Source organism: Mucilaginibacter lappiensis (assembly GCF_050433765.1).
Classification (GTDB): Bacteria; Bacteroidota; Bacteroidia; order Sphingobacteriales; family Sphingobacteriaceae; genus Mucilaginibacter; species Mucilaginibacter lappiensis_A.
In genome coordinates this window covers 57672-173014 of record NZ_JBNPWP010000010.1, presented here as the reverse complement: position 1 = coordinate 173014, position 115343 = coordinate 57672, and the positions used below count along the sequence as shown (strand labels likewise).

The 115343-nt window shown below is 41.6% G+C and carries 115 protein-coding genes (2 of these 115 cut by a window edge); 42 read left to right on the top strand and 73 right to left on the bottom strand.

All coding sequences use genetic code 11. The annotated features are described in order from the left end of the window. The 5 genes from mrdA to purH all read right to left on the bottom strand — a co-directional run. A protein-coding gene (gene mrdA, locus M2273_RS24805; protein ID WP_429400464.1) for a penicillin-binding protein 2 crosses the window boundary here: on the bottom strand, nucleotides 1-361 show its beginning. It extends 1652 nt beyond the left edge of the window; only the first 361 of its 2013 coding nucleotides appear in the window; the start codon lies at nucleotides 359-361; its stop codon lies off the left edge, out of view. After that, the gene (locus M2273_RS24800) at nucleotides 358-876 is read right to left on the bottom strand and encodes a rod shape-determining protein MreD (protein WP_429400463.1); all 519 of its coding nucleotides are present in this window, start codon (nucleotides 874-876) and stop codon (nucleotides 358-360) included. The genes mrdA and M2273_RS24800 overlap by 4 nt, the downstream gene beginning before the upstream one ends. Beyond that, nucleotides 869-1702 (bottom strand): rod shape-determining protein MreC, encoded by an 834-nt coding sequence (mreC, locus tag M2273_RS24795; protein ID WP_429400462.1) that lies wholly within the window; start codon nucleotides 1700-1702, stop codon nucleotides 869-871. The genes M2273_RS24800 and mreC overlap by 8 nt, the downstream gene beginning before the upstream one ends. A 94-nt stretch (nucleotides 1703-1796) precedes the next feature. Beyond that, nucleotides 1797-2819, bottom strand: a complete 1023-nt coding sequence (locus M2273_RS24790; protein ID WP_090651245.1) for a rod shape-determining protein — start codon at nucleotides 2817-2819, stop codon at nucleotides 1797-1799. A 250-nt stretch (nucleotides 2820-3069) separates the two neighbouring features. Next, the gene (gene purH, locus M2273_RS24785) at nucleotides 3070-4596 is read right to left on the bottom strand and encodes a bifunctional phosphoribosylaminoimidazolecarboxamide formyltransferase/IMP cyclohydrolase (protein WP_429400461.1); all 1527 of its coding nucleotides are present in this window, start codon (nucleotides 4594-4596) and stop codon (nucleotides 3070-3072) included. 219 nt (nucleotides 4597-4815) lie between these two features. Here purH and fabG point away from each other — a divergent pair, with 219 nt between their 5' ends. The 3 genes from fabG to M2273_RS24770 all read left to right on the top strand — a co-directional run bounded on the left by fabG (nucleotide 4816) and on the right by M2273_RS24770 (nucleotide 8415). Continuing rightward, a complete protein-coding gene (fabG, locus tag M2273_RS24780; RefSeq protein ID WP_429400460.1) occupies nucleotides 4816-5559 on the top strand; it encodes a 3-oxoacyl-[acyl-carrier-protein] reductase in 744 nt (247 codons plus the stop codon). Between the two features lie 301 nt (nucleotides 5560-5860). Then, the gene (locus tag M2273_RS24775; RefSeq protein WP_429400459.1) at nucleotides 5861-7942 is read left to right on the top strand and encodes a hypothetical protein; all 2082 of its coding nucleotides are present in this window, start codon (nucleotides 5861-5863) and stop codon (nucleotides 7940-7942) included. A gap of 125 nt (nucleotides 7943-8067) precedes the next feature. After that, nucleotides 8068-8415: an endonuclease domain-containing protein gene (locus tag M2273_RS24770; protein ID WP_429400458.1), complete on the top strand. Its 348-nt coding sequence runs from the start codon at nucleotides 8068-8070 to the stop codon at nucleotides 8413-8415. A gap of 250 nt (nucleotides 8416-8665) precedes the next feature. Here M2273_RS24770 and M2273_RS24765 read toward each other — a convergent pair whose 3' ends face one another. The 8 genes from M2273_RS24765 to M2273_RS24730 all read right to left on the bottom strand — a co-directional run bounded on the left by M2273_RS24765 (nucleotide 8666) and on the right by M2273_RS24730 (nucleotide 16786). After that, entirely contained in the window at nucleotides 8666-8965 is a 300-nt protein-coding gene (locus M2273_RS24765; RefSeq protein ID WP_429400550.1) for an FtsB family cell division protein, read from the bottom strand. 120 nt (nucleotides 8966-9085) lie between these two features. Further along, on the bottom strand, nucleotides 9086-10441 hold the full coding sequence (locus M2273_RS24760) for a glycosyltransferase (protein WP_429400457.1): 1356 nt from the start codon (nucleotides 10439-10441) through the stop codon (nucleotides 9086-9088). Nucleotides 10442-10691: 250 nt separating this feature from the next. Then, nucleotides 10692-12044 carry a DEAD/DEAH box helicase gene (locus M2273_RS24755; RefSeq protein ID WP_429400456.1) on the bottom strand — a complete coding sequence of 451 codons (1353 nt, stop codon included), beginning with the start codon at nucleotides 12042-12044 and terminating at the stop codon, nucleotides 10692-10694. Between the two features lie 300 nt (nucleotides 12045-12344). Next, a complete protein-coding gene (lspA, locus tag M2273_RS24750) occupies nucleotides 12345-12887 on the bottom strand; it encodes a signal peptidase II (RefSeq protein ID WP_429400455.1) in 543 nt (180 codons plus the stop codon). A 69-nt stretch (nucleotides 12888-12956) separates the two neighbouring features. After that, nucleotides 12957-13277 (bottom strand): DUF7683 domain-containing protein, encoded by a 321-nt coding sequence (locus tag M2273_RS24745; protein ID WP_429400454.1) that lies wholly within the window; start codon nucleotides 13275-13277, stop codon nucleotides 12957-12959. A 59-nt stretch (nucleotides 13278-13336) separates the two neighbouring features. Next, on the bottom strand, nucleotides 13337-14632 hold the full coding sequence (gene eno / locus M2273_RS24740) for a phosphopyruvate hydratase (protein WP_429400453.1): 1296 nt from the start codon (nucleotides 14630-14632) through the stop codon (nucleotides 13337-13339). Nucleotides 14633-14727: 95 nt separating this feature from the next. Next, a complete protein-coding gene (locus tag M2273_RS24735; RefSeq protein ID WP_429400452.1) occupies nucleotides 14728-15462 on the bottom strand; it encodes a DUF2490 domain-containing protein in 735 nt (244 codons plus the stop codon). A gap of 151 nt (nucleotides 15463-15613) precedes the next feature. Beyond that, nucleotides 15614-16786, bottom strand: coding sequence for an MFS transporter (locus M2273_RS24730; RefSeq protein WP_429400451.1), 1173 nt, complete (start codon nucleotides 16784-16786; stop codon nucleotides 15614-15616). Nucleotides 16787-16919: 133 nt separating this feature from the next. On the opposite strand from M2273_RS24730, the gene M2273_RS24725 reads away from it, so the two are divergent. Further along, nucleotides 16920-18407 carry a serine hydrolase gene (locus M2273_RS24725; RefSeq protein ID WP_429400450.1) on the top strand — a complete coding sequence of 496 codons (1488 nt, stop codon included), beginning with the start codon at nucleotides 16920-16922 and terminating at the stop codon, nucleotides 18405-18407. A 17-nt stretch (nucleotides 18408-18424) separates the two neighbouring features. Here M2273_RS24725 and M2273_RS24720 read toward each other — a convergent pair whose 3' ends face one another. The 4 genes from M2273_RS24720 to M2273_RS24705 form a co-directional block, all read right to left on the bottom strand. Next, nucleotides 18425-19522 (bottom strand): ABC transporter permease, encoded by a 1098-nt coding sequence (locus M2273_RS24720; RefSeq protein WP_429400449.1) that lies wholly within the window; start codon nucleotides 19520-19522, stop codon nucleotides 18425-18427. Nucleotides 19523-19661: 139 nt separating this feature from the next. Next, nucleotides 19662-20426: an ABC transporter ATP-binding protein gene (locus M2273_RS24715; protein WP_429400448.1), complete on the bottom strand. Its 765-nt coding sequence runs from the start codon at nucleotides 20424-20426 to the stop codon at nucleotides 19662-19664. An 84-nt stretch (nucleotides 20427-20510) separates the two neighbouring features. Continuing rightward, nucleotides 20511-20660, bottom strand: a complete 150-nt coding sequence (locus M2273_RS24710; RefSeq protein ID WP_429400447.1) for a hypothetical protein — start codon at nucleotides 20658-20660, stop codon at nucleotides 20511-20513. Between the two features lie 805 nt (nucleotides 20661-21465). Next, on the bottom strand, nucleotides 21466-21684 hold the full coding sequence (locus tag M2273_RS24705; protein WP_429400446.1) for a hypothetical protein: 219 nt from the start codon (nucleotides 21682-21684) through the stop codon (nucleotides 21466-21468). Between the two features lie 216 nt (nucleotides 21685-21900). Between M2273_RS24705 and dctA the strand changes: the two genes are divergently transcribed. Then, nucleotides 21901-23148: a C4-dicarboxylate transporter DctA gene (gene dctA, locus M2273_RS24700; protein ID WP_429400445.1), complete on the top strand. Its 1248-nt coding sequence runs from the start codon at nucleotides 21901-21903 to the stop codon at nucleotides 23146-23148. Nucleotides 23149-23571: 423 nt separating this feature from the next. Here the strand turns inward: dctA and M2273_RS24695 are convergent, their stop codons facing one another. After that, nucleotides 23572-24576 carry a hypothetical protein gene (locus M2273_RS24695; RefSeq protein WP_429400444.1) on the bottom strand — a complete coding sequence of 335 codons (1005 nt, stop codon included), beginning with the start codon at nucleotides 24574-24576 and terminating at the stop codon, nucleotides 23572-23574. 314 nt (nucleotides 24577-24890) lie between these two features. Here M2273_RS24695 and sucD point away from each other — a divergent pair, with 314 nt between their 5' ends. The 11 genes from sucD (at nucleotide 24891) to rpsJ (ending at nucleotide 36218) form a co-directional block, all read left to right on the top strand. Next, nucleotides 24891-25778 (top strand): succinate--CoA ligase subunit alpha, encoded by an 888-nt coding sequence (gene sucD / locus M2273_RS24690; RefSeq protein ID WP_429400443.1) that lies wholly within the window; start codon nucleotides 24891-24893, stop codon nucleotides 25776-25778. 404 nt (nucleotides 25779-26182) lie between these two features. Further along, a complete protein-coding gene (locus M2273_RS24685; protein ID WP_429400442.1) occupies nucleotides 26183-26554 on the top strand; it encodes a methionine-R-sulfoxide reductase in 372 nt (123 codons plus the stop codon). Between the two features lie 558 nt (nucleotides 26555-27112). Beyond that, nucleotides 27113-28084, top strand: a complete 972-nt coding sequence (locus M2273_RS24680) for a ribonucleoside-diphosphate reductase small subunit (protein ID WP_429400441.1) — start codon at nucleotides 27113-27115, stop codon at nucleotides 28082-28084. 201 nt (nucleotides 28085-28285) lie between these two features. Next, nucleotides 28286-30658: a ribonucleoside-diphosphate reductase subunit alpha gene (locus M2273_RS24675; RefSeq protein ID WP_429400440.1), complete on the top strand. Its 2373-nt coding sequence runs from the start codon at nucleotides 28286-28288 to the stop codon at nucleotides 30656-30658. A gap of 153 nt (nucleotides 30659-30811) precedes the next feature. After that, nucleotides 30812-31021, top strand: a complete 210-nt coding sequence (locus M2273_RS24670; RefSeq protein WP_429400439.1) for a cysteine-rich CWC family protein — start codon at nucleotides 30812-30814, stop codon at nucleotides 31019-31021. 413 nt (nucleotides 31022-31434) lie between these two features. Next, a complete protein-coding gene (locus M2273_RS24665; RefSeq protein WP_429400438.1) occupies nucleotides 31435-31611 on the top strand; it encodes a hypothetical protein in 177 nt (58 codons plus the stop codon). Between the two features lie 128 nt (nucleotides 31612-31739). Beyond that, entirely contained in the window at nucleotides 31740-32471 is a 732-nt protein-coding gene (locus tag M2273_RS24660; RefSeq protein ID WP_429400437.1) for a hypothetical protein, read from the top strand. Nucleotides 32472-32646: 175 nt separating this feature from the next. Continuing rightward, on the top strand, nucleotides 32647-33060 hold the full coding sequence (rpsL, locus tag M2273_RS24655; RefSeq protein WP_079641421.1) for a 30S ribosomal protein S12: 414 nt from the start codon (nucleotides 32647-32649) through the stop codon (nucleotides 33058-33060). A gap of 20 nt (nucleotides 33061-33080) precedes the next feature. Beyond that, nucleotides 33081-33548, top strand: coding sequence for a 30S ribosomal protein S7 (gene rpsG / locus M2273_RS24650; protein ID WP_429400436.1), 468 nt, complete (start codon nucleotides 33081-33083; stop codon nucleotides 33546-33548). A gap of 102 nt (nucleotides 33549-33650) precedes the next feature. Continuing rightward, nucleotides 33651-35762, top strand: a complete 2112-nt coding sequence (gene fusA / locus M2273_RS24645; protein ID WP_429400435.1) for an elongation factor G — start codon at nucleotides 33651-33653, stop codon at nucleotides 35760-35762. Between the two features lie 150 nt (nucleotides 35763-35912). After that, entirely contained in the window at nucleotides 35913-36218 is a 306-nt protein-coding gene (rpsJ, locus tag M2273_RS24640; RefSeq protein ID WP_022830652.1) for a 30S ribosomal protein S10, read from the top strand. Between the two features lie 542 nt (nucleotides 36219-36760). On the opposite strand, the gene M2273_RS24635 is transcribed toward rpsJ, so the two are convergent. From M2273_RS24635 to M2273_RS24620, 4 genes are all read right to left on the bottom strand, one after another. Further along, nucleotides 36761-37906 (bottom strand): redoxin domain-containing protein, encoded by a 1146-nt coding sequence (locus tag M2273_RS24635; protein WP_429400434.1) that lies wholly within the window; start codon nucleotides 37904-37906, stop codon nucleotides 36761-36763. 201 nt (nucleotides 37907-38107) lie between these two features. Next, nucleotides 38108-38518: a VOC family protein gene (locus M2273_RS24630; protein WP_429400433.1), complete on the bottom strand. Its 411-nt coding sequence runs from the start codon at nucleotides 38516-38518 to the stop codon at nucleotides 38108-38110. Nucleotides 38519-38642: 124 nt separating this feature from the next. Further along, nucleotides 38643-38990 carry an MmcQ/YjbR family DNA-binding protein gene (locus M2273_RS24625; protein ID WP_429400432.1) on the bottom strand — a complete coding sequence of 116 codons (348 nt, stop codon included), beginning with the start codon at nucleotides 38988-38990 and terminating at the stop codon, nucleotides 38643-38645. A 73-nt stretch (nucleotides 38991-39063) separates the two neighbouring features. After that, complete coding sequence (locus M2273_RS24620; protein ID WP_429400431.1) at nucleotides 39064-40605, bottom strand: acyl-CoA carboxylase subunit beta; 1542 nt, start codon at nucleotides 40603-40605, stop codon at nucleotides 39064-39066. A gap of 106 nt (nucleotides 40606-40711) precedes the next feature. On the opposite strand from M2273_RS24620, the gene M2273_RS24615 reads away from it, so the two are divergent. From M2273_RS24615 to can, 5 genes are all read left to right on the top strand, one after another. Next, the gene (locus tag M2273_RS24615; protein WP_429400430.1) at nucleotides 40712-41044 is read left to right on the top strand and encodes a hypothetical protein; all 333 of its coding nucleotides are present in this window, start codon (nucleotides 40712-40714) and stop codon (nucleotides 41042-41044) included. Nucleotides 41045-41122: 78 nt separating this feature from the next. Beyond that, complete coding sequence (locus M2273_RS24610) at nucleotides 41123-42727, top strand: SulP family inorganic anion transporter (RefSeq protein WP_429400429.1); 1605 nt, start codon at nucleotides 41123-41125, stop codon at nucleotides 42725-42727. Between the two features lie 8 nt (nucleotides 42728-42735). Next, a complete protein-coding gene (locus tag M2273_RS24605) occupies nucleotides 42736-43458 on the top strand; it encodes a carbonic anhydrase (protein ID WP_429400428.1) in 723 nt (240 codons plus the stop codon). A 290-nt stretch (nucleotides 43459-43748) separates the two neighbouring features. Continuing rightward, nucleotides 43749-44495 carry a YoaK family protein gene (locus M2273_RS24600; RefSeq protein ID WP_429400427.1) on the top strand — a complete coding sequence of 249 codons (747 nt, stop codon included), beginning with the start codon at nucleotides 43749-43751 and terminating at the stop codon, nucleotides 44493-44495. 26 nt (nucleotides 44496-44521) lie between these two features. Beyond that, nucleotides 44522-45184 carry a carbonate dehydratase gene (gene can / locus M2273_RS24595; RefSeq protein WP_429400426.1) on the top strand — a complete coding sequence of 221 codons (663 nt, stop codon included), beginning with the start codon at nucleotides 44522-44524 and terminating at the stop codon, nucleotides 45182-45184. 128 nt (nucleotides 45185-45312) lie between these two features. On the opposite strand, the gene pruA is transcribed toward can, so the two are convergent. Then, nucleotides 45313-46950, bottom strand: coding sequence for an L-glutamate gamma-semialdehyde dehydrogenase (pruA, locus tag M2273_RS24590; RefSeq protein ID WP_429400425.1), 1638 nt, complete (start codon nucleotides 46948-46950; stop codon nucleotides 45313-45315). A gap of 795 nt (nucleotides 46951-47745) precedes the next feature. Between pruA and M2273_RS24585 the strand changes: the two genes are divergently transcribed. After that, nucleotides 47746-48174 carry a GNAT family N-acetyltransferase gene (locus M2273_RS24585; RefSeq protein ID WP_429400424.1) on the top strand — a complete coding sequence of 143 codons (429 nt, stop codon included), beginning with the start codon at nucleotides 47746-47748 and terminating at the stop codon, nucleotides 48172-48174. Here the strand turns inward: M2273_RS24585 and M2273_RS24580 are convergent. Beyond that, nucleotides 48149-49018: a DUF6340 family protein gene (locus tag M2273_RS24580; RefSeq protein WP_429400423.1), complete on the bottom strand. Its 870-nt coding sequence runs from the start codon at nucleotides 49016-49018 to the stop codon at nucleotides 48149-48151. The two genes, M2273_RS24585 and M2273_RS24580, sit on opposite strands and share 26 nt — an antisense overlap. A 278-nt stretch (nucleotides 49019-49296) precedes the next feature. Between M2273_RS24580 and M2273_RS24575 the strand changes: the two genes are divergently transcribed. Continuing rightward, the gene (locus tag M2273_RS24575) at nucleotides 49297-50412 is read left to right on the top strand and encodes a M42 family metallopeptidase (RefSeq protein ID WP_429400422.1); all 1116 of its coding nucleotides are present in this window, start codon (nucleotides 49297-49299) and stop codon (nucleotides 50410-50412) included. A 101-nt stretch (nucleotides 50413-50513) separates the two neighbouring features. Then, nucleotides 50514-51416, top strand: a complete 903-nt coding sequence (locus M2273_RS24570; RefSeq protein ID WP_429400421.1) for a nucleotidyltransferase family protein — start codon at nucleotides 50514-50516, stop codon at nucleotides 51414-51416. A gap of 185 nt (nucleotides 51417-51601) precedes the next feature. Here the strand turns inward: M2273_RS24570 and M2273_RS24565 are convergent, their stop codons facing one another. The 31 genes from M2273_RS24565 to rplC form a co-directional block, all read right to left on the bottom strand. Continuing rightward, nucleotides 51602-51985, bottom strand: a complete 384-nt coding sequence (locus M2273_RS24565; RefSeq protein ID WP_429400420.1) for a hypothetical protein — start codon at nucleotides 51983-51985, stop codon at nucleotides 51602-51604. A 491-nt stretch (nucleotides 51986-52476) separates the two neighbouring features. Continuing rightward, the gene (dnaK, locus tag M2273_RS24560) at nucleotides 52477-54393 is read right to left on the bottom strand and encodes a molecular chaperone DnaK (RefSeq protein WP_429400419.1); all 1917 of its coding nucleotides are present in this window, start codon (nucleotides 54391-54393) and stop codon (nucleotides 52477-52479) included. 668 nt (nucleotides 54394-55061) lie between these two features. Then, entirely contained in the window at nucleotides 55062-55658 is a 597-nt protein-coding gene (gene rplQ / locus M2273_RS24555) for a 50S ribosomal protein L17 (protein ID WP_429400418.1), read from the bottom strand. Nucleotides 55659-55801: 143 nt separating this feature from the next. Next, on the bottom strand, nucleotides 55802-56794 hold the full coding sequence (locus tag M2273_RS24550) for a DNA-directed RNA polymerase subunit alpha (RefSeq protein ID WP_429400417.1): 993 nt from the start codon (nucleotides 56792-56794) through the stop codon (nucleotides 55802-55804). Nucleotides 56795-56889: 95 nt separating this feature from the next. Continuing rightward, complete coding sequence (gene rpsD, locus M2273_RS24545; protein WP_429400416.1) at nucleotides 56890-57498, bottom strand: 30S ribosomal protein S4; 609 nt, start codon at nucleotides 57496-57498, stop codon at nucleotides 56890-56892. A gap of 67 nt (nucleotides 57499-57565) precedes the next feature. Beyond that, nucleotides 57566-57955 (bottom strand): 30S ribosomal protein S11, encoded by a 390-nt coding sequence (gene rpsK / locus M2273_RS24540; protein WP_076377383.1) that lies wholly within the window; start codon nucleotides 57953-57955, stop codon nucleotides 57566-57568. A gap of 131 nt (nucleotides 57956-58086) precedes the next feature. Further along, nucleotides 58087-58464 carry a 30S ribosomal protein S13 gene (gene rpsM, locus M2273_RS24535; protein WP_429400415.1) on the bottom strand — a complete coding sequence of 126 codons (378 nt, stop codon included), beginning with the start codon at nucleotides 58462-58464 and terminating at the stop codon, nucleotides 58087-58089. A gap of 73 nt (nucleotides 58465-58537) precedes the next feature. Further along, on the bottom strand, nucleotides 58538-58654 hold the full coding sequence (gene rpmJ / locus M2273_RS24530; RefSeq protein ID WP_074487407.1) for a 50S ribosomal protein L36: 117 nt from the start codon (nucleotides 58652-58654) through the stop codon (nucleotides 58538-58540). Between the two features lie 8 nt (nucleotides 58655-58662). Next, nucleotides 58663-58881 carry a translation initiation factor IF-1 gene (gene infA / locus M2273_RS24525; RefSeq protein WP_022833270.1) on the bottom strand — a complete coding sequence of 73 codons (219 nt, stop codon included), beginning with the start codon at nucleotides 58879-58881 and terminating at the stop codon, nucleotides 58663-58665. Between the two features lie 63 nt (nucleotides 58882-58944). Then, complete coding sequence (gene map, locus M2273_RS24520) at nucleotides 58945-59736, bottom strand: type I methionyl aminopeptidase (protein WP_429400414.1); 792 nt, start codon at nucleotides 59734-59736, stop codon at nucleotides 58945-58947. Between the two features lie 8 nt (nucleotides 59737-59744). Beyond that, the gene (secY, locus tag M2273_RS24515) at nucleotides 59745-61085 is read right to left on the bottom strand and encodes a preprotein translocase subunit SecY (RefSeq protein WP_429400413.1); all 1341 of its coding nucleotides are present in this window, start codon (nucleotides 61083-61085) and stop codon (nucleotides 59745-59747) included. Nucleotides 61086-61091: 6 nt separating this feature from the next. Continuing rightward, a complete protein-coding gene (gene rplO, locus M2273_RS24510) occupies nucleotides 61092-61538 on the bottom strand; it encodes a 50S ribosomal protein L15 (RefSeq protein ID WP_429400412.1) in 447 nt (148 codons plus the stop codon). Nucleotides 61539-61542: 4 nt separating this feature from the next. Further along, on the bottom strand, nucleotides 61543-61722 hold the full coding sequence (gene rpmD / locus M2273_RS24505; protein WP_183556590.1) for a 50S ribosomal protein L30: 180 nt from the start codon (nucleotides 61720-61722) through the stop codon (nucleotides 61543-61545). Between the two features lie 6 nt (nucleotides 61723-61728). Continuing rightward, entirely contained in the window at nucleotides 61729-62247 is a 519-nt protein-coding gene (gene rpsE / locus M2273_RS24500) for a 30S ribosomal protein S5 (protein WP_295717627.1), read from the bottom strand. Nucleotides 62248-62259: 12 nt separating this feature from the next. Continuing rightward, a complete protein-coding gene (gene rplR / locus M2273_RS24495) occupies nucleotides 62260-62610 on the bottom strand; it encodes a 50S ribosomal protein L18 (protein WP_429400411.1) in 351 nt (116 codons plus the stop codon). Between the two features lie 5 nt (nucleotides 62611-62615). Beyond that, nucleotides 62616-63173: a 50S ribosomal protein L6 gene (gene rplF / locus M2273_RS24490; protein ID WP_429400410.1), complete on the bottom strand. Its 558-nt coding sequence runs from the start codon at nucleotides 63171-63173 to the stop codon at nucleotides 62616-62618. Between the two features lie 16 nt (nucleotides 63174-63189). Next, on the bottom strand, nucleotides 63190-63588 hold the full coding sequence (gene rpsH, locus M2273_RS24485) for a 30S ribosomal protein S8 (protein WP_183556585.1): 399 nt from the start codon (nucleotides 63586-63588) through the stop codon (nucleotides 63190-63192). 146 nt (nucleotides 63589-63734) lie between these two features. Further along, nucleotides 63735-64004, bottom strand: coding sequence for a 30S ribosomal protein S14 (gene rpsN, locus M2273_RS24480; RefSeq protein ID WP_429400409.1), 270 nt, complete (start codon nucleotides 64002-64004; stop codon nucleotides 63735-63737). Then, nucleotides 63997-64560 carry a 50S ribosomal protein L5 gene (rplE, locus tag M2273_RS24475; protein WP_429400408.1) on the bottom strand — a complete coding sequence of 188 codons (564 nt, stop codon included), beginning with the start codon at nucleotides 64558-64560 and terminating at the stop codon, nucleotides 63997-63999. Before rplE ends, rpsN begins: the two co-directional genes overlap by 8 nt. Further along, complete coding sequence (rplX, locus tag M2273_RS24470) at nucleotides 64560-64904, bottom strand: 50S ribosomal protein L24 (RefSeq protein ID WP_429400407.1); 345 nt, start codon at nucleotides 64902-64904, stop codon at nucleotides 64560-64562. The genes rplE and rplX overlap by 1 nt, the downstream gene beginning before the upstream one ends. A 1-nt stretch (nucleotide 64905) precedes the next feature. Further along, nucleotides 64906-65274 carry a 50S ribosomal protein L14 gene (rplN, locus tag M2273_RS24465; RefSeq protein WP_073405786.1) on the bottom strand — a complete coding sequence of 123 codons (369 nt, stop codon included), beginning with the start codon at nucleotides 65272-65274 and terminating at the stop codon, nucleotides 64906-64908. A 1-nt stretch (nucleotide 65275) separates the two neighbouring features. Next, on the bottom strand, nucleotides 65276-65530 hold the full coding sequence (gene rpsQ, locus M2273_RS24460; RefSeq protein WP_090462782.1) for a 30S ribosomal protein S17: 255 nt from the start codon (nucleotides 65528-65530) through the stop codon (nucleotides 65276-65278). Between the two features lie 20 nt (nucleotides 65531-65550). Continuing rightward, a complete protein-coding gene (rpmC, locus tag M2273_RS24455) occupies nucleotides 65551-65760 on the bottom strand; it encodes a 50S ribosomal protein L29 (protein ID WP_429400406.1) in 210 nt (69 codons plus the stop codon). A 117-nt stretch (nucleotides 65761-65877) separates the two neighbouring features. Continuing rightward, nucleotides 65878-66300 carry a 50S ribosomal protein L16 gene (rplP, locus tag M2273_RS24450; protein ID WP_091149798.1) on the bottom strand — a complete coding sequence of 141 codons (423 nt, stop codon included), beginning with the start codon at nucleotides 66298-66300 and terminating at the stop codon, nucleotides 65878-65880. Between the two features lie 47 nt (nucleotides 66301-66347). Beyond that, nucleotides 66348-67256, bottom strand: coding sequence for a 30S ribosomal protein S3 (gene rpsC / locus M2273_RS24445; RefSeq protein WP_429400405.1), 909 nt, complete (start codon nucleotides 67254-67256; stop codon nucleotides 66348-66350). 6 nt (nucleotides 67257-67262) lie between these two features. Then, entirely contained in the window at nucleotides 67263-67691 is a 429-nt protein-coding gene (gene rplV, locus M2273_RS24440) for a 50S ribosomal protein L22 (protein ID WP_183556572.1), read from the bottom strand. 3 nt (nucleotides 67692-67694) lie between these two features. Continuing rightward, nucleotides 67695-67961 (bottom strand): 30S ribosomal protein S19, encoded by a 267-nt coding sequence (gene rpsS / locus M2273_RS24435; protein ID WP_076377419.1) that lies wholly within the window; start codon nucleotides 67959-67961, stop codon nucleotides 67695-67697. Next, entirely contained in the window at nucleotides 67961-68788 is an 828-nt protein-coding gene (gene rplB / locus M2273_RS24430; protein ID WP_429400404.1) for a 50S ribosomal protein L2, read from the bottom strand. Before rplB ends, rpsS begins: the two co-directional genes overlap by 1 nt. Nucleotides 68789-68795: 7 nt before the next feature. Continuing rightward, nucleotides 68796-69086: a 50S ribosomal protein L23 gene (rplW, locus tag M2273_RS24425; RefSeq protein ID WP_429400403.1), complete on the bottom strand. Its 291-nt coding sequence runs from the start codon at nucleotides 69084-69086 to the stop codon at nucleotides 68796-68798. Nucleotides 69087-69088: 2 nt separating this feature from the next. Beyond that, nucleotides 69089-69721 carry a 50S ribosomal protein L4 gene (gene rplD / locus M2273_RS24420; RefSeq protein ID WP_183556568.1) on the bottom strand — a complete coding sequence of 211 codons (633 nt, stop codon included), beginning with the start codon at nucleotides 69719-69721 and terminating at the stop codon, nucleotides 69089-69091. A gap of 1 nt (nucleotide 69722) precedes the next feature. Beyond that, on the bottom strand, nucleotides 69723-70340 hold the full coding sequence (gene rplC, locus M2273_RS24415; RefSeq protein WP_429400402.1) for a 50S ribosomal protein L3: 618 nt from the start codon (nucleotides 70338-70340) through the stop codon (nucleotides 69723-69725). A 509-nt stretch (nucleotides 70341-70849) separates the two neighbouring features. Here rplC and M2273_RS24410 point away from each other — a divergent pair. After that, nucleotides 70850-72271: a C45 family autoproteolytic acyltransferase/hydolase gene (locus M2273_RS24410; RefSeq protein ID WP_429400401.1), complete on the top strand. Its 1422-nt coding sequence runs from the start codon at nucleotides 70850-70852 to the stop codon at nucleotides 72269-72271. Between the two features lie 411 nt (nucleotides 72272-72682). Continuing rightward, the gene (locus tag M2273_RS24405) at nucleotides 72683-73765 is read left to right on the top strand and encodes an acyltransferase family protein (protein ID WP_429400400.1); all 1083 of its coding nucleotides are present in this window, start codon (nucleotides 72683-72685) and stop codon (nucleotides 73763-73765) included. A gap of 106 nt (nucleotides 73766-73871) precedes the next feature. Here the strand turns inward: M2273_RS24405 and M2273_RS24400 are convergent, their stop codons facing one another. The 3 genes from M2273_RS24400 to M2273_RS24390 form a co-directional block, all read right to left on the bottom strand. Then, nucleotides 73872-74354, bottom strand: coding sequence for a hypothetical protein (locus tag M2273_RS24400; protein ID WP_429400399.1), 483 nt, complete (start codon nucleotides 74352-74354; stop codon nucleotides 73872-73874). Nucleotides 74355-74456: 102 nt separating this feature from the next. Further along, complete coding sequence (locus M2273_RS24395; protein WP_429400398.1) at nucleotides 74457-75311, bottom strand: ATP-grasp fold amidoligase family protein; 855 nt, start codon at nucleotides 75309-75311, stop codon at nucleotides 74457-74459. Nucleotides 75312-75770: 459 nt separating this feature from the next. Beyond that, nucleotides 75771-77030, bottom strand: coding sequence for an NAD(P)-binding domain-containing protein (locus tag M2273_RS24390; protein WP_429400397.1), 1260 nt, complete (start codon nucleotides 77028-77030; stop codon nucleotides 75771-75773). Between the two features lie 132 nt (nucleotides 77031-77162). Between M2273_RS24390 and M2273_RS24385 the strand changes: the two genes are divergently transcribed. Together M2273_RS24385 and M2273_RS24380 are read left to right on the top strand one after the other, a co-directional pair. Further along, nucleotides 77163-77879, top strand: a complete 717-nt coding sequence (locus M2273_RS24385) for a hypothetical protein (protein WP_429400396.1) — start codon at nucleotides 77163-77165, stop codon at nucleotides 77877-77879. A 144-nt stretch (nucleotides 77880-78023) separates the two neighbouring features. Then, nucleotides 78024-78647, top strand: coding sequence for an NUDIX hydrolase (locus tag M2273_RS24380; protein WP_429400395.1), 624 nt, complete (start codon nucleotides 78024-78026; stop codon nucleotides 78645-78647). Nucleotides 78648-78664: 17 nt separating this feature from the next. Here the strand turns inward: M2273_RS24380 and M2273_RS24375 are convergent, their stop codons facing one another. The 4 genes from M2273_RS24375 to M2273_RS24360 form a co-directional block, all read right to left on the bottom strand. Further along, nucleotides 78665-79366, bottom strand: a complete 702-nt coding sequence (locus M2273_RS24375) for a hypothetical protein (protein ID WP_429400394.1) — start codon at nucleotides 79364-79366, stop codon at nucleotides 78665-78667. Nucleotides 79367-79630: 264 nt separating this feature from the next. Continuing rightward, the gene (locus tag M2273_RS24370) at nucleotides 79631-80620 is read right to left on the bottom strand and encodes a LiaI-LiaF-like domain-containing protein (protein WP_429400393.1); all 990 of its coding nucleotides are present in this window, start codon (nucleotides 80618-80620) and stop codon (nucleotides 79631-79633) included. 87 nt (nucleotides 80621-80707) lie between these two features. Then, the gene (locus M2273_RS24365; protein ID WP_429400392.1) at nucleotides 80708-81328 is read right to left on the bottom strand and encodes a PspC domain-containing protein; all 621 of its coding nucleotides are present in this window, start codon (nucleotides 81326-81328) and stop codon (nucleotides 80708-80710) included. 253 nt (nucleotides 81329-81581) lie between these two features. Then, on the bottom strand, nucleotides 81582-82286 hold the full coding sequence (locus tag M2273_RS24360; protein WP_429400391.1) for an SDR family oxidoreductase: 705 nt from the start codon (nucleotides 82284-82286) through the stop codon (nucleotides 81582-81584). A gap of 214 nt (nucleotides 82287-82500) precedes the next feature. Between M2273_RS24360 and M2273_RS24355 the strand changes: the two genes are divergently transcribed. From M2273_RS24355 to M2273_RS24330, 6 genes are all read left to right on the top strand, one after another. Next, nucleotides 82501-83232 (top strand): MlaE family ABC transporter permease, encoded by a 732-nt coding sequence (locus M2273_RS24355; protein ID WP_429400390.1) that lies wholly within the window; start codon nucleotides 82501-82503, stop codon nucleotides 83230-83232. After that, nucleotides 83229-83981 carry an ABC transporter ATP-binding protein gene (locus tag M2273_RS24350; RefSeq protein WP_429400389.1) on the top strand — a complete coding sequence of 251 codons (753 nt, stop codon included), beginning with the start codon at nucleotides 83229-83231 and terminating at the stop codon, nucleotides 83979-83981. The genes M2273_RS24355 and M2273_RS24350 overlap by 4 nt, the downstream gene beginning before the upstream one ends. Before the next feature lie 229 nt (nucleotides 83982-84210). Next, nucleotides 84211-85098 carry a class I SAM-dependent methyltransferase gene (locus tag M2273_RS24345; protein ID WP_429400388.1) on the top strand — a complete coding sequence of 296 codons (888 nt, stop codon included), beginning with the start codon at nucleotides 84211-84213 and terminating at the stop codon, nucleotides 85096-85098. 8 nt (nucleotides 85099-85106) lie between these two features. Next, complete coding sequence (locus M2273_RS24340; RefSeq protein ID WP_429400387.1) at nucleotides 85107-86693, top strand: N-acyl-D-amino-acid deacylase family protein; 1587 nt, start codon at nucleotides 85107-85109, stop codon at nucleotides 86691-86693. Nucleotides 86694-86754: 61 nt separating this feature from the next. Further along, a complete protein-coding gene (locus M2273_RS24335) occupies nucleotides 86755-87813 on the top strand; it encodes a hypothetical protein (protein WP_429400386.1) in 1059 nt (352 codons plus the stop codon). A 119-nt stretch (nucleotides 87814-87932) separates the two neighbouring features. Continuing rightward, nucleotides 87933-88898, top strand: coding sequence for a Gfo/Idh/MocA family protein (locus M2273_RS24330; RefSeq protein WP_429400385.1), 966 nt, complete (start codon nucleotides 87933-87935; stop codon nucleotides 88896-88898). A gap of 70 nt (nucleotides 88899-88968) precedes the next feature. On the opposite strand, the gene M2273_RS24325 is transcribed toward M2273_RS24330, so the two are convergent. From M2273_RS24325 to M2273_RS24290, 8 genes are all read right to left on the bottom strand, one after another. Continuing rightward, a complete protein-coding gene (locus tag M2273_RS24325; RefSeq protein ID WP_429400384.1) occupies nucleotides 88969-89814 on the bottom strand; it encodes a metallophosphoesterase family protein in 846 nt (281 codons plus the stop codon). Between the two features lie 71 nt (nucleotides 89815-89885). Next, on the bottom strand, nucleotides 89886-90329 hold the full coding sequence (locus M2273_RS24320; RefSeq protein WP_429400383.1) for a hypothetical protein: 444 nt from the start codon (nucleotides 90327-90329) through the stop codon (nucleotides 89886-89888). Between the two features lie 135 nt (nucleotides 90330-90464). Continuing rightward, on the bottom strand, nucleotides 90465-91283 hold the full coding sequence (locus tag M2273_RS24315) for a glycerophosphodiester phosphodiesterase family protein (protein WP_429400382.1): 819 nt from the start codon (nucleotides 91281-91283) through the stop codon (nucleotides 90465-90467). Nucleotides 91284-91320: 37 nt separating this feature from the next. Next, nucleotides 91321-94059, bottom strand: a complete 2739-nt coding sequence (locus M2273_RS24310; RefSeq protein ID WP_429400381.1) for a hypothetical protein — start codon at nucleotides 94057-94059, stop codon at nucleotides 91321-91323. Between the two features lie 26 nt (nucleotides 94060-94085). Beyond that, complete coding sequence (locus M2273_RS24305; protein WP_429400380.1) at nucleotides 94086-95180, bottom strand: alkaline phosphatase family protein; 1095 nt, start codon at nucleotides 95178-95180, stop codon at nucleotides 94086-94088. 82 nt (nucleotides 95181-95262) lie between these two features. Next, on the bottom strand, nucleotides 95263-96873 hold the full coding sequence (locus M2273_RS24300; RefSeq protein WP_429400379.1) for a SusD/RagB family nutrient-binding outer membrane lipoprotein: 1611 nt from the start codon (nucleotides 96871-96873) through the stop codon (nucleotides 95263-95265). Nucleotides 96874-96890: 17 nt separating this feature from the next. Then, nucleotides 96891-100187: a SusC/RagA family TonB-linked outer membrane protein gene (locus tag M2273_RS24295; RefSeq protein WP_429400378.1), complete on the bottom strand. Its 3297-nt coding sequence runs from the start codon at nucleotides 100185-100187 to the stop codon at nucleotides 96891-96893. A gap of 179 nt (nucleotides 100188-100366) precedes the next feature. Further along, nucleotides 100367-100951, bottom strand: a complete 585-nt coding sequence (locus tag M2273_RS24290) for a phosphonate degradation HD-domain oxygenase (RefSeq protein ID WP_429400377.1) — start codon at nucleotides 100949-100951, stop codon at nucleotides 100367-100369. 194 nt (nucleotides 100952-101145) lie between these two features. Here M2273_RS24290 and M2273_RS24285 point away from each other — a divergent pair, with 194 nt between their 5' ends. Beyond that, nucleotides 101146-101724 carry a helix-turn-helix domain-containing protein gene (locus M2273_RS24285; RefSeq protein ID WP_429400376.1) on the top strand — a complete coding sequence of 193 codons (579 nt, stop codon included), beginning with the start codon at nucleotides 101146-101148 and terminating at the stop codon, nucleotides 101722-101724. A 49-nt stretch (nucleotides 101725-101773) separates the two neighbouring features. Here M2273_RS24285 and M2273_RS24280 read toward each other — a convergent pair whose 3' ends face one another. Continuing rightward, the gene (locus M2273_RS24280) at nucleotides 101774-101980 is read right to left on the bottom strand and encodes a GDCCVxC domain-containing (seleno)protein (protein ID WP_429400375.1); all 207 of its coding nucleotides are present in this window, start codon (nucleotides 101978-101980) and stop codon (nucleotides 101774-101776) included. 205 nt (nucleotides 101981-102185) lie between these two features. Between M2273_RS24280 and M2273_RS24275 the strand changes: the two genes are divergently transcribed. The 4 genes from M2273_RS24275 to M2273_RS24260 all read left to right on the top strand — a co-directional run bounded on the left by M2273_RS24275 (nucleotide 102186) and on the right by M2273_RS24260 (nucleotide 108218). Further along, complete coding sequence (locus M2273_RS24275) at nucleotides 102186-102872, top strand: HAD hydrolase-like protein (protein WP_429400374.1); 687 nt, start codon at nucleotides 102186-102188, stop codon at nucleotides 102870-102872. Between the two features lie 6 nt (nucleotides 102873-102878). Next, nucleotides 102879-104198: a DUF5690 family protein gene (locus tag M2273_RS24270; protein ID WP_429400373.1), complete on the top strand. Its 1320-nt coding sequence runs from the start codon at nucleotides 102879-102881 to the stop codon at nucleotides 104196-104198. A 42-nt stretch (nucleotides 104199-104240) separates the two neighbouring features. Continuing rightward, nucleotides 104241-105407, top strand: coding sequence for a TIGR03364 family FAD-dependent oxidoreductase (locus M2273_RS24265; RefSeq protein ID WP_429400372.1), 1167 nt, complete (start codon nucleotides 104241-104243; stop codon nucleotides 105405-105407). A gap of 258 nt (nucleotides 105408-105665) precedes the next feature. After that, nucleotides 105666-108218 carry a phosphocholine-specific phospholipase C gene (locus M2273_RS24260; protein ID WP_429400371.1) on the top strand — a complete coding sequence of 851 codons (2553 nt, stop codon included), beginning with the start codon at nucleotides 105666-105668 and terminating at the stop codon, nucleotides 108216-108218. Between the two features lie 431 nt (nucleotides 108219-108649). Here the strand turns inward: M2273_RS24260 and M2273_RS24255 are convergent, their stop codons facing one another. Beyond that, nucleotides 108650-109900, bottom strand: coding sequence for an alkaline phosphatase family protein (locus tag M2273_RS24255; RefSeq protein WP_429400370.1), 1251 nt, complete (start codon nucleotides 109898-109900; stop codon nucleotides 108650-108652). A 292-nt stretch (nucleotides 109901-110192) separates the two neighbouring features. Between M2273_RS24255 and M2273_RS24250 the strand changes: the two genes are divergently transcribed. The 3 genes from M2273_RS24250 to M2273_RS24240 all read left to right on the top strand — a co-directional run bounded on the left by M2273_RS24250 (nucleotide 110193) and on the right by M2273_RS24240 (nucleotide 113961). Then, complete coding sequence (locus tag M2273_RS24250) at nucleotides 110193-110810, top strand: 3-keto-disaccharide hydrolase (RefSeq protein ID WP_429400369.1); 618 nt, start codon at nucleotides 110193-110195, stop codon at nucleotides 110808-110810. Nucleotides 110811-110982: 172 nt separating this feature from the next. Beyond that, nucleotides 110983-112665 (top strand): ArnT family glycosyltransferase, encoded by a 1683-nt coding sequence (locus tag M2273_RS24245; protein ID WP_429400368.1) that lies wholly within the window; start codon nucleotides 110983-110985, stop codon nucleotides 112663-112665. A 63-nt stretch (nucleotides 112666-112728) separates the two neighbouring features. Then, a complete protein-coding gene (locus M2273_RS24240) occupies nucleotides 112729-113961 on the top strand; it encodes a serpin family protein (protein ID WP_429400367.1) in 1233 nt (410 codons plus the stop codon). A gap of 295 nt (nucleotides 113962-114256) precedes the next feature. On the opposite strand, the gene M2273_RS24235 is transcribed toward M2273_RS24240, so the two are convergent. Continuing rightward, a protein-coding gene (locus M2273_RS24235; protein ID WP_429400366.1) for an ABC transporter permease crosses the window boundary here: on the bottom strand, nucleotides 114257-115343 show its 3' portion. 1322 nt of this gene lie beyond the right edge of the window; 1087 of the gene's 2409 nt are visible here — the last part of the coding sequence; its start codon lies off the right edge, out of view — the gene reads right to left on this strand; it ends in the stop codon at nucleotides 114257-114259.

The following is a 115343-nucleotide window of genomic DNA, read 5'->3' as shown; positions in this document are numbered from 1 at the left end:
GCTTTTCAAATATTGATTCGTGGCTGGGCGAGTATCTTATTGCCTTTGCAAAGCGTTTATCAAAACCGGCTTTATCAATTCCTATTAATTTACAAAAGGCCAGGGTATCAAAAGCTTTAACTTCCTTAGGGTTAACCATAATATCATATATCGGTTCGTTTTGAACCAATATTTTACCGTTACGGTCAAGAATAGGACCACGGGCCGGATACAGTATAAACTGGCGGATTACATTCCTGCTGGCATACAGCGAATAGCGGTCATCAACTATCTGGATATAGTAAAGCCTTGCCAGAAGCGTAAGGGTAATTACAATGAAAATACCGGTTACAACGTAGCGTCGTTCAAAAAACTTATTCATTTACGTTCTTTCCTTCTGAAAAATAGCAGTCCCGAAATCAGCATCAAAAATACTGTAAATAATGAACTCAAAACAACACGGCTTAGTGTGTATTGTAATTCAGAAAAACTAAAAACTTCTAAATTAAGCAGGAAAAAGTGATGAAAAAAAGTAAGTATCAGGGCATAGGTAAAAAACCATCTGAAACCCATAATACTCAATGTAGGTTCGGGCTCATTATCAAACCCATCTTTTTGTACGGTTATACTTATAAATAGTATCCGCACCAACGCCAGCACTACACAGGCTGCGGCATGTAAGCCCGGTGTATCATAAAACGCATCAATAGTTAAGCCTAATATAAATGATAATATAAACAATAATATATTGGGCACCTCAAAAGGCAACAGTAAAATAAATAATATATACAGGTATGGGGTGGCCAGGTTATAAAAGGTTATGTTTTTCAATAAAAAAACCTGCATAAAAACCAAAACCAAAAACCTGATGGCGTTAACTAAGATGGCCCTACTCATTTTTGTTTTGTACGGCCTCCAGTCCCGTTTGTTCCTGGGCAAACTTATTGTTTACCACGTAAACATATTGCAGCTTACTAAAATCAACAGCAAGCGCTACTTCCACATTAAGCAATAACCCACCACCCTTGGCGTGCAGGTTTGTTATTTTACCAAATGGTATACCGGTAGGGAAAAGCGAATATCCCGAAGTAACCACCTGCTCACCCAATTTTGGCTGGGCGTTATTTTGTATATCGATCAATAGCCCTTTTGTAGCATCAAGATCATTACCCCAAACAAATGAGCCAATTTCTTTATTATTAACCAGCATAGCGCTAAACCTGGTGTTTTTATGCAGTACGGATTGAATAATGGCCAAATGGTCAGACACGTCAACTACCTGCCCTACTACACCTGCTCCGCAAATAACCCCCATATCTTTAGCAATACCTTCTTTACTTCCCCTGTTTATGGTAATATAATTACTGCGCCTGTTGATGGAATTATTGATCACTTTGGCTACAATATAGCTGTATTGTTGTTTGTAAACCGTATCTACCACTTTATGTTTTTCAACCGTATCAACGTAGTAAGCTGATTTGAGCTGGCCCCGCAGGTTGGCATTTTCGCGGGCCAGGCTATCATTTACTTCTTTTAACGACAAATACCCGTAAAGCTGGCTAACCTGTGCGTACAAAGTACCGGTAACCTTGTTGGTGGAGGTGATGAAAGTGGCTTTTTGAAAAGAATTGTATTTTACATAAATAAACAGGGAGCTCACCTCAAAAATCAGGAACAAAAAAAACGCGTTATACTTAGTGATAAATATCAAGAGGTTACGCATCGGCTTATTTATTGAATCATTGAATTACTGAATTATTGAATGAAGATGATATTAAAATCACTAACTCAATAATTCAATGATTCAATAATTGTCACTATTGCATTAAAAATTTAAAATTACCTATGTTTTTAAGGGCGGTTCCTGTTCCGCGTACTACGGCGCGAAGCGGGTCTTCGGCTACGTGAACCGGCAGTTTTGTTTTGGCTGCCACACGTTTATCCAATCCGCGTAGTAAAGCACCGCCGCCGGTTAAATAAATACCTGTTTGATAAATATCGGCCGATAGCTCGGGGGGAGTAATTTCCAATGCTTTTAAAATAGCTTCTTCAATCTTCGAAATCGATTTATCAAGGCAATGCGCAATTTCGGTATAAGATACCATGATCTGTTTTGGCACACCTGTCATCAGGTCACGACCCTGAACGGCAAAATCAGCCGGTGGATCTGCAAGCTCAGGCAATGCGGCACCTACTTCTATTTTAATTTTTTCTGCAGTACGGTCACCAATCATAATGTTGTGCTGACGGCGGATATATTGTACAATATCAGAGTCGAAGTTATCACCCGCCACGCGGATAGACTGGTCGCAAACAATACCTGATAAGGCGATAACCGCAATTTCGGTTGTACCACCGCCAATATCAATGATCATGTTACCCATAGGCTCCTCTACATCAATACCAATACCTACCGCGGCAGCCATTGGCTCATGTATCAGGTAAACTTCTTTAGCACCCGCGATCTCGGCCGAGTCGCGCACGGCACGTTTCTCCACCTCGGTAATACCCGATGGGATACAGATCACCATACGCAGCGAAGGGAAGAACCAGCCTTTACCCTGGTTAATCATTTTGATCATACCACGTATCATATGTTCAGCGGCATTAAAGTCGGCAATTACACCATCTTTAAGCGGGCGAACGGTACGGATATTATCGTGTGTTTTACCTTCCATTTGCATGGCCTGCCTACCAATGGCGATAACTTTATTGGTAGTTCTGTCGAACGCCACGATAGACGGTTCATCGACAACAACTTTATCATTATGTATGATGAGGGTATTTGCGGTACCTAAATCGATAGCAATTTCTTGTGTAAAAAAGTTAAATAGACCCATTTAATGTTTATTTCGAAATAATCTGCAAAGTTTATAAAAATACGCTTAATAAAACCAGATAGTTGCAATTAAAAGCGTTAAAATATCACATTTATTGTACTGGGTTGTAGTTTTTGAATTGATTTGGGTGATTAAGTAATATCAGGCCGATGGAGTTAAAAAACATTATTACCAAAACTCACTTTATCCCTCGCTTACTAATTTAACACCATCAACAATTCACTCCATCAGCCCAATCAACCTAAAAAAATTAATGTTTAAAATGACGAACACCTGTAGTAACCATCGAAATGTTTTTTTCGTTGCACATGGCTACAGACAGTTTATCATTTATTGATCCGCCGGGTTGCAGTATGGCCGTTATGCCAGCCTCGGCAGCAAGTTCGGCACAATCAGGAAACGGGAAAAAAGCATCAGATGCCATTACCGCGCCTTTAAGATCAAAACCAAAGCTATGGGCTTTTATAACAGCCTGCCTTAAAGAGTCAACCCTTGATGTTTGGCCAACACCGCTGGCCATTAACTGACCATTTTTGGCAAATACAATGGTATTTGATTTGGTGTGCTTTACTACTTTGTTAGCAAAAAACAGGTCATGCAGTTCGTGCTCAGTTGGTTGCCTGTTGGTAACCGGAGTCATTTGCGACGGGCCTTCAATAACATCATCCTTATCCTGCTCAATAACGCCGTTCAATAATGTTTTGAATTGTTTTGTTGGCAAGGCAACGGGCTGACGAACCAAAATAATACGGTTCTTTTTTTCCTGTAGTATACTTACAGCCTCATCGGTATAAGCAGGCGCTATCAGCACCTCATAAAATATTTTACTGATCTCGGTTGCAGTTTCCGCATCAATCTCGTCGTTGGCAATGATCACACCACCAAAGGCCGAAACCGGATCGCAGGCCAGGGCATCTATCCAGGCTTCTTTAATAAAAGAGCGTGAGGCTATACCACAGGCGTTAGTATGTTTTAATATAGCGATGGTTGGTTCGGTAAACTCATCAATAAGAGCAACAGCGGCATCCACATCAACCAGGTTGTTGTAAGAAAGTTCTTTACCATGCAGTTTGGTGAACATAACATCCAGATCGCCATAGAAAACACCTTTTTGGTGCGGGTTTTCGCCGTAACGTAAGGTTTGGCTGCTTTGTATGCTTTGTTTAAAAACCGGCAGCGGATCTTCCTGGTTAAAATACTGGAATATGGCGCTATCGTAATGTGATGATATATTGAATGCCTTGTGAGCAAACGAGCGGCGTTGGTCAATAGTAGTAGCGCCATCCTGCGTTTTCAGGATATCTTCCAGCGTACCGTAGTCATTTTTTGAAGCAACGATCACTACATCTTTAAAATTCTTAGCCGCCGCGCGGATCAGGGAAATGCCACCAATATCGATCTTCTCGATCACATCTTCTTCGGCCGCTCCTGACTTTACTGTTTCTTCAAAAGGGTAAAGATCAACAATCACCAGGTCAATTTCAGGGATCTCATATTGTGCCAGTTGCTGTTCATCGTCATCATAGCTCCTGCGGGCCAGTATACCACCAAACACTTTGGGGTGCAGGGTTTTAACACGTCCGCCCAGGATAGATGGATATGAAGTAAGGTCTTCCACAGCTATTACATCAACGCCTAAATTGCGGATAAAAGTTTCGGTGCCACCGGTTGAATAGATATTAATACCAAGGCGGTTTAACTCAAGAATGATAGGCTCTAAATTATCTTTATAGTAAACAGAAATTAAAGCGTTTTTTATTTGAACAGACTGGCTCATGTACAGTGATTTTTTGAGCCGCAAAGGTAGTGATATTTAGTTAATTGATTAATTTTTTCTGAAGGAAAATAGTCGATGGTCGATAGCCCATAGTACATGGCTTAAGATTATTCGTTTTCTATTTTCACCATAAAGTATGATCTATGGACTATGGACCATCGACTATGGACTTTCCGACTAATTAACTAACTTCACCGCCCGAAATCATATACTCAAATTATGAAATTATTAGAAGGAAAAACAGCGCTTATCACCGGTGCATCAAAAGGGATAGGCCGTAAAATAGCAGAAAAGTTTGCCGAGCATGGCGCCAATGTGGCTTTCACTTATTTATCATCGGTAGAAAAAGGCCAGGCCCTGGAGCAGGAGCTGCAAAGCTTTGGCACTAAAGTAAAAGGCTACCGCTCTGATGCCTCCAAATTTGATGAAGCCGAAAAGCTGATCAATGACATTGTAGCCGATTTTGGCACCTTACATATAGTAGTTAACAACGCCGGTATCACCAAAGATGGTTTGCTGATGCGCATGACCGAAGAAAACTGGGACTCTGTTTTAGAAGTGAACCTGAAATCGATATTTAATGTTACTAAAGCAGCCTCCAAAATCATGATGAAAAACCGCAACGGCGTGTTCATCAACATGAGCTCGGTTGTGGGTGTACAGGGAAATGCCGGGCAAGCCAACTATGCCGCTTCAAAAGCGGGTATTATTGGTTTCTCCAAATCAATTGCCAAAGAGCTTGGTTCACGTAACATACGTACTAACGTGGTTGCGCCGGGCTTTATCAAAACCGAAATGACCGAGGTGCTTGACCCTAAAGTGGTTGAAGGCTGGGAGGCTGGTATCCCTTTGAAACGTGCTGGCCAGCCTGAAGACGTGGCCAATGCCTGCGTTTTCCTGGCATCGGATATGGCAACCTACATCACCGGGCAGGTTATCCCTGTTGATGGCGGGATGCTTTAGTATAAAGTCAAAAGTAAAAATTCAAAAAACAAAATGCGGTCATCCTGAACTTGTTTCTGGATCTCTAAGGACAAGTCATCAACCTGCTGCAAACTGCGCATGTGGGATGCCGAAACAAGTTCAGCACGACTTACCTACTATAAGAAGACTTACGAAGTTTTAAAAACTTCGTAAGTCTCAAACCACACCGCGTCATTGCTCCTGTCCTCTCAATGACGTTTTTTTTATTCCCCTCATTTCACAATAATTTCGCATTTTGCAGGTGAACGTAAAACGTAATGCGTAAAAACTTATAACAAGAATGTTTTCACTAACATGGGGTTCAGTTTCGGGGTGGTGGGTGCCTGTTTGTATTATACTGGGGATACTGTATGCCTGGCTGCTGTACCGGCAACCGGTTAGTCTGGGTAAAAACTTCAGGTTGGGGCTGGCTGCTATCCGCGCTGTTGTGGTGTTTATTATTGCTATGTTATTGGTTTCGCCATTGGTAAAAACGGCGAAGTATTCCCCTCAAAAGCCGCTGGTGTTAATTGCCCAGGATAATTCATCATCCATCAATACTTTTAAATCCACCGGTTTTAATGCAGCCCAGCTGGTAAACAACCTATCCAAACTGAAACAGGAACTTGGCGATAAGTACGATGTACAGGAATTTAATTTTAGTAAAGACCTAAGCAATGGCCTTTCTGATCAGTTCAACGGCAAGCAAACCGATATTGCAAACGCTTTGCATCAGCTTAACAACCGCTTTGTAAACCAGAATATTGGCGCTTTGATATTAGCTACCGATGGTTTATACAACCAGGGTAACGACCCGCAATATGAGGCAAAAAACATCAAAACCAGCATTTATACCATTGCCCTGGGCGATACCATTGCCAAACGCGACTTGCTGATAGGTAACGTAAACTATAACAAAACCGCCTTTTTAGGTAATGATTTTGAGATAGAGGTTTTGGCCGCGGCTTATCAAAGCAAAGGCGAAAACATGCGCCTGACTGTTACTGAAGATGGCAAACAGGTTTATACCCAAACCATATCGGTAGCTACCGGTGATTTAAGAAGACTTGTCCCCATTAAGCTAACTGCCGATAAAAAAGGGTTAAGGAAATATAACATCAGTATTGCTCCGATAAAAAATGAGTTGTCAACTCAAAACAATACCGAAACTATTTATGTGGATGTGCTGGATGCGAGGCAAAAAGTTTTAGTGTTGTACCAGAGCGCGCACCCTGATATTACCGTCATTAAGCAGGCTATTGAAACCAATAAGAACTTTGAGGTAAAAACCAGTCTGCTATCTGATATGACCAGCATTAAACTTGCCGATTATAGTCTGATCATATTATATCAAACTCCTGCGGCAAGTTCTGCCGCGGTAAAAAGCTTCATTACCAAAGGCAAAACACCTGTTTGGTATATACTGGGTTCACAAACCGATCTGCAGGCTTTTAATGCTGAGCAGAATAATGTAAAGATCAGTGCCGGGCGTACAGAATCGCAGGAAGTATTTGCCTTGCCCGAGGCTGGCTTTTCGGCTTTTACTTTGTCTGATTCATCCCGCAAAAAAATCGCGATGCTGCCCCCCTTGCTGGCTCCGTTTGGCAACTACGGGACATCAGCCAATACTTCGGTTTTATTAAAACAAAAAATAGGCGCTGTTGCTACTACTTACCCTTTACTGGCTTTTAGTGATGAGGCCGGTAGGCGTACGGCTGTATTAACCGGCGAGGGCCTGTGGCGCTGGCAACTGGCCGAGTACCAGAACTATGGCAACCGTAATGCCACCGACGAACTGCTGAGCCAAACTGTGCAGTATTTAACCGCCAATGCCAACCGCCAGCGTTTTAGGGTATACCCCGCCCGTAATATTTTTGACGAAGGCGAAAATGTAATACTCAACGCCGAACTTTATAATGATGCCCTTGAGCTGATTAATACTCCCGATGTAAAGATCAACCTGAAAAACCAGGTAGGAAAAAACTACAGCTTCCTGTTTACCCGCATCGGTCAAAGTTATCAGTTGGATGCAGGTACCCTACCTGTTGGCGAATACAACTACACTGCAACCACCCAAAACGGCCCGCAGCAATTTAAAGCCAGCGGACAACTTACCGTAAAACCCCTTAACCTGGAAACCCGCCAAAGTGCGGCCAATCATCAATTGCTAAATACTATTGCCAAACAAAGCGACGGTAAAATGTTATACCCCGCGCAGATCAGCCAGCTTGCTGATATGATCCGCAAGAACGACAATATTAAAACCGTGGTTTATGAAGACAAACATTACAGCGATATCATCGATGTAAAATGGCTGTCCGTGTTGATATTATTGTTGCTGAGTGGCGAGTGGTTTTTAAGGAAGCGTGAAGGGGAAGTTTAGGAAGGGTAAGAATCAAGAAATAAGGGACAAGAATCAGGAGGATAATATTTAAGGAAAAGCCTGGGCATGTGCGATTCCCTCCCAACGGGAGGGTGTAGGGAAGGGTTTCATAAAGCAAAATTAAAATGAGCAAAAAGATCATCCCATACAACCCGGCTCTAAAAGCTTTAGCCCGAAAGCTCCGTAAAAACATGACCGATGGAGAACTATTGTTATGGGATGAATTGAAAAACGACAAACTACTTGGTTTTGATTTTGACCGCCAGCGTTTTATTGATAATTATATAGTCGATTTTTATTGCAAAGATTTAATGTTAGCCATTGAAATTGATGGGATGTCGCATAATTATCAAGAAGCTTTTAATAAGGATGAGTTGAGACAGCAGAAATTAGAAAGCTTTGGAATACAGTTTTTGCGTTTTTCAGAATCAGAAATGAAAACAGATATGTTTAATGTGATGAGGACTATTTAGACTACGATTATTGAACTTATAAAAGGTGACCCGGCTATTAAACTACCCGAGGGGTTTGATAAAGATTTGCTTAAATAGCTTATTAGAACAGTTGGCTAAACCCCTCCCTGCACCCTCCCGTTGGGAGGGAATCGCACTTGGGCCAGGCTTTTTCTTAAAAATCTGGTATCACAAAAAAAGCGATAAGTTTTAAACTCATCGCTTTTGCAAATATCTTGTTTCCTGGTTCTAAAAGTCTCGTCTTTATTCCCTATTTATCCTTTTTAGCAGGTACTATTACAAAAACATCTTCATTATCTTTTTTCATGAGATACTTTTCGCGGGCAAACTTTTCGAGTTTTTGGGGATTCGAGGTTAGTTCGTCAAGCTCCTTGGTAACCTGGTCGGTTTCTTTTTTATAAAAATCACGCTCCTGCTTTAGCTTATTTACCTGCTTGCGATATTCGTATTGAGAGAACAGATCGTTCTTATCAAAAAATATCATCCACACTAAAAAAGCCATAGTAACCAAGAAAAACTTGTTCTTTAATAGGTTAATGAGGCGTTTCATTGATATGGGCTCTGTGAATTTCATTTAAAACTATTTAAAAAATTTGAGAGGCACAAATATGCTTATTAACTTATTAACAACGTAGTTTATTGTCAGGAATAATGATTTGGGGTAAATAACCTATCGGTTAACTGCCAGATCTGCCCGGGCTGATGTTGATATTGTTGAATTAGCTAACAACTCATTTATGTACTGGGTACATAATTCTTTTGAGTTATAGCTATTCATTTCATTATACAGTTTTATGATGTTGTTTTTATACAACCCGTTGGTCATAACTTCTTCTACTGCATTACGAATAGCCTCTGGCGTTGGGGTTTCAGTATTAAGGTTTATACCATAGTTAAGGTAGCCAATGCGTGCACATATTTCGCTTTTGCCCTCGTGAACTCCGGCAGCTACCATTGGCAATTGATTGCTTATACTTAATAATGAACCCCCATAGCCGCCATTTGTAACGTACACATTAACATAAGGCATTACATCATTAAAAGGAATGTAGTCTTCTATAATAATATTGTTTGCATTATATTTTTCTTTAAGCTGTTGCGTATTACTGCCCGCGGTGGTGGCTATAACCAGTACATCAGTATCTTTAAAAGCTTCCAGCGTTGGTTCGGTTAATTTGGTAGTATCCTTTTCAACTGTACCCTGGGTTACCAGTATAATTTTTTTGTAATGATTAAGGCGCTCATCAAACCAGCAATTGTGCCCGTTAACTTCGGGCTGATAAGGTAACAAGGCGCCTATAAAACGCACATTATCGCCCATTTCGCGTTGATAATCAAAACCCGGCGAACCTATTTGCAGGTATAAACTTGATTGCTTTACCAACATATTGGTGAACATCGATCTTTCAAACTCAATACCATAATCATTCAAAATGGCCTCATGGATATCAACAGATTTCTTGAACAAGAGGTTTAAAGCCTGATCATGCAGCCTGGCATATTCTATACGTGTTGCTTCGTCTTTGGCCGGAGGTAATGCCATGCCAAATGGAGCAAGATCAGCCGAGTCCTCTACCAATGGAATAATACCTATTGCTATTACCGGTTTATTCATTTTGGCCCTAACAAAAGGGATCGCGGTAAATGTGCTATCCGCTATCATCATATCAAACGCGAACGTTTCATGAATTTTTAATATATCGGCATAATACTCAGGCGAGCGCTCAATAAAAAAATGAATAAAATCAAAGTTCAGCTTCTCAATCGGATCGGTAATGAGTTGTCTGCCCTTGTAATCCCCTACATTATCTCCGTTCAGGTCCAGTGTTTTTTCATAGCCATAATGTGGTATACCCAATTTCTCCAGTTTACCGGCAAAAATATCTGAGGTAAACCATCGCACATCGCAACCCAATTGCTGTAAATGTTTGGCTAAGCCGGTAAGGGGGTTAAAATGCCCATCGGCAGCGACTGTGGCAAATAAAATTTTCTTTCCTGTTAGTTGTTGCTCAATTTGTTTTTCCATTGTAAAGTATTTTATGTGCAGCTGTTTTGTTAAAAGCGCCTATGATACAAAGGTGCAGGTACTACACCTGGCATACTATCCCCTAAAGTGTGGAACCTGCCCCCAGATATGGGGGATAACTGTTGTATGCGCTACTGTCAATGGAACCGGGGGCAGCGCGTTTAAGTAAACAAAGAAAAACCTGTAAACACAAAAACAGCCTCAAATGAGGCTGTTTTTGTGTTTTATACAATAAAGTAAAACTTTACAGTTAATGCCTGTTTCCGCCTGATGAACGGCTGGCTCCGCTTAGGCCGCTGTTGCCACCTGTTCTGTTACCACCTGCACGGCTGTTGCCACCGCCTGAACGGTTACCACTGCCACCCTGACGCCTGTTACCACCGCTCCTGCCTGATGATGAACCATTACGCAGACTTGCATTAGCACTGCCTTTTTTGGCTCCCATACCAGCTGCTATAGCAACCGGACTAAGTGGGTATGGATGCGCTTCTTCAATAGGAATCTCTTTGGCTATCAGTTTGTGGATATCCTTTAAAAATTCTATCTCTTCCTCGTCGCAAAAAGAAAGCGCTATACCGCTTGCGCCTGCACGGCCTGTACGACCGATACGGTGTACGTAGGTTTCAGGAATGTTAGGTATTTCGTAATTAATAACGTGAGTAAGCTCATCAATATCAATACCGCGGGCGGCAATATCGGTAGCTATCAGCACGCGTGTGGTACGGTTTTTAAAGTTGGTTAAAGCCCGCTGGCGCGCGTTTTGCGATTTGTTACCGTGGATAGCTTCGGCAGTTATGCCTACGCGTACCAGGTCTTTCACCACTTTATCGGCGCCATGCTTGGTACGTGTAAATACCAGCGCGGTTTTAATGTTCTTATCTTTTAATATATGGATCAGTAATGATTTTTTATCGTTTTTATCTACGTAAAACAACGATTGCTGTATAGTATCGGCAGTTGATGATACCGGGGTAACCTCGATCTTTTCGGGATTGGTTAATATGCTATCTGCCAGCGACTGGATCTCTTTAGGCATAGTGGCCGAAAAGAAAAGCGTTTGCCTTTTTACAGGTACTTTGGCAATTACTTTTTTAACATCGTGTACAAAGCCCATATCCAGCATACGATCGGCCTCGTCCAGTACCAGCATTTTAACGTGCTCCAGGTGTACAAAGCGCTGGTTCATCAAATCCAACAAACGGCCCGGTGTAGCTATCAAAATATCCACACCACGCCTTAAAGCGTCAACCTGAGGATTTTGTGATACACCACCAAAAATAACCAGGTTTTTTAAACCGGTATGTTTACCATAATTGGTAAAGCTTTCGGCAATTTGTATGGCCAATTCACGTGTTGGTGTTAATATTAACGCTTTGATGGTTTTTTGCTCTTTGTGAGCCATCCTGTCCTGATACAATAATTGTAAAATAGGCAGCGCGAAGGCAGCGGTTTTACCGGTACCGGTTTGTGCGCAACCCAGCAGATCCTGGTGTTGTAATATGATAGGGATGGCTTGTGCCTGTATTGGTGTAGGTGTTGTATATCCCTCAGTTTTTAAGGCCTTGAGTAAGGGCTCAATTAATTTTAAATTTTCGAATGACATGTAATGATTGTAATGTGTATTGTGCTATCGCCAAAGCATAAGCGGATCTGAAGAGTTTCGGTGATCAAAACCGTAGGCGAACTTGTATTTTTTCTGCAAAGATACTGTTTTTATTATTAACAATGCTTTAAGCTTATATTCAGCTTAAACGAGCGCAAAATAAAGCATTTAAAAATCACCATCTTGTCATGCTGAACATAGTGAAGCATCTATTATGCGATAAGCAAGATGGCGAATAGATCCTTCGTTCCTCAGGATGACAAATCAGGATTAATTTGGAAAGGCATAAAGAAGTTTACGTTATACCTCTATCTTTTCTTCGTTACCCTCAGGCGCTTTATTTTTAATCTTACGGTCGTTTAAAAACGAATGGACCAGAAGGATACCTACACCAGCCATGATAGACATATCGGCTACGTTGAACACGCCTGTTTGAAACCATTTGAATTTAATGAGCATAAAATCGGTTACACCGCCGTACACCCATCTGTCATAAAGGTTGCCCATACCACCGGCAAGCACCAGGACTATTCCCAGTACGGTAAGTTTATGAAGGTTGGTTTTCATTAAAACATAAACCAGCCCAAACAGGAGCACCGCTGCAGGCAACAGCGTAAGCAACATAAATCGCCACGGATTTTCAAGCGAATCGCCCAGACTTAAAAAAGCGCCTGTGTTTTCGGTACGGGTTATCAGGAAATGATAATTGTATTTAAAGGGCAGTATTTCTTCGTGATATTCAAAATTGTGGCGTATGTAATTTTTTGATATGCGGTCAAGCGCGATATCAACAATTAAGATCAGCATTATCCACAGCCCCCTCAAAACCCCTTTTCTGTTCATCAATATAATTTTATTAGTAATTGTACAATAACGTGGCTGGTATGGTTTAATTATTGGTTTTATGAATGGCTATTCTTTAGGCGGAGGGTATTGCCCCATAAACCCCTTATCGCGTTTGGTTTGTTCCCAATTGTTGGTAAAGGCGGCCAGCCAGTAATCGTATTTTTCAAAATCAAACTCCAAACTGGTGTATGGTTTTAAAAAGGTGGCATCAACAGGTTCAATCTGGTACATATCAAATATGGGATCGTCCTGATCTGTTTCAAAGTAATTTTGCAGTATGGACAGCTCAATAGGTGCAAGCTCAGCTGCGCCGGCTAAGGATTCGTCGGCCTTATTAAAGTATTGTATCTCACGCTTTAACCATTCCGGCTGTTTACCTTTTGCCATCTATATAAATTAAAAAAGAGCCACCTGTTTTTACACAGATGGCTCTTTTATGAGTTTGATTATTTTTTGTAGAATTTAAAATTCTTACCGATGAATTTTGCGTTTTCGCCTAATTCTTCTTCAATACGCAATAATTGGTTGTATTTCGCGATCCTGTCTGAACGTGAAGCCGAACCGGTTTTGATTTGACCGCAGTTTAATGCTACAGCTAAATCGGCAATGGTTGCATCTTCAGTTTCGCCTGAGCGGTGGCTCATTACCGAAGTATAACCATTGGTTTGAGCCAAAGTAACCGCGTTAATGGTTTCGGTTAAGGAACCAATCTGGTTTACTTTTACCAGGATAGAGTTAGCAGTATCTTCGTCAATACCACGTTGCAAACGTTTGGTGTTGGTTACAAATAAATCGTCACCTACCAGTTGTACGGTTTTGCCCAATTTTTCAGTTAATAATTTCCAGCCAGCCCAATCGTCTTCGGCCATACCATCTTCAATCGAAATAACAGGGTATTTGGCAACAAGTTCTGCAAGATATTCAACCTGCTCTGCGCTTGTGCGGATAGCACCTTTTTCGCCTTCAAACTTGGTATAATCGTATTTACCGTCTTTGTAAAACTCAGATGCGGCACAGTCAAACGCAATAAAGATGTCTTCACCTGGTTTGTAACCGGCTTTTTCAATAGCTTTTAAAATGGTTTCAACACCGTCTTCTGTACCTTCAAAAGTTGGTGCAAAACCACCTTCGTCACCAACAGCGGTTGATAAACCACGATCATGCAGAATTTTTTTCAGGTTATGGAATACTTCGGTACCCCAACGTAATGCTTCAGAAAAAGATGGAGCGCCAACAGGCATGATCATAAATTCCTGGAAAGCAATAGGAGCATCAGAGTGCGAGCCGCCATTAATGATATTCATCATGGGGATTGGTAATGTATTTGCATTTACACCACCAATGTAGCGGTACAAAGGCTGGCGGCTTTCTTGCGCTGCAGCTTTTGCAACTGCTAAAGAAACGCCCAAAATAGCGTTAGCACCTAATTTACCTTTGTTTTCTGTACCGTCAATTTCAATCATTAATGCATCAATGGTATTTTGGTCAAAAACATCAATACCTTTTAATTCTGGTGCAATGACATCGTTTACGTTGGCAACGGCTTTTAAAACGCCTTTACCCATATATTTTGATTTGTCATCATCGCGAAGTTCAACAGCTTCGTGTGCGCCGGTTGATGCACCTGATGGTACAGCGGCACGGCCAAAAGCGCCGTTCTCAGTTAAAACTTCAACCTCCACAGTGGGGTTACCGCGCGAATCTAAAATTTGGCGGGCGTGTACGTCAATTATTAAGCTCATAATTTATTGTCAGATATTTGTAATTTGTAAACCGCGGGCTAAGTTAACAGCAAAATCAGGAAATCGCAATTAGAATTTTTCATTTGTAATGATTATTAATCAGTTGTTGTAGGAACGCGCTCACCTGCAACTCCATTTTTACGATTAATACGGTACATGAGCATCAGCATGATATTATTTTTAGCACTGCTTTGCACAGCTGTATAATTGCGCTGATTTATCCAGCCTGCCTGTACTATCCATTTTTTATCAAACTGATAACCTAATGCCGCCGATACCCGGTTACGCTCAAAGTTAGGCGCCTTGTTGTTAAAGAACACTTCATCAAAAACAGACAGGAACCAGGTCTTAGCTACAATTTTGGTATTATTTAAAGGTATGAACATGTTTAATCTGTACCTGAAACGATTGCGGTAATCACCGTTAACCCATCGTTGTTCTACACGATAACGATGTTCAAATTTAATGCGGTACAGGAACTGGTTAACCGTCATTTGTTCCCATAAGCGATATTCGTTGGTTGTAGGTCCTTTGCCCAGGTCGGTATAATCATAAGTATGATAGGTGCCTGTACCAAGTAAAGCGATAAAATTTTTATCAATATCATAGCTTACACCAGCCTTAGCCTCGTAATACTGAAATTGACTGAACGCACCGTTAGTACGGGTTTGCAGTTCAGAATATCCACCCCATTTATGGCTGCTATCGCCGGGTAATACTACGGTGACTATGCCCCACGTACCCACTTTGGAGTCCTGCGCCTTAACATTAAATGAATATCCAATTAACAGAAACAACAATAAAACAGCGCTTTTAAAGCCTTTTGACATACTATCGGGATTTATTTGGGCAAAGATATTTCCTCAATATTATCTAAATGTTAATTTCAACACGTTTAATGTTATGTTAATGTTAACAAATTATTGGCAATGGATTTATTACTAAAGCTCATTTAACTACCCGGCCATGCTTAGAGGCCACTTATAGCGAGCGGGTATCCCTATTTTTGAGTAGTGCCACCAGTCCCAATACAGGCCCTATAGCCAGCAGCATATAGATATACTGCGTATTGGCATTATTCCGGAGGGCGTTAATTAACTGGATGCTGATGATGGTAATAGAAAACCCAATACAATTCACTATGGTAAGCGCAGTACCTTTTGATGTTTCAGGTGCATTTTGAGCAACCAATGTAGAAAACATGGGCGAATCGGCAATAACCGCCAGGCTCCAGATAAACAGGAACACTATAAATGCAGCTACCGAATTATTAAATAAGAATAACGGAGATATCAAACAGCATATACCCGATAAACACAATGCTATAACAGCCGTTTTCTTGGCGCCCAAACGCTGAGAGATCAATCCGCTAAAAACGCAGGAAATACTGCCTGCCACAATGATCAGGAATGCTAAGAGCGGGATATTAAGACTTTGAGCGGGATGATGACCTTTATAAGCGGCCAGCATTACCGGCACAAATACCCAAAAGGCATATAATTCCCACATGTGCCCGAAGTACCCGAATGATACGGCCCTGAACTTGCTGTCACGGAAACTTTGTAAAAACCCGTTTAAGTTTAATTTTTGGCCGGGCTTGCGGTAAGGCCCATCGGGTACCCAAAAAAACATAGCCAACCCGCCCAATGCAGAAAGGGATGAAGTTGAAAAAATAACATACCTCCAGGGTAAGGCTGCCATCATGCTTTTCAAAAAATGAGGGAAGGCCGTTCCGATAACCAGGGCGCCCACCAAAAAGCCTAATGACTTCCCGAGCCCTTGCTGGTAATGGTCGGCTGCTATTTTCATCCCCACGGGGTAAATTCCCGCGAGGAAAAAACCAGTCATAAACCGGAGTAACATTAATCCGGATGAATTAATACTATGTATACTAACGGCCAGGTTAATAGCAGCGGCTACAATGGCGCAGGTAAAGAAAACGAGAGAGGGAGAAAATCTATCGGATATACTTAATATGGCAAAAATTAAAGTCCCCGTAATAAACCCAGCTTGTACTGCACTTGTGAGGTAAGCTAAATAAGCTGGTTCCAGGTGCAGTTGTTTAGCGATATCGGCCATAACAGCATTTCCTGCAAACCACAATGAGGTACAAAAAAACTGAGAAATAACTATTACAGGTAAAATCCTGTTCATTTTTTTCATGCCTGTTTCCATAAGTGTGAAGTGGTGAATTTAGAAGAAAATATCATAAATAAAACAGGTCCCGAATTAAATTTTCCATCCGTTTTTGTCACGTTTATATGGCAAAACAAGTCTTATTAACACTATGAAAAAAGTCCTTCTCCTTATCTTGGCAGCCTGTGTTTATAGTTACGCAAACGCGCAAGACTCTTTTAAAAGACTGGATAGCCTGTTTAATGGTCAATTTGCCGCAGGTCAGATAAATGGCAATGTGCTTGTGGCAGATCATGGCACTGTGATCTATAAAAAATCCTTTGGCTATGCGGATATCGCGAATAAGGTATTAAATACCGATCATTCAGCTTTTTTTCTTGCCTCAGTTTCAAAAACAATCACGTCAACGGCTGTTTTGCAATTGGTTCAAAAAAATAAGATTAGCTTAGATAGTCCGTTCAAACAATACTTTTCACAATTTCCATATCCTGATATTACCGTCAGAAATTTACTCTCACACACTTCCGGTTTACCGAGGGATAAGGAAGATATTTTTGATACCCTTTTAAAGGTACACCCTCAAAAAAAATTCAGTTATCACGATATTATACCAGCTTTACAGCAATCCCCTAAACCTTTAGCCTTTAAACCCGGTGATCAATTCAGCTACTCAAATATCAACTATAATTTGCTGGCGCTATTGGTTGAAAAAGCATCAAACATGCCATTTGATGCCTATCTTAAAAAATACATTTTTACTCCTGCGGGCATGACCGACACCTATCTTAGCAACCCGCAAGTGCCTCAAAAAAACAATGTTACCTATCGTTACCTTTATCCCAAACATTATTACCCCCATTTAAAGCTGGCAGATTCCGTTCCTACAACTACAGATACAAGTTATACCATATTTTGGGGGCAAGGAAATGTTATCAGCACAACAGCCGATCTGTTAAAGTTTGACCAGGCTTTGTATAATAATAAACTTGTAAATACCCAAATACTGGATGAAGCATTTAAACCAACTATACTAAACAATAAACAGGAAGTTGTGGCAGGCGGTGGCGTTTCGTACGGTTTAGGATGGTATATATTAAAGATCAAAGCTCACGAAAAGATTGTTTTTCATAATGGATATGTAAAAGGCTTAAGAAGTGTATTTATACGAAACTTGTCTAAAAATCAGACTGTAATTATTTTAGACAATGCCCAAAGTGGTGCAAATTTTATAACCGCGTCAAACGCCATCAGTATTTTGGATAACACGCCGCAGGAGAAACTCAAAATATCCGTTGCAGACAAATACGCCAAAATCCTGTTTGAATCGGGTGGTGATGTTGCAGGAAGTCGTTTAATTCAAATGCAAGCCGATACAGCTCATTACAGATATGTTGCGCATGAAATGGATTACATTGGCAACGAACTGCTTAATGATTCGTATACCGATAAAGCTTTGGAAGCCTTTAAGGTTAATTTATTATTAAACCCCACCAATCCCGAAATGTATAACAGCTACGGTAAAGCGTTAAACAAAGCCGGCAAAAAACAGGAAGCTATCCTGATTTACAAAAGAGCTCTTGCACTAAAACAGGATAATAAGGACGCAAAAGATGCCTTGGCCAAATTAGAAGATCATTAATTAATTTAACTAAGTCCCTACTCCCACTTAAAGGTTTTTACCGCTATCGCATATATGATCACAAACCATATCAGCAGGATCAGCAACTGGTGGGTAACATCGCCCAGGCCGGCGCCTTCAAAAGCTACCTTGCGCATGGCATTGTTTAAATGAGTTAGCGGCAATGCATTACTGATCACCTGCAGCCATTTGGGGAAAGCCGTAACTGAAAAGAATGTACCTGACAATAAAAACTGGGGCAGGGTAATGATATTGGATAACGGCGGAACGGTACTCTCATTTTTGGCGATACCCGATATGGTAAAGCCAAAGCCCATAAAAATAATAAGCCCTATGGCCGATAGCACCAGCATATTGAGCACCGTAGTTACGCCATGTACCAGGGTAAAGCCAAACATATAATGCCCAACCATGATAATAAACAACGACCCCAACAACGAAAACGTGAGCCTCGCTAAAGCCTCGCCTAATACTATGCTGTAGCGCTTAACCGGTGTGGCAAAAAAACGTTTAATAACCAGGGTTAAACGCAAACTCAAAAACACGAAAGCCGTACCAAAAACCCCGCTACTTAATAAGGAGAAACCCAGCTGCCCAGGGAGTATAAAATCAATGTATTTATATTCGCGGCCCTGTATAGTGGTTTCCCTGATTTCGGCAACCGGTGGTGCTCCCATCTGGGCGCTGTTATTAATATTGTAATAAATATTACTCAGTACCGACCGCAGGATGTTCCCTTTTTCGACAGAGGCTTTAGTGTATTGTACATTAATGGTAAACGGTGGCTTGCTGCTATTTTTTTGTACATTGATAATAGCATCAATGCTCCCTTTTGACAGGTTGCCATTCATTTCTTCGGTGGTTTGATCCTGTATCAGGCGCACCACCTTAATATTTTTTAAAGCCTGGTAAACCGGACTAATGGTATCGCAGGTTTTAGCTACGCCCACATCAACGGTAACACCGCCGCCGCCAATATTGGCAAAAACAATAATGAATATTAAAGGGAAAGCCAATGTAAATACCACCGCCGAAGGGCTGCGCAGTATAGACCGGAAACTGGCTTTGGCAATAGCCAGTGTTGCTCTTGTATTGCTATAAGGTTTTTGGTTCATTTCAATTTAGTCATTAGGTCATTTACCGTTGGTGTCACTGAGTCATTTGCATTTGGCGTTACTAAGCTGTCTTTTACTGCAAACTCAAAACGGCCAACTGCATATTCGCTCCCCCTTCAGGGAGCATAGGGACTCGGCCCTACCCTTCCCGCCATTCCTTACCGGTCAGGTTAATAAATACATCTTCCAGGTTGGCCAGTTTTACCTGCTTTTTGCGTTCAAAGCCTGTTGCTACCAGCTGATCGATAAAATGATCGGGGGTATCTATACCAATAATGTGGCCACCATCAACAAAGGCAACACGGTCGCACAGTACTTCGGCTTCGTCCATATAATGGGTAGTAATTACAACGGTAGTGCCCTGATCGCGGATCTCGCGGATCAAATCCCATAGGTTACGGCGGGCCTGCGGATCGAGGCCGGTAGTAGGTTCATCCAAAAAAATGATCCTCGGGTTATTGATAAGCGTGGTGGCAATTGAAAAACGTTGCTTTTGCCCGCCCGAAAGATCTTTGTATTTGGCTTTGGCCTTATCTGTTAATGCCACTTTTTCCAGCATTTCCATTGGGCTTTTATCAATGCCGTATAAGCCCGAAAACAGCACGATCAACTCAGACAGGTTAAGGTTTGGATAATAGCCTGCTGCCTGTAGTTGTACCCCGATACGTTTTTTAATGTCATCGGCATCGGTTTCAATATCAAAACCGTCAACAGTGATACGGCCTGATGTTTTTTCGCGCAGGGTTTCAATGATCTCGAGGGTGGTAGTTTTACCGGCTCCGTTGGGACCAAGCAAACCAAAAATTTCGCCCTCATACACTTCAAAACTAATGCCTTTTACGGCTGTAAAATCGCCATAGTTTTTTACCAGGTCGGTTACAGTGATAATTGGTTGTTTTGTCATACAGTAAAAATGCGGTAGATTAATGAATTAACCATGAGTTTTTTTGGTATCGCAGAATTTATACAAGCAACCAAGATTTTCATCTTAAGCTTTTGATCCTTTGCTAACAGGTTTTTGATGCTCCTTAACTATTTTTTCTTCGGCTGCTGTTTTTTCCTGATTCCAGCTAACGGTATCTCCATTTTTCATGATAAAATAGGTTTGATGTACAGATATTAAAAGGAGATACCGCATGATAATTTGTTTTTAAATAGTGTTATTTTATCAGGTGACCAATGGAATGCCATATTGATTCTGCTTGTTCGGCAGCTTTCATCAGCAGGTGGATAATTTGTATTGCAAGTAAAGTTTTCATGGTGTTTGTGATTTTATACTTCAAATGTGCTAACAGAATGGGTTTTTGTGTAATGTTTTTAGGCGAACCAAGCTAAACTTCCGGTAAACAGCCGAAAAATACCGATGAAATGAATCTGCTTTTAGTTGGTTGTTTTACAAATCCAGCAGGCCGCCATTTAAGTAACCAGGTTACCTATCAGCTGTGTAAATAAGGGCGAATGCTCTTGTAAGTAAACTATTAATGATATGATTGGAGTAAATAGAGTTTTCATAGCAATGTTGTTTTTTCTTCAAAATTGCTGTGCAGGCTGTATAGTTAACAAACCTTTTTGACCAAGCTTAGGAAATTTTCGGTGAATGGTAGAAAATTAAGGGTGAACGTTTTTACCGAAAGCTGAAGTTGAACAAAAAAGCCGGGCTAACCCGGCTTTCTGTTATTATTTACAAGTTTTGGCACATTCGCCAGAGGACTTGCAAGCCTTACTGCAATTATCCATACAACCAGACTTATCGCATGATTTTGAACATTTTGTACAGTGATTCATTTTGCTGTTGCAGCATGGGGTGTTTGCAAAAGATATAGCGCATATAGAGAATAGCATCACCATGGTGATGAAAAGAAACTTTTTCATGATTTAATTTTAAATGTTTAATAAATAATAATAGACCTAAACGGATAAGGTAGAGGCAGACGATATTATTATTAAACTTTTGGCGGACGCCAGGAGGACAGTGAATAAGCAGACAAGCTACCCAATTGGTATGCGGGGATAGCTGTTTCCTTTAGTGTAGGGATAATTGACGCAACACCTACCGGGTCGACTTTTAAAAAGCCGCAGCTATTGCAGGATAACATGTTTACACACATCCCCTGCCCGCAATCGTTTTTTGGCTGATGCTGGCATGGCTGGCTTTTCATCATTTTGTGGCAGCAGCTTTTAACAGCGGACATATGCGCCCCATTAGCCCTTACTGTAAAAACAGAAACAAGGACCATGCAGATAACTAAAAAAAGCGCTGTTACTTTCACTGCTGCAAATAACGGCAATTTGTTATAAAAAGTATAAAATGTTTGCCCAAAAGAGAGCGATTTGTGCGGGCCCTTTGTATCCTAAACCTAAAATCGTATTATTGGATAATGAAGAAAATTCTATCTAACCTAACCTTCCAGGTTCTTGTTGCCATTGCTTTGGGCGTAATCGTCGGGCTGAATTTTAAGGGATTTGGACCAACAGCCGAGATGATCAGCAAAATGTTTATCAGTCTGATCACCATGCTGATAGCCCCAATCATATTTTTCACCATAGTGCTGGGTATTGCCGGCATGAGCGATATGAAGAAGGTAGGCCGCGTAGGCGGTAAGGCCCTGCTTTACTTTGAAATAGTTACCACCTTTGCGCTGGTTATTGGCGTTACGGTTGCCAACCTCCTGAAACCCGGCGAAGGTTTTGTAAACCATACCGCTGTTGATACCAGCAAGCTTGCCGTTTACCAAAAAGCCGCCGAAGAAATGCACTGGGGCGATTTTTTTGCGCATATTATACCTGGTAATGCATTTGAAGCTTTTGCCAAAGGCGATATTTTGCAGATCCTGTTTTTTGCCATATTATTTGGTTTTGGACTAAGCAAAATGGGCGAAACGGGCCAATCCGTGATCCAGTTGTTTGATAAGCTGTCCAAAGTATTCTTCAACATCATGAAAATTGTGATGAAGGTGGCCCCTATTGGCGCATTTGGCGGGATGGCCTTTACTATTAGTAAGTATGGTATCAAAACATTACAGCCTTTAGCCATGCTCATGGGATCGGTTTACCTCACCATGTTCATGTTTATTTTTGTGGTGCTGAATATCATTTGCTACCTGTTTAAGTTTAGCTTGTGGCAATACCTTGTACATATTAAAGAAGAAATACTGATTGTGCTGGGAACCTCCTCGTCAGAATCGGCCCTACCGGGGATGATGGATAAGCTGGAGAAGTTCGGCTGTTCCAAATCGGTTGTTGGTTTGGTGATCCCTACCGGGTACTCTTTTAATTTGGATGGCACCACGATATACTTGTCCATGTCGGTTATATTTCTGGCACAGGTGTTTTATATCCCGCTATCATTATTTCAGGAGCTTACTATTATCGGTATTTTGATGATCACCTCCAAAGGCGCGGCAGGTGTAACGGGCAGCGGTTTTATTGTATTGACCAGCACCCTGGCAGCCATTAAAGTGATCCCGGTGGAGGGTGTGGCGATACTATTAGGGGTAGACAGGTTCATGTCCGAAGCCCGGGCCATCACCAACGTGATTGGTAATGGGGTTGCTACTATTGTAATTGCCAAGAGCGAGGGAGAATTTCATCCCCCCGGCCCCCTGAAGGGGGAGCTTTTGGATTAACGGGATACCCTGTTGTCTTTTAATTCCCTCCCCCGGGAGGGGTGCGGTGGATTGTGTAGTAGCAGGGAGGGGTTTATACGAGTGGTATAAATTTGCCATGTTTATGAAACCCCTTCCTCCTCCTTCCCGAGGGAAGGAATCGCACTTACCCACGCTCTCATGCAGTCACTCGGCTCCAGCCCATAAGTGTTGGGAAGAAATAAAAACGTTGTCATTTCGACGAGGAACGAGGAGAAATCTTATACGACCTGCAAATTCGCTTAGTATATTATACAAGATTTCTCTTTCGCCCCCTTGCACTTGTCCCCCCGCTCTATCGAAATGACAAACTTTTTTTTAGAAATTTACTCTTCCCAACACCTGTGGGCTGGAGCCGAGCGACTGTGTTTTTTATTATCGACTTGCTAATCAAAAGCCCCTCCTTCAGGGGGTCGGGGAGCAAATCGTTTTCAATTTCTTTGTTCTGTCCGGATTTAACGGCTCGTTGGTTTGGGCCAGGCGCTGGGCGCCTACGTTGGCAGGGCAGGCAATACCATTGGGGCCATCATAAATTAAACCCGGTTTAGAATCTACCAGTTCTTTTGGTACATATATTTGCGTGGTGGTTTGCTGATAACCATGCGGAATAAAACGGATATAATAACCATCGGGATGTAACGACCATATGCCTGACGGTACCTCAGGATCAGGTTGGGGTGCTAAACCGGCTATCATCGCATATTTTTCCATTTCCTCGTATGATGCATTACCGGATGCGGCCAACTGACGGATGTTATTTTCGGCTTCGAAAACGCTTTGAGCCGCAGGAGGCAATTGATCTTTGGCCTTGGCCATCAAACTGGCTGGCAATACGCCAAGGGCACCACCTTCCAGCATCAGCAATTCGTTTGGCGATAGCAGCCTGGTAGCTGTTAGTTTAATATCGGTGCCAAAATCGGCAAATTTGGTGCGGGCAATTATTGCCCATAATAACACCTGTATGCTGCGCTGGTTTACTTCGGGATGTGTTTCGGCATGTTTTAATATCAGTATCACCACATCGCGCTTGGGGCCTAAAACAGGTGCAAGCATATAGCCGTCGCCTGTGCTGGGACCGCGGGTACCGGCGTGCAGGCAATAGCTTTTGTTGGTCATTTCGTAAAAGCCGGCGCAAAGTTTATAGCTGCCTTCGGGAGTTTTTGGTAAAAGATATAGCGGTTCAGGTACCTGCCCTTCCATAAACGATGGCGGTTTCGAACCGGTTTTATCTACATCTTTAAAATTGGTGGTAATGGCCTGGGGTTGTTTCAGGATCTTGTTCAAGCCTCCGCCCGATGCCATTTCGCTGCCTTTATCCAAAAGCTTTTTTCCTAAACCGCCAAACTGGGCTTGTGCATGGGTACAAAACAGCAAGGCTATGAGCCATAAAATAAGGTTTTTGTTTTTCATATAACAGGTATGTAGTGTGATGCTAAATTAATTAAAATGATATTAAAAATAGGACTTTTACTCCCCCATATGTACACATCTTTTGGATATAAAAAAGCGTTCTTTCATAGCTAAAACAAAAAGGCATGTAATTTCAAGCGATAACGAGAAATCTTCGACAGTTATCTAAGAGCCCGGTCAACTAAACGCTGCCAATAAAAAGCTCCCCCCTTCAGGGGGTTGGGGGATTTTGTAAAAAGAATGCCATTGGTATAAATTTAATTTGACTTTATTGGCAATAACTTTAGCTTTGCCGTACTAAACGAAAAAAGCCAATGAGTGTTCTCGTAAATAAAGATTCTAAAGTTATTGTACAGGGTTTTACAGGTAACGAAGGTACTTACCACGCTACACAAATGATTGAGTACGGAACCCAGTTGGTTGGTGGTGTTACACCAGGTAAAGGCGGTCAGAAGCATTTGAACAAACCAGTTTTTAATACCGTTAAAGACGCGGTTACCGAAACAGGCGCCGATGTATCTATCATATTTGTACCTCCTGCTTTCGCGGCTGATGCCATTATGGAAGCTGCCGAGGCTGGTATAAAAGTTATTGTTTGTATTACCGAGGGTATCCCTACTAAGGATATGATACTGGTAAAAGAATACTTAACTGATAAGGACGCACGTTTGATTGGCCCTAACTGCCCTGGTATTATTACTGCCGATGAAAGCAAGATTGGCATTATGCCGGGCTTTATCTTTAAAAAAGGTAATGTGGGTGTGGTTTCAAAATCAGGCACCTTAACTTACGAAGCTGTTGACCAGGTGGTTAAAGCCGGTTTGGGCATCACTACTGCCATAGGTATTGGTGGCGACCCGATCATCGGTACACCTACCAAAGAAGCTGTTGAACTATTGATGAATGATCCTGATACACACGGCATTATTATGATAGGCGAAATTGGCGGAAACATGGAAGCTGAAGCTGCACGCTGGATCAAAGAAAACGGCACTAAACCGGTAGTTGGTTTCATAGCCGGCCAAACAGCGCCTCCGGGACGTCGTATGGGCCACGCAGGTGCTATTGTTGGCGGTGCCGATGATACTGCAGCTGCAAAAATGAAGATCATGACCGAGTGCGGTATCCGCGTGGTTGAATCACCTGCCGAAATTGGCGCTGCCATGGCAGAAGAATTAGCAAAGTTGGCTAAGTTAGCTTAAGCCCCCTAACCCCCTGAAGGGGGAACTGGAAAAATATATAGAAAAATCCTGGTCTGTTGGCCGGGATTTTTTTGTTGGTCATTTTTCGGATCACAGTTTATTGTCTGAACCGGGATTTATAGGATTAAAAGATTACGGGATTTTGATTTGCCCCGCTTCTATTGAACCAATAAATCATGCAATCCTAAAATCCTATAAATCCCGGTTCAGACAACTCCCCAAATAGCGTCAAACCAATGTAAACATCCCCTTTTAAAACAATCCGTACCAGCTAATTGTCGTATATTTAAGTAAATGAAGGATGATCTTCAATCAATAATTCGTTAATTCAATAATTCAATAATTGTAAATGAAGGATGATCTTCAATCAATAATTCGCTAATTCAATAACTCAATAATTAATAATGGAATACAATCAATTAACGCCCGAAGAAGAACGGGTGATATTATATAAAGGAACCGAAAGACCGTTTACCGGAGCTTTGTTAGATAATAAGGCGGAGGGTTTATACGTGTGTAAGCGTTGTGATACCCCCTTATATACTTCTGAATCGAAATTTAACTCGCATTGTGGCTGGCCAAGTTTTGATGATGAAATACCTGGTGCGGTTAAAAGAGTACCTGACGCCGACGGACACCGTGTAGAAATTGTATGTGCCAATTGCGGTGCGCATTTGGGCCATGTGTTCGAGGGGGAATATCTTACCCCTAAAAACACTCGCCATTGTGTTAACTCGGTATCGATGAAATTTGTGTCGGCCGGCGATTTAAAATAACTAACACAACTTTTAGGAATATCCTGATCAATGGCAGTTTTTCGGGATATTTTGTTTTCCACAATTGGGTACCCGGGTCATATTTTTCATCAGATTTCCAAATTTCAATTGACACTTAGCAAACACATTATGCTATTTGCAACAATTGTCGGTGTTAAGTCAAGTAATTTATAATGTTAAATTATTATTTTTTGCAAGTCTTTAAGCCGCTACTTTTTCTGGTGTTTTTTAAATAGCTGTAATCAAGTTCATTAATTTTCGATGATTTAAGTCATATTAAAAATAATCATACAAAGTGTTAATAACTCGGGCCTTTGTTAAAAACTAACACTAAAATCTTAAGTACTCAAACATTAACTTTGTTGTGCAAGGTATTCGAAAGACAGCGGGATGTATTCATTATCCAATATTCAAAAACTTGTCTGTCAGTAAGTTACAAAATAAAAAGTGCGATTGGGCAGGCTAATCGCAAAAACAACAAAGCTTTATTTTAAATAAGGCTGGCTTTCGTGTCTGGTGGCGCTAAGTAAAGAAATAACGATATAAAAACAGGTATCTATGAAACAGGAAGACGAAATATTACTGAGAGAGAACAAGGACAGATTTGTGATACTGCCTATCAAGTATCCCGCTATCTGGGAAATGTATAAGAAGGCTGAGGCCAGCTTTTGGACGGCCGAGGAAATCGACCTCTCGGACGATATGAAGCACTGGGAAAACCTGAATCCGGGCGAGAAACACTTTATTTCGCATATCCTTGCATTTTTTGCTGCAAGTGATGGTATTGTGAACGAAAACCTGGCAGTAAACTTCATGAGCGAGGTTCAGTTACCTGAGGCACGCTGTTTTTACGGTTTCCAGATCATGATGGAGAACATCCACTCTGAAACTTATGCTTTGTTAATAGATACTTATATAAAAGATCCGGCCGAAAAAGACCGCCTGTTCCACGCTATTGAAACCGTACCATGTGTTGGTAAGAAAGCGGAATGGGCCATGCGCTGGATAAATGAAGGCAACTTTGCCGAGCGACTGGTGGCTTTTGCCGCTGTTGAGGGCATTTTCTTTTCGGGCAGTTTTTGCTCTATATTCTGGCTTAAAAAACGCGGTCTGATGCCGGGGCTTACCTTTAGCAATGAGCTGATATCGCGCGATGAAGGCTCACACTGTGAATTTGCCTGCTTGCTGTACAAAATGCTGCAAACCAGGTTACCTGCCGAGCAAGTTACCAAGATCATTACCGATGCGGTTGAAATTGAAAAAGAATTTGTTACCGATGCCCTGCCGGTTAACCTGATTGGTATGAATGCCAAAATGATGAGCCAGTACATTGAATTTGTGGCCGACAGATGGCTTGGCGAACTGGGTTACGAAAAACATTATGGCGCCAGCAACCCATTTGATTTTATGGAAATGATATCATTACAGGGAAAAACCAATTTCTTTGAAAAACGTGTAGGCGACTACCAAAAAAGCGGCGTGCTCAACAACGCCGAAAGCAAAGCGTTTTCACTGGATGAGGATTTTTAAGCGAGTATCAAGTAGTTAGTATCGAGTATCAAGACAAAATCAATCCTGATACCCACAACTAATTACCTGATACTAAATAAAAACAGTTGGTAAAAAGTCGTGATACCTGATACTAACTACTTGATACTAAAATAACATATATTATATACACAAGTTGGTTCAGGTCTTGCTACTTGATACTAACTACTAAATACTCGGAATATGCTCGTAGTAAAAAGAGACGGTAGAAAAGAATCCGTAAAATTCGACAAGATCACAGCACGTATTGAAAAATTGTGCTATGGGTTTAATTTAGTTGACCCTATTGATGTGGCCAAAAAGGTAATTGAAGGCTTGTTTGATGGTGTAACCACCTCTGAGCTGGATAACCTTGCTGCCGAAACTGCGGCTTCGTTAACAACAAAGCACCCTGACTATGCTTTGCTGGCTTCGCGCATAGCAGTATCAAACCTGCACAAAAACACCATTAAATCGTTTTCAGAAACCATGCGTTTGCTGCATGAATATATTGACCCTAAAACCGGTAAGGATGCATCGCTTATTGCTGATGATGTATGGGAAGTTATTCAAACAAACGCCGAGCTTTTAGACAGTACCATTATTTACGACCGCGATTTTGGTTTTGATTATTTCGGCTTTAAAACCCTTGAAAAATCATACCTGCTAAAAATTAACGGCAAAATAGCCGAGCGCCCGCAGCACCTGTTTATGCGTGTATCGGTTGGTATCCATAAACATGATATTGAAAGCGCTATTAAAACATACCATTTAATGAGCGAGCGCTGGTTTACACATGCTACGCCTACCTTGTTTAACGCCGGTACACCAAAACCACAAATGTCGTCGTGCTTTTTATTAACCATGAAGGATGACAGTATTGATGGTATATATGATACTTTAAAACAAACCGCCAAAATATCACAAAGTGCAGGTGGTATTGGTTTAAGCATACACAATGTAAGGGCTACAGGCTCCTACATTAGCGGTACAAACGGTACCAGCAATGGTATTATCCCAATGCTGCGTGTGTTTAATGATACCGCCCGTTATGTTGATCAGGGTGGTGGCAAACGTAAAGGCGCCTTCGCTATTTACCTGGAGCCATGGCATGCCGATATATTTGAATTTTTAGACCTGCGTAAAAATCACGGTAAAGAAGAAATGCGTGCCCGCGACTTGTTCTACGCCCTTTGGGTATCAGACTTGTTCATGGAACGTGTTGAAGCCAACGAGGATTGGAGCTTGTTCTGTCCGCATGAAGCACCGGGATTGGCCGATTGCTTCGGCGCCGAATTTGTTGCCTTATATACCAAATACGAAAAAGAAGGCCGTGCACGTAAAGTGATCAAAGCACAGGATCTTTGGTTTGCGGTATTGGATGCCCAGGTTGAAACAGGTACACCATATCTTTTATACAAGGATGCTGCCAACAGCAAATCGAACCAGCAAAATTTAGGTACTATAAAAAGTTCAAACTTGTGTACCGAAATTATGGAATATACCGATGCCAATGAAATAGCGGTTTGTAACCTGGCTTCGTTAGCATTGCCACGTTACGTTATTGATGGTGCTTTTGATCATCAGAAATTATATGATGTAACTTACCAGGCTACCATTAACCTTAACCGTATTATTGATGGTAACTACTACCCGGTTGCCGAAGCCGAATACTCAAATTTAAGGCACCGCCCTATTGGTTTAGGTGTACAAGGTTTGGCCGATGCCTTTATCCAGCTGCGCCTGCCATTTGAAAGTGATGAGGCAAAACAACTGAATAAGGAAATATTTGAAACCATCTACTTTGCAGCCATGACAGCTTCAAAAGATCTGGCCATTGCCGAAGGTCCGTATGAAACATTTAAAGGTTCGCCGTTGTCAAAAGGTAAATTCCAGTTTGATCTTTGGAATGTATCGCCAGCCAGCACCCGTTGGGATTGGGAAAACCTGCGTTTGGATGTAATGAACCATGGTGTGCGTAACTCCCTGTTAGTTGCACCAATGCCAACCGCGTCAACCTCACAAATATTGGGTAATAACGAGTGCTTTGAGCCATATACCTCAAACATTTACACCCGCAGGGTATTAAGCGGAGAGTTCATTGTAGTAAACAAATATTTACTGCGCGATCTGGTTAATCTTGGCTTGTGGACACCTGCCATGAAAGATAAGATCATCACCGCGAACGGATCTATCCAGGATATTGCCGAAATACCTGCAGAGATAAAAGAACTATACAAAACAGTTTGGGAAATAAAAATGCGTAACATTATTGACATGGCTGCTGACAGGGGCGCTTATGTTTGCCAATCGCAATCATTAAACCTGTTCATCAACTCGCCAAACGCGTCCAAACTAACTTCAATGCACTTCTACGCATGGAAAAAAGGTTTAAAAACAGGTATGTACTACCTGCGTACGCAAGCTGCATCACAAGCTGTTAAGTTTACCGTTGAAAACCAGGGCGGTTCAAACATGGAGCCGGTAATACCAGCAGTGGTTGATGCCGTAGTTGACGGATTACCTGAAGGCCCGTCATGCTCAATGGAAGAAGGTTGCGTAACCTGCTCGGCATAAGTTTTAGGATTAAGGACTTTTAGATCAAAGACTGATAGACAAAAGATAATGACAATAATTGATAGTCCATGAACTGCGGTTCATGGACTATTTTGTTTATTGACATTTATATTTCAATATTCATTTCAACTTTAACTACTTTCGTTCACAACAATGCATACCAAACACGAGATCATCCGTTGCGAACGCTGCGAGGCCCCTTTTGAATGTAAAGCCAATTCATTCACCAAGTGTCAGTGCAGCACCGTGCAGCTCAGCCTCAATGAGGTGCAATACGTAAGCGAACTCTACGAAGGATGCCTGTGCGCTAACTGCCTGCTGGTTATTCAGCAGGAGTATAGGGTGAGTATGGGGTTGGGGTAGCCACTCCACAAGTCATCCCCGGATTTATTTCGGGATCCCACAGGACAGGTAACTATTATTTTGTACAGCATAGCATTTGAGATGCTGAAACAAGTTCAGCATGACAATTAAATCCTGATAAAAAACTATGCCAATGTTGGTGTTATGCCAATGTTGGTGTTGTCACCAACATTATATGCTAAGTTCAATGTAGTTGTTAGTGACAACACCAACAACGGCGTGAAAGTCGTCCCGAATTTATTTATGGATTACAAATTACTGGCAATCAAAATGTTGCATAGCATGTGAGATACTGAAACAAGTTCAGCATGACAATTATAACTTGTATAAAACGTCCCGATTAATCCTTTTCCATTAAACCAAGTCAAATATGCGTACATCCTTTAGTTGGCTGTACCATTAAAATTATCACCATGAAAAAGAGATTTCTTGCATATGCATTTTTATTAGCAGCTATAGTATCAGTAACCTCAGGTTGCGTGGTACGCGACGGATACGGAAACCGCAGGCACCATCATGACAGGTACCATAACGGATATAATGATAATGGCTATGATCGTGGCCATCATGACCATGATCGCGGTTATTAATTTTTGATTAAGTGAGTTGATTTGATAAATGATGAAAGGGCGGTGATTATATCATCGCTCTTTTTTGTTTTAACTTATATATGCTCAATTAAATTGTATCTTGTTTTACTAAACCAACCTTAACTTCAATGATCCGCTATTTCCCTTTAAACAACCGCCATAATAAACTATATGAAGAAATAGGTGAAACCATCAAACAGTATTACCCTATCGGAGTAAGGCCCGATTCCCCTGAATATAAGGAGCATCCCGGAATAAAAAAAATCATGGCGATTATTGAAGAAAATGCAACCCAAAATAAAAAATTTACTAAACCATGGGTTGACTTCCTTAAAAAGCTACGCAGTGGGTCAAAAAGAAAGATACACAACAATAGCCTTCCACATGATCTGTCTTTTAGCGGTGAGCTGATTCTGGAAAGCTACCAGGATGAATCGCTACAAAGAACAAAAAAGCTTATTTTTTCGATTAGCTTAATTGCTCCTTTCTTTTCCATATATGGTGTTGATGAAACTGCCATAAAAGAGCAGGACGATGAATTTGGACGAGCCTACCGTGCCATTAATGTAATCACAGAATCGCCATACAAAGAGTTTGAAATCGATTTTAATTATTTACAGTACGAAATTGAAGCACAGTTTAATGGTTATAAATTCGTTCCGGTAAGGGTCAGTATGTTTCACGTGGAGAACTTGCACACGCCGTATAGTAATCTTGATGAATGCAAATTACATAATGCTTTATTTAATGGCTACTTTGATTTTACACCTTCTACGCCTTTTCGGGGTGAAATGTATTATGGCAGCGGCCCCAGCAATAACATTACTGTTGAACTGTTACCGCCCCCACCAATGGCTTAATACTAATCTGATAAACAAATAATTCCGTTTTAAAATCCGACTCTCACACTCGCGCCCACTCTCCACCAACCAATTACAAAAAACTTTTTCGTTCAACCCCTTGAAAATCAAAAAATAGTCCCTACCTTTGCAGTCCTTAAAATAAGGATAAAACTGTAAATACAAAAAAGGAAAAATGCCTACTATTCAACAATTAGTTAGAAAAGGTAGAGTAGCTCTGGTTGACAAGAGTAAGTCGCCAGCGTTGGACAGCTGTCCACAGCGAAGAGGCGTATGCACACGCGTGTATACCACTACCCCTAAAAAACCAAACTCAGCAATGCGTAAAGTTGCCCGTGTGCGCTTAACCAACGGAAAAGAAGTGAATGCTTATATCCCGGGTGAAGGTCACAACTTACAGGAGCACTCTATCGTTTTGATCCGCGGTGGTCGTGTTAAGGATTTACCAGGTGTACGTTATCACATCATCCGTGGTGCATTAGATACATCAGGTGTAGCAGGCCGTAACCAACGCCGTTCAAAATACGGAACTAAACGTCCTAAACCAGGTCAGGTAGCAGCAGCGCCAGCAAAAGGTAAAAAGAAATAATTAAAGGAGGATAGATAGCAATGAGAAAGTCAAAACCAAAAAAGAGAATTATCCTTCCTGATCCAAAGTTCAATGATACTTTGGTAACAAGGTTCGTAAATAACATGATGTATGATGGTAAAAAATCAACCGCATACGCTATATTTTACAACGCAGTTGAAATTGTTGAAAAGAAAACCAGCGAAAGCGGTTTAGAAACCTGGAAAAAGGCTTTAAACAATGTAATGCCTGCGGTTGAAGTTAAATCACGCCGTGTAGGTGGTGCTAACTTCCAGGTGCCAACAGAAGTTCGTCCGGAGCGTAAAATTGCTTTGGGTATGAAATGGCTGATCAGCTATGCCCGTCGTCGTGGTGAAAAAACCATGATGGAGAAATTAGCCGGCGAGATCATGTCAGCAGCTAAAGGTGAAGGTGCAGCAGTGAAGAAAAAAGAAGATACGCATAAAATGGCTGAAGCCAACAAAGCGTTCTCACACTTTAGATTCTAATAAAAGGATTACACCGATTTAATATAAGATTGCACCGATTTTGCTATGATTGCATCATCGGTGCAATTATTAAATAATTAGAGGAATCAAAACTAACAAAGAATGTCAAGAGATCTAAGATATACAAGAAACATAGGTATTGCCGCTCACATTGATGCCGGTAAAACTACCACTACCGAGCGTATCCTTTATTACTCGGGCGTGAGCCACAAAATTGGTGAAGTGCACGAAGGTGCTGCAACAATGGACTGGATGGCGCAGGAGCAGGAACGTGGTATCACCATTACATCTGCTGCTACAACAGTAAACTGGAAATATAGAGGACATAACTACCATATCAACATTATTGATACTCCGGGACACGTGGATTTTACCGTTGAGGTAAACCGCTCCCTGCGTGTATTAGATGGTTTGGTGTTCCTATTTTCGGCAGTTGATGGTGTTGAGCCACAATCAGAAACCAACTGGAGACTTGCAAATAATTATAACGTTGCCCGTATAGGTTTCGTTAATAAAATGGACCGTTCAGGTGCCGACTTTTTAAATGTTGTAAAACAGGTAAAAAGCATGTTAGGCAGCAACGCTGTACCACTTCAATTACCTATTGGTGCTGAAGAGCATTTTAAAGGTGTTGTTGATTTAATTAACTGGAAAGGTATTGTTTGGAATGAGCATGATAAAGGTATGACCTTTACCGAAGTGCCTATCCCTGAGGATATGATCGAGGAAGCTACCGAGTGGAGAGAGAAATTATTGGAATCAGTAGCTGATTATGACGAAAGCCTGATGGAGAAATTTTTTGATGCTCCTGAAACAATCACTGAGCGCGAAGTACTTGATGCTTTACGTAAAGCTGTTTTAGATGCTAAAATTGTTCCTATGGTTTGCGGTTCATCTTTCAAAAACAAAGGTGTACAAACCATGCTTGATTACGTGATGGAATTATTGCCTTCGCCAATGGATGTTGAGGGTATTGTAGGCCACCACCCTGATACAGGCGAAGCAATTTTGCGTAAGCCATCAGAAAAAGAACCATTTGCAGCATTAGCGTTTAAAATTGCAACCGATCCTTTCGTAGGTCGTTTGTGCTTTATCCGTGTATACTCAGGTAATTTGGAAGCTGGTTCGTATGTACACAACATGCGTTCAGATAATAAAGAGCGTATTTCACGTATATTCCAGATGCATGCTAACAAGCAAAACCCTATACCTAACGTAGGTGCAGGTGATATTGCAGCGGTAGTAGGCTTTAAAGATATTAAAACGGGTGATACCCTTTGTGATGAGAAACACCCGATCATTCTTGAGTCAATGAATTTCCCTGAGCCGGTTATCGGTTTAGCTATTGAGCCTAAAACACAGGCCGACGTAGATAAATTAGGTATAGCTTTAGGTAAATTATCTGAAGAAGATCCAACTTTCCACGTAAAATCAGATGAAGAAACCGGCCAAACTGTAATTTCAGGTATGGGCGAGCTTCACCTTGATATCATCATGGACCGTTTGAAACGTGAGTTTAAAGTAGAAGTTAACCAGGGCGCGCCTCAGGTTGCTTACAAAGAAGCGATCACAGGCACCATTCAGCACCGCGAAACTTACAAGAAACAAACCGGTGGTCGTGGTAAATTTGCCGATATCCAGGTTATACTTTCACCAAACGATGAAGGTAAGGAAGGCTTACAGTTTGTGAATGAAATTAGCGGTGGTTCAATCCCTCGTGAGTTTATTCCATCTGTTGAGAAAGGCTTTAAAGCTTCAATGGATAATGGTGTATTAGCAGGCTTCCCTTTAACCAGCTTAAAAGTAAGGTTAATTGATGGTTCATTCCACGCGGTCGATTCAGATGCGCTTTCTTTCGAGTTAGCTGCAAAAATGGCTTACCGTGAAGCATTGCCAAAATGTAAACCGGTATTGCTTGAGCCGATCATGAAAATCGAGATCCTTACCCCTGAAGAAAACATGGGTGATGTAATCGGTGATATGAACCGTCGTCGTGGCCAGCTTTTAGGTATGGATTCACGTGCAGGTGCACAGGTTATTAAAGCAACTGTACCACTTTCAGAAATGTTTGGTTATGTAACCCAGTTACGTACCATCACTTCAGGTCGTGCTACTTCAACCATGGAGTTTGATCACTATGCTGAAGCACCACGTAACGTACAGGAAGAAGTAGTAGCCAAAGTAAAAGGCAAAAAAGCTGCTGCTAACGCGTAAAAATTGATGTGAAGATATGCAGATGTGCAAATTACAAATGAGCGATCACAAGTAATAATCTGCACATTTGCATATATGCACATCTGCACATAAATAAATAATCAATTACCCTAATAAATAGCTCTTAGGGTGATTTAAAAACAAATTAACATGAGCCAAAGAATCAGGATCAAATTAAAATCTTACGATTACAACCTGGTAGATAAATCTGCCGAGAAAATCGTAAAAACAGTAAAGCCAACAGGCGCTGTAGTTAGCGGACCACTTCCGTTACCAACCGAAAAGAAAATTTTCACTGTATTACGTTCACCACACGTAAACAAAAAGGCACGTGAGCAATTTCAATTATGCTCATACAAGCGCTTATTAGACATTTACAGCTCGAATTCAAAAACTGTAGATGCCCTGATGAAACTTGAATTGCCAAGTGGAGTTGAAGTGGAAATCAAAGTTTGATAGACGCCCGGCCCACTGAAAGGTGTGGGACAACATAAAAAAAAGACCATCCGATAACGGATGGTCTTTTTTTGTTTGAATCGGGTTCCTCTCTCCACGCCTCATTGAGTGGAGGTAAAGACTTACGAAGTTTTTAAAACTTCGTAAGTTTAACAAACTAATTTTCTCCCCCGTCAGCAGATAAGCTTCGGATGAAAGCAGGCAGAACATGGTGGCCTCGTGCGGCTGCAGGGGCATAGCAAATATTTGCCGAAGCGAGGGAAAAGAGCGAACGAAGTGGAGCAACTTTTTGCAGCCCGTGGTTCTGACTGCTTTGCAGGGTAAGGCTACGAGCGTAAAGAAGCCTCTCTGCTGACTTGATTTTTGGTTACTTTGTATCAAGACAAAGTAACAGCCACAGCGGCAATTGAGCGCTCTGCGATGGGCATTACTCGCTCTGTATAGCATAGAGATTGCTTCGTACCTCGCAATGACGCGTCGGATAAGTTTAGTATAGCGAAAGCATCTGTATGTAGAATCTACTTGTCTTAAAAACCTAAGTTTTACTTTGTTGGTGCGTCAAATAATTCAGCCAGTTTACTGTTCAAACCTTCGCTTCTCAGGTCCTTGGCAACGATTTTTCCGGCAGGGTCTATCAGGAAATTGAAAGGGACGCTACGAACCCCATATTGCAGCGCCACTACGTTATCCCAGCCCTTCAAATCCGAAACCTGTGTCCATGTAAGCTTGTCGTCTGCTATAGCCTTCATCCAGGCGTCCTTTTTGCCGGGATTATCAAGTGATACACCTAATACCGTAAAACCTTTGTCTTTATACTTGTTGTAAGCAGCAACTAAATTGGGGTTTTCCTCACGACACGGGCTGCACCAGCTTGCCCAAAAATCAACCAATACATATTTACCTTTAAAATCAGATAACTTTACGGCTTTGCCCTCGGGAGTAGTTTGTGTAAAGTCAATTGCAGGGTTGCCAATCTGGGTTCTTGAAGATGAGGCTAACAAAACGGGGATACTTTTCCCAATCTCCGTATTTTTTAATTGGGTCGACAGATTTTGATACGCCTGGGCAGCTGCTTCCGTTGTTTTGGCCCCTGCTGCTGCCTGTTTTATAGTTAAGAGGCTCAGGTATGAATTAGGATGAGTTTTTGCAAATTCTGCTCCTACCATATTTAAATCCTCCATGTATTGCTTTTCTTTGCCTATCATCGTTTGAACGGTGTGGCCATCGCCTTTTTGCGAGTCTGTTAGTGCAGCAAATTCTTTGTCTAAAGCATCCAGCCTATCTTCAACGGGCTTACGCAAAGCCTTCCATTCCGTATATTCTTTATTTATGAGCGACCCGCTAACAACAATGTGTTTAAGGGAATCTGTACTGCTAAGGTTTAGTTTACCGGCCTCTACATAAAAGCGAAATATGTCCAGATTTTCGCCCCGAACAGCTTTATTCACTAAAGGATTTTTGTTAAGATACAGGGACGCCTGTGAGGGGAGGGCTAAAGCGCCTGTAAAATGAAACTTACCATTCTGTACATTGGCAGAGTCACTCTTTGTTTGATCATCCAACTGGTAAAACAGATAGACTTTATCTCCATTCTTTAAACCTTTTACATTACCGTTAATGCTAAAAGTTTGCTGTGCCATCAACGCCATTGGCAGAAAGCCACAGATAAGAAAAAAAAGTTTTTTCATGCTAATTTTTAGTAAATATACTTTTTTCCGTTTTTAGTATAAACTATAAAAAGTAACATTGCCCCGTGAGTCAATGTTACTTTTTAATATCAGCAGTAATAAACCAGTTTTACACAAACATATTGGTTAACAGATTCTTCACTCCGCTCAGAATAACAAAAAACAGGTATTCTAAACTCCCCCTTTAGGGGGCTGGGGGCCTTACATCTGCTGAGGTACTGCGCTCATATCCATATACGCAAATTCCCACAGGTGGCCGTCAAGATCCTGGAAACCGTGCCCGTACATCCAGCCGTAATCTTGTTTATCATTTGGTACAGTGGCACCTGCTGCCACAGCCTTACGCACTATCTCATCAACTTCTTCCCGGCTATCCGCCGAAATACAATTGATGGTTTCGGCTACTTTGGTAGCATCAGCGATCTCTTTTTTAATGAATGATTTAAAGAAAGGTTCGGTCAGCAGCATAAAAAATATGTTATCGCTAATAACCAATGATGCACCCTGCTCGTTGGTGAACTGGGGATTGAAACTATAACCAAGACTGGTAAAAAATTCGATGGATTTGTTAAGGTCTTTAACAGGTAGGTTTACAAAAATTTGAGTTGCCATGATGTTTTAATATTAGATGTTTATTATTTAAATGTCTGACACAAACATACCAGCATTAACAAAAAGCGATGAGGTGTAAAAACGACAAATTAAGGGTAAATCAAGACAGCTTGCCGCATAACATCTATAACCCTATTTCCTTTTTTATTTTCCCCGGCAGCTTCTCTGCAATCAGGCGGTATGATTGTTTGATATAAAACTCCCATTCGTGATGGGTTAAACAGCCGATATCAGCAATATGCACCCATTTATAACGCCCTATATAAGCCTGGGGCGAAAAACATTCCTTTTGCAAGGTTTCTTCAAAATCCTCATCCGGAACCTTTACTGATGCCGTTGCCGGTACGCTATCGGGGCCGGTAAACAAAAATGTTTTGCCACCCACATTAAAACACAAATGATCGCCAAGCTTAAGATCCTCAGTTACGCCGGGTAGCTGCATGCAAATGGTTTGTAAGATTTCAATAGTCATATTCCAATTAATCTTATCCTTTGTCTATATGTCTTTTATCTTATAGTCTTTTATTCCCTTATCCTTTCTCTCCCTACAAAGGCATGTTTCCGTGTTTTTTCCTGGGGTTGTTCACAACCTTATTCTCCAGCATTTTGAAAGCCTGTATCAGTTTTATACGCGTTTCGGCAGGTTCTATCACTTCATCAATAAAACCACGCTCCGCGGCACGGTAAGGATTGGCAAAAGTGTCTGAATACAGCTGTTCCATTTCCCTCCACTTGGCTTCTTTATCCTCGGCTGTGCTTATCTCACGCTTAAAAATAATTTCGGCCGCACCTTTAGCGCCCATTACGGCTATTTCTGCCGATGGCCAGGCAAAATTCATATCAGCGCCTATGTGTTTGGAGTTCATCACGTCATAAGCGCCCCCATAAGCCTTGCGGGTGATCACGGTAATGCGGGGCACCGTTGCTTCGCAAAAAGCATACAGTAGTTTGGCTCCATTGGTTATAATGGCGTTCCATTCCTGGTCGGTACCGGGCAAAAATCCGGGCACATCCTCAAATACCAGCAGCGGTATATTAAAGCTATCGCAAAAGCGCACAAAGCGCGCTGCCTTAATTGATGAATGAATATCAAGCACGCCCGCCAAAAATGAGGGTTGGTTGGCAACAATACCAATGCTCCGGCCGGCAAGCCTTGCAAAGCCTACCACAATATTTTCAGCAAAATCCTTATGTACCTCCAGGAATGATCCGGTATCAATTACATGGTCAATGATCTCGCGGATGTCATAAGGTGTTGAGGCTATTTCGGGCAGCAGCGTATTAAGCTCTGGTCTAAATTCATTTTGTATCTCGTAGGGTAAAGCCGGCGCCCTGTCTTCACAGTTCTGGGGCATATAGCTCAGCAGCGCTTTTATGTTTTGGATGGCTGTAATTTCATTGGCACAGGCAAAATGTGTAACGCCCGATTTAGTGGCATGTGTGGTTGCACCGCCCAGTTCTTCGGAAGTTACTACCTCGTGGGTAACCGTTTTTACCACATTGGGCCCGGTAACAAACATGTAGGAAGTATTCTCCACCATCAAAATAAAATCGGTTATGGCAGGCGAATACACCGCGCCACCAGCACAGGGGCCCATAATGGCTGATATTTGCGGCACCACACCCGATGCCATGGTATTGCGATAAAAAATATCGGCGTAGCCACCTAAGGATACCACACCTTCCTGAATGCGCGCCCCGCCCGAATCATTGAGGCCTACTACCGGTGCGCCGTTTTTGATGGCCAGATCCATGATCTTGCAGATCTTTTCGGCATGGGTTTCTGACAGCGATCCGCCAAAAACGGTAAAATCCTGCGAAAAAACGTAAACCAAACGCCCGTTTATAGTACCGTAACCGGTTATTACACCATCGCCGGGGTACTTTTCCTTCTCCATCCCAAAATCGGTTGAGCGGTGGGCAACCAGCATCCCTATCTCCTGGAACGACCCATCATCCATCAAAAAATGTAAGCGCTCCCGCGCGGTAAGTTTCCCTTTTTTATGCTGACTTTCAATACGTAACGTGCCGCCACCTTCAAACGCCTTCTGGCGTTTTTCTCTTAATAATCCGAGCTTTTTATTCACAATTCAGGTTGTTTGTAATAGGTTAAAAATAGTAATTAAATTGTAAGATTACTTTAAAACTGCATTGTGATACATTTTTGGAACGCTTTTTTATATATTTGTAATAATGAAGATCAGGAATTTCAAAATACTGATAGTGGCAATGTTCATGGGTGTCTTTGTATTAAAGATGGCCATATCACTTGCGCCTGTATTTTTATATCTTGACAATAAAACCGTAAGCGCGGTTATTCTGCAGCTTGAGCAGGAAAGCAAAACCGAAAAAGACACACCTGATAAGGATACTTTTAAGGAAAAAAAAGGTTTTGATGCTTATGATCTGCACAGTATAGCCTTTATTACATTTGTTGTAGAAACCAATGTACTCCATAACCGGGAACATTGTTTATACAAACAGGCATATCACCCGGTAGTGCCCACGCCCCCGCCCAACGTTTAAATGATTAACCGGATACTTCCCTATCCGGATCGTAACGCTTTACAATTCATTTAAATTTTCATTCAAATTATCGATCTTATGCAAATTAAGCAAGGTGGCTTTGCCGTGGGCAATCTCAACCTAAAAAAATATTTTTTACCCAAAAACTTAAAAAGAGACCTTCCATCAAGTATTGTTGTATTCCTGGTAGCATTGCCATTATGTTTAGGCATTGCACTGGCATCAGGCGCGCCGTTGTTTGCCGGTGTGTTAACAGGTATTATTGGAGGTATTGTGGTTGGTGCATTAAGCGGTTCGCAGCTTAGTGTAGCCGGGCCGGCAGCCGGTTTAACCGTTATTGTGTTAAACGCCATAACAAGCCTTGGGACATACGAAACATTTTTGCTTGCGCTTGTACTGGCCGGTATTTTCCAAATGTTGCTGGGTATATTAAAAGCAGGTACTATAGCCAACTATTTCCCCTCATCGGTTATTGAAGGTATGCTTGCCGCTATCGGTATCATCCTCATCATGAAGCAATTTCCTCATGCCGTTGGTTATGATGCCAATTTTGAAGGCGACGAACGCTTTAGCCAATCAGATGAGCACAATACTTTTTCAGGTATAATGCAGGCATTTTCCAAGATCAATTACGGCGCTGTTATTATAGCCGCAGTTTCTTTATTGCTGATGATCTACTGGCCGAAGTTTAAAAAACTGGCCGTAGTGCCCGCGCCGTTATTGGTTGTTTTGGCAGGCATAGGTTTAAGCGCGGTATTTGCCGGTACCAGTTTTGAATTGCTTGATAAACAATTTGTGCGCATACCCATCGTAAACAGCAGCAGCGAGTTTTTTGCCCTGTTTAAATCGGCCGATTTTAGTGCTATTGGTAATAAACAGGTTTGGATAACCGCGTTCACCATAGCAATAGTAGCCAGTTTAGAAACCTTGCTTAGTTTGGAAGCTGTTGATAAGATTGACCCGATAAAGCGTATATCACCCACCAACCGCGAACTGGTAGCCCAGGGAATTGGCAACATTACCAGCGGTTTATTAGGCGGCTTGCCCATGACAGCTGTAATTGTACGTTCATCGGCCAATGTTAACGCCGGCGGACGTACCAAAATGAGCACCGTAATACATGGCATGCTATTACTCATATCATTGCTGTTTATCCCGGTACTGATTAACCTTATCCCACTATCATGCCTGGCAGCTATACTGCTCATGACAGGGTATAAACTAACCCGTATAAGCCTGTTTAAACACATGTGGCATATGGGTCTCAGCCAGTTTATTCCGTTTGTGGTAACTATTGTGGCTGTGGTATTAACCGATCTGCTGATAGGTGTGGGTATAGGTATGCTTGTAGGTGTATTTTACATACTACGTACCAATTTGCGGAACCCTTATTTTTACCAGATAGTTAAAAACGGCGATAAAAATGTGATCAGGATAAGGCTTGCCGAAGAGGTTTCATTTTTAAATAAAGCCGCTATACAAATCACGCTTACCAGTTTGCCCAAAGGCTCGGACGTGATCATTGATGGCTCCAATTCGCGGTATATTGACCCGGATGTACTGGAGATCATCCACAATTACAAGCACAACGCCTACACCAAAGGCATCATTGTGCAATTACATGAAATAAAGGAACAGTACGATGTACCTCCTTTAAAAGAATTAATGTATAACCCTAACTAAAAGAAAACATGGCTCTTATAGAAGAAAAAAAGAATGGCAAACCCGCCATTGACACCAGTAATTTAAAACTGGCCCAAACCGATAGCTACAACGCGTTGTTACGTGGTAATAGCCAATGGGTTGAACTCAAATTAAAAGAAGACTCAGAATATTTTAAAACCCTGGCAAAAGGCCAATGCCCACAAATATTATGGATAGGCTGCTCAGACAGTCGTGTACCCGCAAACGAAGTAACCGGCACAAAACCCGGTGAAGTGTTTGTACACCGCAATATTGCCAACGTAGTTGTACACTCTGACATGAACATGCTGAGCGTGCTTGACTATGCCGTTAATGTGCTTAAAGTAAAGCATGTTATTGTGGCAGGACACTACGGCTGTGGCGGCGTTGCAGCGGCCCTGAGCAATAAACAATTCGGACTGATAGATAACTGGTTGAGGCATATTAAAGATGTTTACCGCCTGCACAGTCACGAACTTGACCGTATTACCGACGAAACACAGAAACAGAACCGCCTGGTTGAGCTTAATGTGAGCGAGCAGGTATATAACCTGTGCAAAACTTCCATAGTTCAGAATGCCTGGATGGAGCGTCATGACCTGGAAGTTCATGGCTGGGTGATTGACTTAGGCACCGGCCTGATCAAGGATTTGAAAGTAAGCAGCAGCAGTCCGCATAATTTAGGTTATGTATATGCGCTGGACAGTATTGCAGCAGTAGCCTCGCATTAATGTAAAATTCCCACAACCTCTCCATACCTGGGTATAGAGAGGTTTATGTTTGGTTTGCCCCGGTTCGTGAAAATGGCCGGGGTTTTTTGTTGTAATAAAACCAGTCATGCTGAACTTGTTTCAGCATCTCACAGGACGGTTAAACCGGCATACTGTATACCTTGCGTGTGAGATCCCGAAATAAATTCGGGATGACTTTATTTTGTCATTCAATCAAATTATAAACTTCATACATAATACTATAATTTTTATTCTATTTTTATCCTGCTGCAAATAAGCAAGGATATTTTATGCTGAGACAATCAAAAGAAGCACGTACCCTAAAAGAAAACTTATTGCTGGCATCATCAACCGCATTTGTATCGGGCGTAACCAACGTGGCGGGCATGATTGCCTTTTTGGCTTTCACATCCAACATTACCGGCCATGTGGCTACCCTGGCTAAACATATAGTGGAGCAAAACTTTGGCGAGATAGTAGTATTTGTTATTTGGCTGCTGATGTTTTTTGCCGGCGCTTTTATATCAAACTTTATTATTAAATCGCTGGAGCATAAAAGCCGTTACCGGGCGCACTCTATCCCTATTATTATTGAAATATTGCTGCTGCTGTTTGTTGCCATTTACGGGCATAACTTTTACAAGGAAACCCAAACGGAACGTGAAATAGTTATTGGGGTGATCATTTTTTCGATGGGATTACAGAACAGCCTGGTATCAACCATTTCGGGCGGATTGATCAAATCAACCCATTTAACCGGTTTGTTTACTGATCTTGGCGGTGATGTATCTGAATGGCTGCACCCCAATGTAGCAAAAACAGATACTATCAGGAATAAGATATATGTGCGCCTTACGGTGCTTTCCTTTTACTTTTTAGGCGGAATTATGGGCGGTTATTTTTTTAACCTTTATGATTTTGCCATTTTTTATTTTATACCATTAATTTTGCTTACCATTTTATATTATGATCTTTCGCCTGTTGCATTGCATAAAATATCCCGGATATTTTGGGCGGGCAAAAGCGGATCGGTTTAAAACATCTAACAATATTAAATATACCTATGTGCGCTAAAAAAGACATTCACGATACCAGCCATATAACTTATGAAAGTTTGCTGGAAGGTAACAAGCAATTTATTGAGGATACCCTAAAATTAGACCCTCATTATTTTGAAAAGCTGGCCAACGGCCAAAAACCACCTGTATTATGGATTGGCTGCGCCGATAGCCGGGTGCCTGCCAACCAGATCACCAATACGGCACCGGGCGAAATATTTGTTCACCGCAATATTGCCAACATGGTTATCCACTCTGACATGAACATGCTGTCGGTACTGGATTATGCCGTAAACGTGTTAAAGGTAAAACATGTAATTGTAACGGGACATTATGGTTGTGGTGGCGTTATAGCAGCTATGAGCAACCAACAATATGGCCTGATAGATAACTGGCTGCGCCATATAAAGGATGTATACCGCCTGCACGCCGATGAACTGGATGCCATGGAGGATACTCAAAAACGTACCGACCGCCTGGTTGAGTTAAACGTGGTTGAAAACGTTTACAATCTTTGCAAAACATCTATCGTGCAAAATGCCTGGGCAAACGGACAGGAATTAGGTGTACACGGCTGGGTTTACAGTCTCAGTACCGGCATTATAGGCGATATGAACGTAAGTACCTATAACAACGAAAACATGGATAACGTGTTTAGGTTTAAGTAGAAGCCCAGCCCCCTCTAAATCTCCCCCTGAAAGGGGAGACTTTAAATAAAAAGCGATGAATAAATAATATTCATCGCTTTTTTTTATCGAAAGATTTTTACCCTCCCCCTTTAGGGGGCCGGGGGGCCTTAAATTTCCTTTGCCAAAAAAGGGTACCTGTAATCCTTCGGCGGATCAAAGGTTTCTTTAATGGTGCGGGGCGATACCCAGCGTAACAGGTTGATCATAGAACCAGCCTTATCATTAGTTCCCGATCCCCGGGCGCCGCCAAATGGCTGCTGACCTACTACTGCACCTGTTGGCTTATCATTAATATAAAAGTTTCCGGCCGCGTTGCGTAAGCGATAGGTAGCCTCAGCAATAGCATACCTGTCCTGCGATATAATAGAGCCTGTAAGCGCGTAGATAGACGTTTTATCTACAATGTTAAGCACCTCATCAAATTGAGCGTCCTCATACACGTAAATGGTTAATACGGGGCCAAAAAGCTCCTCGCACATGGTTACGTAGTACGGATCATCAACTTTTAATACGGTAGGCTCTACAAACCAGCCTTTTGTTTTATCATAGTTGCCACCGGCAACAACTTCAACGCCTTCGTCGGCTTTGGCAGCATCAATATATTTAGCCAGTTTATCAAACGACACTTCGCTGATCACGGCATTGATAAAATTCTCAAAATCTTCAACCGGACCAATTTTAAACGACGTGATATCACGCTGCATGTTGGCCTTTACCGCAGGCCATAACGATGCCGGTACATAAGCCCTTGAAGCAGCCGAACATTTTTGTCCCTGGTATTCAAAAGCGCCGCGAACAAGAGCAGTACTTACCACATCGGCATTAGCGCTTGGATGGGCCAGTACAAAATCCTTACCGCCTGTTTCGCCAACAATGCGAGGATAGGTTTTAAATTTATGGATGTTGGTACCAATAGTTTGCCAAATGTTCTGGAACACTTTGGTTGATCCTGTAAAATGGATACCTGCAAAATCAGGGTGATTAAATATTACCTCTCCGGCAACCGGGCCATCAACATATATCAGGTTAATAACGCCAGCAGGTACGCCTGCTTCTTTAAATACCTGCATCAGCACATTGGCGGCAAATATTTGCGTATAGGCAGGTTTCCAAACAACTACATTGCCCATCATAGCGGCAGATGTTGGCAGGTTACCTGCAATAGCGGTAAAGTTAAATGGCGTTAAGGCGAATATAAATCCTTCCAGCGGGCGTTGTTCCACACGGTTCCAAACACCTTTGCCCGATATTGGGGGCTGTTGCTGGTAAATTTCGGTCATATATTGCACGTTGAAGCGCAAAAAGTCAATCAGCTCACAAGCCGAATCGATCTCGGCCTGGTACGCGTTTTTTGATTGACCAAGCATAGTAGCCGCGTTCACTTTGGCACGGTACGGGCCTGCAAGCAAATCGGCTGCTTTTAAAAATATGGCGGCACGCTGCTCCCAGGGTAAATTTTCCCAGTTGGCTTTGGCTGCTAAAGCTGCATCAATGGCAGCGGTAACATGACTGGCATCACCTTCAGAAAAAGTGGCCAGTAAATGTTTATGATCATGTGGCGGACGGATCTCCAGCTTATTGCCGGTACGTACTTCTTTGTCGCCGATGTACATAGGTATATCCAGTTGTTGAGCGCGGGCTTCGTCTAAAGCAGCCTTAAGCGCTACACGTTCCAAACTGCGCGGACCGTAGTTTAAAACCGGCTCGTTTTGCGGTGGCGGAACATTAAAAAATCCTTTAAGCATAGATGGTGATTTATGTTGCCGCAAAGATAGGAATTTTGCAGGGATGGGGAATTGACTGGGTGTCAAAATATGGATAGTTTGAATTGCATTTTGCAGAGCGCTCAATTGCCGCTAAGGCTGTTACTTTGTCTTGATACAAAGTAACCAAAAATCAAGTCAGCAGAAATGCTTCTTTGCGCGCAAAGCCTTCACCCTGCAAATCAGCCAGAACCACGGGCTGCTTAATTTTGCCCTACTTCGTACGCTCATAGCCATCGCTTCGGCAAAATTGCTAATGCCCCTACAGCCGCACAAAGCCACCATGTTCTGGCTGCTTTCACCCGAAGCTTATCTGCTGAGGGAAAGAATATTCTACTAATCATTTCCGGAGGGAAAGTTTTCATTATTCTTTCAATTCTTAAACGGCGCAGCCCTCTTGAACACCGGTAAAAATTAACTCGTGAAAAATTCAGAAAATTCTGGTTCAGACAAGTGCAGCTCGCTTCGGCCGAAATCAGGCAGAACAATGGTGGCCTTGTGCGTGGTAAGGGGGCATAGCAAATATTTGCTGAAGCGTAGGTTTGTGTGAACGAAGTGGGGCAACTTTTTGCAGCCCGTGGTTCTGGCTGATTTGCAGGGTGAAGGCTTTGTGCGGCAAAGAAGCCTAAAAAGAAAAAAGCATTTTTGTTACTTTTGTTGCGACAAAAGTAATAGCCCCTGCGGCAATGAGCAGTATTGAACCATTTCAATATTGAGCATGAGGAGATTGCCACGCTATCGCTCGCAATGACATAGTTTATATGCACAAACTCAAAAATGATCCACATAGAACAAATACGGCCTGAACTTACCTGGCGCCTGAGGCAAAGAATTTTATACCCCGAGCAAAAGCTGTACGAAATGGAAATGGAAGAAGATAACAACGGCTTGCATTTTGCCGCTTTTAAGGATGATGCTATTGTTGCTGTAGTTTCCTTATTTGCCAAAGGCGATGATTACCAATTCCGCAAGTTCGCGGTGGATGACAACTTGCAGGGTAAAGGCATAGGCAAACAAATATTAGATCATATTACTGATTTTGCGCAAACCAATGGCGCGAAAAGACTGTGGTGCAATGCGCGGCTGTCGGCTATTGGGTTTTACATTAAATTAGGGTTTGAACACACGGGGCAGTTCTTTACCCGTCACGGGTTCGATTATGAGATCCTTGAAAAGGACATCACTCCTTTATCAGCTCGGCAATAAGTACGGTGGCGTAATTATTCTGCTGCTTTTGGTTTGATAATTTGGCCAGGTCAAGGGCCTCATCAATATCGCCCTGCGACTCATAAACCACAGCCAGGTTATAGGCTGCCTGGCTGGCCAGTTTAAGATCCTTGCCATCAATCAAGGGGTTCAATATTTTATAGGCGATATCAAACTTACCTTTCAATATTTGCTGTACAGATGACTCTAACGCGTCTGTTCCATTATATAGCGGTCTGTAATTGGTTATGGTGTACGGTAAATAATCCTTCAGCGCATCCAGGGCAGCCTCGCGGGCGGCGCCATTGACAGAAAATCCTCTGTTTCCGTTGTCCTGGGGTTCTTCGGCCACTCCTTTTAACTTTTTAAAGTAAATGCCATTATTTTCATACAGGGTAAAATCAACCTTTGCCTTGGTATTGTAATAGGCTATTTGGGCATTACCATCATATTGCACATTATCAAGCACAATGCCTGCATTAAAATCATCGAACGTTAAAACATAATTGGCCTTATAGGTCTTTGCCAGGAATTTAACAGAATCGGCATTTGGAGTAAAGTGCAACGAATCAATCAGGCTGGTAACTTTTACCCCCGGTAGCAACTTCAATTCTTTTTCGGCTCCGGCAACAGCAGCATAGGCAGCTGCTTTAAGCGCCATGATTTTCCTCTTGCTGATCTTGGTTGAATCGAAGGCAACTTTGTTTACAAGCAGTATGTGGGTAGTATCCGGATTAAAGATTTGTTTCGGGGCATAGTCAACCGGTACAGTTGCGTATTGAATAACGTTACATGAGGTTAAACCGGCAATAAATAATATACAAATAAGCTTAAATAGTTTCACGGCAGTGGAGTAAATTATAGAACATGTAAAATTAAGAAACTACAATGAATTTGAAATGAACAATAATATCATTAATGTAAAACTTACAGTTAATCACAACTAATTAACCAAGGGGGGTAAATTTTACATATTTGAAAAAAAAACGCTAATGTTATAACCTTAGTATTAATTTAATAATAAAAACATGTTTTTGTTTCCATTTTGGCAGATAATATTAGGGGTTTACCATCAGCTTTATTATATTTGCTTATTGCACAATATTAGTTTACTTAACAAACATGGCTAAAAAAAAATCTGATACCTCAACGCATATTCCTGTTGTAAACGAAACTTCCTTATCTTTTTTCGAAAAATATATTAATAACCCCTCGCCTACCGGCTTTGAGTGGAAAGGCCAGGAGTTATGGCTTGAATATTTAAAGCCCTACATTGATGACTATTATGTAGATAATTATGGCACCGCGGTTGGTATTATTAACCAAAAGGCCGATTATAAAGTAGTTATTGAGGCTCATGCCGACGAAATATCATGGTTTGTTAACTATATTACCAGTGATGGTTTAATATACGTGATACGCAACGGCGGATCTGACCACCAGATAGCCCCTTCAAAAAGGGTGAACATACATACCGATAATGGCATTGTAAAAGCAGTTTTCGGCTGGCCGGCCATCCACACCCGCTTAGGCGGCGAAAAGGAAGAGGCACCAACCCTGAAAAACATTTTCCTGGATTGCGGCTGTACCTCAAAAGATGAAGTTGAAAAACTGGGCATCCATGTGGGTTGCGTAATTACCTATGAAGATGAGTTTATGGTGCTGAACGACCGTTATTATGTTGGTCGCGCGCTTGATAACCGTGCAGGCGGCTTTATGATAGCCGAAGTTGCCCGTTTGCTTAAAGAGAATAATGTAAAACTGCCATTTGGCTTATACATAGTTAACGCCGTACAGGAAGAAATAGGCTTGCGCGGCGCCGAGATGATAGCTCACAAAATAAAACCCAATGTGGCCATCGTAACTGATGTTACGCATGATACCCAAACCCCGATGATCAATAAGATAACCCAGGGCGATTTGGCCTGTGGCAAGGGGCCGGTGGTATCATACGCCCCGGCGGTTCAAAATAACCTGAACAAATTACTTATCGAAGCCGCACAAAAGGCGGATATCCCTTTTCAACGCCAGGCATCGTCACGCTCAACAGGCACCGATACTGATGCATTTGCTTATTCGAACGATGGTGTTCCATCGGCGCTCATTTCGTTACCATTAAGGTACATGCATACCACTGTAGAAATGATACACAAAGAAGATGTTGACAATGTGATACGTCTTATTTACCAAACTTTGCTGAGCATCAAAGCCGGACAGGATTTTAGGTATATCAAATAATTCCGCGTTTTCAAGGGAAACAATTTTGGTTATCAATCATTCACTATAAAAAATTTATGTAAAGGCATATAGTTATTATTAAATACCCCCCAATATTATCTATGAAACCAACACTTCTTATTTTGGCCGCAGGTATGGCCAGCCGTTACGGCAGCATGAAACAGGTTGACGGCTTTGGCCCCAACGGTGAAACTATTATCGACTACTCTATCTACGATGCCATAAAGGCTGGTTTTGGTAAAGTAAGCTTTATTATCCGCGAAGAATTTGCAGATAATTTTAAAGCTATTTTTGAGCCTAAACTTAAAGGCCGCATTGAAACTGATTACGTTTTTCAAAGTTTTGACCTTAAACCTTTTGGTATTGATAAAACAATTGAACGTGCTAAACCCTGGGGCACAGCACATGCGGTACTTGCCGCACGCAACCAGGTAAATGAGCCATTTTGTGTTATCAACGCCGATGATTTTTATGGTTATGACTCATTTGAAAAAATGGCTAAGTTTTTAACCACCGAAGTGGCCGATGATACCTACTCTTTAGTGGGTTACCAAATTGACAGGACTTTGTCTGACTATGGCTCCGTATCACGCGGTGTTTGTAAGGTTGATGATAAGGGCAACATGATTGAAATTAATGAGCGTACCGAAGTTTACTTTAAGGAAGACGGTAGTGTAGCCTATAAAGATGCCACCGGCGAGCACCCGCTACCAAACGATACCCGCGTATCCATGAACTTCTGGGGCTTTACACCGGCTATATTTAAACAAAGCCTGCCTATGTTTCAAAAATTTGTTGAGGAAAATGAGAACAATCCAAAATCTGAGTTTTTTATTCCTTTAGCTGCTGATGAACTGATAAAAAGCGGAACAGCTGCTTTTAAAGTTATCCCTACAGGATCAAAATGGTTTGGTGTAACTTATAAAGAAGATAAACCTATTGTACAAAAAAGTATATCAGACCTGGTAGCCAGCGGCACCTACCCTGAAAAGCTTTGGGATTAATTTAGGGATATAAATTGTCATGCTGAACTTGTTTCAGCATCTCTCATACAAGGTTTAAACATGCAAGTCGCTCACTTAGCATGTGAGATCCCGAAATAAATTCGGGATGACTTGTGAATTTAAAACACCTATAAAACAAAAAATCCCGCCTGTTAGGTGGGATTTTTTTATACAAGCCTATTCAGTCAGTCGATAAAGAAAAATGTTTTTTGATTATTTTCCAGATAAACATGAACCTTCTTTTTCACTACCTCGTTGTTTGATATAACTGCAATGGTATAATTGCCATTATCAAGTTCGGTAAAAACATAGCCTTTTGTAACGGCTGCTTCATTGGGCAAAAAATCTTTTAACAGGATGTTATCTTCCTGATCGAAAACCATTACATAAGATTTATGACTATCGGTGTTTAAAACATTTACATAAACGCCACGACCTTTCTGCATAGCTGATACGGTAACCTTTTCTTCAGATCTTACCGGATGGTCTGTAGCATTTGCAGATGTGGTGGCAAAAATGCCTGCACTTAATAAAAGAAACAGTGCTGATAATTTGATTGAATTTTTCATGATATTTTTTAATTTGATGTTGTTAATTGAGTTTGTTTTTAAATTTTCAATATTCAAATCAACAGCATTTTAAAACACAAAAAAAATGAAATAGACCACCCATTTATATATATAGACGAAGGGGGAATTTTAATCGTCAAACCATTAAAAATCACTAATAATCAGTCAATTACACCGTTTATAGTTTAACACAGGTTGTTCATCGGTATATAGGAGTTATTCGTCGAATATTTGGGGGTAATCGGGGCAGCTTGAGTTGTGCTGACAAGGCATAATGAATAACCTCTTGATAGATATGCCATTGCGAGGAAGCCCCCTCTAAATCTCCCCCGGTAGGGGAGACTTTTAGTTTTAGGCCCTCCCTTCCGGGGAGGGTTGGGTGGGGCTAATTGCCACGCTATCGCTCGCAATGACAAATTTTACCTGGATGGTTACAAAAAAAGCCCGGCTGGAAATTTCCAGCCGGGCTTTTAATATTAAAACAACACTTATTATTTTTTGTCGTCTTTTACTTCTTCAAAGTCAACATCAGTTACGGTATCAGAATGATCCTGCGGACCTGCGCCCGGAGCACCATCTGCACCTGGTTGAGCCTGACCTGCATCAGCAGCAGCCTTGTACATCTCTTCAGATGCAGTAGCCCATGCAGCGTTCAGTTCAGTTTGAGCAGTTTCAATTTCGGCTAAGTTTTTAGATGCATAAGCTTCTTTCAACTTTTTCAGACCATCTTCGATAGGGCCTTTTTTGTCGGCCGAAATTTTATCGCCATACTCTTTCAGTTGTTTTTCTGTCGAGAAGATCAGGGCATCGGCAGCGTTCAGTTTTTCAACTTCTTCTTTTGCCTTTTGGTCAGCATCAGCATTTGCTTCGGCTTCGTCCTTCATCTTTTTGATCTCGGCATCAGTTAAACCTGATGAAGCTTCGATACGGATCTTTTGCTCTTTACCGGTTGCTTTATCTTTAGCAGATACGTGCAATATACCGTTGGCATCAATATCAAATGTTACTTCGATCTGAGGCACACCGCGAGGTGCCGGTGGTATACCATCCAGGTGGAAACGGCCTATAGTACGGTTGCCCGCAGCCATTGGGCGCTCACCCTGTAATATATGGATCTCAACAGATGGCTGGCTATCAGACGCGGTTGAGAAAGTTTCAGATTTTTTGGTAGGAATGGTTGTGTTTGCTTCAATCAGTTTGGTCATTACACCACCCATAGTTTCAATACCTAATGAAAGCGGGGTAACATCTAATAACAACACATCCTTAACTTCACCAGTTAATACACCACCTTGAATAGCAGCACCTATGGCAACAACTTCGTCAGGGTTAACACCTTTTGAAGGAGCTTTACCAAAGAATTTTTCAACAGCTTCCTGTATAGCAGGGATACGTGTAGAACCACCTACCAGGATAACTTCGTCAATATCAGAAGTGCTTAAACCTGCATTTTTCAATGCTGATTTACAAGGGTCAATAGTACGTTTGATCAGGCCATCAGCCAATTGCTCAAATTTAGCACGGGTTAAAGTTTTAACCAGGTGCTTAGGCATACCATCGGCAGCAGTGATGTATGGTAAGTTAATTTCTGTTTGTGCTGAGCTTGATAACTCAATTTTAGCTTTTTCGGCAGATTCTTTTAAACGTTGCAGCGCCATTGGATCTTTACGCAGATCAATACCTTCATCGCTTTTAAATTCGTCGGCCAACCAGTCAATAATTACCTGGTCAAAGTCGTCACCACCTAAGTGTGTATCACCATCGGTTGATTTTACTTCAAAAACACCGTCACCTAATTCAAGAATTGATACGTCATGTGTACCACCACCGCAATCAAATACGGCAATTTTCATATCCTTGTGTGCTTTATCAAAGCCATAAGCCAGGGCGGCAGCAGTAGGTTCGTTAATGATACGGCGTACTTTTAAACCAGCAATTTCACCGGCTTCTTTAGTAGCCTGGCGTTGTGCATCATTAAAGTAAGCAGGTACCGTGATAACAGCTTCAGTAACTTCAGTTCCTAAAAAGTCTTCGGCAGTTTTCTTCATTTTCTGAAGTATCATTGCAGAGATCTCTTGCGGAGTGTATTTACGGTCGCCAATTTCAACACGTGGCGTGTTATTGTCACCTTTCACTACTTTGTAAGGTACACGAGCAGCTTCATTTGTAACTTCGTTAAACTGGTTACCCATAAAGCGTTTAATTGACGAAATGGTTTTTGTAGGGTTAGTGATAGCCTGACGTTTTGCAGGATCGCCAACTTTACGTTCGCCGTTATCAATAAAAGCTACTACGGACGGCGTAGTACGTTTGCCCTCGCTGTTTGCTATAACTACAGGCTCATTACCTTCCATTACAGCTACGCAGGAGTTTGTTGTTCCTAAGTCGATTCCAATTATTTTAGACATATGATTGTTTTTTCTTGATTTTAATATTTTACTACATCAGCTATTTATCAACGTTTGTGCCAATATGCTTTTGGCAGAATTATAGTCAGGATGACAAATATCACGTCAGAAATACGATACCAGGTGGTGACAGGTTGGCAGAATTTTTAATCTACCCTGTGCATATCTATTTTTATACTGTCTTTCTGCGCTGTTCAAAGTCTCCGACTTCGAATGAGTATGCCTGCAGTTTGTCACTACAGATAGCTTAGTTTGATGTTTTCATGTAGTCTGAAGACTATACTCATATTTGTCCGAAGTCAGAGACTTCGGACAGCGCAGGTAATATTGTAGGTTACCACTGAGGATATAAGCAACTGAGTTTTTAATTCCCTCCCCTGGGAGGGGTGCTATGGACCGTGCAGTGGCAGGGAGGGGTTTCATCAGGTGACATTCTAAAAACCCCTCCCTACCCTCCCAAGGGAGGGAATCGCACTGGCCTTTGCTTTTTATATTATACTTAATAATAGAACACACCCCTCCACCCTCTCAAGAGGGGAATCGCGCATAGCCCTAAAATCATTTAAATCCTTTAATCCCAAGAATCCCGGTTCAGACAAATTTTCGCCAAAAAAAACGCCCTGCTCAAATGAGCAGGGCGTTTTTTAATATCTAAAAGGGAGATAAAATTATTCTCCTTTTTCAGCGTTTTCTTCTTTCTCCGGAGTTGCAGGAGCTTCAGCAGCTGGAGTTTCAGTGGCTTCGGCAACTGGCGCTTCAGCTTTAACTTCTTCAACAACTTCTGCTTCTTCGGCAGGAGCAGCAACTTCTTTAGCAGCAGCTGGTGCAGCTGTTTTTGCTTTTGCAGAACCACCACGACGACGAGTTGATTTTTTAGCTGCAGCAGCAGTATCAGCACCGTAAACAGTGTTATAGTCAACCAGCTCAATGATTGCCATTTCGGCGTTATCACCTAAACGGTTTTCTAACTTAACAATACGGGTGTAACCACCTGGACGGTTAGCTATTTTCTCAGCAATTTCGCGGAAAAGGATAGTAGTAGCGTCTTTGTCCTGCAGGTAGCTAAACACTGTACGACGAGAGTGAGTAGTATCGTTTTTTGATTTGGTTAATAAAGGCTCAACATAACCGCGTAAAACTTTTGCTTTAGCTAATGTTGTAGTGATGCGCTTGTGTAAAATAAGCGAAGTTGCCATGTTAGCCAGCATCGCTTTGCGGTGGCTGGTAGTACGGCCTAAGTGATTGTTTTTGTTTCCGTGTCTCATTGTTATTAAATTATTTCACGTGCATACCGTCCGGCGATTAACTCAAGCCTTCGGAATTATGCTTTCGCTTAATTGTTTGTATTCTTGTATAAATGAAAAAAGTGAGGTTCGAGAAAATTCTCACACCTCACTTTTTCAAAGTCTTATTCTTCGTCTAACTTAAATTTAGACAGGTTCATACCAAAAGATAAGCCTTTTGATTTAACCAGATCCTGAATTTCAGTCAATGACTTTTTACCAAAGTTCCTGAACTTTAACATATCAGCAACATCATACGATACTAAATCGGCCAGGCTGCGGATATCAGCAGCTTTAAGGCAATTTAATGCACGTACAGAAAGGTCAAGATCAACCAGTTCAGTTTTCAGGATCTTGCGCATGTGCAGGATCTCTTCGTCAACTTCTTTGGTTTCTTCTTTAGCCTGTGCTTCAAGCATCATGTTCTCATCGCTAAATAGCATAAAGTGCTGGATCAAGATCTTAGCAGCTTCTTTCAACGCGTCTTCAGGGTGAATTGAGCCATCGGTTGCAATATCCAAAACTAATTTTTCATAGTCAGTTTTTTGTTCAACACGATAGTTTTCAATAGTATATTTTACGTTTTTAATAGGCGTAAAGATGGAATCGATAGCTATTACACCAACATTCGCATCCGGGTTTTTATTTTCCTCGCTCGGAACGTAACCGCGGCCTTTTGCAACAGTAAGCTCAATTTCAAGCGTTACTGATGAATCCATGTTACAGATAACCAGATCAGGATTTAAAACAGTAAAGTTATTAGAGAATTTAGTAACATCTCCGGCTTTAAAAGCTTCCTGGCCATTTATTATAACAAATATCTTCTCATTGTCGCCAGACTCACCTGTTTTTTTGAAACGAACTTGTTTAAGGTTCAAAATGATCTCAGTAACGTCTTCAACAACACCTTTGATGGTTGAAAACTCATGCATTACTCCTGAAAAACGTACAGAAGTAATCGCATAACCCTCGAGTGATGAAAGTAAGATACGACGTAGAGCATTACCAATGGTTACACCGAAGCCAGGTTCTAACGGACGAAACTCAAACGTGCCATCAAAATCATTCGATTTCTGCATGATAACCTTGTCTGGTTTTTGAAATGCTAAAATTGCCATTTATATCCTTTATTTATTGTTTACTAATTGAATTGATTTAAACCACGAAAATGATTGACATAAAATGCCAACCATCCCATGGATAAGTATCGTTATTATTTTGAGTACAACTCGACGATTAGGTTTTCCTTAATGTTTTCAGGGATCTCATCGCGGTTAGGATAGTTCAGGAACTTACCTGTTAAGGCGTTAGCATCCCACTCTAACCAGCTGTATTTGTTGATTCTTCTTCCGGCAACTGAATGTGTGATTGCCTCTAATGATTTAGATTTTTCACGTACAGAGATCACATCACCTGCTTTTAGCGCGTATGACGCGATGTTTACAACAGCACCATTAACGTTAATGTGCTTGTGATTAACCAGCTGACGGGCTGCAGAACGTGTAGGAGCAATACCTAAACGGTAAACAGCGTTATCTAAACGAGCCTCTAAAAATTTCAGCAGGTTTTCGCCTGTGATACCTTCTTTAGCTGATGCGCGGTGAAACAAGTTTTCGAACTGACGCTCTAATACACCGTAAGTGTATTTAACTTTTTGTTTCTCCATTAACTGAGTTGAATACTCAGATTGTTTTCCTCTTCTTTTTGAGGCACCATGCATTCCTGGTGGATAATTTTTACGTTCTAACGCTTTATCCGGACCGAAGATCGGTTCGCGGAAACGGCGCGCAATTTTGGATTTTGGTCCTGTATATCTAGCCATTTTTGTGTGTTCTTAAAGTATCAAGCAGCCTGTAGCTGCCGAATCTTAGCTTTAAAAAATCTGTTAATTAAACTCTTCTTCTTTTTGAAGGACGGCAACCATTGTGTGGAAGCGGTGTAATATCTTTGATCGTTGTTACTTCGATACCTGCAGTTTGCAAAGTACGAATAGCTGACTCACGACCGGCACCAGGGCCTTTTACAAATACTTCAACCTTACGTAAGCCTAAATCATAGGCAACTTTACCGCAATCGGCAGCAGCCTGACCGGCAGCATAAGGAGTATTCTTTTTTGAACCTTTAAAACCCATTTTACCAGCTGATGACCATGATACAGCCTGGCCGGTTTTATTAGTAAGGGTAATAATGATATTGTTAAAAGTAGCATTGATGTGTGCCTCACCTACCGGTTCAACAATTACAACGCGCTTTTTGGTAACTTTTTTGCTCTTAGCCATTTTTTTAATTATTGAGTTAGTGGATTATTGGGTTAATAATAACCCGGACCCATTAACCGTTTTTTAATTTTTATATTCCTAATGATCTTAAAGCATTAACTAATTGCCGCTTTACCATCATTAATCACTTACTATTTAGTAGCTTTTTTCTTGTTAGCAACTGTTTTACGTTTTCCTTTACGGGTACGTGAATTGTTTTTAGTACGCTGACCACGTAATGGTAAACCTTTACGGTGACGTGTACCACGGTAACAACCTATATCCATCAAACGTTTGATGTTAAGCTGCACTTCTGAACGAAGTGAACCTTCCACTTTGATCTGATCGTTGATAATTCCACGAATTGAGGATAATTGCTCATCGGTCCAGTCTTGTACTTTTGTATCAAAATCAATACCTGCCTCAGTCAAAATTCTTTGAGCTGTTGAGCGGCCTATACCGAAAATGTAAGTAAGTCCGATTTCTCCTCTTTTGTTTTTCGGTAAATCTATACCTGAAATCCTTGCCATATTTATTGTTTGTTTTTTAAATGATAACCGAACGGCGGGCCACCGTTGTACGAATTATCACAGTTTTTTTTAATTATCCCTGACGCTGTTTGTATTTAGGATTCTTTTTGTTAATAACATAAAGTTTCCCGTTACGGCGAATGATCTTGCAATCAGCGCTGCGTTTTTTAATGGATGCTCTAACTTTCATCTCTTTGTTTATTTATATCTATAAGTTATTCTACCCTTAGTTAAATCGTACGGGCTCATTTCCAGTTTTACTCTGTCGCCAGGTAAAATTTTGATGTAGTGCATACGCATTTTGCCGGAAATATGTGCAATAATCTCATGACCGTTTTCAAGCTCAACCCTGAACATTGCATTTGACAATGCCTCTCTAATTGTACCGTCTTGCTCAATCGAAGATTGTTTAGCCATATTTTGTTGATTATTACTTAATTATCCGCCCTAAAACCGGGATGCAAAATTAATAAAAATTATTTAATTATTATTTTTTTCTTTTAAAACATTATCAACATATTCAAACGTTGATAAAATATCTGGTTTACCTTTACCGATAGCTACGGTATGCTCATAATGGGCCGATGGCTTTTTATCAACAGTAGATACTGTCCATCCGTCGTCCCAAAACTTAACACCGGCACGGCCCGCGTTGATCATTGGTTCAATGGCAATCACCATTCCTTCTTCCAGTTTAATACCGGCCCCGCGTTTACCATAGTTAGGTACTTCGGGCTTTTCGTGCAGCTTAACGCCCACTCCGTGCCCTACAAGCTCCTTTACTACACCAAAGCCATTCTTCTCTGCATGTTCCTGAATGGCATAACCTATATCGCCTATGCGCATGCCAACAATAGCTTTTGCAACTCCCAGGTCAAGACACTCTTTGGTTACCCTCATCAGTTTCTTAACCGTATCACTTACTTCGCCAATAGCAAAAGTATAAGCCGAGTCGCCTACAAAACCATTTAATGTAGCTCCACAGTCAACAGATACCAGATCTCCTTCAACCAGGGTATACGTTCCGGGGAAACCATGTACAACCTGATCATTTAATGAAATACAAAGAGAATAAGGAAAGCCGCCGTAGTTTAAAAAAGTAGGAACCCCGCCGTTGTCACGTATAAAGGTTTCAGCAAGTCTGTCGAGTTCAATAGTAGTAACACCAGGTCCAATTACTTTGGCAACCTCCGCATGTGTGCGGGATACCAGTAAGGCGCTTTCTCTGATGAGCTCTATTTCTTCGGCAGACTTGTAAAGAATTTTTGACATTGCTTATATTAGATAGCAGTCGGCGTTGAGCCGGCTGTAGCAGGCATAGCCGTACGACCTTTAATTCGTCCGGTTTTCATTAAACCATCATAATGACGCATCAACAGGTGACTTTCAATTTGCTGCAGGGTATCTAAAACAACACCTACCAGGATGATGAGTGATGTACCACCAAAGAATCTTGCGAATATTGGAGACACACCTACCAAACTGGCAATGGCCGGAATGATCGCGATCATAGCCAGGAATATTGATCCTGGCAAAGTGATTCTTGATATCACACCATCAATAAACTCGGCAGTTGATCTGCCTGGTTTAATGCCCGGTATAAAACCACCATTCTTTTTCATATCATCAGCCATTTGGTTAGGATTAACCGTAATAGCCGTATAGAAATAAGTGAACAGGATGATCAGTATACCAAACAGCAAATTATGCTGCCATGAGTTATAGTTTGATAATGCAATTAAAATACCGTTTGATGCCGCGTTAGGGAAAAACTGCTGTACCGTTTGTGGTATGAACATTAAGGCCTGTGCAAATATGATTGGCATTACACCGGCAGCATTTACCTTTAACGGGATATACTGACGTACGCCGCCATATTGCTTGTTACCTACTATACGTTTTGCATACTGCACCGCAATTTTACGGGTACCCTGTACAATAAGTATAGTGAACATTACCACACCAATAAGCGCTACAATTTCAACAACAAAAGTTACCAAACCACCTGCACCACCGGTACGTGACTGAAACTCTGTTAAAAACGCGCTTGGCAACTGGGCAATAATACCCACCATGATAATTAATGATATACCGTTACCAATACCTTTATCCGTAATTTTTTCGCCAAGCCACATTACAAATAATGTACCCGCGGTTAAAACTATGGTAGTTAATATGGTAAATATCGGATCGCCAATTAAACGGGCATCAGGAGCAATTTGTGAACGTACATAACCTATGGCCTGCAAAGCAGTGATACCTATGGTTAGGTAGCGTGTCCACTGGTTAAGCTTGTTACGTCCGCTTTCGCCTTCTTTTTGAAGTTTAGTAAAATAAGGCACTGCAATACCCAGTAGTTGCACCACAATTGAAGCCGAAATATAAGGCATTACACCCAATGCAAAAATAGAGGCACGTGAAAACGAGCCCCCTGCAAACATATTCAGCAATCCTACTAATCCTTCTGCCTTATGGTCTGCTACCGAATTGTAATTAACACCGGGCAAAACCACGAATGAACCTACGCGATATATTAAAAGAAATAAGAGTGTGTTAATAATACGCACTCTCAGATCTTCGATTTTCCAGATATTGGATAATGTGGTGAAAAATTTCTTCATTGAAACTTACAACTTAACTATGGTACCACCAGCTGCTTCAATCGCTTTTTGCGCTGTAGCAGTAAATGCATGTGCTTTAACTTCTAATTTGGCTTTCAGTTCGCCACGGCCCAGGATTTTAACCAGGTCGTTACGTGAAACCAAACCGTGCTCTTTTAGTATTGCAAAATCGATAGCCACAAGTGAGAATTTCTCAACTAACTCTTGTAACACATCAAGGTTTACACCTGTATACTCTACACGGTTAGGGTTTTTGAAACCTACCTTTGGCACACGGCGTTGTAAAGGCATTTGACCACCTTCAAAACCTACCTTAGTGCTGGTACCTGAACGTGAACCGGCGCCTTTGTGGCCACGGGTTGACGTACCGCCACGGCCAGAACCTGTACCACGGCCAATTCTTTTTCTATTTTTAGTAGAACCTTCTGCAGGTTTTAGATTACTTAAATTCATGATATTAAATATTTTCTACCGCTACCAGGTGATTAACTTTCCTAACCATACCAACTATAGCAGGCGTAGCTTCAACTTCTACGCTGTGGTTAATTTTACGCAAGCCTAAGGCTTCGATTGTTTTCTTTTGGCGTTCACTTCTGTCGATCACGCTCTTAATCTGTGTAATTTTGATTTTGGCCATGACTGATTATCCGTTAAATACTTTACCTAAACTAACGCCACGTTGCTGTGCTACAGTATGCGCATCACGTAATTGTGATAATGCCGATACGGTTGCCTTAACCACGTTGTGCGGATTTGATGAACCTTTTGATTTTGCCAATACGTTGTGGATACCTGCAGACTCTAACACTGCACGCATTGCACCACCCGCAATAACACCGGTACCATTTGCAGCTGGTTTAATAAAAACAAAACCACCAGAAAATTTACCAATTTGTTCGTGAGGTACAGTTCCGTTAATGATTGGAACTTTTACCAGGTTCTTTTTAGCATCATCAATGCCTTTTGCAATTGCTTCGGTAACCTCTTTTGCTTTACCTAAGCCATAACCTACAACACCGTTTTCGTCACCTACTACCACAATGGCAGAGAAACTGAATGTACGGCCACCTTTGGTTACTTTGGCAACACGTTGTATGCTTACCAAGCGGTCTTTTAATTCGATCTCGCTTGTTTTTACTCTTTTTATGTTGATTGTTGACATTTCTCTTTTCGATTAAAAGTTTAAACCACCTTCACGTGCACCTTCGGCCAATGACTTAACACGACCATGGTACAAATAACCGTTCCTGTCGAAAACCACATCTTTAATACCTGCAGCAATAGCTTTCTGGGCTACCAGTTTGCCTACGGCTACTGATTGATCAGATTTTGTGCCATCAGCTACAAAGTCTTTTGATAAAGATGAAGCCGATACGATAGTTTTACCGGATAAATCGTCAATGATCTGCGCGTAAATTCCTTTATTACTTCTGTAAACTGACAGGCGAGGACGCGCTGCTGATCCTGAAAGACGTTTCCTGATCCCTCTTTTAATCCTGTCTCTTCTTGATAATTTAGCTCCCATGACGATTATTTTTTAGATGCTGATTTACCTGCTTTTCTTCTCAATACTTCGCCAACAAACTTGATACCTTTACCTTTGTAAGGCTCTGGTGCACGTAACGAACGTATTTTTGCCGCTACCTGACCAATAAGTTGTTTGTCTATTGATTCCAGGATGATGGTTGGGTTTTTACCCTTATCAGCAGTGGTTGTAACTTTAATTTCTTTTGGTAATTCAAATACATAGTGGTGAGAGTAACCCAACACTAAATCCAAAGTATTACCTGTATTGGTAGCACGGTAACCCACACCAACTAATTCCTGTTGTACTTTGTAACCTTCGGTTACGCCTATTACCATGTTATTTAAAAGCGCACGGTATAAACCATGTAATGCTTTATGACGTTTTTGTTCAGACGGGCGTTTAACCAGTAACTGTCCGTCTTCTTGCTCAACGATGATATCGCTATCAACCGCTTGCTGCAACTCACCTTTAGGGCCCTTTACAGTAACAACATTTTCTGCTGATACGGTAATGGTTACTCCTGCTGGCAGTGCTATCGGTGCTTTTCCTACTCTTGACATTGCTTAATTTCTCCTATTAATAAACGTAGCATAAAACTTCACCACCAACATTTTGCTGACGGGCTTCTTTATCGGTCATTACACCTTTTGAAGTTGACAGGATGGCGATACCTAAACCATTTAATACTCTTGGTAAGTTATCAGTACCTGCGTATTTCCTCAAACCTGGTTTACTGATGCGCGAAATGCTGCGGATAGCAGAAATTTTAGTTATCGGGTGGTATTTTAAAGCAACTTTAATGCTGCCTTGCGGACCAACTTCCTCAAACTTGTAATTGGCAATGTAACCTTTGTCGAAAAGCACTTTCGTGATTTCCTTTTTCAGATTTGATGCAGGAATTTCAACAACCCTATGGTTGGCTTTAATAGCATTCCTTACTCTTGTAAGATAATCTGCGATTGGATCTGTATTCATTTTATTGTGTTATGATGGTGGTTTCCTTTCCGTAACATCCGGAGCGACCTTCCATCGGTTAAATTCTTAAGTCTTAAGTTTAAAGTCCAAAGTCTTAAGTAATGAATTTGACTCAAAACTTAAGACTTATGACTAAGAACTTCTTTTTACCAGCTTGCTTTCTTTACTCCCGGTATTTTGCCTGCTAATGCCATATCACGGAATGTTACACGTGAAATGCCAAACTGGCGCATATAACCACGAGGGCGGCCGGTTAATTTACAACGGTTGTGTAATTTTACCGGTGACGAAGCTTTAGGTAATTTATCTAAGCCAACATAATCGCCGGCTTCTTTAAGGGCTGCTCTTTTCTCTGCGTATTTAGCAACCAATTTAGCGCGTTTAACTTCACGTGCTTTTACACCTTCTTTAGCCATTGTTATTTTGATTTTTAAATGGTAATCCAAATTGTTTCAACAACTCCAATGCTTCAACATCGTTTGTTGCGGAGGTTACAAAGGTAATATCCATACCTTGAATTTTATTGATTTTATCAATATTTATCTCAGGGAATATAATTTGCTCAGAAATACCTAATGTATAGTTACCTCTTCCGTCAAAACCTTTATCGTTGATGCCTTTAAAATCACGGATACGTGGCAGGGCAACAGCAATTAAGCGATCTAAAAACTCATACATTGTATTATCACGTAAGGTAACACGTACGCCAATTGGCATGTTTTTACGTAATTTAAAGTTTGAGATATCTTTTTTAGATTTTGAAGCAACTGCCTGCTGACCGGTGATAGTAGTTAACTCAGTGATGGTGTTTTCGATAAGTTTTTTATCGGTTGTAGCACCACCTACACCCTGGTTAATGGCAATTTTTTCCAATTTAGGAACCTGCATTACGCTTTTGTACTGAAATTTATCTTTCAGCGCGGTACGTATTTCGTCCTTATATTTCGTTTTTAATCTTGGTATGTAAGTCATTACTTAATTTCCTCCCCTGATTTTTTTGCTACCCTTACTAATTTGCCGGCATCGTTTTTCTTACGGCCAACACGGGTTGTATTACCTGTTTTAGGATCAACCAGCATTAGGTTTGAAATATGTATAGCAGCTTCTTGTTTAACAATTCCGCCATTAGGATTAGCCGCGTTTGGTTTTGTATGTTTTGATACCATATTGGCACCTTCAACAATAGCGCGGCCTTTGTCTAATATTACTTCAACAATTTTGCCTTGTGTTCCTTTTGAATCACCGGCTATAACTTTAACCAGGTCGCCCTTGCGGATCTTTAATTTAGCTGGTTGCTCGTGTTTTTTCTTTTCCATGTTACAATACCTCCGGTGCTAATGATACAATTTTCATAAATTGTTTCTCACGCAATTCTCTTGCAACAGGGCCAAAGATACGTGTGCCTCTTGGCTCGTCCTGGTTATTTAACAAAACAGCTGCGTTATCGTCGAAACGGATGTATGAACCATCTTTTCTGCGGATCTCTTTTTTGGTGCGTACTACTACGGCTTTTGATACGGTACCTTTTTTCACGTTACCTGATGGTAAAGCGCTTTTTACGGTAACTACTATCTTATCGCCGATTGAGGCGTACCTTTTACCAGTACCACCCAATACGCGGATCACTAAAACTTCTTTAGCTCCGCTGTTATCGGCTACGTTTAATCTTGATTCCTGTTGTACCATCTTATTTAGCCCTTTCTATAATTTGAACTAATCTCCAGTTTTTGCTTTTGCTCAGCGGACGGGTTTCCATAATCAATACGGTATCTCCAATACCACAAGTATTGGTTTCATCGTGAGCCATAAATTTGGTAGTCTTCTTAACGAACTTACCGTAGATCGGGTGTTTCACTTTCCGCTCAACAGCAACTACAATAGATTTTTGCATCTTATTGCTAACTACCAGGCCGGTACGTGTTTTTCTTAAATTTCTTTCCATTTTTCTGAACGCTTAAAAAATTAATTCTTTTCAGAAGCTGACGCCGCTTTGCGCTTTGTTAATTCAGTATTTAACTGAGCAATTCCCTTGCGTACCTTTGTTATACGGGTTGGATTCTCAATAGCCGAAACTGCGTGCGCGAATTTAAGTTTGGTAAGATTTGACCTTTCCTCGCTGATCCTTGCAACCAATTCTTCTGTTGATAGCTCCAAAATTTCTGAGTTTTTCATTTTCTTTTATTATTTGTTGTAATGTTGGAATGTTCAATGTTGTAATGTTTCTGTCTGGCTGTTGAAAGTCATCCCACTTTACAACATTTCAACTTTACAACCTTTTAACTCCTCAATTTATGCTTCTACGTAATCCCTACGTACTATAAATCTTGTTTGTACCGGCAGTTTTTGTGCTGCAAGGCGTAATGCCTCTTTAGCAACTTCCAAAGGCACACCTTCGGCTTCAAAAATGATCCTTCCGGGGCGTACTACCGCAACCCAGTATTCAGGAGCACCTTTACCTTTACCCATACGTACCTCTGCTGGTTTTTTAGTCACAGGCTTATCAGGGAATATCCTGATCCACACCTGGCCTTCACGTTTCATAAAACGTGTTACAGCAATACGTGCAGCCTCGATCTGGCGGCTGGTGATCCAGGCCGCTTCGAGTGATTTTACACCGAAAGATCCGAATGAAAGTTCTGCACCACGAGTGGCTAAACCTTTCATCCTGCCTTTTTGCATCTTTCTGAACTTCGTTCTTTTTGGCTGTAGCATTTTCTTAAGCTTTTATATCGTTACGATATTTTCTTCTACTTTAATTATTATCTCTTTCCTGGACCACCCGGACGGTTGCCACCTTGGCCACCTGGGCGATTGCCACCTGGACCACCCGGACGGTTACCACCGCCACGAGGACCACCACTGTTACCACCCTGGCCCGGGCCACCACGACGATCACCGCCTGGTTTCCTGTCGCCACGGCGCTCGCCGCCACGTTCGCCACCGCGTTGGTTATCACGTCCGCCAAATGCCGGAGCACCGTCTGGACGACCACCTTTACCGCTGTTGCTGCTTGTGCCGCCAATGTTTGGTGACAAATCGCGTTTTCCGTAAACTTCGCCCTTGCAGATCCATACTTTAACACCTATTTTACCATAAGTAGTTAATGCTTCTGCTAATGCATAGTCAATATCAGCACGGAAAGTGTGCAAAGGAATTCTTCCTTCTTTATATTGCTCGCTACGTGCCATTTCAGCGCCACCTAAACGGCCTGATGTCATTACTTTAATTCCTTCAGCACCCATTCTCATGGTTGAAGCAATTGTAGTTTTCATGGCACGACGGAAAGAGATACGTGCTTCCAGTTGTTTCGCGATACCTTCTGCAACTAATTGCGCATCAAGCTCAGGGCGTTTGATTTCGAATATGTTGATCTGAACTTCCTTTTTGGTAAGTTTTTTCAACTCTTCTTTGATCTTATCAACTTCCTGGCCGCCTTTACCAATCACAATACCCGGACGGGCAGTGTGTATAGTTACAGTAATGCGTTTTAATGTGCGTTCAATAACCACTTTTGATACACCACCTTTAGCTATACGAGCTGAAAGGTATTTGCGGATCTTTTCGTCTTCAACTAATTTGTCGGAGTAGTTGTTGCCACCGAACCAATTAGAATCCCATCCTCTGATGATTCCTAACCTGTTACCTATTGGATGTGCTTTCTGTCCCATTTCAAATTAATTATTATCGTTTTTACTATCCACAGTTAAGTGTACATGGTTTGAGCGTTTGCGTATGCGGTATCCTCTTCCTTGCGGAGCAGGGCGCAGTCTTTTTAATTGACGGCCACCACCTACTGAAACTTCTTTAACAAATAAGGCGCTATCTTCAACGCGTTTACCTTCGTTTTTTGCTTCCCAGTTTTTAATGGCTGATAACAAAAGTTTCTCTACACGAATGGCAGCTTCTTTGTTAGTATATTTTAAAATGTACAACGCTTTCTCAACGTTTTCACCACGGATCAGGTCAACCACCAAACGCATTTTGCGTGGTGAAGTTGGACAGTTCTGTAGTTTGGCAACAGATGGACCGCCTTGCAGAGCTTTCTCTTGCTCTTTGCGTTGTCTGATCAATACAGACTTTTTGATTTTAGTTGTTGCTTCCATGCCTTATTTTTTCTTTTCTGCGTGACCGCGGAATGTACGGGTTGGAGCAAATTCTCCCAACTTGTGACCAACCATATTTTCTGTTACGTACACTGGTATAAACTTGTTACCGTTGTGTACTGCGAATGTGTGACCAACGAAATCAGGAGAGATCATGGAACGACGTGACCATGTTTTTACAACTGATTTTTTGCTTGATTCATTCAAGGTAAGAACTTTTCTTTCCAGGTTATGATCAATATAAGGTCCTTTTTTAATTGAACGTGCCATTATTTTTTCCTTCTTTCAATGATATAACGATCCGACCCTTTTTTCTTGTCACGGGTTTTGTAGCCTTTAGCTAATAAACCTTTACGTGAACGTGGATGACCACCTGAGGCTCTTCCCTCACCACCACCCATAGGGTGATCTACCGGGTTCATGGCTACACCACGAACTCTTGGTCTGCGGCCTAACCAGCGGTTGCGACCTGCTTTACCTAACACCGCGTTTGCTCTTTCGCCATTTGAAACGGTACCAATAGTTGCCAAACAAGTTGACAGTATCATACGTGTTTCGCCTGAAGGCAATTTGATGATGGCATATTTACCATCACGTGCTGAAAGCTGAGCATAGGTACCAGCGCTGCGGGCAATAATACCGCCCTGGCCAGGGTTTAACTCAATGTTGTGAATGATAGAACCCAGTGGAATGTTTTTCAAAGGTATAGTATTACCAACCTCTGGTGCTGCATTCTCGCCTGATAAAACTACCGTTCCAACTGTTAAGCCTTCCGGAGCTATCATATATCGTTTCTCGCCATCTACAAAGTGTAGCAGTGCTATACGTGCAGAACGGTTAGGATCATACTCAATAGTTGCAACTCTTGCCGGGATATCAAACTTATTACGTTTAAAATCGATCAATCTGTATGCCTGTTTGTGACCACCACCTAAGTAGCGCATGGTCATTTTACCGCTATGGTTACGTCCGCCTGATCTGGTGTTGGCTGACACAACCAACGACTTTTCAGGAACGTTTGTTGTAATATCTGAATTAGATACGTCAACTCTGAAGCGGGTACCCGGGGTAACCGGTTTAAATCTCTTTACTGCCATGTCTTAATTATATATTGCTGTAAAAATCAATTGTTTCACCGTCCTTTAACGTAATGATCGCTTTTTTGTAAGTTGCAGCGCGGCCAGATACGGCGCCTGCCTTAGTGTTGCGAGTTTTAAGTTTGCCGACGTATTTCATAGTGTTTACTGCCTTAACAGTTACACCATACATTGCCTCAATGGCGCCTTTAATCTGAATTTTGTTTGCTCTGTGATCAACTTTGAAAGCATAACGGTTAAGTTTCTCGGTTAATTGAGTTACTTTTTCAGTAAGTAGGGGTTTCTTTAAAATTTCCATAATTACTTAGCTAATGCTTCCTCCAAAGTTTTAACAGCGCCTGTAGTTAATAACAGTTTGCCAGCGTTCAACACATCATAAGTGTTTAACTGCTCAACTGAAATAACCTTAGTTTTCTTCAGGTTTCTGCTTGATAAATACACATTGTTATTTTCGGCACCTGCTACTACTAATAATGTTTTATCATTAGTAACATTCAGGTCAGCCTCCATTTTAATGTAGTTTTTAGTTTTGATGCTATCAAAATTAAAATCTTCCAATACTAAAATGTTGTTATCTTTTGCTTTGTATGATAAAGCTGATTTACGGGCCAGTGATTTAAGTTTCTTGTTTAACTTGAAACTGTAATCGCGTGGTTGCGGACCGAAAACGCGACCACCACCATTAAATAATGGAGATTTTACGCTACCTGCACGGGCACCACCTGTACCTTTTTGTTTATATAATTTGCGGGTTGAACCTGCAATTTCGTTACGCTGTTTGGCTTTGTGTGTACCTTGACGCTGGTTAGCTAAATACTGCTTAACATCAAGATAGATCGCGTGATCGTTTGGTTCAATACCGAATACCGACTCAGGAAGTTGCACCTTGGCACCTGTTTCTTTACCTGATACATTTAATACGTTAACTTCCATCTTATTTATCCACTATTACGAATGAACCCTTAGCTCCGGGGATGGAACCTTTAACAACCAACAGATTCTGCTCCGCGAAAACTTTCACAACTTGTAAGTTCTGAACTTTTACACGACTGTTTCCGGTTTGACCCGCCATACGCATACCTTTAAATACACGTGATGGCCATGATGACGCACCTAAGGAACCCGGCGCACGTAAACGATTGTGCTGACCGTGAGTTTGCATACCCACACCACCAAAACCGTGACGTTTTACCACACCCTGAAATCCTTTACCTTTTGAAGTACCTACAACGTCAACAAAATCGCCAACCTCAAAGATCTCTACAGTGATGCTATCACCTAAGTTTTTTTGATCCTCGAAAGTTTTAAATTCAACGAGTTTACGTTTTGGAGTAGTACCGGCTTTTTGGAAATGGCCTTTTAACGGACCTGAAGTGTTTTTTTCCTTTTTGTCACCATATGCCAACTGTACAGCAGCATATCCGTCTGTATCCACAGACCTAACTTGTGTTACCACGCAAGGGCCAGCTTCGATTACTGTACAAGGAATGTTCTTCCCTGTTTCATCGAAAATGCTGGTCATTCCTACTTTTTTACCAATAATTCCTGACATTTTCTTAATTTGTTTGTGCCCATCGAAGCAGTAGGGCTTCGTTCAAGGCATATTATTCCCCCCGAAAGGGACGGCAAAGATAGAAATTTTGTATTAATTGTCAAATAGTTAGCAAGTTATTTTTTTATAATTTTTATACACATGTTTTAATAGGCCCTTTTCGGGTATTTATCTGGTGATTAAGCGGTTTGGTTTTGGTGCCAAAACAAGGGGGTTTTAAAGTTTATGCAGGGATAATAAAAACCGCGGCGTAAAAGGGCTTCTGAATTTCTGCGCGTCATTGCTTCTCCTCACCACATCATTTGCGGAAGCCCCCTCTAAATCTCCCCCAAAAGGGGAGACTTTAAAAAGCATTTTAAAGCCCTCTCCTTTGGAGAGGGTTGGGTGAGGCTTCTTGCTTCGTACCGCAATGTGGTTAAAAGCCTTTCAATTATAACAGCCTTGCTTGCAGTCAATTCAGCAATCTTTTATTAAATTCAGCTTTCCTTAACAACAAGCTGTAATTAAACATGAAAGCCATCGCCAAAACCATTGTTATTGTACTTATCAATACCCTGTTTTTTAGCTGTAAACAAAATCCAACAGCAAACACCTCCAAACCTCATGACCGTATGGGTAAGGCCAGCCGCGAGGATAAAAACGGTTGGGTATATCTGCACCTTGCCGGTTCGCCGGCCGATATTGGCTACCAGCATGGATACCTATTATATAAGGAGATTGATACTTTACTCAAAGTGATGGAATATTACCTGCCTTACAGCAGCAAAAAAGACTGGGCCTTTTACCGCAATGCATCCTCAAGGTTTTTATGGAAAAAGATTGATAAAGAATACCAGGACGAAATAAGAGGTATCATGGAAGGATTACGGGCACATGGTCTTAAATATGATACACTGGATATTACCGCAATGAATGCCAACATTGAACTGGCACAATATTATGTACCCGGCCTGATGAATAAAATTAAGCCAGGCAGCGGCGATAATAAGGCCCCCGGCAATTGCAGCGCCTTTATTGCCACCGGCCGTTATACCAAGGATGGCAAAATAGTGATAGGCCATAATAACTGGACAGACTATATTATAGGTGAACGCTGGAACGTAATTGCCGATATAGTGCCCGAAAAAGGCAACCATATATTAATGGACTGTGCCCCGGGCTTTATACACAGCGGCGATGATTTTGTGGTTACCAGCAGCGGTATATTAATTACTGAAACCACCATTACCGGCTTTAAAGGTTTTGATACCACCCGTACCCCCGAGTTTGTGCGCGCCCGCAAAGCCGCGCAATACAGCAAAAGTATCGACGATGTGATCAGGATCATGAGCACGGATAATAATGGTGGGTATGCCAACGACTGGCTGATAGGCGATACCAAAACCAACGAAGTGGCCAAACTGGAACTTGGCCTGAAAACATCTAAAGTTTGGCGGTCGAAAGATACCGCGATGATCGGCTCCAACTTCCCGAGCGATCCGGGACTGATCAAAGAGGAAACCACTTTTGATGTGAACGATAAAACCTCATCGCCAAATGCACGCAAGCTGCGCATGGAAAAACTGGTTTGTGTGGATTATAAAGGAAAGCTGGATGTGGAAAACGGTAAAATAATTGAGGGCGATACTTTTGACGCCCTGCAAGGCAAAAACGCGTTTAACCGCTGTATTATTGATGGCCACATTGATCAGGACCCCAAAGGATGCCCCGAATGGAGCGAAGGCCCTTATTTCCCGATGGGCGCTGTACAGGGAAAGGTGACCAGCACAGCTTTGGCCAATAAAATGCAGCTATGGGCACACATGGGTCATCCCGGCGGAACGGATTTCCTGGCTGCTCCCTTCTTTAAACAACACCCGGAATATAATTACCAGGCTAAATACCTTAGGGATATGAAGGCCTATCCATGGACGCTGTTTGCGGCTAAGTAAGAGACAGCGTGATACGAAAAACCTTGCTACGACAAGCATCCCGCTTGTGGTTATATATATTATTTTATACCTTGCGCCGGCAACACAAACGTCTGTTTTGGATAGCGGGGAGAATAAATTGATACCGCTAAATGGTTAATCGGTGTAACTTTAACACCATCTGAAACGTAAAAAAGCAATGTAATCCCTCCCTTCATCATCGGGGCCGGTTACCTTCATTTAATGCAGCTGCAGCCAGTATTACCTGCTGCACGAAAAATAAAAGAAAAATGAATATACTGATTAAAAATAATGATATGCTAATTTAATGTGCCTTATCAATTCCCTTAAATGTTTCTGCAAGCAAAAGGGAACTTAATAAAGCAACAAATATTTATAAATAACCCTTTTACTCATTATTAACCTTATCACATGGGAGAAAATAGTAAAAGAATCTTTTCTTTAGATTACTTACGGGGCTTAGCAGCTTTAGGAGTAATGCTGTTCCATTACCACACATGGATGTTTGGCAGAGAAGATTCTCATTCAGTGGCTACAAAATTAGGTATGTACGGTGTAGAAATATTTTACATCCTAAGCGGACTAACCCTTTACCTTGTATACAAGCGATCCATTTATAACTCAAAGATATTCCTTCAGGATTTTTTTGTTAAGCGGCTTTTCAGGATATTTCCATTGCTTTGGCTAACAATTATCTTATCGATCGTGGTAAGGCGTTTAACACCAGATCTTCTTAGTATTTTCTGTAACGTAACCGGTTTGTTTGGTATCATAGAAAGGCGTTCATACATCCCACAAGGAGCATGGTCAATAGGCAATGAATTAGTGTTTTATGTTTTCTTTCCCTTCCTGTTGTTTTTATTAACCTACCAAAAGAAGTTTTTTTACCTTGCTTGTTTAATCTTTTTCGGGATATTTTTATACTTTTCTTTTAGTACACTGAGTACTAATGATACCATCGAAAATCAATGGTTAATTTATATTAATCCCTTTAATCAGGCATTTTATTTTATTGCAGGCATTCTGTTAGGTTACTTATTTGAAAACATAAATATTGAAACAAAGTATAATGTTGGCATCCTTATAGCAAGTGTTATTATTTTTATTGCCTACCCGGTTCATGGCAACAGAATATTTTTAGCTACAGGATTTACAAGGATTTTATATTCGGTTTTGAGTATTGCGATATGCTTTTCGTTTTATAAAAACAAAATTGTCTTTCCATCTTTTGTTCATAATCCTTTAGCTAAATTAGGTGAAATGAGTTACTCACTTTACCTGGTTCATCCAATTGTTTATTTTGCATATAAACGAGTACCCATCCCAAAAGGGATTCCTTATTATGCGGCGGTTAAAATTACTTTACTTGTACTTACCATTATTTTTACTTTTTACCTGAGCGGAATTATTCATAAATACTTTGAGACTTATTTTATTAAGAAAGGCAAAGCATTTATGTCCTATTTGAAAAAGCCTGTCCAGGTTGAAGCATAATAAAGCTTTGCATACCCATTTGGCGTGAGTATACATTAAAGGAGGAACAGGCTATACATAACCCCTTACCGGAGCCAGGCAGGTGGCATTTTGAGGTATCGCGAAACTATTTCTTGATAACTATTATAGTTTTATTTGAGTTTACTATAGCCGTTTCTTTATTTAGCTGAACTTTTATTACCGCGTCATTACTGCTGCATTCCGTTTTTATCCTTTCAAGTGTACTCACTACGGTATCTGTTTTAAGACCCTTGATTTTTATATAACAAGTATCCGATACCTTGCTAAATGGAATAATATATACAAAATGGCTCTCAGTGCCGCTGTTTCTGTTTAAAGGTGGCGAGATGGAATCTAATTTATTCTCGTGGGTTTTGAACACAATTTTAATATCATTTAATGAATAAGCGGGCGATGGTGAAAAGAAAAGATCAGTCCCTGTATTTTTATCAATTACCTGGAAATTAAAGGAGGGCAAAATTAAAGCTACCGGAATTAACAAGCAGTTTGATTTTTCCTTATTTTTTGAACAGGAAATAAAGGTTAGCAAAAGAAATAGACCAACGCAAGGTTTGTATAGGTTTTTCATAGATGGTTTAGTATTAACGGCTTTGATAAGGGGGGTATATCTATCTTACGTTAATAATCTATGATATGTAACAGTTGGCAATATGTTTTACCAACACATGTCTTAAATTTTTCTGTTACAGTATTTATCCCAATAATTGAGCATTAGCTTTCGTCCAAAATTGGTGAAGCCACGCCCCATGCCAGGGGTTGGCGTAAACTCCCCAAATACTGCGCCCCTATCTGTGGCATAAAAATCAATTCTAACAAAAATCTCGTAACATTTGCTCAGGGCTTTTGCCTGTTGCAGTATTTCTTGTAAACACGTTGGTGGAGGCGTGTATTCCCCATGCGGATAAATTTTGTTAATTGATTCAATTTGCTCCCATTGCTCATTGTAATAAGTGCAATCTCCGGTATTCGGACTAAATCTGTTAACTACGTTAATGCAGGCAACTTCGCCATTAAAGCAAAATACCTTGTAATCCTTCAGAATTTTTTGTTCACCCTGTTCGTTTTTCAAAAATTCCTCAATTAAAAAATGGAGGTGCGCGTTTTTATCAATCGCTTGCTGTAAAACAGCCTTTAACTCATTAGGCGAATAGTTTTTTTTGTCGAACAGGTTATAGCCATTTTTTATCAGGAATACGAGTTTTGACGAATGACCAATAGTTGGCCTGATAACATAATTTTCAGGAAGAAGATCAAAGTCAATGTCCTTTACATTTCTGCCGCTCCAATATAACTCTGGCACCTTACAGTTATGGGCTAAGGCAAAATTCCTTGAATTATGTTTATTACTTAATCTTCTTTGCCAATTTTCAACGTTTTTCCATTTTTCAAGCGGATCGTCTGCAGTCATTAAAGTATTCCTGACATTTTCGGCTTCGGGATCTTGCCAAAATTTTTTGTGCCTGGTTTTAATTCTTGCACGAAGCAGGTCCATATCGTACAAATAGCTACTAATAAATGCAAGCATAAGGTTAATTAGTATTTAATATAGGGTGATTTTGAACATAGAGAGGGTATAACAGGCACTCTCAACTGTAGTTAATCGTATTTAATATACCATTCTTGACTATTAGGTTTTAATTAAGATGTAATTAATTGAAATTATTCAAAATATTCCTAATTCCCTAAGAACGGACTGCGATTAGAAGAAAGTGTTCGGTATTGCTCAAATTTTGTTCAGGTTTTTCACAAAAAGTTGAACATATCAAAATAAGCCTTAAATTAAAAGGAAGTCAATATATCCGCCCGTGACTGGGATTTTCACAGCACTGTATTTTATCAAACACAGGTTAACCACCATGTCACAAGCACAGCGTAGCAATCTTCTCATGTCAATCATAGTGCAGGCAGGTCATCTTTCTTAAAGGGATTGCTTCGAACCCTTCCAAAATCGAAATTCCCAAACCCGAAATCCGAAACCATCCCCCTACTCCATCATCAGCCTTCTGATCAGCTCGGCGCTTTGTTTCTTCCCTTCTTCCAGTCGTCCATCAAAAAAGGCCTGTACATCGTTAAAATGTTTTTTGTAGCCTTCCATATCGCCATACCCTATTATTGACGACCATTCCCGCACCGCCGAGTGGAATTCCAAATCGTCGCCACGGATGGTTTTATCATATAGTGCTGTTTCAATTGATTCTTCCAGCAGTTCCTCATTCTTGAACAGGTATTCGGCAATACCCAGTCGCAAGCGGAATGGCGGCGTTTGGCAAATGAGGTTATCATAAGGATTTACACCCAGGTGGTACCAGGCATCAACCATACTTAATATACTTAAATGCGAATTGGGCTTTTGCTGCTCGGGCTTTTGCGACAAGGAAAACTCCTTCATCACGGTATCACTCAGCATTATGGGCTTGCGGCTTTCGTGAAAAACAAAATCGCGGGCCCGGTACAGCCGCTCCCTGAAGGTTTTGGCCTCTTCCTTGATCATCAGCTTAAACAGTTCTGATTCGGATTCGGCATAGCGCTTTACCTGCTGTTTGGCATAAGGGTTCAGTATGGCCAAACCGGCATACACGTGCGCCTTATAACTGAATATGCGCAGGGTGGTCAGTATTTTCACATTGTCGATACCCCCCACATAGGATGCGTTTTCCCAGGGGAAAAACCCTGCGGATTTCCACGCGGTGCCCATGCTTTCAAAACCAACGTGGGTTACCGCCTGTGTATCGGCTACAATTTTATCATGCTCGTGGTAGTCTGCAATTTCTACAATATTGCTTCCTATAGCGGTAAAAAGGTCATACATGCGCTGGTAAGCGCCAGGGCTGGTACGGTGAGGTATCAGGATGAGGGTTTGCCCTTTAGGTTCAAAACCGGGTCCGTGCATACCATGAAAAGTAACGATCTGGGCATCGGCAGGCAGATATTTTTCAAAGGTCGTTATCTCGGGATGTTTTACAGAGGTTTGCCCGGCTACAATGGCACCGTACTTGGTTAAAGGGCCGCACTCTGCCACTACCTGCTCCATTTTATCAGCCTCCACCGAGTAAATGATTAGGTCATTGGTTCGGGCTACATCCCTCCCATTATCCATTATAGTTATTTTATAAGGGGTAAGCTCTTCTTCCAGCTTGTCGCGGTTTTCGGGTAAATCGCACCCACAAACAGTATAACCTGCTTTTGCAAAGGCCTTGGCGTATAAACGCCCCATATCGCCCAGGCCAATAATACCTATATTCATACCGCTAATATAACCATGAGTAGCAAAATTACGTACGAAAGCTTACATTAGCGTTCGTAAACCGCAGGATATTATAATAAAAACCAAAAAAATCCTGTTTTGTTAACATTTAGATACCTAATTTTACATTTGATGAACAAACATTTTTTATTCAGTATTTGTGTTTTAATGATCGTTTTTTTAGGCAGTGTTAACCGTGGCTTTTCACAGGATACCACAAAAAAAACCGGCAGTGTAAAATCTGCTGCTATAAAACCCAGTACTGCGAAACCCGCCTCCGTACCCCCATCAACAGTCAATAAATATGTGATGCCAAAGGCTACCAAGGCAGATTCGGCATTGGTTAAAGATAAATCACTTAACGGGCAGTATAAATACCTGGTAAGCAAGCTATACCATTATCAGGAACCCCTGGCATCGGCCTTATGGAAAAACATGCGCGACACGTTAAATACTGAACGCCGTAAACTTGCTGCGGCAGAGGCTAAGCTTGCTGCTCAAACAAAGGATATTGCCAGCCTTAAAACTGATGTAACTACTAAAGACCAAACACTTTCAGAATCAAACGCCAAGCGCGATGAAATAAGCCTTTTAGGTATTGCATTAACCAAAGCCTCTTATAATTTACTCATGTGGGGACTGGTTATCGCGTTTGGTGTTATTGCAGCTATTGTTATTGCTCGCTCGGGCGCGCATAGTCGCGAAGCCAAATACAGGATAAAACTGTACGAAGAACTGGACGAAGAATATAAAGCCTACAAATCAAAGGCTAACGAAAAAGAAAAGAAACTGGCTCGCGAGCTGCAAACCGAGCGTAATAAGCTTGATGAGCTATTAGGCAGAGGGTAGTTTTTCACCTTTGGATATAAACAAAACAGTCATGCTGAACTTGTTTCAGCACCCCACAAGGCTACGCTTTGAATGTAACTCACTTAGCAGGTGGGATCCCGAAATAAATTCGGGATGACGGTTCATTTTACTTTTTTCCTTTCTATGAATAACAGCGAGCTTTTAACCCTCATTACCCAGTTAAGATCTGTTGCCGATATTGGTTTGTTATATGCCAAAAACGAATACGATATAGAGCGCTATACCGAACTGCAGCACATTAGCACCCAAATGCTGGATAATGTTACAGACTTTGGTGCAGAAACCATTAAAATGCTTTTCCCACAGGTACAGGACTACCCTACTGCCAAAGTTGACATCAGGGGCATTTTATTATCACCTGATAACAAAATATTGCTGGCCCGTGAAAGTACAGATGGCAAATGGTCGTTACCGGGCGGTTGGGGCGATATTGGTTATAGTCCTAAAGAGGTTATTATAAAAGAATTTAAAGAAGAGACCGGCCTTGATATTATTCCTGAAAGATTACTGGCCATATTTGATAAAAAAATGCACCCGCATCCACCACAACCATTTTACGTTTATAAAATGGTTTTCTTTTGCAAAGCAATATCATTAACCCTTAATAAAGGTTTTGATGTGCTTGATGTACAATATTTTGATATTGATCAACTGCCTGAGCTATCTGAGGACCGCATATTAAAAAGTCAGATAGAATTGCTTTACCATAAGGTCATATCAGGCGATACAAGTGTTCAGGTAGATTAGTATGATCAAATCCCCCCTTATTGCAAACTCTTTCCGGTACTGGTGAGTTTTGGTAACGAACGTTTATTGGCAGGCAGGGCCATGAATTTTTTGTAGGAGTCGTTGATATATACTGTTAACGATTCGCCATTATTGTTTTTCAGGAAAGCGTAAGTAGGCCGGTAAAGGGTCATAAAGTTTTCAAGCTCCATGCCGCGCAGGGGTACCAGGCTTTCAACATAAGTAACATTAAACACTTCGTCCACATGCCTTTCTTCTTCTTCGCGTTTAAAGTATTTTTTTAACCGGCGGGCATCACGGGCATCTTTACTGAACCATGAGGATGGCGAAAGCGGGTAAACCTTACTCCTGGTGTAAACCTCCGGATATTCCTTATGCGCGTCAAACGATTCCTTGGTTGAGGTAATATTAACCTGCCTCAAAGTGATCATCTTCGTAACCATCTCCACTCTTTTAGGAGCCAGATCAGTTATGTATAAGGTATCAGATATATAACCCGGCGAATCGAATATCAATGTATGTCCGGTTTCGGTACGTATAGAAAAATTACCCTTATCATCGGTAATGGTTATTTGCTTATTGTTATTGTCGCGTATAAAAACATCAGGCATCCTGTTGCTTTTGCCCGACTCATAAACCGTACCCTTTAACGTATTTTGAGCGTTTACGGTACCCCCTAAAAAAAGGGCGGCAATCAATACAAGGAATATATGTTTCATAGCAGATCAATTAAGCTGTAAAATAAACCTATTTTTTGCAATAATGGTTTTGAATTTAACACTTTTAAACGCGCTATATAAATTAATGACAAAAAGTTGAAGTAAAGGAGATACAAGCTATCTACAAATTATCAGGCCATTCCAAATCAGCTTCGGCATCACATGACCATATTTTAAGTTACAAATATACAAAAGCCGCCCCATGATGATCATGAGGCGGCCTGTAAAATATATGTTATGCTGTCCCGGTATCGGTTAGATAAATTAATATCTGTTCACTTTAAAATCAGATACACCACCACTCATGTGAATGTATATTTTGTTTTTGGCAGCATCAAAGCCTGGGGTTTCATATAGGCTATTATCCTTTTTATCAAACCCTTCAAACTCATTTGACGATAGACCTGAATTTGTACGGATACTACAGGCTGCTTCTTTTGGAACACTGATATTCACTTCTGATACCCCGGTTGAAACCTCAACGTTTGTGTTCACCAAAGGATTGCCCAGTTTCACATCAAACGATGCCGCGCCACCTTTTAAAGTTAAGTTTTTTATTTTGAATTTTGAAAGGTCAAAATCAAGTTTAGTTGCTCCCGTCTCCACATTGATATCCCAAACCGGATTGGAGTTCAATTTAATATCCGCCAGGTTTGATTTATTATCGTCTGAATCAAAATGCCAGCCTTTATTATTTTTCATTTTCAGGTTTAATACATAAACAGAGTCTTCCTTAGTAGAGTTAAACTCATATTTACCATAAAACTCCTTTGTTTCGGCTTTAAAAAGCTGGCTGGTGGTATCATTTAAAGTGTAGGTAGTGCCGCCGCCACTTATATTAAGGCGTGCCAGTTTAGCATCTGCAGTATAGTCCTTGTTAAAAACGCTGCTTCCCTGTATTTTTACAACGCCATGATCGGTGTTGGTACTGTCGCTATCGTCGTCATCATCATCGCTGTTATCACGATCATCGTTATAATGAAAGTTATAAGCGCCGGGCCAAAAACTATAGCGTTCAAAGTGTCCGAACAGCAGTAATCCGAAACCTAATACCACTACGCTCAATTTTAAAATAGTGGCCCATGCCGATTTGTTATTGGCAAAAACAAGGTTAACACCACCCATAATTAAAAATATAGGCCAAAGATGGATGACGTTCATCCAATGGAAATCAATATAACCGAAGTTATTGAGCAGGAATATGGCCCCTATACATACCAGGATAGCACCCGGAACTAATTTATCGTTTCTCATTTCAATATTTTTTTAGTTGTTGTAATGCATCATGAGCTATCCTTACCTTCGTTTAGGAGAGCGATAGCTCATGATAGTTCCATGGTACTATACCGTGGGCGGAGTATTAGTTGGTGGATTGTTTAAATTATCTTCGTCCTTAGCAATGTTATCCTCTTTCTTCAGGGTATCATCCTTAACCTCTTCTTCATTAGGGGTATCTTGATTAGCAGTATCTTGCCAGTTATCTCTTTCCCATGGCCGTTTTTTTTGGCCTGATACCATTATTGCAAAACCTATAACTACTAAAATAACAGGCCATAATTTACCCATGTGCCAAAACCTAAAAAGGTGCAGCTCATGCAGCAGGAATGATGCTCCTATAAAAATCAATATTACACCAATAATAAGCCCGGCGGTTGACGCGCCTTTTTTCTTGGGCACATTCCCTTCAAAAGGGTTACCCTGCTGTGGCTGGTTACCAAATGGATTGAAAGGCTCCTGTGGTGGTACCCTGTAGTCGACACCCGGATTATAAAAGTTGTAATCTTTTTTGGGCAGTACTATCCATAAAACTATGTAAACCATTAAGCCGGTGCCCATAAATATAAACGTAAGTAAAAACAGGGCCCGTACAATGGCTATATCTATATCAAAATAGTCGGCAAGACCCGCGCAAACACCGCCTATGACCTTTCGGTGTTCATCGCGATAAAGTTTCTTTTCCATGATCTGTTAAATTGTGGTGATTTATTGCTCAAATGTGCTAACTACAATCATTTTATAGTACTACTTTTAGGTGAAAGTAACCAAACTTTCGGTAAACTACCTAAAAACAGCGACGAACGAGTACGCTTTTAGCTACATATTTCCTATACACTGGTAAAAGCCGGTCGCGTTGTTTTATCAGGCAAATAAATTAGTTACCAGCTATGTAAACAAGAGCGAATATTTCCGTAAATAAATTGTTTTGAATTGGTTATTATAACTGGCCTGGTGCGGGTTTAATAATTATTTCGTCAACATTGGCGCCTGCGCTCATATTATATATATTGACGATCGCCGATGCTATATCTTCGGGTAGTACCATGGTATCTTTGTCAACCACCGCGTCTTTCCATGAATCCGTTAACGTCGATCCCGGAATTACTGCGGTTACCTTCACACCATGATCCTGCATTTCAAGCCGCATTACCTTTGTTAGACCTAACAACGCATACTTTGTTACACTGTACGTACCTGCCTGGGGGAAAGGGTTTAATGAGGCTACAGAACATATATTAAAGAAGTGACCTTTGCGTGCGGCTATCATCGTTTTACCAAAAAACCGGTACAATTCATAGGTAGGCATCAGGTTGGTGTTCAATTGCTTTTCAAAATCCGCGTCGCTTTCATCCAGTATGCTGCCAGGACTAAACATACCAAGACTATTTACTACAATATCAATAAAACCTAACTCCTGCTGCGCACCTGAGGCAAATTTGAGCAATTCGGCTTTGTTACTGCCATCAGCCACCTGCGCAAAAACTTTAATATTGGGGTTGATGCTAAGCAGTTCATCTTTAAATTTTAATAATTCTTGCTCATTGCGTGAACAAATTGCCACGTTTATTCCTTCATTAGCAAAAGAAATTGAAATAGCGCGGCCCATGCCTTTTGTTGAACCTGTAATAAGGGCGTTCTTCATATTGTATTTTGTGTTTTATGACTATTCTTTTTTTAACCAGCTTCAGAAATATTGAGCTGATTTTTTTAGATCATGGTTGAAGCTTTATGCTGCTAATTTACGTAAGCAATATGTTGATAGCTTACAAAATTTGATATTTAAATTAACTCAATTGCCGCAAGCAGCAAAGCTTATTGGTAAAAAACGTATTTTTAACCGATTTTTATAAAAGCAGATGTTCTATAGTTTAGGAAAATATATACTCTTATTGCGTTTAAGTTTCAGGAAACCTGAAAAATTCAGTGTTTATTGGAGCGAAGTAATGCGCGAAATGGTTTCAGTTGGCATAGGCTCGTTGGGTATTATTGCCATCATTTCCGTATTTATTGGCGCGGTGGCAACTATTCAAACCGCGTTTCAGCTGGTGAGCGATTTTATCCCAAAAACAATTGTAGGCGGTATCACCCGCGATTCAACCATACTGGAGTTTAGCCCCACTATTTCGGCGCTGGTACTGGCTGGCCGCGTAGGTTCAAGCATGGCATCGCAAATTGGCACCATGCGCGTAACAGAACAAATTGACGCTTTAGAGATCATGGGCGTAAATGCTCCCGGATATTTAATATCGCCTAAAATTATAGCAGGCGTAACCATGATACCTTTATTAGTTATAGTATCGGTAATTTTGGGTTTAACAGGGGGATATATAGCTTGTGCTGCATCAAACGACGTTTCAACTGCCGATTACGTAACCGGGCTAACCGATGGCTTTAACCCGGTTATTGTTACAGTATGTGCTGTTAAATCAATATTTTTTGGATTCATTATCACTTCTATCTGCTCATATCAGGGTTTTTATACCAACGGCGGATCGCTTGAAGTTGGTCAGTCGGCAACACGCGGAGTTGTTTTCAGCTGTATCATGATATTATTTGTGGATCTGGTTATTTCACGCGTGCTCCTATGATCGAAGTTAAAGATATCTATAAAACATTTGGCGATAACGAAGTACTTAAAGGTATAAGCGCTATTTTTAAACCAGGCAAAAACAACCTGATCATTGGCGGTTCCGGATCAGGTAAAACCACCTTGCTTAAGTGCATTGTTGGTTTACATGCTCCCACCAGCGGCGATGTGCTTTTTAATGGGGAGAACTTTACCGATATGGATTTTGAACAAAGGGTACCCATCCGCACTCAAATAGGGATGCTTTTTCAAAACTCGGCCCTATTTGATTCTATGACGGTTGAAGAGAACATCATGTTCCCGCTTAACCTGTTTACCAACCAATCAAAAGCCGAAAAACTGGATCGTGCCAACTTTTGCCTGAAACGGGTTAACCTGACCGGTAAAAATAAACTTTATCCGGCCGAGCTATCAGGCGGGATGAAAAAACGTGTGGGCATTGCCAGGGCCATATCCATGCAGCCAAAATATTTATTTGTTGATGAGCCAAACTCAGGACTCGATCCCAGAACATCCATCCTGATTGATGAACTGATCAATGAACTGACCGAAGAATACCAGATTACTACCGTAATTGTTACCCACGATATGAACTCGGTAATGGGTATAGGCGAGCACATCATATTTTTGCACCAGGGTAAAAAATGGTGGGAAGGCAGTAACAAGGAAATTGCCCATACCGATAATCAGGAACTGAACGACTTTGTATTCGCCAGTAAATTCATGCAGGCAGCAAAAGCTAAGCTTTGATTTAGTATCAAGTAGTTAGTATCAAGTATCAAGACTTGACATAGTACAAGTTAATACGAATGGATATCTGTATTCGCCAGGCAAACAGTCTTGATACCTGATACTAACTACTTGATACCAGTTCTCGATACCAGCTACTTCATACCAAAAAAGAATATTAAATTTGCAACCGTATCAAGGCGCAGTTAGTCTTGATACTTGATACTAATTACTTGATACTTCCCAAGAAATGATCCAACTATTAACACCAACGCACTGGAAAGATTACGAACTGATTGATTGCGGCGATTTTGAAAAGCTGGAGCGCTTTGGAAATATTGTACTGATAAGGCCCGAACCACAGGCTGTTTGGAGTAAAGGCTTACCCCCCTCCGAGTGGCAGCGTTTACACCATATTAAATTCAAAGGTCGCTCTGCTACCGCTGGCGACTGGATTAAAAAAGACCAGAAAATACCCGACCGCTGGCATATTGAATATAAGAACAAGGATGCAGCCATCAAATTCAGGCTGGGCTTAACTTCGTTTAAACACCTCGGTATTTTTCCTGAACAGGCTGTTAACTGGGATTACATTACCCAAAACATCAAAAAGTTTAAAACCCCATCACCCAAAGTACTTAATCTGTTTGCTTATACCGGCGGCGCATCATTAATTGCGCAGGCGGCGGGTGCCGATACTACCCATGTCGACTCTATAAAACAAGTGGTTACCTGGGCCAATGAAAACCAGGAGATTTCAGGTCTGAGCAACATCCGTTGGGTAGTAGAGGATGCACTTAAGTTTGTAAAACGCGAACTTAAACGCGGCAAAAAATATAACGGCATCATCCTTGACCCACCGGCATACGGCAATGGCCCCAATGGCGAAAAGTGGAAACTGGAAGACAACATCAACGAAATGATGGCTGATGTAATTCAGCTGCTTGACCCCGAAGAGCATTTCCTGATCCTGAATACTTATTCGCTTGGCTTTTCGTCGGTTATTATTGAAAACCTGATCAAAAGCGCTTTCCCGAAAGTAGAAAACCTGGAGATCGGCGAACTTTACCTGCAGGCTACGGCCGGTTCAAAGCTGCCCCTTGGTGTTTTTGGAAAGTTCTTTAAAACCCATTCATAATTTAAAGTATGATCAGAAGCAGGCTGTATACAGTATTAATAGTACTTATATGCGCAAGTTGCAGAGCACAACAGCATTTTGATATCATACTTAAAAACGGAAAAATAATTGATGGCGCCGGCAATCCCTGGTTTTATGGCGATGTTGGCATCAATAAAGATAAGATCATTAGCATTGGCGATCTCTCCAAAAGCAAAGCCGACAAAACCATTGATGCCTCCGGTTTAATAATTGCCCCCGGTTTTATTGATGTACATACCCACATTGAAGGCGATGAAAAGAAAACCCCAACCGCCGATAATTTTATTTACGATGGCGTAACCACGGTGATCACCGGTAATTGCGGTACTTCAAATATCAACATCAGTAAATATTTTAAACTACTGGATAGTATTAAGCTATCTGTAAATGTGGCAACCCTTATAGGCCATAATGATGTGCGCGAAGCAGTTTTAGGCAATGCCGCGATAACACCAAATGAGCAACAATTACAAAAAATGCAGGCCATTGTTGAGCAAGCCATGCGCGATGGTGCTGTAGGATTTTCTACGGGTTTAATTTATACGCCAGGCTTATATTCCAAAACGCCCGAAGTTGTTGCCTTAGCAAAGGCGGCAGCTAAATATCATGGTGTGTATACTTCACATATGCGTAATGAATCAGATAAAATATTTGATGCCATAGCCGAAGCTATTGATATTGGCAGGCAGGCAAATATGCCGGTGGAGATTTCGCATTTTAAAGTTGGTTTGCCTAACTGGAACCGATCTGGCGAGATGATAGCTATGGTTGAACAGGCACGAAAGGAAGGTTTGGACGTAACGGTTGACCAATATCCATATACCGCAAGCAGCACCACTTTGAATGTATTACTGCCCGACTGGCTGCAGGATGGCGGTCATGATGCGGTATTAAAACGACTGAATGATCCGCTGATACACCAAAAGGTGGTTACGGAGATGATAGCCGATATGAAGAGACGTACCCGTAATCATTTTGATTACGCCGTGGTTGCCCACTGCGACAGCGATTCGTCCATCAACGGGAAAAACATTATGCAGATCAATATTGACAAAGGCCGGTCCTCAACTATACCTAATGAAATTGAAACTATCCTTGATATTACTAAAACTGGCGGTGCATCTATGGTATTTCATGGTTTAAATGAGGCCGATGTTGAAAACATTCTTCGGTATCCGTTCACCATGGTGGCATCAGATTCAGGCATCCGTTTATTTGGAGCAGGCGTTCCGCATCCCCGCGGTTACGGTAGCAATGCCCGGGTATTGGCTTATTATGTACGCGAGAAAAACATTATCAGATTAGAAGATGCCATACGGAAAATGACCTCCTTACCTGCACAAAAATTTCATATCACCAATCGCGGATTGTTACAGCCGGGCATGTTTGCAGATATTGTTATCTTTGACGCCGGCACGGTAAAAGATCAATCAACTTTTGAGCATCCCCACGCCTATTCAACTGGTTTTAAATACGTTTTGGTAAACGGAAACATAACTGTTGATAATTTTAAACACATTGGTACCAGAAAAGGTGTTATTTTGCACGGCCCCGGGTATCAACAGAATAATTAATAAGTTATGGCGTTTTGTTAAGCGCGGCAAATAAAAACACACAAATTATCTCACCATTATAATGAAACATTTTTTCCTTTCTGCCTCAGTTCTTTTTTTATCAATCACCCTGCTTACCAGTTGCGATCAAAGTAATGGTACAAGCAAGCCAGACAGCAAGCAATCGGCTAAAGCTGATTCTGCCAAAGGCGAAACGGAAGATTCGCTTAGCGAAGTAAAATCAAGCTATCCGCCTTTGGATAAAAAGCTTTATGATTCCTTATTAGTATTTAACGCGCATGGTGATACCACTGGCAGATGGCCGGTTAAAAACACTCCCTATCCTTTAAACGGTGCTATTTTACCGTTTAAGCGTGTGGTAGCTTTTTATGGTAACCTGTACTCTAAAAAGATGGGTATTTTGGGCGAATTGCCACCTAAAGAAATGCTGGCCAAGTTAAAAGGCGAAGTAAAACATTGGGAAAAAGCCGATCCGAAAACACCGGTACAACCTGCTCTGCACTATATTGCTGTTGTGGCACAAGGCGATGGCGGAAAAGATGGCAAATACCGCTACCGCATGCCGTTTAAACAAATTGACAGCGTTTTGGTACTGGCAAAAAAAGCACATGCCATTGTGTTTTTAGATGTACAGGTAGCACTAAGCAACATACAGGCCGAATTGCCATTGTTTGAAAAATACCTGGCTATGCCACAAGTGCACTTTGGTATGGACCCTGAATTTTCGATGAAAGATGGCAGCAAACCTGGTAAAAAAATAGGCACTTATGATGCAGCTGACATTAACTATGTTTCGGGTTATTTAGCCAGCATGGTTAAAAAATATAACCTGCCTCCAAAAATTTTAGTAGTACACCGCTTTACCAAGAAAATGGTTACCAATTACAAGAACATAAAATTGCGTAAAGAGGTACAGGTAGTAATGGATATGGACGGATGGGGTGAGCCAGATTTGAAAACAGGCACTTATCGTTATTTTATAAACCAGGAGCCGGTTCAGTTTACAGGCTTTAAGCTGTTTTACAAAAACGATATTAAAAAGAAACCTTTCCACATGTTAACACCTGAGGAAGTTTTATCAAGATACAAACCATACCCTATTTATATACAGTATCAATAATTAAATTATAAATGTCATGCTGAACTTGTTTCAGCATCCCACAGGACAAGTAGCCATCATGCTTCACACTTGCATGTGAGATCCCGAAATAAATTCGGGATGACCTCGAATTTTCGACTATGACAAAATGGGGTATTATAGGTTGCGGGCGCATTGCCCATAGGTTTATGCAGGGCCTTCACGAAGTGGCCGGTACCAGGTTGGTATCGTCATGGTCGCGGAGGCCCTCTACCGTTAATGCTTTTGTGGAGCAGTATGGTGGTATTGCCTGCACCAGTGTTGAGGAATTGCTGGCCACTGATATTGATGCCGTTTACATTGCAACCCTGCCTGATAGCCATGCAGCCTACAGCATAGCCGCGTTAAAAGCGGGCAAACACGTACTATGCGAAAAGCCGGTAACCGTTAACCTGCCCGAACTGGAGCGGGTGCTTGCCGTAGCAAAAGACTGTAAGCTGCTTTTTATGGAAGGTATGAAACCGGCATTTTATCCTTTATACACCCGTTTAAAAGAGCATCTTATTCATGACCCAATTGGCCCGGCTGGTTATGTACGTGCCGGATCGTCAGTAGCAGATGTTCCCGCCGATCATCCTAATTTTAGTCATGAGCTGGTTGGCGGCGGGTTGATGCAAATTGGTATATACGAGGCTTTTTTAGCGATAGACTGGCTTGGCGACCTGCAGGATGTGCAGGCAATGGGTCGCTTTGGCAGTACGGGGATAGATATGTTCACCGTATTTCAAACCCTTCATGCCGGTGGTTACTCCCAATTATATGCCGGCTTTGATCTGCATGGCAAAGGCGACGCGTTAATAGCCGGTCCGTTAGGGCATATCACCATCCACAAAAACTGGTGGAACCCGGCCCGCGCTACCATTGATTATCTTGACGGCCGTACTATTGAACTGAGCGAACCATTTACTGCCGGTGGCCTCAACTATGAGATAGCGCACTTTTGCGATTTGATAAAAGCTCACGAAACCGAAAGCCCCATCATCAGTCACCAAATGTCAAGACAAATGATCAACCTGATTGACAGGGCCCGCGCGGAGATTGGATTAAAATTCCCTTCCGAAAAATAGTAAGAGACGCATGTGATGCGTCTCTACGTAAATGTTGTAGAGACACATTACATGTGTGTCTCCTGATTTCTTATAATTTATTGGAGTTAAGTACCGGGTTTTGGCTGGCGTTAACCTGGTAGGTATAAATGGCGTTTTGCTCATCAACTTCTACTATGCGGTATCCCTTGTAGTCGGTACCCCAGTCGCCGCCAATGTGCGAATCAAAGAAATGCGGGAACTTACCGGTATAACGCACCCCATCAAGCAAATGATCATGTCCGTGAAAGGTAGCCTTAACATTTGGATAGCTATGCAGCAGGTCGATGGTTTCTGGACAATCCACAAAAAAATCATCCTTTTGCCACTTAAATGGTGCAATGTGCAGTATCACAAAAACTATCTTTTTATCGGTAAGCTTATCAAGCGAAGCTTTGATAAAGGCATTGTTGGGGCAAACATAGATTCCTTTTGTATCGGCAGTATTGGCCAGCACAAAGGCAATATCACCAAATTCCACGGTATATTTATCCTCATAGCCAAAGTTCTTTTGCCAAAGGGCGGCATCGGCAAAATCATGGTTACCCGGAATGGTATGATAAGGTACGCTTAGCTTATCCAAATAATTGGTTTTTATTTCGGGCAGCAGATCTGGGCGGTTATGCACCAGATCGCCGTTTACGATCACCATATCCAGGTGATTTTTAGCATGATCCGCATTGAGCCATTTCACCATATTGCCGGTATTCAGGGCATAATCTGTTCCGGGCTGACCGTAATGAATATCAGATGCCAGGGCAAACCTTAGTTTCAGCTTATTTTTTTTATCTCTTTGGTAGTCATTATTAACGTTTGCAAAAGTGTTAACAGCAGGCAACAATGTTAAAGCTGCAACACCGGCCAGGCCAGTACCAATAAATTCTCTGCGGGTAGTCATAGGTTAAATTTTTAAGTAAATGTAAGGTATGGGTGTTAAATCAGGGTTAAGGATTGAAAAGGATCCGGAATTTAATTACCCTCATTCAATAATGCCTGCCTGAAATAATCCTGAGCGGTATTATAAATGGTCTTATTTGCTCCTGCAATCCTTCCTACACCAACGGTAATATTTTTACCATCCACCACTTCAAATAATAAAAATTTCCATTTATCATACTCCCATGAAACCTCTACTACATCTTTCCAGTATACCGTTCTTCCTGTCATATAAATCGATACCTTTTCCTCATCAAACTCAATCGCCGTTTCGTTTCTGAAAGCAGAGCGTACATGATTCCAAAAGAAATAAACAAACATCATTATAAAGATCAACAAGAATATACCGGCAAATAATCTAAGTTTAACTTCATTACAAGCTATACCAAAGAAAAGAAAAAGACCAATACAAATTGTAATCCAGCATATTGCTAAACAGGCAAATGCTTTGCTATACTTAAATGATGTAGTACCCATTATATCTCTCAAAGATAATATTCCGGTGCAAGTTTGAGAGGAAAATCTATCCAGTGAGTATGCCTATCGTATAAGATTTCTCCCTGCGGTCGAAATGACAAAAAGTAGTTAAAATTATGTGTCGGAAAGTAATGGCTACCTCAACCCCTTTCCTTTCAAATATTTTACCAGCGCGGCCGGATGATCGGTTTGCAAGCCGGATAAACCCTTGTCCAGCGCTTTATCCCAATCAGCAGGGCCTTCGCCGGCGCTTTGAATATCGGGCCAAACGGGGATATGTTTACTTTCCGCAAATTTCACCATATCGGCATCATATTGCTTGTAACTGCCGTCCAGTATATCTACCTGGTATTTATTAATAAAGCTTTCCATACCTGCAACATTTTCAACACTATCGGGCAGGCTCAGCATCAAGGGCATTTTGGGGGCAGCTTTACGCCAGCCGGTAAATTGTTCGGCGCTGTTAATATATACCAGCACATGTTTTTCCATACCATATTGTTTGATCATTTGGTAAGCAACAGCCGGATCAGCTGCCTTAAAATCAAGGTAGATGTTGATCTTGTGTTTACACAGTTGCAATATTTGCTTAAATGTTGGTATCCGGTAGGTTACTTTATTGGTGGTGTCTTTGCTTTTTACCTCAAGCTGTTCAAGTTCATTTAGCGTAAGGTCTTTAACCAGGCCCTTGCCGTTGGTCATGCGGTTAACACTGGCATCGTGCATACTGATCAGTTCAGCGTCTTTGGTGGTACGCAGGTCAATCTCTACGTAATCAGCTTCGTTTTTAATGGCCTCCTGGTAGGCGGCCAGGGTATTTTCGGGATATATCAAATGATCGCCGCGGTGGGCCGCCACTATGAATTTATGTCTGGATGCCGGTGCAGGGTTGGGCTGCCAGTTATCGCCCTCGTATAGTAAAAGGAGTATTGTTGATACTAAAAGTAATTTCATGTTTGGTGGTTTAAATCCTCATTAATGAGCAACCTGTTTAGTCCTTATCAACTACCTTCGCAGGTCTTTTCTGTTTATAGTGATCTTCCCGTTCGCGGTCTTCATCATCCATTTCGGGTCCTTTTTCAATTTTACGCCAATCGATAGTTTTGTTGTACCTGCTCATCGCCTTTTGTGGATCAAACACCCGGGTATCGCTCCTTACAAATGTATATGGGCTAAAATCGGGCTTATCTGTAAAAAAGTCCTGCAGCAAAGTAGCTGTAACATCATATTGATTTACATAAGGCACATCCAGTATGTTATAAATGGTTTTTAATATCGACCCAAAGTTGGCATGTGTGTGGCTCACAAATCCCTTTTTTACATAAGGACCGGCCAGCATCAATATGGAGCGGTGCGCGTCAACATGGTCAACACCACCTTGGGGGTCATCTTCGGTAATTATTACCAGCATGTTTTTCCAATATTTGGTACGCGATAAAAAATGCAGTATGCGCCCAACTGCCAGGTCATTATCGGCCATGTATGATTGCCTGTAAGGATACCCGTCATTGGGCCTTACATCGGCTCCATGATCATTGGGCACCTGCATGGTGATCAGGGAAGGCATTTTTTTCTTCCCTTTGATCCACATTTTGGTAAACTCGCCCTCAAATTGGTCCATCCTGAACTGATCGGGAATGTTGGTATTAAAGCCCGCATAGTTATGGCTTGTTCGGGTAAATAAGGCTTTTTGCATGGGAACCATTACCAGGTGGGCCGCACCGGTGGTTGTATCCTGCCACTCTTCGCGCACGTGAGCTGTTTCATTGGCTTCGCCAAAATTGTAAAACGCTACATGCTTTCTTTCCAGCGCTTCCCAGAGGCCGCCTGTTTCGGCAAAATCCTCAGGGTCCATACTGCCGGTTGACCCTGGAAAGCGGCGTCCGGGTGCTTTTGAAAACAGTTTTGCCGTTTTGTGTACATTGGAATTTGCCTCTACCCACTCATTAGGGATTACACCCATCATCCAATGGTGACCATGTATGGAGGCATCGCTATCGCAATAATAGTTATCTGAAAAAGCAAATTGTTGGGCCGCCTTGATATGGTTGGGCGATACTTTTAATCCCGGAAATTTCACCCGTAAAGCATCGGGCAATGTATATTCGCAGTTTACACCAAACCGGGCAAGGGTACTATCGCCCCTGGCATTTTTCAACTGCCCGAATACTTCATCATAAGTACGGTTTTCTTTAGTGATGTAAACAATATATTTAATAGGTGTAGGCGATGCGCCCGGCAAAACCGGTAATGGATTTTTAGCAGCAACCGGAATAGTTTTACTGGCAAAAGTATTATTGATAACCTGTTTGGTATACAATGCCAGCTGAGCCTGATCAGGCACCGGCACTTTTTGAAATGTCCCTAACTGGATATCGTTAATATAAGTACCCTGCGGTGGCGAAACAAAGCCATACCCGCCATTTGGGCCGGCGCCATAGCCACGGCACGAGGTAATATACATTTCCTTTTCATCGGCTGATAACCTTATCCGCGAAGTTCCCCAGCCGGTAGGGATTAATCCTTTGGTAGTTTTGGAGGGCACGTCAATTACTGCAACGGCATTAAAACCCAGTAAGGCAACATATAAAGTTTGTTCATCCTTGCTCAGGCAAATACCAAACGGCAGCAGCCCGCGATATTTATCAATGCGGCTATCAACCTTCATAGGTATATCGCCTAATAGTTTATGGTTCTTGTAATCAATAATCGTAACATTATCATTCGTAGCATTAGTTACATAGGCATAATTGCTGCCTACAGCAATAGAGTTTGGACTTGCGCCACCAGTTACCTCGGCATCTTCCAGCATTTGGCCTATCTGGTGACCGGTTTTAAATTTATCGATCACCTGGTTGGTAGCCAGATCAATAGTGAACACACTCATGGCCTCGGGTGCCAACGGGTCGCCAACACCGGGGATCTTTCTTCCTTCAATAATGGTTCCTTCGCGCGATTCTTTGGTATTATCACCATAAGGATGTTGAGAGATCCGTATAGAATCGGCATTTTGAGGTGTAGCCCCGGTAATTAATGGGTACGAATACATGCCCACATTAGCCACAAAAGCCGTTTTTTTATCCGGACTTAAAGCCAGGCCGAAGGGTTGGCGCCCAACATTAACAGAGGCGGTAATTTTTTTTGTGTCAAGATTTAACCTGACTAAACGAAAGTTACCACGGTCAAGCACCAATAACTCATTATTTGCCGGGTTAAGCTGAAGGTCTGACGTAAAACTATCATCATATTCCTTGTCTCCTACTTTCCCGTTTAATGATAATGAATCTATCCGCTCAAATTTTTCCGCATCATAAATAATAACAGCCCCATTATCGCCTCCGCTCAAATACAATGTTTTGGAATCCGGCGAAAAAGCTACACCCAGGAATGATCCATTTGATAAGGGCGATTTTATCTTTTTATCATAACTGGGAACCCTTACGGCGTTCATGGAAGACAGTTCAATAATTTCAATAACCCCGTTGTGCAGCGTTACCGCCTTTTTACCATCGGGCGATATAGATAAGCCAAAAGGATCATGTGTAATGCGGATAGTATTACCTGCAGGCGTTATAAACCTGCCGCTCGGCAAAACGGAGGTACCGCTCTGGTTAATTTTACAAAACTGGTCGGCACCGGGTACCTGTAAAATACTAACTTGCTTTTGCGCGAATGAAACCGCGTAAGTACTTAAACAAATAGCGAGCGATACAAGAATTTTATTATTCATGATAATAAGCTGTTAATTTCAAAAAATTATTTACCGGTAACACTGCCTATGGCATCGCCAACCTCATGCCCGGCGGCTGCCTTAAAATCAAAGCCCAGAAGTTTGGCAATTGTTTGCGCAAGTTGTTTGTGGTATGTTGTTACTGGCAATTTCATTTCGCCTGAGGCTGGTGTATCGGGGCCTAAAACTGCAAACCAGGTTTGCTCAGAGTGCGGGGTTTCTTTACCATGATCGCGCCATTTGGCTATAGGTACATCTCCCCTGCCGTGGTCGCAAGTGATAATCAGGGTAGTTTTGTTTTTATAAACCGGGTCGGTTTGTACGTACTGCCATAATTGTTTTATATAGTCGTCCTCCTGGCGGGTACGATCCAGGTAAAATTTGTAGTTGCCGGCATGAGCCAGATCATCGGGTTCATCAAATGCGATATACAGCGCACGTGGCTTAAACTGCTGCAGGTACGTTTTTGCAAATTCAAAGGTCAAAAAATCAATCCGGGTTGAATCGCCAAGGTAATGAGGCGCCTCGTTTTGCATTTCATTTAAATGTTTTAAACGGTCATTCATGCCCGGTACCGTTAACGGCATATATCCTGAGTTGTTCAGCAAACCTGAGCGTTGGGTGTTCAGGATCTGCGTAAACCTTTCCCATGATGAAAACGCGGCTACCTTATTTTCAAAGCCTTTTTGCTTATTCAAAAACTCCAGCACATTCATATTGGGGTTGGTAATAGCTTCATTGGTGTTCATCCGTGGATCAGCAAAGCCGCTGAAGATCTCGTTATAGCCAGGGTATGAAAAATGATACGGGTTGGCCACCTCATCCTTGCTGCCTATATCGCGATTACCGTATAACTGGCCCTGCTGCACAATAGCCGACCAGAAAAACGGCATCAGCATTTTACGGCGATCGTTTGCCTGGTTTGTCCAGTAATTTTTACGTACTACGTCTTTATCATCGGTATCATGCGAATTGATCAGGGCAGAGTCGGCACCCCGAAAAACTTCCTGCCACCGTAAACCATCAATGGTTACTATTATTACATTTTCGGTTTTATGTTGCTGCGCAAATAATGCAGAAAAAGCCGCAGAAAGCACCAGTGTTAAAATTATTTTTTTCATAGGTTTTATTTTATCCAATAAAGGCCTCCCGAAATATCGGGAGGCCTTTATTAAATTCAATGTTTATTGTAATATCCACAGTTTATTGTAATATCCACATTACACCGTTTATATCATCCTTACCGCCAAATTGGCTGCTCAGGGCTTTATTATAATTGGTAGCATTTACAGTTCTTTCTGATGTTGGGTATTCAAAACGCAGCGCTATACGACCGCTGTTACCTGTACCCGGACCAGTTGTAAAGGTTGGAACTTTGGTACGACGGTAAGTAAAATACGACTCCAAACCTGAATGACGGAAAAGCGCCAGGTATCTTTGCTGTAATATTTGAGTAAGACCGGCTGCACCACCTGTATATTTTACAGCATCCTGCGCGTAGTAAGTAGTCCAGTTTACAGTTATAGGAAAAGTATCATAACTTGACAGGTCTGCAGGGCCCTTTGTTGCACCAGGACGGTAAAAGTAAGCTGAGAATATACTTGCACCCGCAGTTGTAGGAATAGCATAATATTGGAATGATGCCTGTATACCTTTAACATAATAGGCTTCGGCATCGCCCGTAGCCCATCCGCGGTTAATGCCTTCGGCAATGTTAAACATCAATTCGGGATAACCTATCTGTACGCTTGGTTCACCGGTATAGGTTGAATAAAAGTGTTTACGGTTCATAAACGAATAGCGCTGCAGGGTAGCGTTATTGTACATCACACCAAGATCAAGACCCGGATCGGCGCCAACAAATGCATCAAAGCTGGTTGGACTTTTCTTTAAAGTATCTACAAGATAACGTGATGGCTCGGCAGTTACAAATACCCGTGGGTCCTTTAACTGTGTAAGTAACCCAACATAAGTTGCCGACATATTCTGCCTTGAACCATTTTGCCCAAAGTTGTCAGGGTTTTGCGGGTAATAATTACTTGGAGTAACAAACTTATACTGCAGGTTATCATCAGAGCTGGTCATGAGCGGATATTTGGTTGCATTGCCAATGATGTTTGCAAACTGTGTTTTCACATCAATATCTGCTGTTTTTTTGCTTAATGCAATTAATAGTCTTATCCTGAATGTATTTACTACTTTTTGCCATTTAGTAAGATCATTACCCAAATAAATGTCATTGGCTAAAGAAGCGCCAACACCAGTACCACCTATTGTAGGATCTTTAATCAGTTGGGTCATATCAGCATTGGCACTTTCAAGCCAGGCTAAACACTGTGTCATAACTGCTTTTTGAGTATCATAAGCTGGAGTAAGATTATCTAATCCTTTTAAAGCGTCGGTCATAGGGATATCACCTTCTTCCAAACTCATTTTACTAAAGAAATAAGCCCTGAAAAATTTACCCAGTGCCTCATAAGGATTAACCGCTGCACCACCCGATGCTACAGCTCGTTTTTCCATATCTAATACGTTTTTAAGCGTGCCGTAGTAATTATCGCCACCATTTGCAAAATCATCGTAGCGGTTATTACCGTAATAATCATAGTTATATAAGTAATACTGGGCATATATCTCGTTTTCGGTTTGAGGCATGTCAACCATTTTATTCAATACACCATTAAATAACAGCGATGCAGGAACCGTGCTGGGCACGTTATTGTTTTTGGTAAGGTCCTCAAAACTCTTTTTACAACCTGTTACCGCCAATACCATGAATACCGGCAGTACGTAATTAATAAATATCTTTTTCATAATTATTCAATTTTTAATTAGAATGATACATTTAAGTTTACACCATAGCTACGTACTGTTGGCGATTGCAAAACAGTGCTTGAGGTAGCATAATTGTATTGATCTAAATCCACATCCTTAAAGCGTTTGTCTTTATAGAAGTATAATAAGTTACGGCCATATACCGATAACGATGCCTTTTTGATGAATGATTTATCCATCCATGCTTTAGGGAAATCATAACCAAGCGTTACCTCGCGCAGTTTGGAGAAGGTTTTGCTCATTAGGTTTGACTCATCAACGTTATAATATTTACTTACATAATCCTGCACCAAAGCGGTTTGCTTGTTAGGTGAATATTGCAGCGCGGTGTAGTTTGATATTTTACCGGTTACAGGATCATAGTTGATAGATGCTCCGTTTGATACGGTTACACCTTCGCCTATATAACTACCGTTGTAGCCTGCTTTACCAAAGTTTTGCCAGTCTTTATAACGGGCATCGCCCAGTGCACCGGTAGCGGTTTCAATATTTGCACCACCACGCATGGTTTTATTGTGCATGTAGTCAATAATAACACCACCAACTGATCCGTCAAACTGGAAACCGAGGCTAAAGTTGTTATAACGAACCTTGTTACTAATACTCCATGCATATTTAGCATTCTCGTTACCCAGGTATTGAGGAACCGGTAATGCCAGTGGCTTACCAGCAGCATCATTAATGATCTGTCCTTGTGGGGTTCTTGCAAATGCGGTTCCGTAAAGTTTATCGGTACGGTCGCCGTTTTTAAAGAATGTTTGATAAGTATCCTGTCCCGGAGGCAGCTCCTCATAAACATCTTTAAAGGTTGATACGTTAACCAAAATGTTCCAGGTAAAACCGCCTAAGTTCCTAATCGGTGTACCCTCTAATGAGCCTTCATAACCTGTTTTCTTGGTTTTTAAAGCATTCAGGTACAAAGTTGTATAACCTGTAGCTGTTGATATAGGATTAGCCAAAATCTGCGGACCATCAATATATTGGAAAGCTGTAGCTGAGAAACCTAAACGGTTCTGTAAAAATTTAATATCAAACCCTTCCTCGTAGTTAACACGGGTTGAGGTTTTTATATTGGTCTGATACAAAAAGTCAGAAGCAGAAGCTGCAGGCTGGCTGTTGTAAGGCTTGCTGGTTAAGTAAAATGGATTAAGCTGATAGCTTGGACCATTATAAGGTGAGTTATAAGTACTTCCATAACCAAGCGGGTTCAGGAACAGCGGGTTTGAATTTGGGCTGCTTGTAGTTGTTGAACCGCCATATACCGAGATGGCATTAAAAGGAGCAGGCCCGATAGTTGAGCTTGAAGCATCGGCTTTTACAGTAGAGTATGATGCCCTCGCTTTTAAGAACGATATAACTTCTGGCAGTTTAATGTAGTCAGAAATTACAGTTGCTGCCGATAAGCTTGGGTAATAATAAGTAGTTACATTTTGAAATGCCGATGATTTATCAACACGGCCTGTGCTTGATAAGGTAGCATATTTACCAAATGTAGCATCAATTGAATAGTAACCGCTTAATACACGTTCCTGTGAATTAAAGCTGGTTGATTGTACCGCGTTTTTTGAGTTACTGAAAGTATAAACTTCGGGTACGTTCAAATAATCTGTTGATGTCCAGCTGGAGTTATAGTTAAAGCTACGCAGATTTGAACCCACCAAGCCTGACAAGTTCAGGAATTTTTTAATGGTGTAGTTGTAGTTAACAAACAACTCGGTATTGTTATCAAACAGGTTACGGCGGTCTTCGCGGTAATCTCCCTGGTTACCTTCACGACCATAAGGGTGTGCCGAAAATGGCAGGTCTTCGGTACGCAATATGTTGTAGGTATTAATTTGCGAACGTAAAGTTGCATTCAGGTTATCATTGATCTTGAAATTACTTGAAATGTAACCGTAAACATCATTTTTGTAATGGCCCCTTGTCCATTTTTCGGTTAATAAATAAGGGTTATGGTAACGGGTGTACTCAGCAAATTGCGATTGAACACCTTCTTTACCGGGCTGCCATATAGCTTTAATATCAGGTGCGTTAATGTCCCAGTCGGCACCTGTCCAAACAGCTATGTTATAAATGATACTGTTAGGGCCATATTGTACGTCAGGAAAATTATCTGTTGATTGTCTGTTAAAATCAACGTTTGCCTCAAATTTCCAGCGTGAAGTTGGCGTAAATGATGCGTAAAAGTTAGCGTTGGCTATATCCAGATATTGTGATGGGATATAACTGGTTTGATGTTGCTGTGAAACCGAAAACCGGGTTACATAAGTATCGCCAACTGAACCTAATGAAATGTTGTTGTTGGTTTGATAACCGGTTTTCAAAAAGTTTTTCAGGTTATCCTTACCCCTTGCGGTATACGGGGTAGCCTGGCGCACACCATTAATAACAGGGCTGTCATACTGCGGTATTAACTGACCGGCAAAATAAGGGCCCCAAACATCGTAATCACTATCTACACCACCCGGTGCACCGCCTTTACCATCAACAAAGGTGTAAAAAGTATTTTCGCCCGCGCCAAATGAGTTTTGTGTGCGGGGGAATGCCAGGAAGCCGGTGTTCATAACCGTACTGCTGTTTATATCAACTGTTAAGCCTTTTTTGTTTTTATCACCTTTTTTAGTGGTGATTAAAATAGCACCATTTTGCGCGCGGCTACCGTATAGGGCAGCAGCAGCAGGGCCTTTTAACACGGTATAAGTTTCAATATCATCAGGGCTGATGTTATAGGTATCGGTATTGATCGGGAAACCGTCAACAACATATAACGATACCGCGTTACCCCTTATTAATACCGAAGGGTTACCCAATAACTCGGCCGATGGGCCTACTGATAAACCAGCCACTTTACCTGTTAAACCAGTAATAGGGTTTGGGTCACGAGCGGTAGTTACATCAGCGCCGTTAACGGATTGTAGCGCGTAACCAATGCGCCTGGTCTCTTTTTTAACACCCAGCGCGGTTACCACAACCTCATTTAAGGTTTTACTGTCACCGTTCATACTTACGTTTATAACGGTTTTATCATCCACAACCACATTCCTGGGGGCATAACCAATAAAAGTAAAAATAAGGGTTTGACCGGCATTGGCGGTAATACTGTAGCGGCCTTCCACATCAGTAACCGTACCTTTAGTCTGTTCTTTAATTCTTACACTTACACCGGGTAATGGTAAGTGGTTTTCGTCGGTAACAGTACCGCTTATTTTGGTTTGTCCGAATAAAATAGATGGAGCAATACAAAATAATAAAACCGTGATAAGGGTTTTTAATTTCTGGTAAAACTTGTTCATCTGCTAAAATTTAAAGGTGAAGGGGATTGATTTTTCATTCAGCAATACTAAACTTTGTTTATTATTAGTAAACTAATTTAGTATTAAGCAATGCTTAATCTTATGTTCACCCTGTGTTAAGCAGGCGATTTTTGTAACGGCAGAATTACATGTAGCTTACAAAAACTTAATATAGGAGATTAACTGTTTACCAGTTGCAAATGAGTTAATGCTATTGACTTTAAATAATCTATGTTATTTACCGGTACATTCATCTCTTTGGCCATATCATCCCAGTAGCGTAGTTTTATAATTAACTCAGCATCGGGGTTAAGTTCAAAATCGGTAGCTTCATCTTCGGTCATTACACCACCCTGAAATTCAAGCGTGGTTTTACTGGCGTCAGACAGGCAGTCATAATATTCGGGATATTTATAAGTAAGGTATCTTTTAGCGATCACATGGCCCTGTACCAGATTGGCCACCCTTTCAGAAAAACCACGTTCAAGCAAATAATCGGCACCCAGTTTTTCATGGTCAACATTGCCCATGCCGTCCATACTTTCGGCTTCATCAGCATCAGCGCATAAATGGCCTATATCGTGAAAAAAGGCAGCCAGTATAACTTCATCGTCATAACCTTCAGCCTCCGCCAAAGCCGCAGCCTGCGACATATGCTCCAGTTGCGAAACCGGTTCGCCAATATAATCTTCATCACCAAATTTTTCATAAAGTGAAAATATTTCGTTCACAACGGCCTGCGGACTATATTGGGAAAAGGACATGGTTAGTTTTTTGTTTACAAATAAAGGGTATCCAGATTAGGGAAACATTAAATGTTTGTAAAATATCCATCCCGTTGGCGAAAACTCGTCCGAAGCAAAGCCAGGGTGAGTCTTTTCACCACATGTAACAAAAAAATCATTTTGGATAAATTTGCTTATTAGTTACTTTGCGCCTGCTAACTTGATAATAAATAATGGAAGAAGATATACTGATACAGATCAGTAACCGGATAAAAGAACGCCGCCGTGAAAAAAATATCACCGTACAGGAGCTGGCCATAAGGGCCAATGTAAGCAAAGGGCTCATTTCACAAATTGAAAATAGTCGTACCATACCATCGCTCATGGTATTAATTGAAATCATTAAAGCATTGGAGATCGACCTTAATGAATTTTTTAAGGATATCCGCTCCAAAAACGATCATTTGCCTGTTTTGATAAAACGGAAAAATGAATACGAGCATTTTGAAAAAGAATATGCTACAGGCTTTCATTACCAGCGCATATTTACACAATCAATAACCCACTCTACTGTCGACATTGTAATATTGGAGCTGGAGCCCGATGCCACCCGCCCGCTTGTTGAAACCGATGCATTTGAGTACAAGTACATTTTGCAAGGCGAAATAGAATATCAGTTTAACGATGACAAGATAACCCTGCACCAGGGCGATTCTATGCTGTTTGATGGCCGCATACCCCATACGCCAAAAAACATGGGCAAAACCACCGCGAGTATGCTGGTAATCTATTTTTTTGAGGAAAAGAAATAGTGGTTAATTGATTAAGCTGAACAGGTGAGTTATGCCGCTATATGACCATTTAGCAGCACGACCTGTTGGCCTGTATTGGCGGGCATTTGTAAGTGCCATAACTGCAAAACACACAACAGTCGCCGTCTTTGGGTTTTAATACTGCCTTACAGTGATCACATTGGTAAAAATACTGACATGAATCAACAGGCATTTCTTCCTGCTTTTTAAAACCACAGAATGGGCAGGTAATTTCTGAAATAAGCACTACATCCATATTATAAAGGTAATGTTATTTAAATTATTGTGGAGACTCAATTAGGCATCTCTCACAAATTTATGTGTGCTGAATATTCTATCTGCGTGCAATCCAGAGGCGCAATTACGCGTCTCTGCGAAGTCCCCTTAACCATATCTTAACACAAATTTAGTTTGGTATTAATAAATAAAGTTTAGTATTGCTAAACATTCTTATTGATATTATGACCATTAAATTAGTAGTATTTGATATAGCCGGCACCACGGTTAAAGACGATCATGAAGTAAGCAAAGCATTCCAGGCTGCTTTAAAAAAATACAATTACCATGTTGAGCTCGACAGAATAAACCCTTTAATGGGCTACGAAAAAAACCTGGCGATAAGACAAATGCTGCAACTGCATGAAACCGATAGCGATAAAATAACTACTGAACTGGTTGGCAATATCCATAAAGAATTTGTGCTCCAGATGATCCACTTTTATAAATATGAACCAGGTATTGAACCCCTTCCAAATGTTGAAGAAACCTTTGCTACCCTACGCTCCAATGGCGTACAGGTGGGGATCAATACGGGCTTTTCGCGCGATATTGCCGATACCATTATCAACCGCCTGCACTGGCACGAAAAAGGGCTGATAGATCACGTTGTTGGTTCTGACGAAGTAGAGCTTGGTCGCCCGCATCCTTATATGATCCAAAAAATGATGGAGGATGGCGGCATTACCGATCCATTGCAGGTTGCCAAAGTTGGCGATACAGAGGTTGATGTACGCGAGGGCCAGAACGCGGGTTGCAAGTATATAATAGGCGTAACCACCGGCATTTTTTCCCGTACCGAACTGGAAACCTACAACCCTACCCACATTATTGATGATATAGCACAGGTTATAGAGATCATAAACCAGTAAACAGTTATGAAACTGATGGATCAGTTACGGGTAAAGGTAGCCAAATGGCCGTACTCCCTGCTATCAGTAATGGCAGCGGTTTCGGCATTTGGCTTGTATACTTCCATGTATGCCTTCCGCAAGGCCTTTGCTGCCGGCACATTTACCGGGCAGCAATACCTGCATGTTGATTATAAGGTTTGGCTGGTAATAGCCCAGGTGGTTGGTTATACCTTCAGCAAGTTTTACGGCATCCGTTTTATAGCCGAAGTGAACATCAAAAACAGGGCGCGCTATATTTTAACACTGATAGGCATTGCCTGGCTGGCGCTGCTGGTCTTCGCCCTGGTACCTGCTCCTTTTAATATCGTTTTCCTGTTCATCAACGGTTTTCCGCTGGGGCTTATATGGGGCCTGGTTTTTGGTTATCTGGAAGGACGCCGATCTACCGAATTTATGGCTGCCGTGTTATCCATCAGTTTAATATTCGCATCGGGATTTGTAAAAACAGTCGGGCGTACCCTGCTCAGCGTTTTTCATGTAAATGAATATCACATGCCTTTTTTAACGGGCGCCATATTTGTATTGCCCCTATTGCTGTTTGTATTTTGTATGGAGCTCATGCCAGCTCCTACCATTGAAGATAAACAACAACGTGCCGAACGCACCCCTATGAACAGGGCCGAACGCAAACAATTCCTGATCAGGTTTTTACCCGGTATTATCCTCACCATTATTATTTATGTGCTGCTCACCATTATGCGGGATGTGCGGGATAATTTTGAGGTAGAGATCTGGGCAGATCTGGGGGTAAAAAGCAACAGCATTTATACCAATATCGATTCTATCATATCCATCATTGTGCTGGTTGCCATGAGCCTGCTTATCCTCGTTAAAAAGAATTTAAAAGCTTTCAGTATCATTCACCTGTTAATTATTGGTGGTTGTGTACTGGTAGGCGTTTCAACCATGCTATACACCCTAAAGCTGATAAGCCCTATAACCTGGATGACCTTGGCCGGGCTTGGTCTTTACCTGGGTTATGTACCTTACAACGCCATATTTTTTGAACGGATGATAGCTACCTTTAACTATCGCAGTAACGTGGGCTTCATCATGTATGTGGCAGATTCCATGGGTTATCTGGGCAGTGTGAGCATTTTGCTGGTAAAAGAACTGGGCAGACCAAACATTAGCTGGGGAAACTTTTTTAAAGAAGGCGTAATGATAGTAGCTGTTGTTGGCGGTATTTGCGGCGTACTATCGCTCATATACTTTTTGCAAAGCGCTCAAAGAGATAAAAAAAAGATTAGTGAACAAGAAGACGGGGTACTTTCTTTAAGTTAAAAGTCAGAAGAAATGACCTAATGACCAAACCAAATTAAATCTATGACTCAAGATAAATCAAAAAGCTCACCCTTTAGGGGGCAGGGGGGCTCTGCAATAATTATAGGCGCTGGTATTGTTGGCCTTGCTACAGCCAGAGCCTTAGCCATGCGTGGTTACAAAGTAACCGTGTTTGAGCGTAATGAACGTGCGGTTGGGGCATCCATCCGTAATTTTGGGATGATATGGCCTATTGGCCAGGCTACCGGGCCACTCTTTGATAGAGCAATGCTATCTCGCAGCATCTGGAAAACCATTTGCACCGAAGCAGGCATCTGGCATAACGAAGTTGGCTCCCTGCATCTCGCCTATCATGATGACGAATTGCGGGTGATACAGGAATATGTAGAGGTTAACCATAATTTTCGCGATTGCTCCTTACTAAACCCAGCTCAAACCCTTGCCCGGTCCCCGGCTGTTAACCCTGATGGTTTAAAGGGTGCTTTATGGAGCGGTGAGGATATGATCGTGGAGTCGCGCGAAGCTGTTGGCCAGGTGGCTAAATACCTCGCCGATAAATATGATGTTCAATTTCATTGGAACACCGCCATCAGCCGCATTGAGCATCCTAAAGTAATATCGGGCAATCAAAGCTGGCAGGCCGATGAGATATTTGTATGCAGCGGCGCCGATTTTGAAACACTTTACCCCGAACTATTCGCGCAAACACAGATCACCAAGTGCAAACTGCAGATGATGCGCCTGGTTACCCAGCCTAATGATTGGCGCATTGGCCCATCATTATGCGGTGGTTTATCCATGATCCATTACCCGGGCTTCCAGTCGGCAGCCTCATTACCTGCTTTAAGGAAACGTTATGAGGAACAATATGCCACACATTTAAAATGGGGTATCCATGTTATGGTTTCGCAAAACGGCAGTGGCGAGCTTACCATCGGCGATTCGCACGAATACGGCCTGGTGCACGACCCATTTGATAAGGCATTTATTAATAATTTAATAACCGAGTACTTACATACTTTTGCCACCTTTAAGGATTGGAAACTCCTGCAGTCGTGGCATGGTATTTACCCAAAAATGACCAACGGAGCTACCGAACTGATCGTAGAGACCGAACCCGGCGTAACTGTTATAAATGGTGTTGGCGGCAACGGCATGACACTTTCATTCGGTTTATGCGAAGAGGTAATAGCAAAAAGAGTTGAGTAATTTGGCCGATGGCTAGATCGTTTCTGATAGATTTATAAATTTGTTATATTAATAAAATAAAGCAGGGGGCGGTGCGATTCCTTCCCTTGGGAAGGGGGAGGAAGGGGTATATTGAACCATTTAATATGACGCAGAAACCCCTCCCTGCCACTACACATGCCTGCACACCCCTCCCAAGGGAGGGAATAAATGCAATGTTTATTTCAAACTTAAGATAATAACAATACAAAAAACTCATAACTCACCACCCATACTTATATGTCCGATACCAGGAGAGATTTTATTAAAAAGGCAGCGTTACTTACAGGTGCTGCCGGGATTGCAAGTATTTTGCCCGAATCAATACAAAAGGCGATGGCCATTAACCCGGCACCGGGCAGTACCTATCTTGATGCCGAGCATATCGTTATCCTGATGCAGGAAAACCGCTCTTTTGACCACACTTATGGCACGCTTAAAGGGGTACGTGGTTTTAATGATCCGCGGGCAATTGATCTGCCTAATAAAAACAAGGTATGGCTGCAATCAAATAAAGCTGGTGAAACCTACGCCCCCTTCCGCCTGGATATAAAGGGCACAAAAGCTACCTGGATGTCGTCATTGCCGCACTCCTGGTCCAACCAGGTAAATGCCCGTAACGATGGCAAGTATGACCAGTGGCTCAACGTAAAACAAAACAGCAATAAAGAGTACAGGCACATGCCACTTACCATGGGTTATTATAACCGCGAGGATTTGCCGTTTTATTATGCCCTTGCCGATGCCTTTACGGTATGCGATCAGAATTTTTGTTCGGCCCTTACAGGTACCAACCCCAACAGGTTATATTTCTGGAGCGGAACAGTACGTGCCGAACAACATGAAAATTCATTAGCCCACGTATGGAACGATGATATGGATTATGGCACCCTGAACTGGGCTACTTTCCCCGAGCGTTTGGAAGATCATGGTATATCATGGAAACACTACCAGAACGAGGTGGCCATTGATACCGGTTTTGAAGGTGAACAGGATTCCTGGTTATCAAATTTTCAGGATAACCCGCTGGAGTTTTTTGCCCAGTACAATATTAAACTGCACGATAACCATATTACTCATCTGCAAAAAAGATCAACCCTTTTACCAAATGAAATTACAGCGCTTGAAAAGCAAATAGGCGCGTTACCTGCCGGCGATGCACACATTGATCACCTTCAAAAACAGCTAAAACAAAAGAAGCGTGATCTGGATAATGTTAAAAAGGACATGGCAAGTCTTGATCCGGGTAAATTTGCTACGCTATCACAGCGCGAAAAAAATCTGCACCAAAAAGGATTTGCAACCAATACCAACAATCCGCATTACCGTGAACTGGTTAATTTAAAATATGATGATAGCGGTACCGAGCGCGAATTATTGGTACCCAAAGGCGATGTATTGCACCAATTTAGGGACGATGTAAAAACCGGGCAGCTACCAACCGTTTCCTGGATATCAGCTCCCGAAAACTTCTCCGATCATCCAAGCTCAGCATGGTTTGGCGCGTGGTATGTATCCGAAGTAATGGATATCCTGACCCAAAACCCAGAGGTTTGGAAAAAAACAATTTTCATATTAGCCTATGATGAAAATGATGGCTATTTTGATCACGTGCCGCCATTTGTAGTACCCCACTCTAAAAAACCAGGCACCGGTTTAACCTCCAAAGGCATTGATACCAGTATTGAGTTTGTAACGCTGGAGCAGGAAAAGGCCCGCAACAACTTCCCCGAAGTGTATGACCGCGAAAGCTCCATTGGTTTGGGTTATCGTGTACCTTTGGTTATCGCATCACCCTGGAGCAAGGGCGGCTGGGTTAACTCCGAAGTATTTGACCATACCTCAACCCTGCAATTCCTGGAAGACTTTTTAAGCAAAAAAACAGGCAAAAAGGTAGTTGAGCCCAACATCAGCAACTGGCGCCGTACCGTTTGCGGTGATTTGACCAGCGTGTTCAGGCCATATAATGGCGAGAAGATTGCCAATCCTGAATTTGTGGTAAAGGATGCCTTTTTAGAAAGCATACATCAAGCTAAATTTAAAAAACTGCCTACCTATAAACTGCTAACTGCCGATGAGATAGCGCAGATCAATAAGGAGCCTTATGCTTCACCATACATGGCGCAGCAGGAAAAAGGCATTAAGCCATCATGCGCCCTGCACTACCAGCTGTATGCCGAAGGTAAACTAAGTGCCGATAAAAAATCATTTGATATTCAGTTTACAGCTGCTAATAAGGTATTCGGCCAAAAAGCATTAGGTTCGCCTTTTAACGTTTATGCTCCGGGCAAATACGCCAGCTTTAATGATCCGCAGCAAATGGAGCCTTTGCGTACCTGGGCCTACGCTCTTACAGCCGGCGACAGCCTTACCGATAACTGGCCGTTGCAGGAATTTGACAATGGCGAATATCATTTACGAGTATACGGCCCCAACGGCTTTTACCGCGAATATAAAGGTAACACTGCCGATCCACTGATTGATGTGGCCTGCGAATATGAACAAGGCGCGGCAAATAAACATACCGGCAACATTGCCCTAAAACTGGTTAATACCGGCAGCAAACCTTACACCATTGAAATAACCGACCACAGCTACAAAACCAATAACTACAAAAAAACAGTAGCTGCCAAAGGTCAAAGCACCCAGGTACTTAACCTTACCAAAAATCATGGCTGGTACGATTTCAGCATCAAGGTTACCGGCTGCCAGTCTTTCGAGAAAAGATATGCGGGCAGGGTTGAAACCGGACAACATAGCTTTAGTGATCCTTTGATGGGGAAAGTGGTTTAGTATTAATCTGATATTATGAATTTAAGCCGGGCTTAATGCCCGGCTTTTTTGTGGAATGCTATATGGTAAAAAATGTGTCATTGGTATGAAGCAAACCCTACTCAGGCAACTTTTTAAATAAAGGCTGTCATGCTGAGCTTGTCGAAGCATAGTGGGCAGGCCTCTACGCGCGATCCTTCGACAAGCTCAGGATGACAGACCCACTTATGCTTGTCCTAAAGAGATTGCATCGTTCCTCGCAATGACGCGTATAGGTTACCTTTTTTCTTAACACTTAAATGGGTATGCGATTATGTCGCCTCATCTTGATGATAATGTAATTTACGTTGCAAACGTTAAACCATATTAAGCACTCGTCACAGACGAGCGAAGGTTAGTGTGTTATATTTTTCTTGATTCCTGACTCTTACAGTCCTGTATCTCCAAAAACCCTACTTCTTATCCTCCAAAACCACCCACCTGTTCACGGTATTAAATTCCCCTTCAATACAAACCTTATAAAATTTAGACGGCATGTTTTTAACATCTAACAAGGCATGTTCATTAGTAACAGGCACTTCAGCAAGTAATTGGTAATCATCTGGTTTGCCTTCCTTGAAATTATTGGCGGCAGCTACCCATATTTTTACTTTGCCTTTGGCGTCAAGGGCTTTCCAGTTTACATCCAGTGCACCCTGTATATAGTTGGCTTCAGGTTGAGCCACTGATACTGCACCGATCAGGGATATGCCATCCATCTCGTGTAGTTGGGCCGAAGGTACTTTTACATTTAAAAAACTGTTGATGGATGATGTAATATCAATAATACCCGGATAGTAATATTTAGCATAGTTATTAAGCGGTTTATAGCTGGTCACCATCCAGGTTGAGCGCTGGCGGGTGCTTTGACCGCCGTGGTCTTTTCCGTTTAGTTCACTACGGCCATGATCGGTGGTGATAAATATCAGCCAGTCTTCCTTAAAGTTTTTCTGGCGGTACTGTATAGACTGCCAGATGCGGCCAACCTGCGCGTCCATTTTTTCAATGGCATCATAATATTGTGGGCTATCGCCATACTTGTGCCCCATATCGTCGGTATACTCTAAATAAACCCACGACAAATCAGGCGCTTTATCTTTAATACAAATAGCAGCCGATGTGGCCACCTGCTCATCAATCAGGTGCATGTAATTACCCGCCTTATCATGCGGGAATTTTACAGTATCCAGTTCATAACCGTCAAAGGCATAATCAGGGTGGATATTACCAGCCTGGGGTAATCCATCGCCTATAAGTTTAGTTCGGTTATCTGTCCAGCTCGAAAAAACAGCCGTTTTCCCTTCTGGATAAGCATTCTTAAACATCCGGAACACACTCCAGTATTTATAATTTGGCGCTTTGATATCGTTGCCCCAAACATTGTGTTTGTTTACCCAGGTGGCAGTAAGCAAACTATTATATCCATTGGCCGATATGGTTGGCGTTTGTGAGTAGCCTCCCTTTTCGCCGCCAACATGCGCCCTGAGGTAGGCACCCTGCTTAGCTATCAGTTTCAGGTTTGGAGTGTTCAGCTTTTCAATCACGTCGGCAGGTATACCATCGGCAATAATAAAAACAGCTTTTTTAACACGGGTTTGAGCGTTTGCGCCAAAAGTTGCCAGTAACAGCAACGCGACTAAAGTTAATTTAACCGGATTTTGCATTGTTTATAATATCATTTGTACAAGGTACTAAACTACTCCGTTTTACAAATTGGAGCGTTAATAAATTGTTATGTTTTGCCTTGGTCTGATAAAGATAGTGGAAGGGGATATCTCCAGCACTGTCTTTTGCCCCTGATCTTTGGTCTCTATTAAAATACTTGAAATTATATATAATAAAATGTGCTTTTATTTTTACCTTTTGTCTGCCGTTATCAGCGGGCGGGGTAAACGCTGTTACTGCCCGGAAAAAAGAACTTAAATTAATCAGTTAATTCATCTATAACCTATTACTATGAAAAAAACAATGTCGCGGGTAATCGTTCCCGTTTTTATGCTTGTAGCCGGATTCATGTTTACCAGTCTGCAGGCAAGCGCTCAAACTGAGAATTGGAAACCGGATGCAGGCTTTGAAAGCCTTTTTGACGGGGCCACCCTCAACGGCTGGTGCTATCGGAGCAAGGAGGGTGACGTCACGGAAAAGTTCGACGGAAAGAAGGTGTCTTCTGACGGACGTTATTCTTCCGCTAACGGAATCATCACGGTAAACTATCCGGTGGGCGTGGAACGTAAAGTACAGCAGTCATGGACCCTGCGGGAGTTTCCTAAAAACTTCATTCTAAAGATCGAATTCCGTGCGTCCAAAAATGCAGATAGTGGCATTTTTCTGCGCGGGAAGCAGCTCCAATGCCGTGATTATCTCCTGGCCGGTCCCTATAAAGATTTGAAAAATTACCGGGCGCAGGACTGGAATACCATTATCGTAACGGTGAAAGATAATATCGCCCACTGTGAGTGCAACGGCGAAGTACTTGAGGATGCACTGGTGCTGCCCGCAACCGGCCCTATGGGGTTGGAAGGCGATCGCGGACAGATGGAATATCGCCATATTCAAATAAAGGAGTTACCATAAGCTTGAACATAGATGGAATAGCCATTACGCCATGCGTCGCGCCGGTGACTATCCGGATTTTCTGCGACGGTTCATATTAAACAACATTTATACATATCGGAGGAGTTTGATTTTCCCCGCTACCCTTAAATCTGTTTATATTTACCGCCGCTTACCCAGGCTTATTTTATATATGGATCAACCAAACGCTGCTAATCAAACAAAATGGCTTTACCTCTTTATAGGCATGGCCGTTGTGGTAAACTTTAGCGGCTTATTTATCACCATCATAGGGCCCGATGGCAACCTGTACGCCACCATAGCCAAAAATATGGTGCAGCGTAACAATTATGCTGATCTGTTTGCCTGGGGTACCGACTGGCTGGATAAACCTCATTTTCCGTTTTGGGTTACCGCCTTGTTTTTTAAGTGTTTTGGTTTTACTACCTGGGCCTATAAGCTACCGGGTATTTTGTTTGTGATGATGGGAGCTGTTTATACCTATCACCTGGCCAAAGCACTTTATAATAAACAAATAGCATTATGGGCCGTGTTGATACTACTTACCGCCCAGCATATTGTACTCTCCAATAACGATGTACGTGCCGAACCTTATTTAACCGGACTGATCATTGCCGCGGTTTATCATTTTTATAAAGCGCATACCCGTAATAGTTTTTGGCAATTACTTTTTGCCAGTCTATTTACCGCTTGCGCCATCATGACCAAAGGGATGTTCGCGCTGATCACTATCGGCGGCGCGGTGGTTGGTCACCTGATCATCACCCGGCAATGGAAGCAGCTTTATCACTGGCGATGGTTATTGGCAGCGGTGTTGATATTGCTATTTATCATGCCCGAAATAGGGTGTCTGTACCGGCAGTTTGATAAGCACCCCGAAAAGGTGATGTTTGGCCGTACGGGAGTATCGGGTATTAAATTCTTTTTTTGGGATAGTCAGTTCGGGCGTTTTTTTAATACCGGTCCCATCAAAGGCAGCGGCGATCCCTCCTTTTTTATCCATACCACCTTATGGGCATTTTTACCCTGGTCGCTCTTATTGTTTGTGGCTATATTCCAATCCATCAAAAAAGGCATCAAAAATGTGCAGGCTCACGAGTGGTATTGCATTTGCGGATCGATGCTTACCTTCCTGCTTTTTTCGGCATCAAAGTTTCAGCTCCCGCATTATATAGTTATCGTATTCCCGTTTTTCGCTATCATCACAGCGCAATACCTTTATAATTTAGCATCAGTCAAAAGCATTAAAGCTATACGCGTTACCCAGGTTGTGGTTATTATATTGATGCTGGTTATTATAGGCATACTTCAATATTTTTATCAACCCGAAACTTTAAACTGGATTACCGGACTTATCATTTTTGCCATATTACTGGCGCTGATATTTTTACCGGGCAAGATCTCTGCTGGTATCCAGCAAACCATATTCCGCACACTGTTAGCTGCGTTTATTGTAAACCTGTACCTTAACCTGTGCTTTTACCCATCACTGTTACATTATCAAAGTGGCAGCGAGGCAGCCATGTGGATCAACAAAAATAATCCCCAAAAGCTCCCGGTTTATATTGCCGACGGCATGTTTCACGACGATATGAATTTTTATCTGGATGCCCCGGTTACTGAAACCAGTCCCGATGGTTCGGGAACTATCCCAGCCCCAGCCTTGCTTTATGCAAATACCGATATACTGTACAATTTTGCCGCCAGGGGCTGGAAATATAAGGTTATTAAAACATATAAACGGTACCCTGTGACCCGACTTAAACCCGCTTTTTTAGACAAGGCCACCCGTGATAAAGAATTATCAGAAATGCAGATTGTATTATTAAACCCCCTTCCTCCAAATATTAAATAAATAATTACCTTATCTGTAGCATAAATAATAGTAGTTCCGTAATATATTATAAACCACTTATTTATGACACCTAAAACCACTACACTAATAAGCCTTTTGCTTTTAATTTTTTCAACTGCCTGTAAAAAAAGTCCGGTTAAACCCATTGTTGGAAAAGACCTGGTGCTTACCGCCACCGAGCAGCAAAAAGTTGCAGCTGATAATGCATTTACCCTTAAATTGTTTAAAGCGACTTTTAGCGGTACACCCGATAATCAAAACCTTTTTATATCGCCATTAAGTGTAAGCATGGCTATTGGCATGACCAGCAATGGTAGCAATGGCCAAACGTTAACCGCCATCAGGAACACGATGAATTTTAATGGTTTTACCGAAGACCAGGTTAACAGCTATTACCATACCTTGATCACGGAGTTGCCGCAATTAGATCCTAAAGCAACCGTTAAAATAGCCAACTCCATTTGGTACGCCAACACATTTACACCCTTGCCTGCCTTTTTGCAAACTAATACCACCAATTATAATGCTAAAATAGCGGGTGTCGATTTTAAATCCGCAGCTACTAAAGACCTGATCAACAGTTGGGTAAATGATCAAACCAATGGTAAGATCACCAAAATAGTTGACCAGATACCGTCTAATGCAGTGATGTATCTTATCAACGCCATATATTTTAAAAGCACCTGGAAAGATCGTTTTGATGCGGCTAAAACAAAGAAAGCCGATTTCCATCTGTCAACAGGGGGTATAGTTCAGGCTGATTTTATGAACAATGATCTGAATTGTAACGTTAGCATTGCAAGCGATGCAACAGCTATTGAACTTCCTTATGGTAATGGGAAATACAGTATGGTACTTGTGTCACCAAAGGAAGGTACATCTGTAAAGGATTATGTTGCAGGCCTTGATTCGGCAAAATGGAAAATATTAATGGCTGGTTTAGGGTCAAGTCATGCCATAATTAGTTTGCCTAAGTTTAAATTCAGCTATGAAATTATTCTGAACGATATATTAAGCAGCCTGGGTATGGCCAATGCATTTTCGGATTTTGCCGATTTTACCCGAATAAGCGCCACTGGCCTTAAAATTACCGAGGTTAAGCACAAAGCTTATGTTGATGTAAACGAAGATGGTACCGAAGCAGCGGCCGTTACTTCGGTAAGTGTTGGGTTAACATCGGCAGCTCCGTTTTCCTACGCATTTAACCGTCCATTCGTTTTCGCTATAAGAGAAATGAAAACAGGTCTGGTACTATTTGCCGGAGTGGTGAATGATCCTACCTTAAGCGGGAACTAAAACATAAAACATTTGATAAAGCCCTCTCCTTTGGCTACTGTGTGTACACCGGTTGATATGCTCCGTTAGGAGCTACCTGTTTGTAGTAAAAAACCAAAAAGCGAGTTTGCTCCGTAGGTGCAACCCCTAATTAGCAGATAATCGCTTTTGTTATTAACGGGTAGCCTCTACGAGGCAAAGGGTATAAATATTTAAGTGCTACAAACAGGTAGCTCCTAACGGAGCATATTACCCTGTTGGTTGCCTTCAAGATATGTACCCGGAAGCTCCCGGGGTATAGGGTTGAGTAAGGTTATCACTCCGATCTTAAACTTTTAACCGGGCTATCAAGGGCTGCCTTAATGGTTTGTATAGCTATTAAAATGGCAGTAACCAAAGTTAAGCCGGCTATGGCTATCATAAAAGGATTAAGGGTAATGGCAATCTTATAGGCATAATCATTAAGCCATTGGTTCATAATTAAATAAGCCACGGGGCAGGCTATTAACCCTGCAATTAATATTACGCCCAAAAACTCCTTCATAAACAAGCTGATGATACCGGCTACTGATGCCCCCAGCACTTTACGGATACCTATCTCCTTAGTACGTTTTTGTATGCTCAATGATATTAAACCTAATACACCAAGCAGCACAATAATAATAGCAAGTATAGTAGCAATATATGATGCCTGCTTCAACTGCAACTCGCTTTGATAAATTTTTGCGAGCGCGTCATCAATAAAGCTATACTCAAACGGGGCGCCGGGTAAAACTTCGGCCCATTTTTTCTGTAGGGCCTGCAGGTTACGTTGCATATTACCAGGCTTTACCTTGATAGAAAAGAAGCGGTAATAGGTTGTATAGTTAACATTAAAAAAGGTAATAGGTTGTATACGGCTCTGCATCGACCCAAAATGGAAATCGGCTGTAACACCACAAATAGTAAAGGGGATATTAACGCCCGGGATCATAATATGTTGACCGATGGCATTTTCAGGGGTCGGGTAACCTAATGCTTTCGATGCTGTTTCGTTAATAACTACCTGGGCGGTATCGGCCACCATAAAAACCGGCTTAAAAAATGTGCCTGCTTTTAGCGGGATATTATAAGTAGCCGCATATTGATTATCTGTAGCCAAATTTTGTGAGGTTATTGCCTGGGCCGGATTTGACCCTTGTTTGTATATGGGCGAATTACCTCCGTTACTACCATCGGGGATCTCCCATGACAACGTTATATTTTTCACCTCAGGCATTTGTGCCAGCTGTTCTTTGATGGATTCCATTTTTTGCACGCCTTTTACAGACCAGTCGCGGGGTAATTGGGCGTAGATCACATAATCGCGATTATAACCCAGATCTTTATTAAAAAACAGGCCTATCTGCTGCGAAATAATAATG

Excerpts from the sequence above, each read along its gene's own strand:
- M2273_RS24240 (WP_429400367.1), top strand. The coding sequence starts at position 112,729 with ATGACACCTAAAACCACTACACTAATAAGCCTTTTGCTTTTAATTTTT.
- M2273_RS24725 (WP_429400450.1), top strand. The coding sequence starts at position 16,920 with ATGAAAAAAGTCCTTCTCCTTATCTTGGCAGCCTGTGTTTATAGTTAC.
- infA (WP_022833270.1), bottom strand. The coding sequence starts at position 58,881 with ATGGCTAAACAATCTTCGATTGAGCAAGACGGTACAATTAGAGAGGCA.
- rplO (WP_429400412.1), bottom strand. The coding sequence starts at position 61,538 with ATGAATTTAAGTAATCTAAAACCTGCAGAAGGTTCTACTAAAAATAGA.
- M2273_RS24775 (WP_429400459.1), top strand. The coding sequence starts at position 5,861 with ATGTTTTCACTAACATGGGGTTCAGTTTCGGGGTGGTGGGTGCCTGTT.
- M2273_RS24310 (WP_429400381.1), bottom strand. The coding sequence starts at position 94,059 with ATGAATAATAAAATTCTTGTATCGCTCGCTATTTGTTTAAGTACTTAC.
- rpsS (WP_076377419.1), bottom strand. The coding sequence starts at position 67,961 with ATGGCACGTTCAATTAAAAAAGGACCTTATATTGATCATAACCTGGAA.
- M2273_RS24270 (WP_429400373.1), top strand. The coding sequence starts at position 102,879 with ATGAAACTGATGGATCAGTTACGGGTAAAGGTAGCCAAATGGCCGTAC.
- M2273_RS24630 (WP_429400433.1), bottom strand. The coding sequence starts at position 38,518 with ATGGCAACTCAAATTTTTGTAAACCTACCTGTTAAAGACCTTAACAAA.
- rplV (WP_183556572.1), bottom strand. The coding sequence starts at position 67,691 with ATGGAAGCAACAACTAAAATCAAAAAGTCTGTATTGATCAGACAACGC.
- dctA (WP_429400445.1), top strand. The coding sequence starts at position 21,901 with ATGAAGAAAATTCTATCTAACCTAACCTTCCAGGTTCTTGTTGCCATT.
- M2273_RS24570 (WP_429400421.1), top strand. The coding sequence starts at position 50,514 with ATGAAACCAACACTTCTTATTTTGGCCGCAGGTATGGCCAGCCGTTAC.
- M2273_RS24340 (WP_429400387.1), top strand. The coding sequence starts at position 85,107 with ATGATCAGAAGCAGGCTGTATACAGTATTAATAGTACTTATATGCGCA.
- M2273_RS24600 (WP_429400427.1), top strand. The coding sequence starts at position 43,749 with ATGCTGAGACAATCAAAAGAAGCACGTACCCTAAAAGAAAACTTATTG.
- rplC (WP_429400402.1), bottom strand. The coding sequence starts at position 70,340 with ATGTCAGGAATTATTGGTAAAAAAGTAGGAATGACCAGCATTTTCGAT.
- rpsM (WP_429400415.1), bottom strand. The coding sequence starts at position 58,464 with ATGGCAAGGATTTCAGGTATAGATTTACCGAAAAACAAAAGAGGAGAA.
- M2273_RS24245 (WP_429400368.1), top strand. The coding sequence starts at position 110,983 with ATGGATCAACCAAACGCTGCTAATCAAACAAAATGGCTTTACCTCTTT.
- M2273_RS24755 (WP_429400456.1), bottom strand. The coding sequence starts at position 12,044 with ATGTCATTCGAAAATTTAAAATTAATTGAGCCCTTACTCAAGGCCTTA.
- rplR (WP_429400411.1), bottom strand. The coding sequence starts at position 62,610 with ATGGGAGCTAAATTATCAAGAAGAGACAGGATTAAAAGAGGGATCAGG.
- M2273_RS24255 (WP_429400370.1), bottom strand. The coding sequence starts at position 109,900 with ATGCAAAATCCGGTTAAATTAACTTTAGTCGCGTTGCTGTTACTGGCA.
- M2273_RS24295 (WP_429400378.1), bottom strand. The coding sequence starts at position 100,187 with ATGAACAAGTTTTACCAGAAATTAAAAACCCTTATCACGGTTTTATTA.
- mreC (WP_429400462.1), bottom strand. The coding sequence starts at position 1,702 with ATGCGTAACCTCTTGATATTTATCACTAAGTATAACGCGTTTTTTTTG.
- rpsD (WP_429400416.1), bottom strand. The coding sequence starts at position 57,498 with ATGGCTAGATATACAGGACCAAAATCCAAAATTGCGCGCCGTTTCCGC.
- M2273_RS24250 (WP_429400369.1), top strand. The coding sequence starts at position 110,193 with ATGAAAAAAACAATGTCGCGGGTAATCGTTCCCGTTTTTATGCTTGTA.
- M2273_RS24290 (WP_429400377.1), bottom strand. The coding sequence starts at position 100,951 with ATGTCCTTTTCCCAATATAGTCCGCAGGCCGTTGTGAACGAAATATTT.
- M2273_RS24390 (WP_429400397.1), bottom strand. The coding sequence starts at position 77,030 with ATGAATATAGGTATTATTGGCCTGGGCGATATGGGGCGTTTATACGCC.
- rpmJ (WP_074487407.1), bottom strand. The coding sequence starts at position 58,654 with ATGAAAGTTAGAGCATCCATTAAAAAACGCAGCGCTGATTGCAAGATC.
- eno (WP_429400453.1), bottom strand. The coding sequence starts at position 14,632 with ATGAGCTTAATAATTGACGTACACGCCCGCCAAATTTTAGATTCGCGC.
- M2273_RS24345 (WP_429400388.1), top strand. The coding sequence starts at position 84,211 with ATGATCCAACTATTAACACCAACGCACTGGAAAGATTACGAACTGATT.
- M2273_RS24575 (WP_429400422.1), top strand. The coding sequence starts at position 49,297 with ATGGCTAAAAAAAAATCTGATACCTCAACGCATATTCCTGTTGTAAAC.
- M2273_RS24300 (WP_429400379.1), bottom strand. The coding sequence starts at position 96,873 with ATGAAAAAGATATTTATTAATTACGTACTGCCGGTATTCATGGTATTG.
- M2273_RS24335 (WP_429400386.1), top strand. The coding sequence starts at position 86,755 with ATGAAACATTTTTTCCTTTCTGCCTCAGTTCTTTTTTTATCAATCACC.
- dnaK (WP_429400419.1), bottom strand. The coding sequence starts at position 54,393 with ATGTCTAAAATAATTGGAATCGACTTAGGAACAACAAACTCCTGCGTA.
- M2273_RS24275 (WP_429400374.1), top strand. The coding sequence starts at position 102,186 with ATGACCATTAAATTAGTAGTATTTGATATAGCCGGCACCACGGTTAAA.
- M2273_RS24565 (WP_429400420.1), bottom strand. The coding sequence starts at position 51,985 with ATGAAAAATTCAATCAAATTATCAGCACTGTTTCTTTTATTAAGTGCA.
- M2273_RS24660 (WP_429400437.1), top strand. The coding sequence starts at position 31,740 with ATGATCCGCTATTTCCCTTTAAACAACCGCCATAATAAACTATATGAA.
- M2273_RS24745 (WP_429400454.1), bottom strand. The coding sequence starts at position 13,277 with ATGGCAAAAGGTAAACAGCCGGAATGGTTAAAGCGTGAGATACAATAC.
- rplB (WP_429400404.1), bottom strand. The coding sequence starts at position 68,788 with ATGGCAGTAAAGAGATTTAAACCGGTTACCCCGGGTACCCGCTTCAGA.
- M2273_RS24800 (WP_429400463.1), bottom strand. The coding sequence starts at position 876 with ATGAGTAGGGCCATCTTAGTTAACGCCATCAGGTTTTTGGTTTTGGTT.
- rplE (WP_429400408.1), bottom strand. The coding sequence starts at position 64,560 with ATGACTTACATACCAAGATTAAAAACGAAATATAAGGACGAAATACGT.
- M2273_RS24355 (WP_429400390.1), top strand. The coding sequence starts at position 82,501 with ATGTTCTATAGTTTAGGAAAATATATACTCTTATTGCGTTTAAGTTTC.
- M2273_RS24410 (WP_429400401.1), top strand. The coding sequence starts at position 70,850 with ATGAAAGCCATCGCCAAAACCATTGTTATTGTACTTATCAATACCCTG.
- M2273_RS24385 (WP_429400396.1), top strand. The coding sequence starts at position 77,163 with ATGAACAAACATTTTTTATTCAGTATTTGTGTTTTAATGATCGTTTTT.
- rplW (WP_429400403.1), bottom strand. The coding sequence starts at position 69,086 with ATGGAAATTTTAAAGAAACCCCTACTTACTGAAAAAGTAACTCAATTA.
- M2273_RS24705 (WP_429400446.1), bottom strand. The coding sequence starts at position 21,684 with ATGATGAAAAGCCAGCCATGCCAGCATCAGCCAAAAAACGATTGCGGG.
- M2273_RS24315 (WP_429400382.1), bottom strand. The coding sequence starts at position 91,283 with ATGAAATTACTTTTAGTATCAACAATACTCCTTTTACTATACGAGGGC.
- M2273_RS24680 (WP_429400441.1), top strand. The coding sequence starts at position 27,113 with ATGAAACAGGAAGACGAAATATTACTGAGAGAGAACAAGGACAGATTT.
- M2273_RS24280 (WP_429400375.1), bottom strand. The coding sequence starts at position 101,980 with ATGGATGTAGTGCTTATTTCAGAAATTACCTGCCCATTCTGTGGTTTT.
- can (WP_429400426.1), top strand. The coding sequence starts at position 44,522 with ATGTGCGCTAAAAAAGACATTCACGATACCAGCCATATAACTTATGAA.
- M2273_RS24760 (WP_429400457.1), bottom strand. The coding sequence starts at position 10,441 with ATGGAAAAACAAATTGAGCAACAACTAACAGGAAAGAAAATTTTATTT.
- M2273_RS24370 (WP_429400393.1), bottom strand. The coding sequence starts at position 80,620 with ATGAGAAACGATAAATTAGTTCCGGGTGCTATCCTGGTATGTATAGGG.
- M2273_RS24605 (WP_429400428.1), top strand. The coding sequence starts at position 42,736 with ATGGCTCTTATAGAAGAAAAAAAGAATGGCAAACCCGCCATTGACACC.
- rpmC (WP_429400406.1), bottom strand. The coding sequence starts at position 65,760 with ATGAAAAACTCAGAAATTTTGGAGCTATCAACAGAAGAATTGGTTGCA.
- M2273_RS24710 (WP_429400447.1), bottom strand. The coding sequence starts at position 20,660 with ATGCGGTATCTCCTTTTAATATCTGTACATCAAACCTATTTTATCATG.
- M2273_RS24265 (WP_429400372.1), top strand. The coding sequence starts at position 104,241 with ATGACTCAAGATAAATCAAAAAGCTCACCCTTTAGGGGGCAGGGGGGC.
- M2273_RS24730 (WP_429400451.1), bottom strand. The coding sequence starts at position 16,786 with ATGAACAGGATTTTACCTGTAATAGTTATTTCTCAGTTTTTTTGTACC.
- M2273_RS24790 (WP_090651245.1), bottom strand. The coding sequence starts at position 2,819 with ATGGGTCTATTTAACTTTTTTACACAAGAAATTGCTATCGATTTAGGT.
- M2273_RS24260 (WP_429400371.1), top strand. The coding sequence starts at position 105,666 with ATGTCCGATACCAGGAGAGATTTTATTAAAAAGGCAGCGTTACTTACA.
- rplQ (WP_429400418.1), bottom strand. The coding sequence starts at position 55,658 with ATGAGACACGGAAACAAAAACAATCACTTAGGCCGTACTACCAGCCAC.
- rpsQ (WP_090462782.1), bottom strand. The coding sequence starts at position 65,530 with ATGGAAAGAAATTTAAGAAAAACACGTACCGGCCTGGTAGTTAGCAAT.
- M2273_RS24610 (WP_429400429.1), top strand. The coding sequence starts at position 41,123 with ATGCAAATTAAGCAAGGTGGCTTTGCCGTGGGCAATCTCAACCTAAAA.
- M2273_RS24665 (WP_429400438.1), top strand. The coding sequence starts at position 31,435 with ATGAAAAAGAGATTTCTTGCATATGCATTTTTATTAGCAGCTATAGTA.
- M2273_RS24550 (WP_429400417.1), bottom strand. The coding sequence starts at position 56,794 with ATGGCAATTTTAGCATTTCAAAAACCAGACAAGGTTATCATGCAGAAA.
- rpsC (WP_429400405.1), bottom strand. The coding sequence starts at position 67,256 with ATGGGACAGAAAGCACATCCAATAGGTAACAGGTTAGGAATCATCAGA.
- lspA (WP_429400455.1), bottom strand. The coding sequence starts at position 12,887 with ATGAACAGAAAAGGGGTTTTGAGGGGGCTGTGGATAATGCTGATCTTA.
- rplP (WP_091149798.1), bottom strand. The coding sequence starts at position 66,300 with ATGCTACAGCCAAAAAGAACGAAGTTCAGAAAGATGCAAAAAGGCAGG.
- M2273_RS24770 (WP_429400458.1), top strand. The coding sequence starts at position 8,068 with ATGAGCAAAAAGATCATCCCATACAACCCGGCTCTAAAAGCTTTAGCC.
- rplF (WP_429400410.1), bottom strand. The coding sequence starts at position 63,173 with ATGTCAAGAGTAGGAAAAGCACCGATAGCACTGCCAGCAGGAGTAACC.
- map (WP_429400414.1), bottom strand. The coding sequence starts at position 59,736 with ATGTCAAAAATTCTTTACAAGTCTGCCGAAGAAATAGAGCTCATCAGA.
- M2273_RS24285 (WP_429400376.1), top strand. The coding sequence starts at position 101,146 with ATGGAAGAAGATATACTGATACAGATCAGTAACCGGATAAAAGAACGC.
- pruA (WP_429400425.1), bottom strand. The coding sequence starts at position 46,950 with ATGCTTAAAGGATTTTTTAATGTTCCGCCACCGCAAAACGAGCCGGTT.
- M2273_RS24360 (WP_429400391.1), bottom strand. The coding sequence starts at position 82,286 with ATGAAGAACGCCCTTATTACAGGTTCAACAAAAGGCATGGGCCGCGCT.
- M2273_RS24585 (WP_429400424.1), top strand. The coding sequence starts at position 47,746 with ATGATCCACATAGAACAAATACGGCCTGAACTTACCTGGCGCCTGAGG.
- M2273_RS24395 (WP_429400398.1), bottom strand. The coding sequence starts at position 75,311 with ATGCTTGCATTTATTAGTAGCTATTTGTACGATATGGACCTGCTTCGT.
- rpsN (WP_429400409.1), bottom strand. The coding sequence starts at position 64,004 with ATGGCTAAAGAAGGTGTAAAAGCACGTGAAGTTAAACGCGCTAAATTG.
- M2273_RS24675 (WP_429400440.1), top strand. The coding sequence starts at position 28,286 with ATGCTCGTAGTAAAAAGAGACGGTAGAAAAGAATCCGTAAAATTCGAC.
- M2273_RS24635 (WP_429400434.1), bottom strand. The coding sequence starts at position 37,906 with ATGAAAAAACTTTTTTTTCTTATCTGTGGCTTTCTGCCAATGGCGTTG.
- M2273_RS24720 (WP_429400449.1), bottom strand. The coding sequence starts at position 19,522 with ATGAACCAAAAACCTTATAGCAATACAAGAGCAACACTGGCTATTGCC.
- M2273_RS24330 (WP_429400385.1), top strand. The coding sequence starts at position 87,933 with ATGACAAAATGGGGTATTATAGGTTGCGGGCGCATTGCCCATAGGTTT.
- M2273_RS24685 (WP_429400442.1), top strand. The coding sequence starts at position 26,183 with ATGGAATACAATCAATTAACGCCCGAAGAAGAACGGGTGATATTATAT.
- M2273_RS24765 (WP_429400550.1), bottom strand. The coding sequence starts at position 8,965 with ATGAAACGCCTCATTAACCTATTAAAGAACAAGTTTTTCTTGGTTACT.
- M2273_RS24320 (WP_429400383.1), bottom strand. The coding sequence starts at position 90,329 with ATGGGTACTACATCATTTAAGTATAGCAAAGCATTTGCCTGTTTAGCA.
- M2273_RS24615 (WP_429400430.1), top strand. The coding sequence starts at position 40,712 with ATGAAGATCAGGAATTTCAAAATACTGATAGTGGCAATGTTCATGGGT.
- rpsJ (WP_022830652.1), top strand. The coding sequence starts at position 35,913 with ATGAGCCAAAGAATCAGGATCAAATTAAAATCTTACGATTACAACCTG.
- M2273_RS24375 (WP_429400394.1), bottom strand. The coding sequence starts at position 79,366 with ATGAAACATATATTCCTTGTATTGATTGCCGCCCTTTTTTTAGGGGGT.
- M2273_RS24365 (WP_429400392.1), bottom strand. The coding sequence starts at position 81,328 with ATGGAAAAGAAACTTTATCGCGATGAACACCGAAAGGTCATAGGCGGT.
- rplN (WP_073405786.1), bottom strand. The coding sequence starts at position 65,274 with ATGGTACAACAGGAATCAAGATTAAACGTAGCCGATAACAGCGGAGCT.
- sucD (WP_429400443.1), top strand. The coding sequence starts at position 24,891 with ATGAGTGTTCTCGTAAATAAAGATTCTAAAGTTATTGTACAGGGTTTT.
- rpmD (WP_183556590.1), bottom strand. The coding sequence starts at position 61,722 with ATGGCCAAAATCAAAATTACACAGATTAAGAGCGTGATCGACAGAAGT.
- M2273_RS24715 (WP_429400448.1), bottom strand. The coding sequence starts at position 20,426 with ATGACAAAACAACCAATTATCACTGTAACCGACCTGGTAAAAAACTAT.
- M2273_RS24735 (WP_429400452.1), bottom strand. The coding sequence starts at position 15,462 with ATGTCAAAAGGCTTTAAAAGCGCTGTTTTATTGTTGTTTCTGTTAATT.
- rpsE (WP_295717627.1), bottom strand. The coding sequence starts at position 62,247 with ATGTCAACAATCAACATAAAAAGAGTAAAAACAAGCGAGATCGAATTA.
- rpsL (WP_079641421.1), top strand. The coding sequence starts at position 32,647 with ATGCCTACTATTCAACAATTAGTTAGAAAAGGTAGAGTAGCTCTGGTT.
- M2273_RS24350 (WP_429400389.1), top strand. The coding sequence starts at position 83,229 with ATGATCGAAGTTAAAGATATCTATAAAACATTTGGCGATAACGAAGTA.
- rpsH (WP_183556585.1), bottom strand. The coding sequence starts at position 63,588 with ATGAATACAGATCCAATCGCAGATTATCTTACAAGAGTAAGGAATGCT.
- rplX (WP_429400407.1), bottom strand. The coding sequence starts at position 64,904 with ATGGAAAAGAAAAAACACGAGCAACCAGCTAAATTAAAGATCCGCAAG.
- M2273_RS24305 (WP_429400380.1), bottom strand. The coding sequence starts at position 95,180 with ATGAAAAAAATAATTTTAACACTGGTGCTTTCTGCGGCTTTTTCTGCA.
- M2273_RS24325 (WP_429400384.1), bottom strand. The coding sequence starts at position 89,814 with ATGACTACCCGCAGAGAATTTATTGGTACTGGCCTGGCCGGTGTTGCA.
- M2273_RS24695 (WP_429400444.1), bottom strand. The coding sequence starts at position 24,576 with ATGAAAAACAAAAACCTTATTTTATGGCTCATAGCCTTGCTGTTTTGT.
- purH (WP_429400461.1), bottom strand. The coding sequence starts at position 4,596 with ATGAGCCAGTCTGTTCAAATAAAAAACGCTTTAATTTCTGTTTACTAT.
- secY (WP_429400413.1), bottom strand. The coding sequence starts at position 61,085 with ATGAAGAAATTTTTCACCACATTATCCAATATCTGGAAAATCGAAGAT.
- fusA (WP_429400435.1), top strand. The coding sequence starts at position 33,651 with ATGTCAAGAGATCTAAGATATACAAGAAACATAGGTATTGCCGCTCAC.
- fabG (WP_429400460.1), top strand. The coding sequence starts at position 4,816 with ATGAAATTATTAGAAGGAAAAACAGCGCTTATCACCGGTGCATCAAAA.
- rplD (WP_183556568.1), bottom strand. The coding sequence starts at position 69,721 with ATGGAAGTTAACGTATTAAATGTATCAGGTAAAGAAACAGGTGCCAAG.
- M2273_RS24625 (WP_429400432.1), bottom strand. The coding sequence starts at position 38,990 with ATGACTATTGAAATCTTACAAACCATTTGCATGCAGCTACCCGGCGTA.
- M2273_RS24405 (WP_429400400.1), top strand. The coding sequence starts at position 72,683 with ATGGGAGAAAATAGTAAAAGAATCTTTTCTTTAGATTACTTACGGGGC.
- M2273_RS24380 (WP_429400395.1), top strand. The coding sequence starts at position 78,024 with ATGAATAACAGCGAGCTTTTAACCCTCATTACCCAGTTAAGATCTGTT.
- rpsG (WP_429400436.1), top strand. The coding sequence starts at position 33,081 with ATGAGAAAGTCAAAACCAAAAAAGAGAATTATCCTTCCTGATCCAAAG.
- M2273_RS24400 (WP_429400399.1), bottom strand. The coding sequence starts at position 74,354 with ATGAAAAACCTATACAAACCTTGCGTTGGTCTATTTCTTTTGCTAACC.
- rpsK (WP_076377383.1), bottom strand. The coding sequence starts at position 57,955 with ATGGCTAAGAGCAAAAAAGTTACCAAAAAGCGCGTTGTAATTGTTGAA.
- M2273_RS24670 (WP_429400439.1), top strand. The coding sequence starts at position 30,812 with ATGCATACCAAACACGAGATCATCCGTTGCGAACGCTGCGAGGCCCCT.